Source organism: Cyclobacterium xiamenense, assembly GCF_009467825.1.
GTDB classification, from domain to species: Bacteria; Bacteroidota; Bacteroidia; order Cytophagales; family Cyclobacteriaceae; genus Cyclobacterium; species Cyclobacterium xiamenense.
Genome location: NZ_WIOK01000008.1, coordinates 1 through 115,343, shown reverse-complemented (window position 1 = coordinate 115,343; position 115,343 = coordinate 1). Strand labels below are relative to the sequence as shown.

The window sequence follows — 115,343 nt, the reverse complement described above, 5'->3', positions numbered from 1 at the left end:
ACATTTATTTAGGTAAATTTTTTTACCCACGCAATTTGTCTAGAAGTTCGTTGAGTGTTTCTACTTCTGCTTCTGTCAAGTGAAGGGTGTCTTTATTGAATTTTTTTACTTCTTCTTCCAACTCCTTCAAAACGGCCAGCCCTTTTTCTGTGATGGTGATATCTACCTGTCGCCGATCTTCGGCACATTCTGTCCGGTTCACCATACCTTTTACCTTTAACTTCTCCACCAGTCGGGAAGCATTACTCATTTTGTTAAGCATCCGGTCTTGTATAGACGATACCGTGATCGGGCTGGGGTGCTGTCCCCGTAAGATGCGGAGCACATTGTATTGCTCGGGAGATAAGTCAAAGGGCTTAAAAATTTTGCTCTGTCGGGTGACCAGGTAACTGTGGGTATACAGCAGGTTGACCACCGCTTTGTTGTAAACATCTTTGAATGGCTTTTGCCTAATCTCCTCTTCAATTTTCATTTAATTTCGATTGTATTTAATGTATAGACATTAATAGTAATCAAAAAGTTCAGGATGCAGCGCTTTTTTTCCAATTTTTTCTTTACCCCTCAACGTAGCGGTTGAAAACCACCCTTAGGTTCGCAGGATATCCATGGTTTTTGCTTTTAAAATACTGGTGCTATTGATCCAGCCCAAAATCACCGTAAGGAGGGTGATCAGGAAAAAAACCAGGGCTAAGGGGCCCCATTCCATGCGAAAGGATATCTCAAATACGTACCGGGTTAGCAGAAAAGCCGCCAGTACCGATAGCAGGATACCACCCCCGGCAGCCAACCCTCCGAGGAACAAGTATTCCAGCGCGTTAATTTTTAGTAACGTATTGCGGCTGGCGCCGATGGTACGCAGCAGGATATTTTCCCGAATCCGTTGAAATTTGCTAATCAACAGCGAACTAATCAGCACCAACACACCCGTGAGTATACTAAACAAGGCCATGAATTGGATGACAAAGCTAATTTTTCCTAGAATATCCTCAAGGGTTTCTACGATCATGCTGAGGTTTACGACCGAAACATTGGGGAATTGACGCACGATGAGATTTTGCAGGTCTGCGGATTCCTGATCGTTTTTGGTACGGGTGATCAACACGTGAAACTTGGGGGCATTGTCCAGTACCCTGTCCGGGAAAACCACAAGGAAATTCGTTGATACCCGCCGAAAATTCACTTTCCGAAAGCTCCCCACATAGGTAGTAAGCGGCCTTCCCTGCACGTTGAATACCACCTCATCCCCCAGGGAAACATTGTTTCTCTCGGCGTAGCCTTCTTCCATGGAAACAAAAATGCTGTCGCTTTTTCCGAATGGCACCAACTTTCCAGCGGTCAACTCTTCCGTGGCGATCAGGGTATCGCGGTAAGTGACCCGAAATTCCCGGTTGTACATCGAATTGGACCGTCGTTCTTCTTCCTCCAGTTCCTCATTGTCTTGTTTGGTGAGACCGTTAACCTCTGCTACCCCCATGGTCACGATAGGGACATGTTGCAGCACGGGCAGCCCTTCCGCCTCCAGTACCGCTTTCATGCTGTCTACCTGATGGGTTTGTATGTCAAAGAACAGCATGTTTGGCTGATCTTCCTTATCCGCAAAGCGCACCTCATCGAGTAGCTGATCCTGAATAAAAAAGAGCGTACCGATCATGGCCGTTCCCAGGCCAATGGTCGCCAGCAGAGAAACGGTTTGGTTATTGGGTCGGTACAGGTTGGACAAGGCCTGTCGGACGGGGTAGTTCAGGGAGATGGGTAAAAATTTCCGAATGGCCTTCATAATCCCTACGGCCAATAGCCACAAGGATCCAAAGGCAAACACCACAAATCCCGTAAACCAAAACGTTTGGTCCCACTCTTCCAGCAGGTAATAGCTGAATCCCAGAATAAACAACAAGATAGCCAACAGCACCATCCAGCGAAGCGGATCTTTTCCAAAACCGGCGGCAGGATCGTCTGGTCGCAGCGTCATCATGGGAGAAACCTTCCGGACTTTCAGCAGTGGGATCAAGGCAAACAACACCGATATCAACACCCCGGTAATGGTACCCATCGCCACCGCTCTCCAGGAAACCTGCACCGTTACTTCCACTGGGAGGAAGTCACTAAAGACAAGTGGCAGCAAAAACTGCAAAAAAGCGCCGGCGGTTGCACCCAGGAGGGAACCAAAGAGTCCCATGATAAAAATCTGCACCAGGTATACAAATACGATTTCCTTTGCGCGTACGCCCAGGCAGCGCAATACCGCGACCGAGGGTAATTTTTCCTTTACGAAGACATTGATGGCGCTCCCCACTCCCACGCATCCCAGGAGGACGGCGATAAATGCCACCAATACCAGGAAGTTTGACAGGTTTTGAAACGACCTTCCCGTGGACTCCTTTTGGGACTGCACCGTTTCGAGCCTGACTTTATCCTCTTCCCAGGATTCTTTTTTTTCGGTAATCAGAGCTTCCAGGTCAAATTCTTCCGGAAATTGGAAATAATGCACGTAATTGACGCGGCTGCCGTACTGTACCAGGCCCGAGGCTTCCAATTGGTCCATGGGAATGTAGACAGCAGGTGCCACGGTGGCGGTAATGCCGTTTTGCCCGGGAACCTTTTGCAAGGCGCCAACGATTTCCAGGGTAACATTGCCCACTTTAATGCGGTCCCCCACGCTGGCTCCGAACTGGGCCAGGAGGGTTTTTTCAACCAAGGCGCGTTTCCCTCCCTTTCGGAATTCCCCGTCACCTGCAGCAGGTAGGGTTTCCAGACTTCCATAAAACGGAAAATCTCCCTCCAGGGCACGCACCTGGGTTAGCCTGCTTTCGCCTACTTTGGGAAAATAGACCATGGAGGCAAAATTCACCTCCAGGGCCCGCCTTGCGGCCCGGTCTTCAAGGTCGGGAAACTCAATGGGCTGGTTCTTTTCCAGGGACAAATCTGCTCCAAGCAATTCCTTGGCTTGCTCGTCAATGTCTTTACTAAGGTTATCACCAAAGGAGGTCACGGCTACCAACGCGGCGATCCCGGTCACAATAGCGGATACAAAAAGAATGAGCCTTCCTCCCGTTTTTCGCAGGTCTCTTTTGGCCATCAACAGGGACCATTTCCAATCAACCATTGAGCGCCTCCTGTAATTTACCACCTTTAATATGAATGGACTGATGGGTCCGGGCGGCCAATTCCAAATCGTGAGTAACCAAAATCAAGGTGGTCCCTTCTTCCTCGTTCAGTTTAAAAATCAAATTTTCCACCATTTCTCCCGTTTCGGTATCCAGGTTGCCGGTCGGTTCGTCAGCAAACAGAATCTTCGGTTCGTTGGCAAAGGCCCGGGCGATGGAAACCCGTTGTTGCTCGCCCCCTGAAAGCTGGTTGGGATAATGCGTAACCCGGTCTTCCAGGCCGACTTTTCGCAACAGTTCCAGGGCTTTTTCCCGGGCATCTTTCCGTTTCTTTAATTCCAGTGGAACCATGACGTTTTCCAGGGCTGTAAGGGTCTGTAGGAGTTGAAAATTCTGGAAAATAAATCCCACCAATTGGTTCCGTACGCCCGCGCGTTGGTCTTCAGTCAGGGTTTCCAATGCCTGCCCGTCCAAAACTACGGATCCAGAACTGGCCACATCCAATCCTGCGCAGAGTCCCAGAAGGGTGGTTTTTCCGCTTCCGGAGGGGCCCACGATCGAAAGGGTTTCCCCCAATGCCACTTCAAAATTCACCTCGTCCAATACGGTAAGCTCCCGGTTGCCACTTCGGTAATTTTTCGTCAGATTTTCAACTTTCAATACATTCATACACTTCAAATAAAAATACTTATCCCCTGTTAACAAAAACAATAGTGAATTAAGTTTAGTAATTTTGATAAATGAACGCTAATTTCTTGTCAAATTTACTATTCATGAAACGTATCCATCGATTAATTCTGATTGTACTGCCGGTATTCCTGGTGCTTTCCTGTAGTCAAAAACAACCGGAGAAACAAGAGACCGAAAATACCGAAGCCAGCCAGCAGGCAGAAACCGCTGTAAAAACGATTTTATTTTTTGGAAATAGCCTTACTGCGGGGTACGGGATTGACGAAGAAGATGCCTTTCCTGCCTTGATCCAGGATCGGATCGATAGTCTTGGGATGGATTACCGCGTCATCAATGCCGGATTAAGCGGCGAGACCACGGCGAGCGGATTGAGTCGTCTGGATTGGTTTCTGGAGGAGCAGCCCGACCTGTTTATCCTCGAACTGGGTGGAAACGACGGCCTGCGGGGGATATCGCTGGAAGAAACCCGAAAAAACCTGAGGGGCATTATTTCACAGGTACGCGAAAAATACCCCGAGACCCAAATTGTACTGGCCGGCATGCAAATCCCGCCGAACATGGGTACCGAGTACGCTGCAGATTTCCGGAGTATGTACGCCCAAATCGCGGCAGAGACCGGGGTAGCACTGATTCCATTTCTCCTGGAAGGTGTAGCCGGGGACCCCGAATTAAATTTACCGGATGGCATACATCCCACGGAGGAGGGGCACCTGCTCGTAGCGGAAACCGTTTGGCAATACCTGCAACCCTTGCTGTAGACGGGCGTTGCCGAATAGCCCGATTTCGGATCCTCCGGTATTCCGGGTCAGAACGACAATTCGTTTTTTATTTTAAGAAAATTATCTTACTTTTTGAAAAATTTTAATCAAAGAACAAGTTTATGAGTACACATATCCAAACTGCCGGGGATGCCTACGATGTAGTGATCGTGGGATCGGGAGCAGGAGGTGGCATGGCGTCAAAAATCCTGGCCGAAGCCGGGTTAAAAGTAGCAGTAGTCGAGGCAGGTGCAGATTTTGACCCGGCCAAAGAGGAACACCGGACACAGCTTCGTCCTCCTTGGGAATCCCCACGCAGGGGTGCCGGAACCGTTCGGCCCTTTGGCGATTTTGATGCCGCCATTGGTGGCTGGGACATCGAAGGAGAGCCCTACACCCGGGGCGACGACAGTGAGTTTGATTGGTTTCGGTCCCGAATGCTGGGCGGCAGGACCAACCATTGGGGGCGAATTTCCCTTCGTTTTGGTCCCTTGGATTTCAAACGAAAAGACCTGGACGGGATGGGTGATAATTGGCCGATAGGCTACGAAGACGTCGCACCCTACTACGACAAGGTAGATCAGCTGATAGGCGTATTTGGCTCCAAGGAGGGGATTCGCAACGAGCCGGACGGTTTTTTCCTTCCCCCACCGAAGCCGCGTTTGCACGAATTGCATATCAAAAAAGGAGCCGATAAGGTTGGGATTCCCGTGATTCCATCCAGGTTGTCCATCTTGACCCGACCTGTAACTAACGACCGGGGCACCTGCTTTTTCTGTAGCCAATGCAACCGGGCCTGTCAGGTGTATGCAGATTTCTCTTCCGGTACCTGTCTGGTAAAACCTGCCATGAAAAAAGGGCAAGTGGATCTGTTTACCATGGCCATGGTGCGCAAGGTGGTTACCAATGATCGGGGCGAAGCCACCGGCGTACGGTACATCAGCAAGCTGGACATGCAGGAATATACCCTCAATGCCCGGGTGGTGGTGCTCGGTGCCTCTGCCTGCGAATCCGCCCGAATCATGCTCAATTCCAAATCCCAGACCCATCCCAATGGATTGGGAAACAGCTCGGGACAAGTCGGGCACTACCTGCACGATTCTACCGGGGCCGACCGCATGGGCATTCTGCCAGACATGATGGACCGGGAGCGGTACAACGAGGACGGAGTCGGCGGCATGCACGTTTACACACCCTGGTGGCTCAACGAAAAAAACCTGGATTTTGCCCGAGGCTACCACATTGAGTACTGGGGTGGGATGGGTATGCCTTCCTACGGCTTTGGCGGTGGGATGGATACCATGCGCAAGTACGTGAAAGACGAATTTGGCAACCCGAGTCCGAATGGTGGATACGGTGAGGGCTTGAAAAAAGACATTCGCCGATTTTATGGCAGCACCGTGGGCATGTCGGGAAGAGGCGAAAGCATCCCGCAGTACAGCAACTACTGTGAAATCGACAACCAGGTGGTCGACAAATACGGGATTCCTGTTTTGAAATTTCACTACAAGTGGACCGATCAGGAGCTCAAGCAAGCCAGGCACATGCACGATACCTTTGAGGAAATACTGGGCAGCATGGGGGCCATTATTCTGGGATCCAAGCCGGGAGCCGAGCAACAGTACGGTTTGCACAAGCCCGGGAGGATCATTCACGAAGTGGGAACCACCCGTATGGGTGACAACCCGGAGACTTCCGTACTCAATAAGTTCTCCCAGGCGCACGATTGCAAAAATCTATTTGTGGTCGATGGCGGACCATTTGTCTCACAAGCCGATAAAAACCCCACCTGGACCATACTGGCACTTTCCTGGAGAACCTCCGAATACATCATCGATCAATTAGCAAAGCAAAACATCTAAGCCATGAACAGAAGAGAAAATTTAAAGCTGTTATTCACGGGGTCCCTGGCTTCGGGCTTCCTTTTTACGGGCTGTGGTCCCGAGGCACCCGAATCCACGGAAATTCCACACAATCCTACTATCGGTGAATTTGGGAGTTATGGCCGTACCCCAGAGGAAATTCTTCACAACGAAACCCTCAAGTCTCAAACTTTTTTTACCGAAGAAGAACGAAAAAAACTGGATATACTGGTAGACATCATTATTCCCGCAGACGATACTTCGGGCAGTGCTACGCAGGCCGGTGTCCCGGATTTCATTGAGTTCATGATGAAAGACATCCCTACGTACCAAACCCCCATGCGGGGAGGGCTGTTGTGGCTGGATCACCTTTCCGACGAAATGTTTGGTGCAAAATTTCTCGAAATCAGCGAAGCACAACGCATTCAGGTCATTGACGAGATTGCCTGGCCAGACAAAGCCAAACCTGAAAACGAAGGTGGCGTTCGGTTTTTCAACATGCTCCGCAACCTGACTGCGACCGGTTTTTTTACCAGCGAAGAGGGGTTTAAAGACCTGGGCTACGTAGGAAACCGTCCCAATGCCTGGGATGGAGTACCGGAAGCCGTTTTGGCCAAGCACGGTCTCCAAAACGATCCCAAGTACAAGGACGTTTACCTGGATATCTCCACCCGAGGCACCATTGCCCAATGGGACGATGAGGGCAACCTGATCGGGTAAGACCCGAAGGTCTTTTCTTCTTTTCATCCAAGCGCCGGAAGTAGGGGATTGCCTTGCTTCCGGCCCTATTCTATCCACCAACAGGAACCCATGATGCCGATGAAGCCTTTTTTTTACTTACCCATGCTTGCAGCCTTTTTGCTCGTCTTTGCTGCGAAGGGGCAACACGTACCCTTATTTAACGGAAAAGACCTGAGTGGCTGGCATGCCGATGTCCCCGAAAAAGATAAGAATCCGGACCTGGGACCTTCTTTTTTGGTTCGAGACGGCATGCTCGTGAGCCTGGGAACCCCTCAGGGGCATCTGATCAGTGATGCGATCCATGAAAACTACCGTATTACCGCCGAGTACCGTTTCCCGGGAGAGACGGGCAATTGCGGCATATTGGTCCACGCCTCTGCACCCCGGTCGCTGTACGGGATGTTTCCCAAATCCATCGAAGTCCAAATGATGCACGAAAATGCTGGCGATTTCTGGTGCATCGTGGAAGACATTGAGGTGGACAACATGGTAGCGCGAAGGGGACCGAAAAAAGATTGGGGCATTACCGAGGGAAAAAACCGACGCATTCTGAACCTAACCGACGGCTCGGAAAACCCTCCGGGGGCCTGGAATGAAATGGTCATCGAATGCTTTGAAGATCGGGTGCGCGTATGGGTAAACGGCGACCTCGTCAACGACGGCTACAATGCTACCGCCAGCAGCGGGCAAATTGCGGTACAGGCAGAGGGAGCCGAAGTCGAATTTCGGAAATTAATCCTTGAAAAAATTACCGGCCTTTCCGAATGAACCGGCCGGACTCAGCCGTAGAAGTCCGACAGGCGTGCAAGTCCTTTTCGGTCCAGCAGCAGAATTTTCTTCCCCTGAAGATCGATCAAACCATCTTTTTTAAACTCTGACAGCAGGCGAATCACTGTTTCGGTAGCGGTACCCACAATCCCGGCAATTTCCTCCCGCGTCAGGGTGATATCCAATCGTTGCTTGTTGCCCCCGTCTACGCCGTAACTATCACCCAATTTTAACAGAGCCAGGGCCAGGCGTTCCCGAATGGATTTCTGGGTAGCATCGGTCAACTTGCTTTCCATGACGCCCATGTCGTGGCAGAGGGCTTGGGTTAGGCGGCGGTGGAAGTTGTTATCCTCGCCCAACACCTTCAGAAAAACCTCCTTCGGGACGAAGCAAATCTTGGCGTCCTCCACAATCGTAGCGGTCGTAGAATACGCCTCCTCGCCTATAAGGGAGGTATACCCTACAAAATCACCTTTTTTCGCCAGACGAATGATTTGTTCTTTTCCATTGGAGGCAGTCTTAAAAATCTTTACCACCCCGCTGTTGACACAAAAAACTCCCAACGGTTTGGTATTCTCGTAATACAGTATCTGACCTTTTTTGTGAGAAATGAAGTTCTTGCTATCGGAAACGGTGCATAGGTGGGCTTCTCCCAAATCCGAAAACATGGAAAACTTTCTACTCAAACACAATTCACAGGGGGTGTTTTTTACCGGATTGTTCATGTTGCGTTGTCAAATTCACTGGAAATCTATACCCTAAATTTACTAATTTACATGACTAAAGTCACTGAACTTTCACTATTTCTGTAATTTAGTTTGGAAAGCTAACTTGAAAAATCGGGAAAATGCTGAATCTGCCTGTACTTTCCCGTTCCGGCGTCTCGTTGCATGCAGATGTGTGTGTTTCCATTGCTGATCCCTAAAAAGGCCGCCTGAATTTTTTGATTGTACACACTGACCTGTTCCACCACTTTTTGGGTAAGGGGGATTCCCGGAGCCTTGCATTCAATCAATAAAAAAGCTGCACCGGTCCGGTCCCTGACGAGAATATCAAACCGCTTTTGTAGGACGTGGTATCGAAGCCCTCGTTCCAGAGAAATCAAACTTTTCGGGTAGTCCAAATACGCCGTCAAGTAGTGGACCAGATGAACCCGAACCCATTCTTCCGGGGTAAGCACCAGGTACTTCCTTCTCAGGGGATCAAAAATCGACACATTCCCATTTTCTTCCTCCCGGAACCGAACATCAAAAGCAGGTAGGTTTAACTTTTGTTCACGCCAATGCTGCAGCTTGTCGACCATGATGCAAAGTTGCGGGAAAAAAACCATCCGGCCAATACCTTTTTAAAAATGTGTCCTAAAAACTCAGGTAAGGCGCAATGCGATCCACCCATTCTTCAGTGAATATCTTGATTTGAAGTAGGTCTGCAGCACGCGTATAGGGCCCGTGTTGCTTCCGGTACGCGACAATTACCTTGGCCTCTCCAAAACCGATATAGGGATGGTTTGCCAGCTCCCCGACCTCCAGTTCATTGATCGCAATGGTTCGGACTATTCTGGCCTGAAAAGGGAATACTGCATAAATTTTGTCCGCCAGCTCCCCGTCTATACCGTACACTTCCAGCAATTGTGCCGGAGAATGAAATCCTCCAAGTTTTTCACGAAAGGCCTCAATACGTGCCGAAAGGACCGGCCCCACGCCCGATACCATCTGCAGTTCTACCGAACCAGCCTCCGGAAACAGCACCGTGTTTAAACCTGGCGCTTGGGGTCGACTGAGTCCGCCCGCCTTTCTTTCGGTACCCCGCTTGCCCTTTTCCTCCTGAAACGAGGCGGTGCGGAGTGTGGTATCAGAATTGACCGGTGACTGCAAGGATATCTCGGGGAGTGCATCTGCCGCCTCAAGGTACCTCCGGTATTTCTTTTGTTCTACGGATCGCAAATAACCCGAAATCAGGCTGGGAACCGCGTGCAGAACCAACAGCAGGGGAATAACGAAGACGAATCCCCTGGACTCTTTTCGGGTAAAACCCAGGTAACCCTTTAGAAAATAAAACAACTTATCCGCCATCGGTTTTATCTATTGCCTTCATAAATTAATAATATTGGAATTATATTCCAAAAATTCGCATTATTGCATGTTGAGAAGTGGATGGGAAAATTATTTAGAAGGATTATAAATTAATTTCCAGTGACTGAATTAATTCCTTTCGTCCGTTTTCTGTAATAAATTTGTAGCCGAAAGTATCGTGTCCATGCAATCAAAGTTTAAAGCTTTAAGTCTCTCATACAAAAACGCCCCTGTAGAAATCAGGGAACTGGTTTCGTTGGATGAGGGTGCTGTGCGTTCGCTGCTTGGAAAATTAAAGGAATTTTTTAGCCTTACGGATACCTTGATTCTTTCGACCTGTAACCGCACGGAAATCTATTACAGCCATGAATTGGATCTTTCAACCGAGATCATCAAGCTGGTAGGTTTGGAAAAAGGGCTGGTTGATACGATTTCCTATCTGGAATACTTTGATTTGTTTCCTAACGATAAAGATGCCATAGAGCATCTATTTCGGGTGGCCATGGGCCTGGAAGCACAGGTAATCGGGGACATGCAAATAGCCAATCAGGTGAAAAGAGCCTATCAGGCAGCCGCAGATATGGAGATGGCTGGTCCGTTTCTTCACCGGTTGATGCACACCATCTTTTTCACCAATAAGAAGGTGGTACAAGAAACGGCGTTCCGGGATGGAGCCGCATCGGTCTCCTACGCCGCCGTAGAACTGATAGAAGAATTGACTTCCAATACCCACCAACCCCGGGTATTGTTGATCGGATTGGGTGAAATCGGAGAGGACGTCGCTAAAAATTTGGCCTATCTGAAAGATGCCCGCATCGTGATTTCGAACCGGACGTATACCAAAGCAGAGGTCCTCGCTGCTGAATACGGCTTTGAAGCCATCCCATTTGAAGATTGCTTCGAGGCCATGAAAGATTCGGACGTGATCATTTCCTCTGTCATGAAATCTCAACCTTTTATCACAAAGGGTTTGGTAAGCAATTTTGAAATAAAGAGCTACAAACTATTTGTGGACCTGTCTGTACCCAGGAGCATTGATACTGCTCTGGAAGACATTCCGGGTGTGTTGTTGTACAATGTGGATAACATTCGAAGCAAAGCCAGTGAGACGCTAAGCAAACGCACCGCGGCCATTCCATTGGTAGAGGCAATTATTGAAGAGAGTATCCGTGAATTTTACGATTGGAAAAAAGAAATGATGGTATCCCCTACCATCAACAAACTGAAAAACAGTTTGGAACAAATACGCAAGGAAGAATTGGAACGGTATCTGAAAAACACCTCCGACAACCAGTTCGAAATCATCGATAAAATCACCAAGAGCATGATGCAGAAAATCCTAAAGGTACCGGTGGTACAATTGCGGGCTGCCTGCAAGCGGGATCAGGCAGAGGAAATGATTGATATCATCAACGACCTTTTCGACCTGGAAAAGCAAGAGGAGAAAAAGCAGGAATAACTACTTGCTTCCATTATGGGGACTAGTGCGCGTTTCTTTTTGTCTTCGTTTGTTGCGACCGTTTTTTTTAATTGAAATTACGCCGGTTTATTTTTACTTTCACGTCAAACGAAGTCCGTATGCAAAAAAACTACCCAATTGGTATTCTATTTTTCGCTCTACTGTGGTCGGTAGTACTTCCCAAAACTCAGGCGCAAACCTGGGAAGTCTTTGATAGCAATTTTAACCTGGAAAAAAAGATTGCTTCCGGCAATATTTTCCTCCTTGGAAACTCCTTACGGATTAACGTTTGGGAGGATGATTTGTCTTTTCTGGACCCCGAATACAATTCCTTTGCCCGGATCGACAGCGCACGCCTGTACCAGTACATGGAGCCCTGGATTGTGATCAAAAACGGAAAAAATTACGGGGCCTTCCATGAATATGGAGAACAGGTGCTGGAAAGCACATACGACGAAATCACCACCTTTTACACCCATCTTCTGGCAAGAAAGGGGACGGACTATTTCGTGTATGACCGGGGTCAGCGAACTACTCGGGCGATTGGTTCTTTCGCCGAAGCGCGAATTGCGAGAAACGGGCAGGTAATTGCCCGGCATGCGGACGGATCCTTTGCACTGCCCTTGTCACCAGAGCCCGATCGGCGGTTTGTTTCCCTTACGGACCCAGCACCGGATGTGATCCTGGCCCAGGAAGCATCGGGTTACGGTTTAATCAACCGAGAAGGTACATACATACTGGAACCCATTATTGACGAAATCAGCCACCTGGAAGAAAACCATTTCTTTGCCAAAAATGACCGGGAGTACTTGTTGATCAATGCCCTTTCCACAGACGCCGATATCCGGTACAACAGTTTTCACCAAATAAGTATAGAAAAGGGGGTACTGGTGGAATACATCCATGGAAAACTCCGGCGAATCATGAAAAAGGACGGAATCCTGCTAGACATTGTGGGCATGGATTCGGTGCGAAAAATTGATGACTATTACAACGTTCATTTCCGGGACGCTTCCACCGGTCTGCTTAATCCGGAGGGCAAATGGGAAGTGCGGCCCACGGCCGCAGCCAGCCAGCTGCTACCTGGAAATGAAGGCTTGTATGGTGCCAGGATGGGCGGAAGCTATGGGTACGTAGACGCTACGGGAAACACCGCAATCAAGGCCCAATACGACCGGGTTCTTCCTTTTTCGGAAGGCCTGGCCGCCGTGCAGGTGGGCAGTAAATGGGGCTATATCAATGCTGCAAACGAGCTGTCCGTTCCCTATGATTTCGATGCTGCCGGTCCCTTTTCGCAGGGAGTTGCAGTCGTACGGGAAGGGGAGCAACGGCAGCTCATTGGCCGAAATGGGGAAAAACTAGGAGAGGCCTGTGACCGCATCAGTCGGACGCAAGACGGGTATTACCTGCTGGAAAAAAACGGGCTTTTCGGCCTGGCCAAACCCAATGGCCATCTGATCTGCAGCCCGCAATTTGACGAAATCCGCAGGGAAGGTCCAAACCAAATTCTGGTTCGCAAGGAAGGCAGCTACGGCATCATGCAGGAAAATGGGGATTTTGTGCTACCGCTGTATTACAGCCGGATACTATTTGACGAGGAAAATCAGAAAATCCTGGCGAAAAGTGAGGCAAACGAGACGGCTCTCGAAAAGGAGACTGCTGGAAAAAAGGCAAAGAAAAAGAGGAAAACAACGGGAGCCTAAGGCCCCCGTTTGGTTACATTATTTTTTGTCGCTCCCTTTCGATCCTCCAGATTTGCTTTCATCCGAATTGGCGATGGAGTCCCGCATGCTGGTGTCGGATTTTACGTTCTCCATTTTGTAATAATCCATGATTCCCAAATTTCCGGAACGGAAAGCTTCTGAAATCGCCTTTGGGATTTCTGCTTCCGCTTCGGTGACCTTGGCTTTCATTTCTACATTCTTGGCTTTCATCTCCTGCTCCAAGGCTACAGCCATGGCTCGTCTTTCTTCGGCCCGCGCCTCGGCTACTTTCAAATCCGCAGTGGCCTGATCTATCTGCAATTTGGCACCGATATTGGATCCAACGTCGATATCTGCAATATCTATCGAAAGAATCTCAAAGGCCGTTCCCGCATCCAAACCCCGCTCCAAAACCAGTTTGGAGATTTTATCCGGATTTTCAAGCACGCTTTTGTGATTTTTGGCAGAACCAATGGAGGTAACGATCCCCTCTCCTACCCGGGCAAGGATGGTTTCTTCCCCGGCCCCACCCACGAGTTGGGCGATATTGGCACGAACGGTCACCCTGGCTTTGGCAATAAGTTGAATGCCATCCGCAGCCACTGCGGCCACGCTGGGGGTATTGATCACCTTGGGATTGACCGAAATCTGCACGGCTTCGAATACATCCCTTCCGGCCAGATCAATTGCCGTAGCTTGCTTGAAGGAAAGGGTGATGTTTGCCTTATCGGCGGAAATCAGTGCCCGAATCACATTGGGCACGTTTCCTCCCGCCAGGTAGTGGGTTTCCAGGTCGTTGGTGGTCAGGTTTAGCCCGGCCTTGGTGGCCGTGATAAGGGAATTAACGATCACTCCGGGAGGCACCTTCCGGATCCGCATCCCCACCAACTCCAATAAGCCAACTTTTACATTGGAAAAGATGGCGGTAATCCAAAGATTGACCGGTACAAAATACAAGAAGACAAAGAGGAGGATCAGGCCGGCAAACGCCGCGATCAAAATAAAGGCCGAATTAGAAATGTCCATGATTTACGGTTTTATGATAAGTGTATTGTTAGCAATTTTCAGTACGGTCACCTTGGTTCCGGCGGCAATAAATCCGCCCTCGGATTTGGCTTCGTACATTTTTTCTCCAATTTCTACTTTTCCATAGGGTTTGCAATCCGAAATGGTGCGGCCGATCTGACCGATTTCCAGTCCGGCAAGCCGATCGTCGTAGGTGCGGTTTTGCAGCGTATCTTTCAAGGCAAACTGCTTCCATACCCCGGACTTAAACCCGTAGACGAGAAATCCCAGATTTACCAGAAGGCTTAATGCAAGAACCGTGTACCCAACCCCGGTGGAAAAACTGAGAAACGCATAATAGACCCCGGCTCCGGTGAATAAGAGTCCCAGCCCTCCTACCAGGGTGGTTCCGGGGACAAACACCACTTCCAGCAGTACCAGAAGTGCCCCAAACAGAATAAGGCTTCCTACGATTAACCAGGCCATGTATTGGAATTATTAGTATCAAGCCCCGACAACGCCGGACTTTTGTAAATTTACAAGAAATCGGAACAATAGAAAGCCCAAAGCCGAATTCATCTGTAGTAGCAGCGATACTATTTTCTACCACCTCCTCAATAAGCCCGGGCAAAGAGCACCCGCCCTACGGAAGGTTTACCGGTCAGGATGCAGCTGCCTTCCTCGGCTTGCTGATCCAACGGAATGCAGCGGATGGTGGCTTTTGTTTGCTCCTTGATGCGTTCTTCGGTTTCCGCGGTGCCATCCCAGTGGGCAGCAATAAATCCTCCTTTTTGTTCCAGCACCTCCACAAAATCCTCCCAGGTGTCTACTGTGGTGGTTTTCTCCTGCGTAAAGGCCGATGCCTTGCGGTAGATGGATTCCTGTATATCCGCCAATGTTTCCTGTATTGTTGCCGCAAGGTGTTCGTCCAGGTCCACCACGGACTTGCTAAGCGTATCGCGGCGGGCCATTTCGACGGTGTTGTTGGCCAAATCCCGGGGACCGATACCCAAGCGCAAGGGCACGCCTTTGAGTTCGTACTCCGCAAATTTCCAGCCCGGCTTGTGGGTATCCCGATCGTCAAATTTTACCGAAATCCCGAGGTCTTCCAGGGATTCCATGATTTCGTTGGCTTTGGCACGAATGGCCTCCAACTCGTCTTCCCGCTTGAATATGGGAATAATTACCACCTGAATCGGCGCCAATTTTGGTGGGAGTACCAATCCCTGATCGTCGGAATGGGCCATGATCAACGCACCCATTAGCCGGGTACTTACGCCCCAGGATGTTCCCCAGACGTATTCCAGCCCTCCTTCCCGGGTGGCAAACTTCACGTCGAAGGCCTTGGCGAAATTTTGCCCCAGGAAATGAGAGGTACCGGCCTGCAAGGCCTTCCCGTCCTGCATCATCGCCTCAATACAATAGGTGGATTCTGCACCGGCAAATTTTTCGCTTTCGGACTTTTTACCTTTAATTACCGGCAAGGCCATGAAATTTTCCGCAAAGGTAGCGTAGACATTCATCATGCGGATGGTCTCCTCTTCGGCTTCTTTTTTGGTTTCGTGCGCCGTATGCCCCTCCTGCCAGAGAAATTCCGAAGTCCGCAAAAAAAGGCGGGTCCGCATCTCCCAGCGCACCACATTTGCCCATTGGTTGATTAGCAGCGGAAGGTCCCGGTAGGACTGTATCCAGTTTTTATAGGTGCTCCAAATCACGGTTTCCGAAGTGGGCCGGACGATCAACTCCTCTTCCAGCGCTGCCTCGGGGTCTACGATGACTCCCTTTCCCGAGGGATCCGCCTTTAGGCGGTAATGCGTAACCACCGCGCACTCTTTGGCAAAGCCTTCCACGTGACTGGCTTCCCGGGATAAATAAGACTTGGGGATGAACAATGGAAAGTAGGCATTGGAGTGCCCCGTCTTTTTAAACATCCGGTCCAATTCGGCCTGCATTTTTTCCCATATGCTGAATCCATAGGGTTTGATCACCATACAGCCCCTCACCGCACTATTTTCCGCGAGATCCGCCCTTTTCACCAATTCATTGTACCAGAGGGAATAATCCTCGCTTCGTTTCGGTAATCCTTTGCTCATTAGTATTTCTTTGTTGTAATAAAAAAACTCGCTATATTTCGATTCTTGATTTCAGGCAAATATAATTTAAAAAATGATAACCCTCCTGCTATGTTCCCGTATATAGTAGGGAGTAATAAACTGAAAACCCCATGATTCATTTCAATCCAATTCGGACCGTAGGTGCATTGGCGATTTTGGGCCTCGCTTCTTGTAGCACGAGCTACACGGCAAGCAGAGGTGGCGAAGAAATCGACAACTTGTATTTTATGGCTTCAGATGCGCGCATCGCCACTGAATTCGCCGTGAAAAACAACAACCCTGATAATTTCAAGGAAATAGAAGACATTCGTTCGTTTGACCGGGAAGCAGATAATTTCTCTGCCAAAAACGTCAATCCCGAATACATTGCCAAATACCAACGCTCAACCGCCCCGGCGGAAGAGGAAGGAACCGTCTATTTTGACGACTCTCAAGCCAACGGAGACCTTCCGCAGGGCCAACCGAATATTAACGCATACGATAATTATCGGGGAACGAACGGAAACAACGCCGGCGTCACCAATAATTTCTTCATGAGTCCCATGATGGGAATGGGAATGTTCCCGATGATGGGAATGGGCGGTTTTTACGATCCCTTCTGGGGACCAGGCTTTGGAGGAATGGGCTTCTACGATCCCTTCTGGGGACCAGGGTTTGGTTTCCGACCCGGATTTAATCTCAGCATCGGTATGGGATTTGGTATGGGTGGCTTCGGTTGGGGAAGTCCCTTCATGAGGCCAGGATTTGGGTTCTATGATCCCTTCTGGGGACCTGGTTTTGGATTCAGACCCGGTTTTGGTGGATTGTACGGCGGAGGAATGTGGGGCAACAATTTCTGGGGCAATAACATCATTGTACTTCCCGGAGGTAACGAAGGGAACCGACGACCAGTGGTGCAGGGTGCACGACCAGGTAGGTCTTCTTCTCTGGCAAATTCTGCAAACAGATCTTCCCGAAATATTGCGCAGCCGAGTTCATCCAGAGCATCTGCACGTAGGGAAGCGATGAATAGCAGTGCGCTAAATAGAAACCGTACCGCGGCGACCAACAATTCGTTCTCTCGGTCGCAAAATGATTACTACAATGCGGCTTCAGCAGCCCCGGCTCGACGAACCATCAATTCTCCAGCCATGAATCGCGCTGGTAGCACGTCGACTCGAAGCAGTTACAATGCACCAAGGAGTAGTAATTCATACAATCGTTCCGTATCGCCTTCAAATAGCAATTCGCGAACTTACAATTCTAGAAGTAGTAATCGATCTACCTATTCGACTCCAAGGAGCAATAGCCGTAGTGCTTCACCTTCGTACAATCGAAGTGGGTCCACTCGGACAACCACACCAAGTTATCAACAACGATCTACCTCTCCAAGCAGAAGCACCTATTCTGCTCCATCCAGATCGTCGTCGTCCTACAGCGCTCCTAGCAGGAGCAGCTACGGAGGAGGCGCATCCAGAGGAGGTAGTGTCGGAGGCAGTAGAAGAGGGAATTAATTCCCTCTTTTTTTTCTCCGTTTCCAACAACTCCTTTTTTTATTCTTTCTCAGGGACGCACAGCCTTTCCTGGACTCACCGATACCCTCATAAAATAAGTTAAACTTCTACTCCGACGGTACGTATATTTCAACTTAATTTCACGATTTCCGTTTCGGATAGTAAGTCTTTCTTATTTCGAAAACCCCTGAAGCGTACGGAAACATCCGTTGTAGCACGTAGAACGCTTCATCAAAACTAGTTTAGTTGACATGAAAGGATTAAAATTAATCGTTACCACGGCTGTCCTGCTGATCTTTCATTTTCAGCAGCTGAAGGCACAGAGCGGCTATGTGGAAGACGCGCTGAGGTTTAGCCAGTTTGGACAGACGGGTTCCGCCCGCATTACTGCTTTGGGAGGAACGCAAACGTCACTTGGAGGAGATATCAGCAATGTACACGGAAATCCTGCGGGACTGGGTTTTTTCCAAAACTCGGAATTCAGTGTTTCTGCTGCCTATGGAGACTGGACCTCGGATACCTTTTTGAGAAATCAATTGCGAGGCTACAATACGACCAACTTCTCCCTGCCCAATATAGGTGCAGTGATCAGCCGGGCAAAGGGACCGTTGGAAATTGGTGACTGGCGGGGAGGTTCGTTTGGCATCAGCCTTAACCGGCAATCAACGTACAACCAGGATTTCGGATACTTTTCAAACCAGCGGGAGCAAGGTTCCATCCTCGACTACTACGTGGACTTGTACAACGAGCAGGGCGTACCTACAGGTACGGATGCCTTGTTTTTTGATGCCTTTCTGATCAACCCAGTAGATGGTGGTGGTTATGGCTTTGTACCCAATGCCAGCAACGCCCTCGAAAAATCCGAACTGATCGAAAACGCGGGGAACCTGACGCAAATCAGTTTTTCATACGGAGGGAATTACAAAAATAAACTCTTCCTGGGCGCCTCTCTGGGAATCAATAGCATTCTCTACCGCTCCACCAAAACCTACAACGAAGAGTTTTTTGACGACGGTGGGCAACAAACCACCCTCTTCAGCTCCCTGCAAGAAAATCTTTTCCTGGAAGGATCCGGAATCAATCTGGGCGTAGGGGTTATTTACAAGCCAGTAGATCAGCTGAATTTGGGACTAAATTTCAAGTCGCCGACCTGGAACCGGATAAACGAGGAATACGACGCCGACCTGTTTGCCGACTTCTCCCCCCCTTACGAGGATCCCGAATTTGGAACCATTGCCGAATCGGATGCGGAAACGGATATTTTTATTAGCAGTTACAACTTGCGCACGCCGATGCAACTGGGGGCAGGCCTGACCTACTTCTTTGGAAAAAATGGGTTCATCTCCGGAGATATCAATTACCTGGACTACAGTACCGCGAATTTACGTTCAAACGTATTTAATACGGGACAAGACAACAGCGAAATTCGTCGCATCTATTCCCAAGCCATAAACTACAGCGTTGGAGGCGAATACCGCCTGCAAAAATTTCGCCTCCGGGCAGGCTATGCCTTCTTTGGCGACCCCTTTGGAGAAACCGGGGGACTTGACCGGAGCACCACGCAGATTTCGGGAGGTGTCGGACTGAAACTCCCCTCCTTCAGCGTGGATTTCAGCCTGGTCAATAGTCAATTTAACAGCTTTTACACCTCCTATCCCGGTGCTGATTTGGCCACTACCGAAAACAACCGGATCACCGGCATGCTGACTCTAGGATTTCGCTTTTAATAAGGGCATCCAGGAAGCAATCACAAGCTCAGGGGAGATATCTTCTCCCCTGAGCTTTATTTTTGCCTGTTCGTAAAACGGGCTACGCTCTACGTACATGTTTTTCAGCTTAAGGATGATTTCAGAGGTGTCCATACCAGAAAAAAGGGGCCGGATGTCCAGCGCTGTTTGCGTCAGCCGTTGCAAAATGTGATTCAAGGGCACATCCAAAAATACCGACACACCCTTGCTGTTGATCCGCTGCATGTTTTCGTTGTAACAAGGAGCCCCACCGCCGGTAGCCAAAACAAAGGCTTCCCCACCAGCGAGCCGCTCGCTGAGCACGGACGATTCTAGCTTTCGGAAATACCCCTCCCCTTTTTCCGCAAAGATGCGGGCTATCTTCTTTCCTTCTTTCTCCTCAATCAAGTCATCCAGGTCGTAAAAGGGGAAATTGATCTTTCCCGCCAACACACGGCCCAGCGTAGATTTACCGCTTCCCGGCATGCCCACCAAAACGATCTTTTTTGGATCTATCATGGCGCAAAGTAGGCTTTGGCCGTTTCCGGGTCCGGCGTATTCCGGAAATGGAACTTGCCTAGCACCCTTCCCTCTTCCAGGAATACGATTCCTGGATTGGATCGGATAATGGTCTTTACGACGGTAGCGTCGGCCATGTAATAGCCCAATTTCAGCCCGTGGTCGCTCAGGAACGTTTCCATCTCATCCTCCGAGGAGGCCGCTACCAATACCACCTGCACATCTGTCCCTTGAAAAGTATTGATCAGTGCACTGATCTGTTCCATCTGCCCAATAGAAAGGTCTATTTTAGAAATCTGGTGGGAAAGCAGCAGCACTTTCTTGCCAGTAAGCATTTCTTCCGTATGGTCTCCGGCATCGTTCCAAATGGCGAAGTCCGAGATTTTCGGTAAGGCTTCCGGGTTTTTCAACTGCATTTCCACAAATTCGTAGCGCTCGTCGTCGGGGTATTGGTCAAAGATCACCGTTTCTCCATCCTTACGCATCAGGTACCGGTACTCCAGATTCGCGGAAGGTTGCATGGCTTCGGGGATCGACACTCCTTCTTTAAAGGCTCGGAAATCAATAAAAGGCAGGTTTCGGATGGCCAGAACAGCAAGCAGCAGGGATACCAGCAAGGATCCGATCGTCATCCACTTGCCCAGCAAAAAACGTCCCTCCGGAAGTCGCTTTCTGAACGCAAGCAACAACAAAATAAGGGCGAGCAGGACCAGATCTTTGTAAAAAGACTCCCAAGGCGTCAACTTGATGGCATCGCCAAAACAGCCACAATCCGTCACTTTATTAAAATAGGCCGAATAGAACGTCAAAAAAGTAAAAAAGAGGATCATCCCCAGCAGCAGGTAGATGCCGGTCTTAATTTTCCAGCCGGTGAGCACCATCACTCCCAAGGCTACTTCCAGCACCACCAGTAAAACGGCAATCGGCAGAGAAAGTGCTTTTAGATGCGCAAATAGGGGAGAAATATCGGTGGCAAACACATCGAAATATTCTTGCATCTTAATGGAGGTACCAACGGGGTCATTTACCTTGATGAGTCCCGAAAATACAAAGAGGCCGCCCACCAGAAAACGGGCGGAAGCGAGGAGCAGTTTAACGATCATTCTGATTCAGTTTTATCATACAAAATACCGCATAGTTAAGCATGTCCTGATAATTGGCCGCTACACCTTCGGATACCAGGGTCTTTCCCTGGTGGTCTTCGATTTGCTTGACGCGCAGCAGTTTCATTAGGATGATATCCGTCATGGAAGCTACCCGCATGTTTCGCCAGGCTTCGTCATAATCGTGGTTTTTATTGGCAAGCAATTCCTGTGTAGCACGCACCCATTTGTCGTACAGGGGCTCCAACTCCTTGAAATCGATCTCCATGCGTTTGTCCTCCCTCAATTCCAGCTGAATCAAGGCAATCAGGCAGTAATTGATGATGCCCACAAACTCGTCTTTAATGGAATCGGTGACTTTTTGGGTGCCTTTTTCCTGAATGGAACGAATGCGTTGCGCTTTGATAAAAAGCTGGTCAGTCAGCGAGGGAAGCCGCAAAATCCTCCACGCGGTTCCGTAATCCTGTGTTTTCTTCTTAAAAAGTTCTTTACAAAGGCCAATAACTTCATTATATTCGCTTGCAGTTTGCATTTCCAAAGCAACGGTGTTTTTATGTTAGAAAATCTACATTCGGGTAGTAAGCCCGAAGATACTTTATTTCCCCCAAAAATAACACTTCGGATAAAAGGAAAGCTCCTTGCCCTGAACAGCCCCTGGATCATGGGAATCATCAACAGCACCCCGGATTCGTTTTTTAAAGGGAGTCGAACCAGCTCCAGAAAAAAGGAAGTACTGGACAAAGCCGAGACTATGGTGATACAGGGTGCCCAAATTTTGGATATCGGCGGCTACAGTTCCCGGCCGGGAGCTGATTTTGTAGCCGAAGAAACCGAACTAAAAAGGGTCATTTCCGTTATCACTGATATAAAGGAACGGTTTCCGGAGACGCTGGTTTCCATCGATACGTTTCGGCACCGGGTAGCCAAAGAAGCTGTTGCGGCCGGGGCGGATATGGTAAATGACATCTCAGGAGGAGCTATGGACGCCTGCATGCACGATACGGTTGGAAAATTGGGAACCCCGTATATCTGCATGCACATGAAAGGAACGCCTCAAACCATGCAGCGACAAACGCAGTACGAGCACCTGGAAAAAGAATTGCTGGATTATTTTTCCCGAAAAATACGGGCCTGTTACGAAGCTGGCATAAAAGATGTTATTGTAGATATAGGATTGGGTTTTTCGAAAAATCTGGAGCAGAATTACCAGTTACTCCGCAATATATCCCTTTTTAAAACCTTACAATTGCCACTTTTGGTAGGCTTGTCACGTAAGTCCATGATTTACAAGGTGCTAAAATGCAGTCCCGAGGAGGCGCTAAACGGAAGCACAGCGCTACACATGGCGGCACTGATGCAGGGTGCAAGCATCCTGCGGGTACACGATGTAAAAGAAGCAAATGAAACACTATTACTCTATAAACAACTGATCGCTTGAACTTACTCTTTAAAATAGGCTTTTTGGACGTTTCCCTGGTCAATCTTATTGACATTACCCTGGTAAGTATACTTATCTACCAAGTGTACAAGTTGATGCGGGGAAGTGTGGCCATAAAGATATTTTTGGGGTTTTTGTCGATCTACCTGATTTACCTGGTCGTCAGCGCGGCGCAAATGGAACTGCTAACCATTATTTTGGGACAGTTTATGGGTGTGGGTGTGCTTGCTGCCATTATCTTGTTTCAACAGGAAATCCGAAAATTTTTGTTAATCGTCGGCAAGTCCTCCATTTTTTCTAACGAAAACCTCTGGCAGGAGATTCTTTTCTGGCGAAAAAAGGAAAGCCAGGCGTTTAACGTGACGCCTATCATCGAGGCCTCCAAAACCCTATCCGGAAGCAGTACCGGGGCCCTGATCGTGCTTTCCAGAAATTCAGAGCTAAAATTCTACGCTGAAAGTGGAGACCTTATCGATGCACTGGTATCCAAGCGCCTACTGGTATCGATTTTCAACAAATACTCTCCCCTGCACGACGGTGGGGTGATCATTTTCAATGGCCGGGTAAAGGCCGCCCGCTGCATACTGCCTGTAACCGAACGGGAAGTACCTGCCCAGTTTGGTCTTCGCCACCGGGCCGCCATCGGCATGTCGGAAGCAACCGACGCACTGATCTTGATTGTTTCGGAAGAAACCGGCCAGGTTTCTCTGGCCAAAAATGGGAAAATCTTACACAACCTGTCCTTTCAGGAAGTACGTGAATTGATCAATCGCTACCTGACCGGCGAAGAAATAGAAGAGAAGTTCGAGCCCATCAGCCAAACGGATAAGCCCAGGGATTTTAAAAAACCTACAGAAGTATAGCCGGGTGTCCAAAGGAAAAAACAAATTTCATTCGTTTGCTTAAAACCGTCCATCGGGCGAATTTTGTACCTACGACTTCCTTTTTTCGCTGCTTTCGGTAGTTAATTCGCGTCCCAAGCCCATTTGTAATCGCTTAAACCGGCCAGAAATTAAAGACATAGCCTTCTTTCGTGCTTTCTGTCAGAACAGGCATGGCAAATGCCTGGGTTGTTGTACCCACCTGACTATTTTGCGAACTACAGCGAATGTATTCCCAAGAAAAATAGGTGCAAATAGGTGTCTATCGGCGGTAAACCGCGCATCAATTCATTGCAAACGCACAGGAAACCTGTGCCTAAAAAAGGCGTAGCACCTACGTCCGTACACTATCAAAAAAAGAATGCTAGTGGGGAGGAGGACTTCTTTGTTCATTTTTATATTAGTCCTTTCTGCCGCCTACCCGGTATTCATGTAGAAATGATTCTAACGATCTATGCGACTGTTTTTTGCTAGCATTCTTTTGATTTGCTTATTCGCTCACTGCCAACCAGCACCCCACTACCAGTCAGTGCGTATAGGCATGTGCAGCGACGTGCACCTGCCCACCATGCACGACTCCGAAAAACGAATCACAAGTTTTGTTGACAGCATGGAAATCGCCCAGCCGGATTTCATCATCGAACTGGGTGATTTTCTGATACCTGACGAAAAGTATGCCCCCTTTTACGAGCTGTGGAAACGTTTTCCGGGTCCCAAATACCACGTGATCGGCAATCATGAAATGGACGGAGGAACCTCGCTTGAAGAGGCCCTCGCCTACCGAGGCATGGAGAATTCGTATTATACCTTTAAGCAAAAGGGATTCCTTTTCATTGTACTCGACGGTAACGACAAAAAGTTTCCGGACCAAAAGGGATACCGCTCTTACATGGGACCCGCCCAGATCCAATGGCTACAGAAACAACTGGCCACCTCCACCATGCCGATCGTCGTCTTTTCGCATCAGGGAATCGGATCGGACCCCGGCAACCCCGGTGAGCGGTACTCCATTGAAAACGATGCCGAAGTACGGGCGCTGTTCGACGCACACAACCAAGCGAATCCCAAATCGAAGATCATTGCCTGCTTTAACGGGCACACCCACCACGACCATGTGGAAAACAGGAAAGGTATCTGGTACATTACCATCAATTCCATGTCCTACAAATGGCTGGGTGAGGAATACGCCCACATTCGGTACAGCGAAGCGGTGGACAAAGACTTCCGCTGGATCAAGTATACCGCTCCGTACAAAGACCCGCTTTTTACGGTAGTGGAAATTTCTACCGAGGGGTTCATCAAAATTGCAGGCAGCTATTCCGAATACGTTGGCCCCTCCCCCTGGGAATTGGGCTATCCGGAGCATCTAAAGGAGGTAGTCAAGCCCCAAATCACCGAACGGTACCTGGAATTCGATTTCTAGCAATGGAGGTGCATGGTGGGCCAGGAGCCGGGAAGCGGCACCCAGGGATGGTGTTATTCAGGCAGGTCAGGCCTGCGCTTAATGGCATTGGTAAATCAATAAAAGCAAACTTGGTTGTTTTCCTTAACAACAGCGCTCGGGTTACCAGGAAAAAAAGTGATGCCTCCCGTTTTTTCCCGACATACCTCTATATCAAAGGCATCCGAAGTCTCCAGGTAACCAAACGGCAACTGTTGTTTTCTCCGTTTTCAGATGCGCCTGCTTTTTCTCCCCGAGGGTGAAAACAGAAAAAAGAGCGCTATACCCACTCATTTTTGCCGAAGTGTTCGAAAGGTCTTGTCGTATAGAGCGATGGCCTCGTTGATGATGCGGGTTGCATCCGCTTTGCCCAAAAAGTCTTCAACCTTCACCTCTTTGTTTTCCAATTTTTTGTAATCTTCAAAGAATCGATGGGTTTCCTTCATCAAATGTGGCGGGAGCTCGGAAATATCGTCAATGTAGTTGACCGATTGATCATCAGCAGCGACCGCTATGATCTTGTCATCCGCTTCCCCGCCATCCACCATGCGCATGACACCGATGACCTTCGCCTTGACCAGGGTCATAGACGGAATATCTATTTGAGAAATGATTAAAATATCCAGCGGGTCATGGTCCTCACAAAATGTTTGGGGAATAAAGCCATAGTTGGCAGGATAATGGACCGCCGAAAAAAGAACCCGGTCCAACAACAACATGCCGGACTCTTTGTCTAGCTCGTATTTGCCTTTGCTTCCTTTGGGAATCTCAATTACGCCCATTACGAATTCCGGAGAATCTGCGCCAATACTTACGTCATGCCAAGGATTAATCATAAAAAAAACATTTTAATTACCATTATTTGCGGTGCAAATTACTCCCAATTTACCTCTCAACAAAGCAATTAGGGAAAATTTTATTTGGCGATCCCGAAAGCTCCTGGGAAAGATCCCATTAAAAATAACAGCCTTTTCCCTTCCGGCCTGGCAGTGCGATCGGTCAAGGGATGTCACCGAACCAAATTGGGGAAGCTACTCCTCAAGAGGTTTCAAGGCTGGGCAAATCTACCCGAATCACGGTGCCTTTGCCTACTTCCGAAGAAAGCTGCACGGTACCCTTTAATTGCTCCACGGATTCTTTCACCATGTACAAACCCAATCCTGACCCAACGTTTCGTTGGGTGGCACGATGAAAAAGATTAAATACATCCGTTTGGTGCTTTTCTTCTATGCCTATGCCATTGTCCGAGACCTCTAGAAAAGCGTTACCTACCCTTACCTTTATCCGGATACAGATCCAGCCGGATCCGCTTTCTTTTTGAAACTTGTAGGCATTACTAAATAGATTGTTGATAATCACGCGAATTTTGGATTCGTCCGAGTAAAACACACCCTCCTGTTCGATTTCAAGTTTTGTATCAAGGCGACTCAAATCCCATTTCAGGTTGTATTCGTCCACCAATTGGCCCATGATGTCTTCAAAATTAATGGGGACGACTTTGTTCTCAATTTTGGTAGACCGGTAAAAGTCCAGCATTTTGTAAATAAAATCGTCCAATTTCAACGTAGCGGAGTCGATCATTTCAAAATATTCAATGATCCCCGGTTCGAGAACTTCGGTTTTCGCCAGCTTTGAGATTCCGGAGATACTCATGAGTGGCCCTCTCAATTCGTGGGAGAGGCTGTACACAAACTGATTCATTTCCGTGTGCAGTTTCTCCAATCGTTCGTTTTTCTCCTTTAGCTCCTTTCGTGCATAGTAGATTTCAGAGGCATTGATAATGGCATTTTTTATCTGCTCCAGGTTCCAGGGTTTGTCTATAAACCGGTACACCTCACCACGGTTGATGGCATCAATCACGCTGGCAATGTCGGAATACCCGGTAAGTAATATGCGAATGGGGTTGGGATTGACCTCCACAAGTTTTTCAAAAAATTCCACGCCGGTCAGGCCTGGCATCCGCTGATCGGCAATCACCACCTCAAATTCCTTGGTCCTGGCTAGTTCCAGTCCTTCTTCGGCATCCAATGCCGTATAGACTTTAAACTCCCTCCTCAATGCTGCCTTGAATGAACTCAGATTATTATCTTCGTCATCAATGTACAGCACATTGATTTTTTTTGCCATTAGCTGTTAATTTTGATTGATCGGCAGATCAATAATAAAAATAGTTCCTACTTGTTCTTCTGACTCAACTTTAATAGTACCCTTATGGTTTTCAATAATTGTGTATACGATGGAAAGTCCCAATCCGGTACCTTTTCCAACTGCTTTGGTAGTAAAGAAAGGTTCGAAAATCTTATCCCGTACATGGGGGGGCATTCCCGGACCGTTATCTTGAATTTTGATGATTACCCGGCCATTTTCCAAAGCAGTACCGATGGTAAGCTCGGGTTCCCTCCCCTCCACGGGATGATCCAACAGCGCATGAATTGCGTTGCTGATAATATTCATAAATACCTGATTGATTTTGCCTGCCAGACACTCTACCTGAGGTATGGATCCATAGTTCTTTGTCAGCTTTATTTTCCCTGACATGTTGCTGTTCAATAGGATCAACGTACTATCCAATCCGTCGTGTAAGTCAACCTGTTTAACATCCTGCTCGTCCACCCTGGAAAACAATTTTAGCCCACGGACTATTTCAACGGTCCGTTTGGCGCCGTCTTCCATTCCGTTGAGTAATTGCTCTACTTCTTCGATCAAGTAATCGAGTTCGATGTCCTCTTCCATCTCTTCGATTTCCGACTTACTTTCCTCGTTAAACTCTTCCTTTCCTTTCTCCCGGTAAATCTCCATCAACTCCAAAATATCCTTCAAATCTCGTTTTAGCGGAGAAATGTTCGAACTCACAAAATTGATTGGATTATTGATTTCATGTGCAATCCCCGCAGTTAGCTGACCGAGAGAAGCCATTTTTTCCTGGTTTACCAACTGAGTTTGTGTGTTTTGGAGGTTTTTTAATGTCATTTCCAACTCCTCTGTTCTGGACTTGACCATTTCCTCCAAGTAAAGGTTTTGCTCTTTTATCAGGCGTTCATTTTCCTTGAGTGCCTCCAATTTATCCAATTGCTCGTGTTCCTTTTCCTTTTTTAAGATGTTGATCTTATCTGCCAGGGCAAAGGAAAGCAGCAACGCCTCGATGGCCGTTCCGGCCAAAAGCGGGAAATTGGCATAAGAACCCAGGTCGATGATGCGGAGGTTATGCATAATAAATACTACCAGGCCAAAAAGCAGAAAACTCCAGGCCAGCAAAAAGAAATAGGCGGATCGGTATCCCTTCCTTGCTGCCACTATACCGATGCTAAAAAAACATACGGCTAAAATCAGTCCATTTAAATTTGTCAGGGAATAGCTCAACGCCACGTAACCCAGCATTCTGAAAACCAACGTGATAATATATGCCGCGGGGATTAAATACAGCAGCTTATCGTATTTGGGTACATAGACGTCTGTTTTTAGGAACAGCTGAATAAATGGAATCACAAAAATACTGGATACGGTAGTAAAACCGATGATACTGATTTCGTAAAGAAATGCGTCCTCGAATAGAAAAAAATACGAGTACCCCGAAAGGGATAGTTGTGCCATGGCAATAAACAGGATATAGAAACAATAGTAGAGATAGACCTTGTCTTTGACCGAAAAATAAAGAATAAGATTGTACAGAAACAAGGCAATCATTATTCCAAAATAGGTACTGATGATGATTAACCGCAGACTGTAATTTTGAAAAAACGAGCTCTCCGGTGAAATTGCTACATCAAATTCTACCGGAACATTGGCTCGAATTCGAAAGACAAACTGGGGACTGAGTGCTTCGGTATGCTTGATTTCAAAAAATGGGTTGGGGTTCTTAAGGGGGTTGGAGCCTGAAAATAACGTTCCGGCGCTTTCCGTAAACGCGAGGTTTCCATTGCTATCTAGCCGCACCAACTCTACCTCTCGAAACGAGGGGTTGCTCAGTTCAATAATGTAGAGGCTATCGCGCAAGATACCATCCACATCATTTAAATCCAGCTTTAGATATACGTTTTCAGTCACCACGCCGAGATCAAGTTTTTGGGTTGCATTCTGGGTGAACAACTCCATATCGAGCGGATCGTAGGGAATAGCCTCCTCCGAAGTAAAATAGGAGAAGCTTTCAAAACGCATGCCCTCATCCTGACTAAAGACCCCCAGGTAATAAATGATCGGAACAGTGACAAAAAGAATCAAAAACAAGGAGAGTCCAATGCTCCTCAGGTAATTGTACAGGTTTTTCATTTATCAGGCTTAGGTATTTGAAGTTCAAACTGCAGTTCCATTTCCCCTTTTGGTCCGCTTTCAATCGTATTGAAGTTTATTTTCTTTCTCAAATCAAAAATATACGATCGCTCGGTATCTTGTGCATGAGAAAGCTCATTGATATCGTTGATTTCCAGTGCAGTGGCAATCAAGCCCTCTTTGGGGTAATAAAAAGAGCCGTTGTCCCCCAGCATGGAAATGACCTCGTAACCAACGCTTTTGGAAATACTCAAGGTAACCGGTGAACTCAAACCAAATAATTTTTTGAGATTTAACTGGGGCAAGATGGCTATACCCACCCGTACCAGGTAAATGCTACCGATACCATAACCCGCTACTTCTCGGCTATTCCACAGGCCGCAATATTCTGCCACCTCCAGATCCTTAAAGACCGACAGGTAATCCATGATTTTGGGATCAATTTCTTTGATCGCTAACTCAAATGGCAACGGGAAATTTTCCGTTCGCAACTGGATTCTTCCTCCACCCAAAATCCGTAAATCCTCCATGGACTCAAACAAGATCAAATAGACATGCGGATTCAACGCCCAGGAGCGGTCTGCAGATGTTACCTTGGTAATGCCATAAGATTCTAACACCTTATGGTGACCAAAAATGTATTTCTCGGTGGCTTCAATGTCATCTATAGCCCTGACGATCCTAACTCTAACCTTCATTCAGATTGATTATATGGTCCAAATCAACATAAAACCTTCCCGAGGCCAGCTCTCGCCCAAGAAGCAACATCCTGGCATAATGGCAACAGGCAGCGCCTCCCAAAATAACAGATGAGGCCAGTTGAGGCCAGGAAGTAATGGATTTTCCAAGCTCAGAAAAACTGTACTTTACGCGATCAGATAGGTTTTCAAACTGCAAAAGCGCCATCATTACCTCCTTCCCATTTTCAGGCAATTTTGCCAATAGGCTCTTTTCCTCGCCGAACGCTTCTAACAGCCCGTGAAAAATAGGCCTTTCCGGCTCCCTGTCAAATCGCTCTATGTCCATCATGCCTCGATCGCTGGTATCCATCATCACGGGAATCCGCATGGCCTTGGCTTGAATTCTACTAAGTAATTTAATTGGCAAACTATCACATTCCTCGATTAAAACGTCCAGTTTTTTTCCCTCCCAGGTAAAAAACGTCTCCAGGTTGCTTTCGGTCACTCCCTCATTAAACAAGGTTACCTTCAGGTAGGGATCGATTTCTGCTATTTCACGCGCCACGATCCAGGATTTTTTAATCCCAAGATTAAACAAACCCGTCCGAATGCGGTTCATGTTGCTCAAATCCAGGGTGTCAAAGTCGGCAATCCGAAGTTCGCCAAAACAGCGTTCCATCGCCAGACAAAGTGCAACGCTCTGCCCTACAGAAAGTCCAATCACCCCAATTACTTGATTTTGAAGCTTTTCCTGCTCTTCCTGGGTGATTTTATACCGGTTTCTGACCGTTCGTAACTGCACAAATTCGTTTTCTTCCAGAATCCGAACCAGTGTGTTCCTCCATGGATAATATACCCAGTTACCAGATTCCATCGAACTCTTCCCGGAGGCTGAAAAAAAATCTGCCTTTTTTTCCGACAACTCCTCCAGACTTAAATTTCTTTTCGGATTGCGCGCCTTGATCAACTCTGTCAACTGTAGTTCAAATGTATCAAAAAACATTACTTTACCTGTATCCTTCAATTTTTTTACTACATCTGTATCCTCCTGGTTTCTAGGAGAAAGGATGACAGGTTTCCATGCATGATCTAACTCATTTTTTTTGGCTGAGTTGTCCATAATTTTTATGACTAAAACAGGTGATAATATTGGTAAAGTTATATTTTTGTAATCATAAACAATCAAAAATACAGAATTAATTTATTATATTTTTTTTTGTATTTTTGGTTTAATTCCTTAATTTATAAAATAAACTTTTGAATATAAATAAATTACGATTAAACTAATGAATAATAATTGAAAATAACGGTTATTTTATTAAAATTAAAAATTCAATTTTTTATTCTTTACAAATTAATGGGCAATTACGATATTTAAGGCATGGAAAAAGAAAAGATCAGGATATTGTATGTGGATGATGAGGTGAATAATCTCAAGGCGTTTAAGGCTACCTTTAGAAGGGACTATAAGATCTTTCTGGCAGAATCCGCAGACGAGGGCAGAGATATATTACTACAGCAGGATATTGACATCATCATTACTGACCAACGGATGCCCAAGGAAAACGGGGTAGACTTTTTGGAATCAATCATCCCCATGCATCCCGATCCTATGCGGATTTTGTTGACGGGGTACACCGATATACAAGCCGTGATCGATGCCATTAATAAAGGTAAAGTGTACCATTACCTGACCAAACCCTGGGAGGAAGATTACCTGCGAACCGTGGTGAAAAATGCATTCGAAGTATTCTCGCTGAGGAAAGAAAACAAGCAACTCACGGATAGCCTGCTAAAGGCCAATGACCAGTTGGAATTTCTCCTTCGACAAAATCTGCTTTCCTAAAGGCTGCGATTCAATACCTTGCAGCCAGCAAAAGTTGAAGCTCTTTGTGTGCCATCTGGAATTTCCTCCCCAGGTGGGCGTTTGTCAGGCTACCCCTATAGGTATAGACCCCCTTCATAAACCATTTATAGTTGAAGATCATCTCCTCTGCGCCACCAAGGTCCGCCATTTGTAACAAGATGGGTGTAAAAATATTACTCAACGAATAGGAAGCTGTCCGGGATACCCTCGCTGCAATATTTGGTACGCAGTAATGAATCACCCCGTGCTTTCTGTATACGGGATCGTTGTGACTGGTCATTTCTGACGTAGCAATGCAGCCCCCCTGATCGATACTCACGTCTATCAGGATGCTTCCTTCCATCATCTGCGCCACCATTTCCTCGGAAACCACCACTTTTGGTCTGCCCTTTTCAGCCCGTAGTGCACCGATGACTACATCTGACTCCTTGAGCGCCTGTCCCAATACGTAGTTATCTATCGTAGAGGTAAACACCTGCTGCCCGAGCACCTGCTTGATCCTCCGAAGTTTGTAGATGTGATTGTCGAAAATCTTGATGGTAGCCCCCAGTCCCAGCGCTGCCCGCGCAGCATACTCCGCCACCGTGCCCGCACCGATGATTACTACCTGGGTCGGCGGCACTCCCGTGATTCCCCCCAACACCAGTCCTTTTCCTTCGTTCGCACTGCTTAAGTATTCGGCAGCTATTAACATCACGGTGCTACCCGCAATCTCACTCATGGCCCTGACTACCGGCATGCCCCCCACCTTGTCTTCCAAATGCTCAAACGCGACAGCCGTGATCTTCTTTTGATTCAAACCCTGAATGAAGGCAGCATTTTGCTTGCCTAGTTGAAGGGCAGATATTAAACAGGATCCTTGCCGTAAAAAATCAATCTCTTCCAGGGTTGGAGGCTCTACTTTCAACACCACATCCGCGTCCAGTGCCTCTCGATTGCTAAAGACCACGGAAGCTCCTGCTTCCGAATAATCCGTATCGGAAAACTTCGCCAATTTCCCGGCATTCGTCTCTACCTTTACCCGCTGCCCATTCTGTACCAAAAGAGAAACCGCTTCGGGCGTAAGCACCACCCGCTTTTCCTGATCTGCGGTTTCACGAGGGATTCCGATGACGACCTGGGCGCCCCTTTTTTTAACCCGCGCCATGGATTCTTGGGTGTATACGCGTGTTTCTGTCGCTATTTCAGAAAATCCTGATCCCGTTATCATTGATGGATAAATTTTACCGCTAGATGCCTTGTTTCTCCTTTTCCCTTCTGTATTTCGATTACTGCAAACGAATCCGGCAAAAAAGAAGGAATTTTTTCTGCCCACTCTACAAAACAGTAATTCCCGCTATAGAAATACTCCTCAACGCCTATGTCCAACGCCTCCACAGGATCTTCGATCCTGTAAAAGTCAAAGTGATAGATGATTTTAGCATTTTTTGTTTGGTATTCATTAACCAGGGCAAAGGTGGGACTGCTTACCGGATCTTCCACTTCCAGAAGACTGCAAATGGCCTTGATCAGGGTCGTTTTGCCTGCTCCCATTTCTCCCCTGAACACCCAAACGTCAAAATCTCTGCATAAATCTAGGATTAATTCGGCGGATTTTGAAATTTCATCCAATTGTTTGCACTCCCAGGTTTCCAAACGATCGCTATTTTGGCTGTAAATGAACGATAGGAATAATCATCTCCTCGAGTGAAACCCCTCCGTGTTGAAACGTATCCTTGTAAAAATTCACGTAATAGTTGTAATTGTTGGGATAAGCAAAGAAATAGTCCTCCACCGCGAATACGTAACTGGATGAGATATTCAATTGCGGGAGTCTGGCTTCTTCGGGCTTTTTGATTTCAAAAACCTTCCCGGATTCAAAATTAAGGTTTTTTCCCTGCTTGTACCGCAAATTTGTGGTCACATTTCGGTCACCAATGATTTTATAGGGCTTATTGACACGTTTGGTGCCGTGATCGGTCGTGACAATGACCTCGGCGCCGGATTGACTGATTTTTTTAAACAGCTCAAAAAGGGAGCTATGCAAAAACCAACTGATGGTGAGTGAGCGGTAGGCCGACTCGTCCGGTGCCAACTCACGGATCATTTTCATGTCCGTCCTGGCGTGCGACATCATATCTACAAAGTTGTATACCAATACATTGAGATCGTTTTTGATCAGATTGGGAAACTGATCCAGCACGGCTTTCCCCTGATTGGTTTGCAGGATTTTCTGGTAACTAGACCGGATTGATAGCCTGTTTCTCTTCAGGTTTATTTTAAGAAATTCCTCCTCATTGTTGTTTTTGCCTTCCTCGGTTTCCTCCCCTTCCCAAAGATCGGGATGTGATTTGGCCATATCCAAAGGCATCATTCCACTAAAAAGGGCATTTCTGGAAAATGCCGTAGTCGTTGGAAGAATGCTGTAATAAGTCAGGTCTTCCTTTACAGTAAAATAGTCACGGAGTTGATTTTCAATCATTTCCCACTGGTCCAGCCGTAGATTATCGATGACTATAAAAAACAAAGGTTTCCCTTCCTTCAATTTTGGAAACACGTGTTGCTTCATCACCTGATGGGAAAGCACCGGCTTGCTGCTGTTGGGAATATTCAGCCAGTCCAGGTAATTCTCCTTGATAAACCGGGCAAAATTAACATTCGCCTCCACTTTTTGCGATTCCAAAACCTCCTGCATGCTTTTGTTTTCGGTTTCGTCAATTTCCAATTCCCAATAAGTCAATTTTTTGAAAATATCTGCCCACTCCTCATGGTCGATAGCATCGTTATACGCCATGCTGATATTCCGGAAGTCTTGCTGATACGATAGATTTGTCTTTTCACTGATCAGTTGCTTGTTCTGCAAAATCTTCTTGACAGACAAAAGAATCTGATTGGGGTTGATAGGTTTGATGAGGTAGTCGGCAATTTTGCCCCCAATCGCATCGTCCATGATGTGCTCCTCTTCACTTTTGGTGATCATTACCACAGGAATTTGTGGTTTCAGGCTTTTGATCTGCTGCAAGGTTTCCAAACCGGTCATGCCTGGCATCATTTCGTCTAAAAATACCAAATCGTAATTTTCCTCCTCAACCTTCTCTACCGCATCCAAACCACTGTTTACCGTGACAATATCGTAGCCGCGTTGCTGTAAAAATAAAATATGGGGTTTCAGCAGATCAATCTCATCATCTGCCCATAATATTTTGAAATTTTGCATAGTAATTGGTTTAATTCTTTTTAAGTTTAGTTACTTTTGGCCTGTTGCCGGATGAAAAGGACATTGAAAAGCCATAAAATAATCAACGACCCGGTGTACGGGTTTATCACCATCCCCAGTGAGCTTATTTTTGCCGTTATAGATCATCCCTACTTCCAGAGGTTACGCAGAATCAAACAGCTAGGTTTGACCGATATGGTTTATCCGGGCGCCCTGCATACCCGGTTTCACCATGCACTCGGGGCCATGCACCTGATGAGCATCACCCTCGACCAACTTCGAACGAAAGGAATTGAAATCTCTGAGCAAGAATACGAAGCGGCGCTGATTGCCATATTGCTGCACGACATCGGCCATGGCCCCTTCTCGCATGCCCTGGAATCCGTCCTGCTCAAAGGACAGCACCATGAATCCCTTTCGCTTCTGTTTTTTGATAACTTAAACGAGCAATTTCATGGCCAACTTTCCCTGGCCAGAAAGATTTTTGTGGGAAGTTACGAAAGAAAATTTTTCCATCAACTGGTTTCCAGCCAACTTGACATTGATCGGCTGGATTATTTGCAACGTGACTGTTATTTTACCGGAGTTTCGGAAGGCACCATCGGGGCGGATCGGATCATTAAAATGATGACGATTGTAGACGACCGCCTGGTCATCGAAGAAAAAGGCATATACAGCATCGAAAACTTTTTGAGCGCCCGAAGGCTGATGTACTGGCAGGTATACCTGCACAAAACCACTGTTTGCGCAGAAAAAATGCTGATTAACCTGATTCTTCGGGCAAAAGAACTGGTGATTTCGGGAAGTACGCTCGCCGGGTCCACCGAATTGTTGCAATTTCTCTCCCGGGACCTTTCACAGGAAGACCCGTCCGGAATTCCGGATTGGCTGGATGATTTTTCCCAGCTGGACGACTACGATATCTGGGGAGCAATCAAACTATGGAAAAACGACAAAGACCTCGTATTGCGAGAGATTTCCCACATGTTCCTGACAAGGAATTTATTTAAAATCCAACTGGTAAACCATCCTTTTTCCGCAGAGGCAATTTCGCAGTTGAAAGAAAGCGTCCAATCCAGGCTTTCGATTTCCGAGCAGGAATTAAGGTATTTTTTCTCGGCCGGCGAAATCAGCAATTACGGCTACCTTGCTGAAGACAAAATCTTAATTCTAACAAAAAAAGGAGAAGTGATAGACGTAGCCATGGCCGCGGATCTTCCAAACATCAAAGCGATGAGTAAAATTGTCAAAAAATACTATGCTTGTCATGCTAAAAATTTAACTTTACGGTAAAACAATCAGAACCTCATGGAATTTACCATCGATCAAATTGCACAACTTTTAGATGGAAATGTGGAAGGAGATGGATCAACCAAAATCAATCGCCTGGATAAAATACAGGAAGGAACAGCCGGTAGTATCGGCTTTTTAGCCAATCTTACGTACGAAAAACACCTGTACCAGACCCAATGTTCAGCTATCCTCGTATCGGAAAACTTCCAGCCTCAAAAGGAGACAACAGCCACACTTATTCGGGTGAAAGACCCGTACATCGGCTTTACCAAACTACTGGAAACCTACCAAAAAATAACGAAACCCGAGCTTATCGGCACGGAAAATCCCAGCTTCAAACACGAGAGCAGTACCATTGGTGCCAATTTTTTCCGGGGAGCTTTTTCGTACATTGGCAGGGATTGCAGCATCGGCGATAATGTAAAGATTTACCCTCAAGTATACATTGGGGATCAGGTCACGATTGGCGATAATTGCATTTTTCACCCGGGCGTAAAGCTCTATTCCGGGACCATCGTTGGGAATAACTGTGAAATTCAGGCAGGAAGTGTGATCGGATCGGATGGCTTTGGCTTTGCGCCCCAGGCTGACGGCACCTATAAAAACATTCCCCAACTGGGCAATGTGATTCTGGAAGACAATGTAAGCATCGGGGCCAACACCACCATTGATTGTGCCACCTTGGGGGCCACGCGTATCGGGAAGGGGGTAAAAATAGATAACCTGGTACAAATCGCCCACAACGTGATCCTGGGCGAAAATACCGTCATTGCATCCCAGGCGGGTATTTCGGGTTCCACCACCCTCGGAAAGAATTGTGTGCTCGCCGGAAAAAGCGGTATCGTCGGACACATTCAGCTGGCAGACCGCACCACCGTGGGCGCAAATACCGGCATCATGAAAACCGTGAAAGAGCCGGGTAAAACGTTTTTAGGCTATATTGGCATGGATATTAAATCCTATTTGAAATCGTATTCAATTTTCAAAAAATTACCTTTACTAGAGAACAAATTAAGAGAGCTGGAAAAAAAACTATAAATTTGTCAGTTATTCGGCAGGTCTCAGTTAATTAGTTAACCATCTTAATGAAAGTAAAACAGCATACCATAAAAAAACAAGTGACCATTTCGGGTGTAGGCTTGCATACTGGAATTGAAGCAAACATGACATTTTTGCCCGCTAGCCCAAATCATGGCTATAAGTTTCAACGAATGGACCTCGAAGGTCAGCCGATCATCGATGCAGATGTAGACAACGTGGTGGACGTGTCACGCGGCACGACATTGGAACAAAGCGGAGCGCGGGTATTTACGGTAGAGCATGTCCTGGCGGCACTGGTTGGTATGGAGGTAGACAATGTATTGATCCAATTAAGCGGACCCGAACCGCCCATTTTAGATGGCAGTAGCATACAATTTATCGATATTCTGGAAGACGCGGGCCTGGAAGAACAAAATGCGCTGCGTCGGTTTTTCGAAGTACCGGAAAGCATCCATTACAAAGACAGCGCCCGGGAAGTGGAAATGGCCGCGCTTCCGCTTGACGATTTCCGGGTCACCGTGATGGTGGACTACAACTCGCCGGTTTTGGGCAGTCAGCATGCATCCATCACCGATATCAGCCAATTTCGGCAGGAAATTGCCTCGTGCAGAACCTTCTGCTTCCTCCACGAATTAGAAATGCTCTACAACAACAACCTGATCAAAGGTGGAGACCTTAACAATGCCATTGTGGTAGTGGACCGCGTAGTAGAAGAAGCCGAATTGTCCAGCCTGGCCAAAATGTTTAACAAGCAAAAGGTCGAAGTAAAAAAGGAAGGCATTCTGAATAACGTGGAGCTTCGGTACAAAAACGAGCCGGCCCGACACAAACTACTGGACGTAATTGGCGATCTGGCTCTCGTTGGAAGACCCTTAAAGGCGCAAATTCTCGCCGCACGCCCAGGGCATGCCGCAAACGTCGCCTTCGCAAAAAAAATCAAACGGGCCATGGAAAAAGCAGGCCCCATGAATATCCCCTACTACGATCCGAAATCGCCTCCGGTTCTGGATATTAACCAAATCAGCAATATCTTGCCCCATAGGTACCCGTTTCAACTGGTGGATAAGATCATTTACCTGGACGATAAGGTGGTGGCCGGCGTGAAAAACGTGACGATCAACGAGCCGTTTTTTATGGGACATTTTCCAAACAATCCAGTCATGCCAGGTGTGCTTCAGGTGGAAGCCATGGCGCAAACAGGAGGGATTTTGGTATTAAGTACCGTAGAAGATCCGGAAAATTATTGGACCTATTTCCTTAGTATAGAAAATTGCAAATTCAGGAAAATGGTATTGCCCGGGGATACGCTGATTTTCAAATGCGAATTACTCAACCCTATTCGGCGGGGAATCGCAAAAATGAAGGGAGAAGCGTTCGTAGGAAACACCTTGGTATGTGAAGCCGTTATGACTGCCAGTATCGTAAGAAAAGACGCATGATCAGTAAGCTATCTGAAATAAGTGAAAAGGCCCAAATTGGGGAGAATGTCTCGATAGAAGCATTTACATCCATTCATCCCAATGTTGAAATTGGTGAAGGAACCTGGATTGGCTCCCATGTAACCATTTATCCAGGAGCCAGAATTGGAAAAAATTGCAGAATTTTTCCCGGTGCCGTGATCGCCGCCATTCCACAGGACCTGAAATTTAAAGGAGAAGACTCCCTCGTGGAAATCGGAGATGGAACGACCATTCGGGAGTTTGTTACAATAAACAGAGGGACTGCCGACAAACAAACTACACGAATAGGGAATAATTGCCTGCTCATGGCTTATGTGCACATCGCGCATGACTGCCTCATTCACGATCGGGTGATCATCGCTAATTCCGTACAGGTAGCCGGGCATGTCACCATCGATGACTGGGCGTTTATCGGCGGGAGCAGCGCCATCCACCAATTTGTAAAAATTGGCATGCACAGCATGGTGTCCGGAGGCTCGCTGGTCCGAAAAGACGTGCCCCCCTTTACCAAAGCGGCCCGAGAACCTCTCAGTTACGCCGGGGTGAATTCGCTCGGACTTCGAAGACGTGGCTTTGAGAGCCAGACAATCAGTGAAATTCAGGAAGTCTACCGCTATTTGTTTTTAAATAGCTGGAACAATAGCCGCGCGCTGGAGGAAATCGAAATCAATCTTCCCGCTACCAAAGAGCGGGATGAAATCGTGAATTTTATCCGCTCATCCGAACGAGGCGTGATGAAAGGGTACATCCAATAGACATGTTTTCTGTAAATCTGGAGCTGGGAGGAAAACGATTTCAGCGGGAATGGATATTTAAACAGCTGCCCCTTCGTGCTTCCAGTGGTGAAAAAATTGCCATCACGGGAGGAAACGGGTCCGGCAAATCTACCCTCCTCAAATGCCTGTCCGCGCAAATGCCACTCACCGAGGGCACCCTCCATTTTTCCTGGAACGAAAAACCGATTCCGGCAGAGGACATTTACCAATACCTGGTCATCAGCGCCCCCTACCTGGAGCTGCCCGAAGAATTTACGCTCCGTGAATTTCTTCGGTTTCATTTCTCCTTCAAAAAACTAAACCCGGAAGTTGACGCGAAAGAACTGGTAAAATTACTATACCTGGAAAATGCCGTGGATAAACCGATTTCCCTGTTTTCCTCCGGAATGAAACAGCGACTGAAATTGGGTATTTGCTTTTTTTCCCAGGCTCCTCTGATCCTGCTGGACGAACCTACGTCGAACCTGGATGCCCGGGGCATACAATGGTACAGAAACCTGGTAACCGACTACGGAGCCAACAAATGCCTGCTCATCGCATCCAATGACTCCAGAGAATACGACTTTTGTGAACAAATCCTTAGCCTGGAAGATTATAAAAGGCAAAGATTACTTTGATTCATTTGGGAATTGATTAAATTTACCACTTTAGGTCGGGTTTATGATAGCTTTAACAAAGACGTTTTGGGTAGTACTTCTCGCCGTGGCGCTGACTGCATGTAACGGAGGAGATAACGGAGAGCCGGAAAAATCAGCCGAGCAACTTGCCATTGAAAAGCTCGCCGGTACTTCGGGTAGTGAAACCTGGACCGTAAGCAACGGCGGTTCGGTATCGAAAGATGGATCACTTCAAAGCGCAGATTTTGCCGATTTTGAAATCCGCTTTATTTCCAACAATACCGGAAAAACCTACATTACGCAAAACAGCAACCTGCTTTTCGATAACAACGGCAACTGGGCCTTTGAAGGGGAAAATTTCGATAAAATCACCCTTTCCGGAATCCAGCCGGCAGCAAATAAGGAAATATCTTTCACGCGAAGTCAAAACCGACTCCGGCTTGAGTGGACCGTGCCTGCCCCCCAAAATGCCCGTGTCACGGGACTCGTAGGCTTTTACGTCTTTGACCTTGTTTTACTTGAATAAACTCCAATAAACCCATGCACACGTACCTTTTCCTCTTTTTATTCCTCGCTTCTACCGTCACCTTCGCCCAAAACAAAGAGGTGGCCGCCGTGGAAAAAGCAGTAGCCGAGCTGGTAGACGCCATGATCGTCGGCGACGAAACCCGACTAAGAAACCTTACCGATCCGCAGTTGACCTACGGTCATTCCAACGGATTGATTGAAGATCAGGAAGCCTACATCGAAGCCATCCGCTCCAGGGTATCCAATTTTACAGAAATCAACATCGAAAACCAATCCATCGATATCAAGGATAACATTGCCCTGGTTCGGCATTTTTTGATCGGGCAAACGCACAACCGCGACAGTGACCCGGCGCCGGTCAATCTGGGGGTGCTGACCGTTTGGCAGAAGAAAGGAAAAAATTGGCGCCTGTTGGCTCGCCAGGCTTTCAAGCGCTAAGATTTGAGTTGAACCAGGGTAACCCCCGAACCTCCCCGGTAAGCATGCTGATCCGACGACAGGATGTCAGCAGCCATTTTTCGAACGAGGTATCAGGTGATCGCTCTTGGAATGCTGTCACCTCTTCCCTGAATGGCCTTGCGTTCGTTCCCGCCCGGTAGCTATCCTGCCTATCTCCAGCTGTCGAGAAAAGATGTTCCTGCAAGTACCGCATACATACAATTTTTTGGCTTGGTGCAGTCTTCAAAGCAATGCAGACGAAGCCGTATATCCCCTGCGCTAGCTGATCAAATCCTTAGCAGTACAAATTACTAAGTATTTAGGAGATACTTTTAAGTGGTATCAGCGGTAAAACCGCCCAGTCACTATTCGATCACCTCCATTTTTTTGCATTTAGAATGTATTCTTCTGGCTTTCAACCAATTTACCTTTACGCAACGATCGGGCACATTGACGAATCCATCGGGTAGCTTCACGAATTTGTGCAGGTTAAAATGGTTAGAAAAAGGCATATTGTGTCAAGCTTTCGGATAGGCGTTAGCTGGAGGAACCCGTGGAAACAGGCCCGGAAATGGACGATGCACTGGTATAAAAGTACGATGGGCCAAGCATATAATCAAGCCTATTTGCTGGTATACGTACTTGGTTTTCTTTGACTTGAGTACATATGTCTCAATAGCGAACCGAAATCGTAAGCGGCTTTTTTCCGAAGGCTCTTTTGAGAGTAGCCAAGTCATGTTGAATGAATAGACCATCTGCTTTACCAGTCGAATCTACAATCTAACCAAATATACGCCAAATATAGGGAACTGGTTCCCGTACCTGGTCAAACTCACGTTAAAAAACACGAACTATGAAACCAAAATTACTAACAATCGCCTGGTTATGCTTCGTAGCCTCCTCCCTCTACGGGCAGGAGGTGATCTTCGAAGACGATTTTGAAACGGGAACATTTGGCGCCCAGTGGACCGCCCGGCCCAACATAGACGGAGGCCAAAATGGCATCGCAGAGATTTTTACGAACAGCGATGGCAGTTCCTACGTGCGCTTAGGCAAATCGTCCGACGCGGGCGGATTTACCACCAATGCCTTGGATCTAAGCCTGGATTTAACCGGACAAACGGATGTGGAGCTTCTTTTTGCGATAAATAATTATAGTGACGAAACCCAAGACGCGGATGGCCTCTACATGAGTGACGATGGAGGAAGTACCTTCACCAAAGTTTTTGACTTTAAGCCCGGATTTTGGTGTGCTGATGCCTGGGGTAGCTTTCCTCCCCTAAGCGTCAGCAAGTTGGCTACCGATCACGGCCTCACCTTAAATAGTCAGTTTGTGATCCGCTTTCAACAATACGACAACCATGATTTTAGCTGGTCCGGTAGCGGCCGAGATGGATTTTCCCTGGACAATGTGGTCGTTCGCACCTCCCCCGCCGTACACGCCAAACTACCCGTGGACGATGATTTTGACGATAGAGACATTCCCGACCATTGGCAGGTCGCACTTCCGGATCAGACCACAGACGACCCCAACTCAATTACGCCCATACGGGTACAGGGAATTGATTCAGATGCCAACCGAACAGACTATTACCTGGAAATGGGCGGAACCTGTGACGGTGAGTTTTATACCAATGCCTACGATTTACTGTTAGACTTAGCAGGAGAGATCGAGGTGGAAATGTGGTTCGATATCTACGGTTTTTCTGATGAAAATCATCCCAACGATGGCCTATTCTTTAGTGATGATGGGGGCGATACCTTTGTCAAGGTGTTTTCGTTTAACCCGGAACAATGGTGTGACGAATGGGGAAGTTATGCGCCTTTTGATGTCGATAAACTGGCCAGAGAAAACGGACTTACATTAAGCAGTCAGTTTGTGATCCGCTTTCAACAATACGACAACCATGATTTTAGCTGGTCCGGTAGCGGCCGAGATGGAATGCGATTGGACAACGTACGGGTCCGGGTACCGCCCATCAGCTACTCCAGCCTGCCTTTTGAGGATGATTTCAATACGGGTACGATGAAAACCGCCTGGAGTTGGGCACAGGCTACCGAGTCGACAACGGATACCACCACCATTATTCCCTCCGGCTACTTCGATTTAAAATCCGATGCCAATCAGACGAATTACTGGGTAGAGATGGGAAAAGATTGCGATGGTTCATTCGCGACCAATGCACTGGATTTGCATTTGGACCTATCCGAACAGTCACAGGTAGCCCTTACCTTTGATGTGAACGACGTTAGGGACGAAAGCCAACCCCTTATGGAAGGGCTCTACTTTAGCGATGATGGTGGAGCAAGCTTTGAGCAAGTCTATGCCTTCGAACCAGAAAACTGGTGCAACAATGCCTGGTCAAACTTTGCGCCATTTGACGTAGACGCACTAGCTGCAGCGAACGGCCTGTCCTTGACGGATCAATTTATTATTCGTTTCCAGCAATACGATAATGCTGATTTTAGCGCAAGTGGGCGTGAATCAGATGGAATGCGAATAGACAATATAAAGGTGTACGAACCCCAACCTTCCTATGTCACGGCTCCATTTTCTGAATCGTTCAACAATCAGGACCTGCCCAGCGCATTTCAATGGGCGCAGCCGGTAACGACCATACGGGAAGACCTGCGCGTTCAACCCTCTTTATTTGATGTGCAGCCAGATGCGAATCGAACGAATTACTACCTATTTATGGGAAACAGTTGCGACGGTATATTTACTACTTCAGCTGTGGATCTTCATCTGGATGCGTCGCTGGGCACGCAATTGATACTCTCCTACGATATTACGGACCGAGGAGAGGAATTCACACCCGACATGGATGCCATTTTCTTTAGTAACGATGGTGGGGAAACCTTCACCAAAGCAATGGATTGGGATTTCAGCAAGATTCCGAATGGACGGTGGGTTACTCAGGATCTCAACATTACCGACCTGGCAAACGATGCCGGCCTTGCACTGACCAACACCTTTATCGTCCGCTTTCAGCGGTATGATGATGCCGATGGAGATGGAATATACCTTGATAATTTTAGCTTCGTAGCATCCAATACGGCACCGGTTGTGGCCAATGCCCTTGCAGATAGCACCATCCTGACGAGCGAGGCCTTCACCTTCACGTTCCCAGAAAACACCTTTTCGGATGTGGACGGTAATGATCTCAGCTATGCCGCAACCCTGGATGACGGGACGGCCCTGCCCTCCTGGCTGACCTTTGATGCCGCGACACGTACATTCAGCGGGACACCAGAGGCCAGTGACGTGGGCAGCATCAACATCAAAGTGACCGCAGATGATGGCAACGGCGGCACCGCGGAGGACACCTTCGCACTTACAGTGAATACCGCGCCCGTTTTGGCAAATGCCATTTCCGACCAGGAAGGTATAACGGGCGAACCATTCACCTTCACCTTCCCGGATGACACGTTTTCGGATGCCGACGGCGATGATCTCAGCTATACCGCCATGCTGGACGATGGGTCTACCCTTCCTTCCTGGCTCACCTTTACTGGTACCTCCCGTACCTTCGGCGGCACGCCGGGCGGTGGTGATGCGGGAACGCTTACGGTAAAGGTTATTGCCGACGACGGTAAAGGGGCCACGGCGGAGGACAGTTTTACCATAAGCATAAATGCCAAACCGTCCCTGGCCAATCCGATCGATGACCAGAATGCATTGGTGGACGAGGCCTTTGGCTTTACGTTCCCTGCTAACACCTTTGCGGATGCCGACGGTGACGAACTCACGTATACGGCCACGTTAGCTGATGACTCCGCCTTGCCCGCCTGGTTAGCGTTCGATGGCGCCACACGCAGCTTCAGCGGTACGGCTACAAGCTCGGATGTAGGTAGCATTACCATCAAAGTAACTGCCGTGGACGGCAAAGGCGCAACGGCGGAGGATCGTTTTGTACTGATCATCAATACCGCTCCCGTTTTGGTCAATGCACTTTCGGATCAGAATGCTACCGAGAATGAACCGTTCACCTTTGTGGTACCCGCTACTACCTTTAGCGACGCGGATGACGATGACCTTACGTACACGGCCACACTGGAAGACGGTTCTGCGCTTCCCGCATGGCTCACATTCGATACGGGCAGCCTTACGTTCAGCGGTACGCCTGGATCGAGCGATTTGGGCTCGATCGGTATCACGATTACTGTGGACGACGGTAAGGGGGCTACGGCAGCGGATAGTTTCGAAATTACCGTAACCGTACCGATGCCCTCATTGAGTGATTTCTCTCCCAAACGGGGTTGGGTGGGCGACAAGCTTACCCTGACCGGCGAAAAGCTGGATTTAGTAACGGCTATTTCCCTAAACGGTACGGCAGCAGATTTTACCCTGGTTGATGCAAACACCCTAGAGGTCGTGGTACCCGATGGTACAACGACCGGCAGCATCATCTTGACCTATGCCGGAGGGCAGGTGGAAAGTGCTACCAACTTTACCATGGATATCGTGACTTCGCTGCGCGAGAATCGGGAAAGAAGTTTCTCCGTGTACCCCAATCCAGGTCCTGGCATCTTTATCGTAGAAACGAATTACCACGAGAGTCAGGACATCAGCTACCAGGTGTACGACCTGTCCGGGAAGACCGTAGCCAAAGGGCTTGTTACGAGTGCTATCACTGAAATTGATCTTCGAAACTACCCGAATGGAACCTACATCATCGTTCTTCTAAGCGATCAGGGAAGGTCCGTTACCAGAGTCATCAAACAGTAGTGTCCATGAAGCAGCCTGTGCTCCCGAACCGGAATCGGAAGTACAGGCTTTAGTAAACGCCTATGAACAGGCGCCAAAAAAACCGGGGAAAAGCCACTTCCTGCGATTTTCCGGGATTTTATAAAAAATATATAGTTGATCTTAAAACTTTCTAAAATAAATCAGACGTATGGTTGCTTTAACACGAATACTCCTTGTGCTATTCCTCGCTGTCAATTTGGCTGGATGTGAAGAAGAAGAACCTCAGCCCACCCCCCCTGAACCAAGCCCAGAGGAAGTGGCTATACAAGCGCTAACAGGAACAACCTGGGTGGTACGAAACGGCGGATCGGTAACGAAGGACGGTACGAATGAGACCGATGACTACATCGATTTTGAAATCACATTTACTTCCAGTGGCAGCAGCAAGACCTACAGTACACAAGGCAGCAACCTGCTCTTCGATGCCAGTGGTACTTGGTCCTTCGCCGGGGGGAACTTTGCAAAGATTGAACTGACCGGAGTTCAGCCGGCTGCGAATAAGGAAATCTCCTTTACACAGACTGGAAACAATCTCCAGCTGCAATGGACCGTTCCGGCACCTTCAAACGCACGGGTATCGGCCCTGGCGGGTTCGTATGTATTTGCACTGGTTCGGCTTGAGTAGCATTCCAGTAATCCGTGTCTCAAACACCGATTTTTTTCCATCCGCTGTGGGTTTCCGCTAATCCCGGGGACCTGCAGCGGTGGAAAAAGCGGTTTTGACCGTATGAAATAGCAAAGGCAATTATTGCCGGTGATTGGACGAGCAGACGTACAGGCAGTGAGGCTGCTACGATTTGAGTTGAACCAGGGTAATCCCCGAACCTCCCCGGTCGGCATGTTCGTCTGAAAAGCCGGCCACAGATGGCATTTTGCTGATGAAGTTTCGGGTGAGCCCCCGCAAGATGCCGTCACCTTTTCCGTGAATGATCTTGAGCTCGTTCATGCCCAGCATGTATCCCTCGTCGATGAAGTTCTGTATCAGGGGAAGGACTTCCTCTCCTCTTTTTCCGCGGATATCCAGATTGGGGGAGAAATTCGCCATTTTGGACTGGGTATCGTAGCTAATCCGTCGGGCTATCGCTTTTTTCTCCTTTTTTAGGGAGGTATTGGAAATTTTCTCCAGCCGGCTTAGTTTCACGTTGGACTTGAGATCTCCTATCAGAATGCTCACTTGCTTTCCTTTGATTTCAAGCACTTCTGCCAGGGCCCCGTTGTCTTTCACCCGCACCTGATCACCTGGATTGATTTCACCCTCCACGACCCGAATGGTTTTGGGCGGTGCGCTTTGTTGCTTCTCGGGTTTTATGGTCGTTTTGTGCGCATCCAGTTCTTTTCTCGCGCGCTGCGTGGCAAGTTTGTCCGCCTGCGTTTCCTTGATGGAACGGATGGTGTGCTCGATTTTTTTGTTGGCCTCTTCCAGGAGAACGTTGGCCTGGGCTTTGGCTTCGTTTAGAATGGCCTTGCGCTGTTCGTCCAGGGTGGTCTTTAGCGAATTGTATTCCTGCAGGCGCTGATTCAGCAAGCGGTCTTTTCGCTCAATTTCGGAAAGCAGGCTTTCGTACTTGTTTTTTTCACTTTCTACTTTTAGCAGCAGCTTGTCGTATTTGACGCGGGTCTCCCCCACCTGTGCTTTTGCATGAAGGATAATTTCCTGGTCGATCCCGATTTTTCCGGCGATCTCAAAGGCGAAGGAACTTCCGGGCTTACCGATTTCCAGTTCGTACAAGGGCTCCAACTCGTCCACATCGTAGCGCATGGCTCCATTGACCATCCCCTGGCTTTTGGAGGCCAGTTGCTTCAGGTTTCCGTAATGGGTGGTGACAATTCCGTAGGCTCCAGACTTATTCAAGGCCGTCAAAATGGCTTCCGCAATCGCACCGCCAAATTGGGGTTCGGTACCGGTACCAAATTCGTCGATGAAAAAAAGTGTTTTCTTGTTGGCATGCAGCGTGAAATGCTTCATGTTCATCAAGTGGGAACTATAGGTACTCAGGTCGTTTTCGATATTTTGTTCGTCGCCTATATCGATAAAAAATTGATCAAACACCGCGCAGGAGGAATTCGGTTCCATGGGAACCAACAGGCCACATTGGTACATATACTGGACAAGGGCTACGGTTTTCAAGGTAACGGATTTTCCCCCGGCATTGGGTCCCGAAATCACCAGCAGCCGGTGGTTGGGGTCCAGGGAAAGGCTGACCGGGACGATTGCTTTCCGTTGCTGACGAAGCGCCATTTCCAGTAGCGGGTGTCGGGCTTTCAGCCAGGACATCTCCCGCACCCGAGCCATTTCGGGATTTACCGCATTGATTTTAAGCGCAAATTTTGCTTTGGCGCGGATAAAATCCACCATCCCCAAAAAATAAAAGGCCCGCCTTAGGGCTGGAATATATCCGCGAAGTTCGTCTGTAAGCTTGGTCAGGATCTTCTGCACTTCCCGGCGTTCCATGTACTCCAGGTCTTTTATCTCATTGTTGATGTCCAGGACTTCCGCAGGTTCCAGGTAAACGGTTTGTCCGGTGGCCGATTCATCGTGGATAAAACCTTTGATTCGCTTTTTGTATTCGGCCAAAACCGGAATCACCATTCTACCCGCACGAATGGTGACCGACGCATCTTCGGGGGTAAACCCCTGTGCTTTGACCGAGCGGTAGATTTGTTCCAGTACTTTGCGGATGCGGCTCTCTTCGTAAGCCAGTTGCGTACGGATTAAATTTAACTCCTGGGATGCGTTGTTTTTTACCTTGCCCTTGTCATCGAGCACCCGCCCAATACTTTTTTCCAAAGGTATGTCTTCCTCCACCATGCCTAGCAGCTGATGCAGTTGCGGGTATTCTTCCTGAAACCGGTGGAAGAAGGCCACGCAGCCCTCCAGGGTCTTTAATCCCAGCCGGATTTCATGAAATTCGTCCTCAAACAGAAACGTACCCGCTATTTTTGCCTTGTCCAAATAGGGGTAAATATTGATAAAATTCGAGGAGGGGAAGAGTTCGCCGGAAACAAGAATTTTGCGGAATTCATCCGTCTGCGCCAGCAATTTGGTAAGCAGGACCCGATCCCTGGAAAACGAGACTTTTTTAACGAAATCCGCGCCCAGCGTACTGGTACACTCCTCTTTGATCAATTCTTTGATTTTGTCAAAATCGATTTTCTCTTCCAGATTCGTTGGATACAATTTCATTGATTATCGGGTGATTTTTTCTTTCAACGTCAACGAATCTATCGTCCGTTCGTAGAGGTATTCCATTTTGGCAGCATCCAGAAGGTAATATTCCAGACTCTGGATGTAAACGCTGTCGGCAACACCATGTTTTTCAAAAATTTGTCTTTCTAGTATGGGGTAGAGTACTTTGGAGGAATCATAAGGTATGGAAAGGGACTGAACAAATCCCTCGGCGAGGTGAATATCCACGAGGATTTCTACCATGGTGTCCTCTGACAAAAGCTCTTCTGGCTTCTCATCGGGACCGCAGGAAACCATCACCAAAAAGAGTGCAACTACTCGACGTATACTATTCACACCACAAAATTACCCAATTCCTTTTACAATTGGCAATAAGTAACCGCGAAGTCGTTTTATTATTCACGGGAGACTGCTAAATTAGGCTTTTCATTGTAACTGAAAAATGAACCAACTGATAAAAAAACTAAGAAGGTATGAAATCATCCTGAGAAAGGTGGCCAATAGTCACCTGCAGGGTGACCACCATTCCATCTTTAAGGGTGCCGGGCTGGAGTTTGACGACCTGCGTCCCTACCAGTATGGGGACGATATCCGAACTATTGAGTGGAAAGTATCCGCCAAAGGGCACGGAACCTTTGTAAAAACCTTTAAGGAAGACAAGGATCAATCGGTCTATTTTTTACTTGACGTAAGTGGCTCGCAGGAAATCGGGAGTAAGGATCGGAAGAAAATTGACCTGGGACGAGAAATTGCAGGCGTGCTCACATTGGCAGCCATTCACGAGGGCTCGCAAACGGGTCTGATCAGTTATTCGGATACAAAAGAAAAGATTATTCTGCCTGGAAAAGGGAGCCGGCAAGCAGTGAAAATCATAAAAGGCATTTTTGCTGAGGAAAAGAAGTCCCAGCAAACCGACCTGAACGGCATGTTCACCTTTTGCCTCAACTTGATTAAGAAAAGAAGCATTCTCATCGTCATCTCCGATTTCATTGACACCGGTTACGAACGACCGCTGAAAGCACTGGCGACCAAGCACGATCTGGTGGTCTTACAGCTTACGGACCCAATCGAGTCTGCGCTTCCTTCCCTGGGCATCATTCCCGTTTACGACAAGGAAGCGGGGAAAACTACCTGGGTGAATACGGCTTTTGGCGGTTTTTCCAGAAAGATTTCTTCTTCGTTCGGCAGTGAACGGCAGCATCTCAAAGAGTTTTGCAAAAAAAATCAGATCAATTACCTACAAATAGACACCCGGCAGGATATTGTACTCCCGCTAATGGAATTATTTAAGTTGAGAAATAAAACCATGAAACGTGGATAAAATCGGGAAGCTAGTGGTAGGTGTATGGATGGTACTGGTACTGCAACCAAGCCTTTCTCAAGGGCAGGACGTGGCGGTAGAAGGGTACTTTTTGCAGGACTCGGCCCGATTGGGCGAGCGAGTAGGCTACGTACTAAAGGCACGCTATCCGAGCGAGATGCCTGTTTTGTTTCCAGACTCTACCTATCGCTTTGGCGATTTCGAATACCTGGGCAAGCAAACCTTTACCTCCGCCACGGCGGATGGCGTCACCCTGGACAGCGCCGTTTACTGGCTATCAAACTTTTCGCTGGATTCGGTGCAAAATTACCGCATTCCTGTTTTTGAAATCGTTCGGTACGATAGCATACACCACGTACCTGAGCCCGCACCGCTGCACCTGGTGCTGACCATCGATGAAATACCGGAGGAGCTTTCCTTTCGCCAAAACGACAGCTACCAATACATTCCTCCTTCCTTCAACTACCCCTACCTGATCGTGGGCATCCTGGTGGTTGTGGTTCTTTTGATCGCAGGTTTTTACTTTTTTGGAGAGGGCTTGAAAAAACGCTGGCAGGTGTACCGGGAAAAAAGGAAATTCAAACGCTTCGTGGAGGACTGGGAGCTATCGATGAAACAATTGGTAAACAATCCTCAAATCCAGGAGGCCGACGAGCTGCTGGGTCTTTGGAAAAGTTACCTGGAAAACTTAACCGGGCTTCCGTTTAGAGAGTGGACCGCCACCGAAACGGCTGCGTTCCTTCAGCAGCCGGAAGTAGTAACTGATTTCAGGAAAATCGAATTAATAATTTACGCCAACCGGGTGGACAACAATATCCGCGAGGCTTGCGAAAACCTGCTGCAAATCTCAAGAAATCAATTGGAAGAAAAAATTGAAAAAATTCACCATCATGAATGATACCTCTTCCTATATCTCCTGGAGCTGGTTTGCACCCGAAACCTTCCGATCGTTTGAATGGGAGAATTTTTTCCTACTTCATTTAATTTGGGTTATCCCCCTTTTCTTGCTCGTCAGAAAGTTTATCAAATTTCTGAAAAAACCGGTCTTGGAGCTTTCGCTGCCCAAGATAGCTGCCAGAAAAAATCCCTGGACCTATTTGCGCCTGATCCCATCGCTTTTCTTTCTACTGGCCATGTGGATGGTGGTTATTGCCCTGGCAAGGCCACAGCGAACCAATGAGAAAGTCGAACAATACACCGAAGGCATAGACATCATGCTGGTAATGGATATTTCAGAATCCATGGACCTGCAGGACTTTACTCCCAACCGGCTGGAAGCCGCCAAGGAAACAGCCATTGATTTTATCAATGGCCGAATAGCCGACCGGATTGGCATGGTGATTTTTTCGGGCGAAGCGTTTTCGCTTGCTCCGCTTACCACGGATTACGAACTCCTGACTGACCTGGTAGGTAGCATTACCTTCAACATGATGGATGCCAAGGGAACGGCCATTGGCAGTGCTGTTTCTACCGCTACCAATCGGATGCGCGAATCGGAAGCCAAATCGAAGGTAATGGTGTTGCTCAGCGATGGAGACAATAACGCCGGCAATGTGGACCCGGTATTTGCCGCACAGCTGGCCGAAGCCATGGACATAAAAATCTATACCATTGCTGTGGGAAAAGATGGAATGGTACCCTACGGGACCGACTTCTTCGGCAGGCCGCAAATGATCGAAAGTTACCTCAACGAGGAAACTCTCCGCAACATTGCCAGCATTACCGAGGGGGAATTTTTCCGGGCATCCGATGACGGAGCCCTCGAAAACATCTTTACGCGAATTGACGAATTGGAAAAAGCCGAAATTATCGAATCCAGGTACAAGGAGACGATGGACTACTACCGGCCGTACCTGTTTTGGGGAATTTTGTTCTTCTTCGCCTGGATGGTTTTAAAGAGCACCTTTTTCAATAATTTCTTGCTGGATTAATCCCGATTCTGAATAGTAAAAAACCCCGATCTTTTTGGGACCGGGGCCATCTTTTTCCATTAATTTGAGCCTTTTTAGCTCATTTCCCATCCCGGCCTGACCGGTTCCTTGATGTAGGCATCTGCTGCATCCAGGCCTTTTGCCTTAAGGTTTTGTGAATCCCAATGAATTTTCTGTCCCCGCATCCGCAGGGAAAGGACACCAAGAAGGGTGATTTCAGTAAGGTGTGCCCCGTATTCGAAATTTGCACTGGCAGCAGCCCCGCCTTTTATCGCATCGACCCAATCCCTGAAATGGCCCTTTGAACGTGGAATGACTTCTTTCGGCTGCTTCATGCTTGTAGCCAGGCTTTCCGGAAACACGTGCGGCACGCGATCGCCCCCATTAACGATGATGCCTTTGTCACCGACAAACAAGGTGCCCCTGGAGGGCCACTGATAGCCTTGTGGCAGGGAAGGGTGAAGCGGCGGTTTAACCCCTCCGGAATACCAGGTCAGGTCGATCGGCTTGCCGGTATTATTCTCGGGAAAACGGTAGTACCCGATTTCGCCGTAAGGAGCGATGTGTTCGTTGCTAAATCCTGCAGGGAATACTTCAATGGTTTCGGGATAGCCCAATTCGAAGGCCCAGGTAGCCGCATCCATATCGTGACAGCCAAAGTCCCCGAGTGCTCCACAACCAAAATCCCAAAAATCCCGCCAGGTAACCGGCGAATACCATTCGTGATACGGTCTGTTTGCGGAGGGGCCCAGCCAAAGGTCCCAATCAAGGCCGTGCGGTTTGGTCGTGCCCGTTGTCGGCAAGCCCCGGAGTTCGGGAATCCAACGGGAAGCGGGTACCCAGGAATGGGTTTCCCTTACCTCACCGATTACACCCGCACGCAAATACTCCACGGTCTGCCGGATACCGTCGGTACTGTGGCCCACATTGCCCATTTGCGTGGCCAGCCCGGTTTCCTTCGTCAATTGTTTGATCATTCGGGCCTCCCAAATATTGTGCGTCAGCGGCTTTTCGCAGTAGACATGTTTGCCGGATTTCATAGACGCGTAAGTAACAAAGGCATGGGTATTGTCCGGGGTAGAACAACAAATGGCATCCAGGCCTTTTTCTTTCTCCAGCATTTCCCGGAAATCCAGGTATTCATTCAGTGTAAAATTCTCTGTTTTGTCCTCGTAGTGTCCTTCTATCAGGCGCTTTACCGGCCCTCTACCGGCTATGGATCGGTAATAAAAATTGGCCAAATCCCAGTACTCTCCCGGATCGGCGATGGCTGTAATTTGTACATCATCCAGCTTCATCAGGTCCAGGGCATTTTGACGTCCTTTTCCTCCTACTCCCACCATTCCCACATTCACCTTATCACTTGGAGCCACATAGCCTTGCCCTCCGAGCACAAATCGGGGCACGATAAAAAACCCCGCCGCAGTCAGGGAAGCTGCTTTCACGAATTGCCTTCTGGAATCATTCGTTTCTTTTTTATTCGGTTGTTCACGCATGGGTACCTTTTTTTTTCTCGATTAAAGTTAAAAAAACAATTCTTATTCTCCCTACCTACGCGAAGATTCCACACAGAAATTTAAAATCCACCGGGCTATGTGCATTAAATGCGGTAAAGCCTTTCGGCATTCGTGTGGTACAATTTCTTTTTCTCCGTTGTCGATAATGCCTTCGAGAGCGAAAAAAAAGCCGTCATCCATTCGTTTAGAGTCCCCGTCCGCAGCACCACGGGCCAGTCCCCTCCGTAAATCACCCGATCCGGACCGAAAATATCCAGTACGGTACTGAAATACGGCTCCAAATTGGCCACTTCCCAATCCTGAGACGCACGGGTGATCATGCCGGACAGCTTGCAATAAACCTGTTCCATGGACGCAAAAGGCGCAAGTGCCCCGGCCCAGGTCTTCCAATCCTGGTTGCCGATATCCGGATTGGCCAGGTGATCCAGCACAAAAACCTGCTCCGGAAACGTACTCACCAAATCAATGACCGCTGCAAGTTGTCCGGGACCTACGTTCAGTTCGCATACCCATTGAAACCGACGCATCAAGCCAATTCCTTGCGCGTATCCTGCATGCCCGGGCATGAAGTTTTTGCGAATTCCCCGAACAATTTCCCGCTCTGCCATTTCTTCCATGGCTTCTTGCCCGTCGACACCCATTTCCAGGGGAAAATAGGCAACCATACCGGCTATACCGGATTCCGAATCGGCTTGCTCCTGCACCCAGTCCACCTCTTGCAAGTACTGCTCTGGCCTTCGGGCACATTCCACAAAGACCATTTTTGAGACGGGATGCCTTTCCGTGGCTTTTTGGTAGTCGTGCAGGGTATAACTCGTTTCCAACGGCAGCCCTTTTCCCTTCAGCCAGGGGTAATCCATCACATTCAGGTCCCAAAGGTGTAGGTGGGTATCGACCAGGGGAATGTCCGAAAAAGACAACTCCTTTCCATCAAGCGAAAAAAGGGGCTGCGTCCCGAACGCCCAAGCGCCGGAAGCCACCCCTTTTTTTAAAAACGATCGCCTATTCATCGACAAAAAACACCATTAAACAGGAATGGTGGGCGTACCTAACCTTGCGATAGAGGTATCGATTTCTTCCTGGCTCAATTCGTGTTGCTTGATTTTTCCGGAGAAATAATCGTCATAGGCCTTCATGTCAAAATTCCCATGTCCGCATAAGTTGAATAAGATGGTCTTTGATTCGCCCGTTTCCTTACACAGGTTGGCCTCTCGGATCGCAGTAGCAATCCCGTGGTTGGCTTCAGGCGCCGGAATGATACCTTCGGAGCGCGCAAACAGTACTCCTGCTTCGAAGATTTCCAGGTTGTCATGAGCCTGTGCCTCAATGAGTTGATCCTTTAGCAATTGACTGACGATGACCCCCGCACCGTGGTACCGAAGCCCGCCGGCATGAATTGGGGCGGGTATAAAATCATGACCCAGGGTATACATGGGCAATAGCGGAGTCATTCCGGCCGTATCCCCAAAATCGTATCGGAATACTCCCCGGGTCAATTTGGGGCAGGATGAAGGCTCACTGGCAATGCACCGAATGTGCTTTCCTTCTTCCATATTCAATCGTAGGAAAGGAAAGGACAATCCGGCAAAGTTTGACCCGCCGCCAAAAGGGGCGATCACGATATCGGGCAGGTCGCTACCGGCTTTTTCCAGCTGCTTAATGGCCTCCAAACCGATGATGGTTTGGTGCAGCTTCACGTGATTGAGTACACTTCCCAACGCATATTTGGTGTCATCCCGGGTAGCGGCCATTTCTACGGCCTCGGAGATGGCAATACCTAGGCTTCCCGGCGAATCCGGATGTTCTGCAAGGATTTTTCGACCCGCCTCGGTTCGTTCGGAAGGGGAGGGATAAACATTTGCTCCCCAGGTATTCATCATCATTTTTCGGTAAGGCTTGTCGTTATACGATAGCTTTACCATGTACACATCGCATTCAATCCCGAAATGCTGACAAGCAAAACTCAAGGCACTTCCCCACTGCCCTGCGCCGGTTTCGGTGGTTATTCGTTTGATTCCCTCTTGTTTGTTGTAATAGGCCTGCGGGATCGCAGTATTGGGTTTGTGGGAACCGGAGGGACTTACTCCCTCGTATTTGTAATAGATCTTCGCTGGCGTATCCAGCGCCTTTTCAAGGCCATACGCCCGGTACAAGGGAGTAGGTCGCCAAATGGAATACATGTTTCGTACTTCATCTGGAATGGGGACCCATTTATCCGTAGTCACTTCCTGCTTGATGAGTGCCTCGGGAAATAAAGGGGCCAGGGAGTCGGGGCCGATGGGCTCCAGGGTGCCGGGGTGAAGCGGCGGCAACGGCTTATTGGGCATGTCGGCAATGATATTGTACCAATTTTCCGGAATCTCCCGCTCTTCTAGGTTAATTTTTCTGATTTTCATTAATTGTCTGTATGTGTTAGTTATTTATTTTGGTTCGATAGACTTTTTACCGGCTTGTTGTCCAATGATCGATTGAGGAGGTAGCCCTCTACCCCCTGATTGTTAATTCCCACCAGCAATACCTTCAGGTAACTGAGGTTGACTAGCTGCATGGACTTTACGTCTCCGGTAAACCTGAGGCCCGAATCCGGTGTTGCCTGGAAGGCAAAACCACCCGTACCATCGCCCTCGTAGAGTTGGCCGAAATTGGCATCCATCACACCCAGCCGCAACCGGGCTGTGTTTTGATTGCCTCCCAAAATGAAATCCAGCTTGCCGTCTTCGTTGTAATCAAGTACCTGAATGGCATAAACAGGCGCGTATTGCGCCTGCAGCGGAAGTGGGTGCACCGCAAATGAGTCGTTTTTGTTTTCCAGGTAAACGGACCTCATCTCGTTGATTTCCAGCGTACCCGCAGTGCGTAGTTGCTCTTCGGTAAAGATGTCCTCCAGTTTGGCGTCCGCAAACGAGGCATAGTCGGTAAACTTACTGCGCATGCCGTACAGCTGGTCCAACAGCTCGTCCCTACTCATAAACGGATAGGCCTCCCCTTTCACATGGGAAATCAAAATAGGGTCTACCGATCCATTGCCATCAAAATCGGAATAAACCAGCCGCAAGGGCTCCGCTTCGCTCGCTTTCAACTGGCTGTTGAGACCAAAGTTCCCTACCACCAAATCCAAATCACCATCACCATCAAAATCCCCCGCCTCTACGGTCGACCACATGCCGGTAAGTGGCTGATCAAAAAAATCGGCGGTTTTGTTTGCAAATCCGGTTCCCTGCTGATTGATGTAAACCTGTATGGGCATCCAATCCCCGACCAGCACCAGGTCGTCCCAACCATCCCCATCGACATCCAGAACAGAAGCGTCCGTTACCATTCCAAAATTTTTAAATTCCGGAACCAGGGTTGCCGTCTGGTCCTCAAAATTCCCCTGACCGTCGTTAACGAGAAGGAAGGAGTCGGCTGCCTTGGGATATTGACCGGGAACCACCCTCCCACCAACGAAAAGGTCTAAGTCACCGTCTTTGTCAACGTCAATTGCTTTTACTACCGATCCACTGGGCGAGAATTTCGGGAGTGCAGTCTCAGCCTTTTTGAAATTCCCCCCTCCCTGATTCATGTACAACCTGTCTTGTAATTCGGGGGAGTCCCGCTCAAAATCGTGGTATCCACCGCTCACCAGATACAGGTCCAGCCAGCCGTCTCCGTTGGCATCAAAAAACAGGGCATCCGCATCTGCATTCCCGGTATCCTCCGATACGTCGAGCCCCTGGGATTCCAGAAATTTACCTGTAGAAACCTGGAAATACAGTTTGCCCGGATTCCCTTCTGATCCGCCTACAAAAACATCCGTAAACCCGTTGTTATTTACATCACCTAGTGCCAGCACAGGACCGGTAGGTGAAATCATGTGGCTCAGCAAGGGCTGTCGTTTAAAATCATTATACCCTGGCTCCTCGTGCTCGTAGGGAATGGGGGATACAATGGCGCTAAACACCGGATCCTCCGCCTGGGGAGCTGTTTCCGGTACGTTTGACGCATTTTTTTCTTCCAAAACAAGGCGTTGGTTTGCGGCGATATTCCGAAGCGACTGCACGGCACCTCCGGGCCAAACAATCCGAAGCGAATCAATGGTCTCCGCTGAACCCAGCCCAAAATGAAGGCGGTGGCTGACGGAGGATTGAAACCCACGCGTGAGCTGTTGCTCCAGAAACTGGCGCCCCCGATCCGTATAAAGGGTTACTTTTGCCCCGATACCCGAAGTATTGAGTCGCTCGCCTCGCAGCTCTACCTGCAGAAAGTTTACCCCTTCCGCGGAATCTCCCAATTTGTTTCTAAAAACTCCAGCCGTCTCGTTGAGGTGATTAACCACCAAATCCAGCTTGCCGTCATTGTCCAGGTCGGCATAGGCGGCCCCGTTTGAAAACACCGGTTTTTCAAATCCCCATTCGGTTGAGACATTCAGAAATTCCGAACCATTCTGGTTTTTATAGATGTAATCGTGAACCGGAGTAGAACTCATGCTGGTAACGAGGTGAAGCGTATCCGCTTCTTCTTTTGCACGAGCTTTACTAAAGTAATAATCGCCTTTGTATTTGAGAAAATCCCTGTTGGTATAGTCTCTGAAATAGCCGTTACTAACAAAAAGATCCTTCCAGCCGTCGTTGTCAAAATCGGCGAAAAACGCCGCCCAACTCCAGTCGGTATTGGAAATTCCGGCAAGCTGCCCGATTTCACTGAAAAGTCCCGCGCCCTGGTTCAGGTGCAACATGTTCCGCATGTTTTGGTGATAAAAGCCTTCCATGACCATCAAAGCATATTGCTCGTAATTCTCTGGCCCATACAGCAGCTTTTGCCGTTTGTTGTCCTCCGGTAGCATGTCCAGCGTAAACAGGTCGGGTAATCCGTCGTTATTCACATCGCTGATATCCGAACCCATGGAGAAATAAGAGATGTGCTGCAAAAAGTCGGTAAGTCTTTCCGAAAAAGTACCGTCCCCGTTGTTGATATACAAATAGTCCGGTTCGATGTAATCGTTGGAAATATAGAGATCCGGGTACCCATTTCCGGTAATGTCAGAAACAGCTACTCCCAGGCCAAACCCCATGGAATTGCCCATAATCCCTGCTTGCTCGCTGACATCGGTAAAGATTCCGCCATCGTTTCGGAACAGTTTATCCCCGGAATTGGGGTTCCGATCCTTTCGCTTGGCAGCGAAATCAATTTCATTGATCACCTGGGTATTGTGATTCAGCAGGTACATGTCCAGGTCTCCATCCAGATCGAAATCAAAAAACAAGGCCTGAATACTATTTGCCGGGTCTGCAAGCCCATATTTCTCGGCCTGTTCCAAAAAGGTGCCGTCTCCCTGGTTAATGAAGAGCTGATTTTTTCGGGATTCGGTGGACCCTTTTCCTGAATAGCAAACGTAAATATCCAGGTACCCGTCGCCATTGATATCTACCATACTCGTACCGGTGGTCCAGGCATCCCGGCCGGCAACTCCCGCAGATTTGGTAATGTCTTTAAATTTGAATTCCCCCTCGTTGAGGTAAAGGCGATTGGAGGTCATATTACCCGTAAAAAACAGGTCTTCCAAACCGTCGTTGTTGATATCACCGACAGCCACCCCTCCTCCATTGTAAAAATATTCATAGGTAAGAATATTGGAGGTTGGGTCTTCATTGAGCCTGTTTTCAAACTTTACCCCGGTTTTTCGTGCCGGCAATTTCTCGAAACCCTGTGCGAGAAGCCCGAATCCGGGAAACAAGGTAAGAAGCAGCATCCATACTATATGGTGAAAATAGTTTTCCATTTTTTGTCCATCCATCCCTTCGGCTACGCTATGGTTTTTAATCCATGGTTATGGCAGTTAAATTACATTTTTTCGGTCGATATCCCAACGAAATACAAACATTCCCTGTCATTGAAACGGGGATACCTACTCCCATTTGATTTGCCTTTCGGATTACTAAATTTTTCCCAATAATAAGTATATTGGACGAAATTGAAAGCACAACTGAGAATTTGATGCAAAGAATCCGTCTATTTTACAGGAAGCGCCGCTGGCTTACCTGGGGCCTGGCGCTACTCTTGCTTGCCTGCCAGAAAAAAGAAAAAAGCGAACTGGTTTGGGATGCTAACTTTCCCGTGATCGGATCCCAATCTTCACCGCGGGCGGTGGATTTGAACAAAGACGGTACCCTGGATTTGGTCATGGGGGCAGGTAAAAACGAGTTTGAAGACAGTGCTTACGGTGTATTGGCGATTGATGGAGTAAGTGGGGAGCTTATCTGGAACCATCCTGCCATGGATCAGGTGTATGGGTCCGCATCGTTTCAAGACATAAATGGGGACGGTTTCCCGGACGTATTCATCGGAGGCCGTGGCCCCTACTTCAAAGGAATCGATGGCCAATCGGGAGAGCTGTTGTGGGAATACGACACGCTCGGATACACCAATCATCCCGTTTTGCGGCATGCACGTTTCAATTTCAACAATAGCGTCTGGATACCCGATCAAAACAATGACGGACTAAAGGAGCTGCTGGTCAGTAATGGTGGAAATGCCAAAGCCGCCCCTTACGAAACGACGGATCGTTTTCCGGGTGTTTTGATGGTACTGGATCCGGTAAATGGAGAGGTATTGGCAGCTGATACGATGCCTGACGGAAACGAGACCTACCTTTCTCCGATTTTGCTCCCGGCCGAGGGCAAGATGGGAGACCGGGTGGTTTTTGGGAGCGGAGGAGAAACCATCTCGGGAAGCCTCTTCCTGGCTGAACTAACAGACCTAATGAATAACGACCTGTCCTCCGCCATACGGCTGGTTACGGAAAACGGCCATGGATTTATCGCTTCTCCGGTAGCTGCCGACCTGGATCAGGACGGTACTCTTGACCTGGTCGCCATTTCCCATGGCAGTTCGGTGTTTGCCATTTCCGGACAAACGCTGGAAATACTTTGGCAACAGACCATTCCAGGTACAGAATGTAGCAATAGTTTTGCGGTAGGAAACTTTACAGACGACGACATACCCGATTTTTTTACCTTTGTTAGTAAAGGCGTTTGGCCGGAAAATACCGGATCCGTCCAGATTTTGCTGGATGGGAAAAGTGGAGAGATCGCTCACCAACAGGAATTGGGCTGTACGGGCTTTTCTTCTCCCATTGCCTATGACCTAAACAAAGATGGCTTCGACGAGGTAATCTTTAGTATCAACAGTTACGACTGCCAGCGGGCTATTGACGACGAATCCGCATTTTTGATCGAAAACAAGTTGCTGCTGATGGACTTTTCTTCCGGAGAAATACACAACCTGGACCAATCGAAAGGATTTAAAAACATTTTTTCTACCCCCTGGCTGGGAGACTTGGATGGGGATGGTTTTCTGGACCTGGTACATTGCCAGTATTTTAGCCATTCGGATATCTTATCCTTTTTGGGAATGCGTGTCAAGCGCATAGATCTACCCATTAAAATGCGGAACGAACCACTTTGGGGAAGCATCATGGGCTCGCAAGGGAACGGTATCTACCAAAAATAAGAGACTGCCAGGGCAGCCTCTTATTACTTTTTCCAAAAACCAAACTAGCAATCAATCCGCAGTATCCCACCATACGCGGGTAGTGAAGATATCCGGTAGGGTAGCCCCTGCCTGGAAATTTTCATTGGTGGCTACTTCCGCAGCAGGATACCGTAATTTTCTCATGATTTGTCCCTGCGTAACATTTCCGGGGTAATTGGTGGGAGTCAATACGGGGTAACCCGTTCTTCTCCAGTCAGACCATGCTTCCCACCAGTTGAAAAACTTGCTCACCCACATTTGTTCCCCGATCATTTCCAGGGCAGGCTTCTCTACGCCGTACGGATGTCTGTCCAGGTAAGCGGTTACTTCCGCATCGGATACCTCCAGCGACGCATCAAAGAAGGTATACATCTGCATGGCTTCTTTTACTCCCTGGCTGTAATGCTCCTCGGCTGTACCGGGTATGCCGGATCCAATGCCTCGCTCCAGGGCTTCCGCCTGCAAAAACGCCGACTCTGCGTAATTCATCAACATGTACGGGCTATCCCGCTGAAGCAAAAGGTAATTGATTCGGGAGTAGGTAGATACCTGGTCAATTGGACCACCTTCCAGTTCCTCCAAACCGGCTGCATCAAATCCGTTGGGCATTCCTTTCTGTTCTAAAGGATTGGTGTTAAATGGCGTCCAACCTACTGCGGACCAATCGGCTATACCACCACTCAAAATCATCAATCGAGGATCTACCTCATCGGCCGCTGTAGCACCAGCTTTCAGCCAATTGATCAGGGTCTCACTCATGTACGAAGGCTGTCCTCCGTCTCCAGGGAAAAAGGCCCTGGAAATACCATTCTGATTGATCCACAGACTGGGGCCTTCCGACATGGGAACAAAAGCGTTGTCGTCATTGCTTTGCATCACCCCACCCGCAATGGCTTTGGTCACGTACTCGTTTGCCAACTGAGGTGCCACTTCGGACACCCGCATCGCCAACCGCAGCATCAGCGAATACCCAAAACGCTTCCATTTGGTGATATCGCCGTCATAAATGATATCTGCCCGGGCAAATCCATCGTCGGGATTTGACGCACTTATCGCAGCCGTGGCCTCTTCCAACTCCTGCAACAAATGTGGATAAATCTCCGATTGGGGATCGTATTCAGGAAAGAATACCCCGTCCATGCCCTGAAGCGCATCGAAATAAGGGATATTTCCATAAAAATCCGTTAATCGATGAAAATTCAATACGCGCATGATTCTCGCTGCATTCCGCGTATTGATCTTGTTTCCTTCATCGTATCCTCCCGGACCTGTCTGCCGGATTACCTCGGAAATATTCTTTAGCGCATCTCCATAGAAGAACTCAAAAGGAGCATTGTTTGACTCGAAATTCTCCGTGTATTTATCCCCGGGCGCAATGCCTCCGCCCGCATTTGCCAGGTGCTGAATCAGGTATGCGGACATGCCAATATTAGTCCGCCAATCGATGTATCGATTATCTCCGGAAGACCCTCCGGAAGCCGAACCGAGCTGGGCGGCCGTAAACATAAAGTTTAGGTCAATTTCATCCACTGCCTGTGGATTGATGTTCAAATCGTGCAAGTCCTCCGTATCACAGGAAAAGAAGGAAAGACTCCCCGCAAGTACCGCCATTAGAAACTTATTCCGTATGTTCATAGTATTCATTTCTTTAGTCATTAAAACGTTGCCCTTACATTGAATCCAAACGTCCGGGTCTGTGGCATACCAAAGTAATCCAGGCCTTGCCCATTTCCGGAAGAATAACCGGATTCAGGATCGATGTTTTCCACATTTTTCCATAAAATGGACAGGTTTCTACCCACAAAAGACAGGTTCAAATTGGTAAATGGAGTTTTGTCCAGGATACTTCTAGGAAAATTGTAACCCAGGGTAACCTGTCGCAACTTGGCGAAAGACCCGTCATATATGAAAAAGTCCTGGACCCTGTTTCCCATCTGATTCCAGTAGTTATTGGCCTCTCCGGGAGAAAGGGTCTTCGAAAAGGATTCGTAAATCGGACTTCCATCGGTAGCCGTTCCGGATTGGATTACGCCGGATACGGTAAGCGGCTCCTCTCCTGCCCTACCCTGCAAGGTCTGTTGGTGTAATCCCCACTGCGTAAGACGTACGTTGGTACCAGAGTATAAATCGCCTCCAATTCGGAAATCAACCAGTGCTGAGAGATTAAACCCTTTAAAGGTAATGCTGTTATTGATACCTCCGGTCCAGTCGGGTATTCCGTTTCCAATGACTTCCATCTGATCTGACTGTACGGGTGCGCCATTTTCTTCAAATACGGGCTGTCCGTCAGGCGATCGCTTCTGCACCCAACCTGCCAATACACCAAACGGAAAGCCGGTTCGGTGCTGCACGAATACGGTTCGGGTACGTGGCTCTTCCACATTCAAAATATCGCTGCCTTCAATCAGGGAGATAACTTCATTTCTGTTTCGCGCGATGTTAAACGATACATCCCAATTGAAATCAGAGGTGCGTATTGGTGTACCGGTAAGCAAGATCTCAATGCCTCTGTTTTCCATCTCACCCAGATTCACCAGGGTAGACCCGAAACCAGAAGATTGGGAAATCTGGGCATTTAGCTGGTCATCCGTACTTCGCTGCCGGTAATAGGTGAAATCTAATCCCAGTCTGTTTTGGAAAAACCGAATGTCAAATCCGGCTTCAATCTCTGTAGACAACAGCGGTTTCAGAAACCGGTTGGGGATGGTTCCACTTCTACCGCCCGCGGTCGCAAAGGAGGCCATGGCCACCTGATTCCCTCCGTGATCAACCGCGGGAGCGGGTCTCAGTGAATAAACGTTTTGAATTTGATAGGGGCCCACAGTAGAGTTGCCCACACGGGCCCAGGAGCCCCTTACTTTACCGAAACTCAACCAGCTGGGAAGCTCATTCATGGCATCAGAGAACACGAAACTACCTCCCACAGAGGGATAGGTAATGTCATTAAATTGAGGGTCCAGAACCGAAAACCAGTCCGTCCGACCGGTAGCTGTCAGGAATAGAAAATTCTTGTAGCTCACCTCAGCCGATCCAAAGACGGAATTGATACCCCATCCCGAATACCCGTAGCCAAAGTTCCGGATCACGGAATTATTAATGGCGTGGAAAAAGGGAACATTGAATCCCTGACCATTCGCCGAAATGTTTTCATCTTCCCTGCGCATGCGGTTGGCACCAACAAAGGCGTTGACGCCGAAGTCGCCAAATTCCCGGTTGTAACCAAGCATGGCTTCCAGGTTGATCTCGTTTACTCGTCGCTCGCTTTCATTCATGCTCCCGTTTCGCTGGTACCCCGTGCCCTGTGGTGTCAAAGTAGTTCCCCTTCGGGTAAACCAGTCCATACCGGCTCGCCCGGAGAGATACAAATGATCCGTAATGTCGTATCTCAGCGACCCGGAGGTGATGATTCGGTCTCGCGTATCGTTGATGGACAATTGATGCGTGGAAAAATACGGATTTTGCCCCCAGGGGTTATTGGTCATCAGGTATTCTTCCTGCTCGGCAAAACCCCAGGTGCTGAGCAATGCCGGATCCGTTCCTATCGGAATGGTTCCCAGTCGATTGGGATCGCCTTTACCCCATTCCACGTTTACATTGGGAGGAAGGGCAAAAATGGATTGGAATGCGTTGCCCGGCGAGTCGGACAGCCGTGGTCGGTTTTGGGTACGCTCGTTGGAATAAAGTACCTTCGCATCAAAGGTCAGTTTCTTTCCAAATTTTCCGCTGGTAGCAATGGACATATTTAATCGGTCAAACCCTGCATTTGGAACCACGGATGAACTTCTCATGTCCGTAACATTGAACCGGAAGGTTTGGGTATCGCTACCGCCAGCCAGGGAAATACTGTTCGTGAAAGCCGTACCGGTCTCGTAAAACCGGTTCCAGTTATCCCCCGCATAGACATAGGGCCGCTCTACCCCGTCAAAGTGCATGGCGGTACCCGAACCCAGTCTTTCTCCCCAGGCTTGTGTACCCCAGTCGTAGCCTTGACGAACCGTAGTGGGTCGTACTGCGCTTCCCGTAATCAAATCTCCCTGGTACCGCCCGGAACCAAATTCGGTTTGCAGGTCGGTTTGGTTGTTGATGCGCTCAAATACCACGTTGGAGTTGATCTCTACGCCGATCCCTCTCCTGGAGGTACCCCTTTTCGTGGTGATCAGGATCACGCCGTTGGCGGCACGGGAACCGTAAAGAGCGGCAGCACTTGCCCCCTTCAATACGGACATGGTCTCGATGTCATCCGGGTTCACACTGGTCATCCCGTCACCCTGGTCGGCACCTCCCCATACACCCGCCTGTCCAAAATTGGTGTTGTCCATCGGGATACCATCGATCACATACAATGGCTGGTTGCCACCCTGCAAGGAAGTATTACCCCGAATAATCACCCGGGAAGAACCTGCAGGTCCGGAAGCCACATTGCTGACATTCACACCGGCAACACGCCCGGCCAATTGATTGGCGATGTTGTTTTCCCGTGCCTGGGTGAATTCCTCTCCCCCCACTTCTGTGATGGAGTACTGAAGCGCACGAACATCTCGTTCGATACCCAGCGCCGTTACGACTACTTCGGACAATTCCGCTGCGTCCTCAGCCAGTGCAATGTTGATTGTACTGCGGTTTCCAACGGTTTCCTCTACCGTCTCAAACCCCAAAAACGAAAAGACGAGAACCGTCTGTTCACCCGGCACATTTAAATTAAAATTGCCATCCACATCCGTTGCTGTTCCGGTGGATGTTCCTTTGATCAGTACCGAAACTCCAGGCAAGGGCATGCCATCTGACTGGTCAGTCACCTTCCCCGAAACGGTTTGTGCCTGAACACTGCTTCCCATTGCAGTTAGCATTGCCAGACATAAAATAAGTAATAGGTTTTTCATAAAAGGATTGTTTTGGATTTACATTCGTTTTATTCGTTTCAAACTTCAGTCGCCGGCCTGTCAATTTTACGCCAGTGGAAATGTACCTATATAAAGCGTTCGTTCTTTCTATAACTACATAACTCCTTCGAATCCACTACCAATCGAATTTTACGAGGTAAATAGACGGATAGGTGAACAGAAAGTGTGAAAACACCGGGAAATGTAGAATTTTCTAAAGAGAAAAACAACGTAATTGAAGCGTTTTTTTTACCAGCTTCCCATCGATTTTTTTATATGAACGGTAAATCACTAAAGCAGAAAGGGATTTTCGGGATTCATCTGAGCCGAATCAGGCATCATCCGTGCGAACTGGAACCAACCGCTTCTTAGCGAATGATCCCACACGGGTTCGCTAAAAAGCCATGGCTGAAATCGAAAAAAAAATACGATCAGCCTTTTCCTAAAACTCTGAAAAAATGGCCAAAAAAAAGGCGGTTTATCTCGCCTTGCCGATCTTAAAAAGGTATCTTCACACCCAACCCGGTTGCTCCTACATCCATATTTTCCACCCAGGGCCGGAATTTTTTTCCGTTGTTATTTTGTAGGGAGTACAGGATTCCGTCAAACACCAACAAAAAGGCTCCCTGCAAAACCAGGGAATTTCCGAAACCTGACAAACGGGGATCCTGCAGGCGCTTCCCTCTTTCCTTGAGGTAAAATCCGCCGGTCATGTATCCCAGATCCAATGCGGCGTTCACCAACAAAATCTTTTCTGATCGCTGTTGTGCCCTCATGCTTTGCCATAGCCCGGATTCGGTTCGTTTTCTGGTTGCAGAAAGGTAGCCCAAACCGGCAATGGCCAGGTTTACGGAATTCCAATACAGATTCATCTGATGAAAGCTTTTTTCCTTCCCTTCACTTCGGGCAGCGCCGATGCCTCCCCAAAGCATGTTTCCTACCGCCCAACTCCCCAGCACGAGCATACCCCGGCTCTCCAGTTTCTTTCGGTTTTCGTTTATTTCGTATACCGGAACCCGTTCCTGGCCTTTGCAGACCAAGGCGGATACCATGCCTCCCAGAAGAAGGACGATTTTCCACTTTATGTATCCCAAGTTGTTCGTAAGTATAGCCATCTGTCCGAAGTCAATCAGTACTAATTTTCTGTATCCGTGCAGCCGGATCGGTAAAATGTGTGTTTTTACCAATATACCCATATCTTTGTTGCGAAACAAAAACTGTTTGCTTCGCCAATGGAAAATGCCAACATCGCCACTAATTTAACTACCATCACCCGGTCCTTTGCTAACCCCGACTGCTTATTGGTCGCGGTCAGCAAAACCAAGCCAATTTCTGCCATACAGGAGGCCTACGCCGCCGGAATTCGCGATTTTGGTGAGAACAAAGTACAAGAGATGACCGAAAAGGAGGCCCTATTGCCAAAAGATATCCGCTGGCACATGATTGGCCACCTGCAGCGGAATAAAGTAAAATACATCGCCTCCTTTGTCCACCTGATACACAGCGTCGATTCCCTTCGCCTGCTCAAACAAATCAATAAAGAAGGGCAGAAAGTAAACCGGGCGATCCCCTGTCTGCTCCAGGTGCACATCGCTAGCGAAGAGAGTAAATTTGGCTGGGACGAGGCCGAATTGACGACATTTCTATTTGGTACCGAAATCGGGGAATTGCAGCACATTCAAATCCTTGGATTGATGGGCATGGCTACCAACACGCCGGATACGGAAAAAGTACGTGCCGAATTTCGGGGGCTGAAAGCACTCTTTGAACAAATCAAACGGGCGGAGCTACCGACACAGGTTCAGATGAAGGAGCTATCCATGGGCATGAGCGGCGATTACCGAATCGCCCAGGAGGAAGGCAGTACCATGGTACGCATCGGAAGTGCCGTATTTGGAGCCCGTACCTATACCTAAATTACTCCACCATGACGACAAAATCAATGCTGCAAGTTGGCGCCATTTCCGGAGCCCTGGCAGTTATTTTCGGAGCCTTCGGCGCACATGCCCTGGAACCCCTGCTGACTGAAACGGGCCGGCTGGACACCTACCAAACGGCAGTCAGCTATCATTTTTACCATAGCCTTGCGCTCTTGCTCGTGGGAATCTTGTATCAGAACAATCCCCAGATGGCGCGACTTAAGTTGAGTGCCTGGTCCTTTTTGGTAGGTATCCTTGTTTTTTCTGGCAGCCTCTACCTGCTCTGCTTAAGCCAACTTACCTGGCTGGGCGCCATCACGCCACTGGGAGGAGTGGGGTTTATCGCTGGTTGGGCATTCCTATTCCTCAGTTTTTCAAAAGGGAATCAATAGCTGATCATGCAGAAAACCGCACTTCTTGGATTTCTTTTCGGCTGTTTTTTTTGGTTTAGCAGTTCTGCTCAGGACGCAAAATCCGCCTATTTAGGATTGGACGAGCTACTTGGGGAGGGTTCGTTTTTTGATAATCACCTCACCGGCTTTATGCTCTATGACCTGGATAGCCAACTGGTCCGGTACGACAAAAACAGCCACCTGTACTTCATTCCTGCCTCCACCACCAAATTGTTTACCTTTTTCGGTTCACTCATGGTGCTGGGCGACAGCACCACCTTCCTACGTTTTATTCTGAAAGACGATAAACCCATCGTTTGGGGTACCGGAGATCCCTCCTGGAAATACCCGCCGCTTCCTTCTCCAAAACTTAAGGCCTTTCTGGCAAGCTACGACACCCTGTATTTCTCGGACAGTAACTGGAAGGACGAGCCATTCGGATACGGCTGGCAATGGGATGATTACAACCAATCCTACTCAGCGGAGCGCTCGCCCTTCCCTTTGTTTGGCAATTTGGCCAAAGGCAGCAACGTGAATAACCGGCCCGTCATCAGTCCGCCGGGATTTAGCATTGCTACTTCGCAAAAGCCGCTAAGAAATTTACAACGGGATTGGCACAGCAACCTTTTTTACTACAATCCACGAACCTATAATGGCCGGGATGTTCGGGTCCCGTTTATCACCTCGCCAGAAACCTTCGCTGATCTGGCTACCAACGACTGGGGCGTGCAGGTACTTCTATCCGATGAAAAACTTCCCCCGGACCATTTCGTTTTAAAAGGCATTCCCACGCAGGCGTTGTACAAAGAGATGCTGCTGGAAAGTGACAACTTCATTGCCGAACAGCTGCTGCTTCAGATTTCAGACGAGGTGTTTCGGGAGTTATCCAGTGAAAAAGCCATCGAGTATATCAAAGAAACCTACCTGTACGACTTGCCCGACGATCCGCAGTGGGTGGACGGTTCGGGATTGTCCCGGCACAATCTCTTTACCCCCCGGACCATGGTCTCCCTGGTGGAAAAAATCTATCGGTTGTTTCCCGACGAAGAACTGTTTCGCTTATTGCCTACGGGGGGCAGAACCGGCACACTGAAATACAACTACAGTGCATCGGTACCCTATGTCATGGCCAAAACCGGAACGATCAGCAACAACCAAAGCCTCGTGGGCTTTCTTAAAACCCGCGGCGGAAAAGTCTACGCATTTGCCTTTATGAACAACAATTACCCGCACAAATCGTCGGCTGTTCGCAATGAAATAGAAAAAGTTTTGCTTTATATACGGGATAATTTCTAAATTCTGCCATGAAAAAAAGAACCTTTATCAAGACCCTGAGTCTGGGATTGGGAATGGGGACCGTAGCGGGATTTCCCGCAAGCGCCGCCCGCCTTGCGACCCCAAAGAAACTACTTCCCAAACGGCTGCAGCCCGGTGATCGGGTGGGTTTGATCAGTCCTTCCGCAGCTACTGCGGATCGGATGGAATTCACCTATGCCAGGGAGGCCATGGAAGCGCTTGGGCTTTCTGTAAAAGAGGGAAAATACCTGTCCAGTCGACGGGGGCATCTGGCGGGCAGCGATGCGGAAAGGGCCGAAGATCTCAATGAAATGTTTGGTGATAAACGCATCAAAGCCGTGGTCTGTATTCGGGGGGGGTCTGGAGCCGCCCGAATCTTGCCCCTGATCGACTACGAACTGATCCGGAAAAACCCCAAACCCATCCTTGGCTACAGCGATATCACGGCACTGCACAATGCAATTCACGCACAGACGGGTCTGGTCACATTTCATGGCCCGAATGGATCCGGCAGTTGGAATCCATTCAACGCAAATCAATTTCGGTCGGTTTTTTTCGGAAAAGAAAAGCGCCTCACCTATAGAAACGAGGTCGAAGAGACGGAGGATCTGGTGGTGAAAAAAAATCGCATCCGAACCATTTACCCGGGAAAAGCGAGCGGAGATCTGGTAGGCGGAAACCTGACGGTCCTTACAGCCCTTGCCGGCTCGCCCTACTTGCCCGATTTTAAAAATAAACTACTGTTTTTGGAAGATATCGGGGAGGAACCCTACCGAATCGACCGAATGATGAGTACACTGATGCTAATGGGTGTATTGAAGGAAATAAAAGGATTTGTTTTTGGGCAATGCACCGATTGTGACCCTAGCGGTGGCTATGGCAATCTCACGATAGACCAGATACTCGACGATTACTTGCTGCCCCTCAGAATCCCCGCCTACCGGGGAGCCATGATCGGCCATGTACCCAAACAATTTCTCTTGCCGTTTGGGGCAAAGGTGACGCTGGATGCGGATGCCGGCACGTTGGAAACAGATGAAGCGATTTTCCAATAAAAATAGCCGATTTGGGATAGTTCCGGCCTTTTTCCTGCGACGTTTTCTCGTAGTTGCCGGCGGGTGCGGTTTGTTTGCCTCCTGCCTGAATCAAGATCCAATGCCAATGAATACACATCAACCTGGTCCTTCCAATGCTCCCAGTAATCAAAAAATCCGCTACCTGGCTCTGGGAGACAGTTATACGATCGGTGAGGGAGAAAAACGGGCACATACCTACCCGGAACAAGTTGTCCAGATATTAACCGGAGAAGGATGGCTTTTTGCACCACCCAGAATACTGGCCAAAACAGGCTGGACCACAGGGGAATTGCTTCTGGCTACGAACGAACAACGCCTGATAGAGGAGCGTTTTGATGCAATCAGTTTGCTGATTGGTGTAAACAATCAATACCGGGGCCAACCTTTTCATCAATTTGAGGAAGAGTTCAACGGCTTGATCGACCTGTGTCTGGTAATGGTCAACGGTGCCGGTCAGCGGCTGGTCCTCCTGTCGATTCCTGACTGGGGCGTCACCCCTTTTGGGAAAAACGGGCCCCAGAGCGTCGACCAAATCGCTTTGGAGATCGATTCCTACAATGCGTTCATACAGGAAACTGCTTCCAGGCGGGGACTTCCATTTGTAGAAATTACGACTAATTATCGGAGCATCGGCGGCCTTCCAGAAAACCTGGTGGCGGACGGCTTGCACCCCAGTCGCTACATTTACTCGGACTGGGCCAGGGCGCTGAGCCGCATCATGAAAACCGGACTACAGCAGCATCTGCCAAAAACGACAAAACCTGACGAAAACTAATCGCCAGGTTTCGTTCCAATGCAAAACGCTGCGTCTACCTGGTTCCCTTAGGCAGCACGTTTGAGATCATCGACACTTTTTCTATGGGCGCACTCGCATTGGAATAAATCCGTACCACGCTGTTTTGCTTTCCCATTTTTCCGGCCGAATTGAAGGAAACCTTGATTTCCCCCTTTTTCCCCGGGGCAATTGGTTCTTTTGGCCAGCTTGGAACGGTGCAGCCACAGGTCGCGGCTACATTGGATATGATCAACGGGGCATTACCCGTGTTTTCAAACGTGAATACGTTTTCTACCTTATCTCCCTGCGTGATGTCTCCAAAATCTTTGGAAGATTCTTCGAAGGTAATCACCGGACCATCTGCTGTTTTTTCCTGCGCCCATGCAAGGCCTGCACTAAATACGATCGTCAATACAAGTGTTGCCAGTCTTTTCATAGCTGTTTATGTTTGTTTACTTAGTTAATTCAATTTCACTGCGTGTAGTTAACGGAAAAATTGGACGTGAAAGTTCACCAGATACAATTCTTTCCGCGCCCGGGTAATAGCCGTGTATAGCCACCTTAGGTAATTCTTATCAACCTGCTCTTCTTTCAAAAAGCCCTGGTCGACAAAGACCGCGTCCCATTGTCCCCCTTGCGATTTGTGACAGGTCAGCGTATAGGCAAACTTCACCTGTAGCGCATTTAGGTAGGGATCCTTTTTTATTGCTTCCCTTACCTGGGACTTGCTGGGTAAATCCATGTAATCCTCCGTTACCAACTGGTACAGCTTCTTCCAAGCTTCGTACCCCAGGGCCGGTACTTCCGTATGCAGGGTGTCCAACATCACCTTTGCCTCAAAGGGCACCTCGTCCGGATAATCGATCAGCCGCAATTCGAGTGTAGCAAACCTCAGGCCATACATTTCTTCAAAAGAACGAATTTTCAGGATTTCCACAAAATCACCGTTTGCCAGAAAACTCACCTTATCCGAAGCTTCCATATAGGTATAATTATTTTTCACGATCATCAGCCGGTCCCCTGCACTTAATTCGTCTTCGAAATAGAAAATGGAGTTTCGAATGTAACGGTTGTATTGAACGGCCGCCTTGTTGGATCGAGTGATGATCATGGTATGATCCAGTCCAAACTTGTCGTAGGCATACCGTAGCCCGTCTTCCAGCCGCTCTCCAGTCATCCGGAATATATCCTTAAAACCCCGGGTGTGAAAAGAAATCGTTGGAACCTTGGCTGCCACTTGTTCGCGCAAGGCCGTGGCATTTTGTAAGATGCCGGAATGCAACTCCTGTCGGGTCACCTCTGCCAAACCGGCTTCCTGCACGTGCAGGTTATGCCGCCGTATAAGGTACTCTTTGTCCAGCGCGGGACTGTCTTCGCTCCCCACCGGGGGAAGCTGTGCCAGGTCTCCAATCAGCATTAGTCGGTTTTCTGAATTTTGAAAAACGAAGTGGATCAAATCGGCAAGCAGCGAATTGCCGGTGGACCGGTCGTCCGAAAGCATGGAAGCCTCATCCACGATAAAAACAGACCGTTGGAAATAGTTTTTCTGAATATCAAACCCATACAAGCCATCTCCGGATTTTTCCTTGGGCCGGTAAATGATCTTATGGATGGTATACCCTGTTTTTTCGGCATAGGCACTCATCACTTTGGCTGCTCTGCCGGTGGGAGCCAACATCACGGGCCTGAGCCCCAGGCCTGGTAATGCCCGAACCAGCGCTGCCAGTACCGAGGTTTTTCCCGTTCCTGCAAAACCTTTGAGAACAAAAGTCGTCCCAGCTGAGTCCTTGGAAAGAAACCCATTCATCGCTTCAAAAAAAATCTGCTGATCAGCCGTAGGCTCATGCGGGAAAAATTTTCGTATGGCTTCGGAGGGCTTTGGTACCACTTGGCTATCTTTACGGATGGAAGACGAAACTAAAGGATAAATGCCTAACATAAAAAAAGATATCGCGGATAATTTTGGGAATCGGCTTCGAACCCGGGTAAACGGGCTATTGATCCAAGAAGACAAACTTCTGATGATCAAACACCGGATGGGTGAAAACAGCCACTTTTGGAATGTGCCCGGCGGAGGCATGAATTACGGACAAAATGCCCGGGACAATCTTCGGCGGGAATTTCTGGAAGAAACCGGGCTGCACATCGAAGTAGGACCTTATTTGTTCGTTCACGAATTGCTGGCACCACCCCTTCATGCGGTCGAGCTTTTTTTCGAAGTTCAGCAGGTAGGCGGGCAACTGCTCCTGGGAAAAGATCCGGAGCTTGGGGACGAACAGCAGTTGATCGAGGAAATCCGTTTTTTGAACCTGGATGAAATCAAAACGATACCCGCTTCCGAGAAACATGCGGTATTTCGAGGAATTAATTCCCTCAATGATGTAAGAATATGGAAAGGATATTTTAATTTTGAAAATAATTCCATAAAATAGCATTCTAAAACAAACCATCAATCCTTTATAAATTTAATTACGCTTTAAAAATATTGACATGACATTGAGCAAGATTTTATCGATTGTATTTCTACTTGGGGCCCTTGGCCTCGGATACAGACTGTACCTGGGTGTGGACGAAGTAGTAGAAGAAGAGAAAATGCTCCAGCGGACAGAGGCCCGGATCATTGAAAAACTTGAAATGTTACGAGATGCTCAAATTGCCTATATCGGTACTAACGGAGAGTATGCATCCAGTTGGGATGAGCTGAAAGAGTTTATTGAAGATGGACAAATATACATTGTCCAGCGAACGGAGACAACCGAACTATTGGAGTACGGAAAGGAAGAAACCACCGTCACCATCGATACACTTGGCTCGGTAGGCGTACAGGATTCCCTTTTTAACGAAACCAAGTATCCGGATTTTAACCTGGATTTACTGAACGTCGTTCCAGGCTCTGGCGGAAAGACCTTTGAGTTTTTTGCGGATAAAATTGAGCGGAGCAACCGCGAACTCGCCGTCTTTGAAATTCGAGACCCGGCACCAATCAATCCGGAACGAAGAAGAAATAACAACGAGAAAGCGTTGAGGGTAGGTTCCAGAACGGATTCCTCTACCTCGGGTAACTGGGAATAATCTTGGGTACGGAAGCGCATCATATCCAACGAAAGTTTAGAAGCGATAAATTTGATAGCGACGACATATCAAGTTTATCGCTTTTCTTATACGAAAGCCTTCTGGTCGTTATTTCCCACAACAAAGCAGATGAGGCTATATCTGCTGTAAACCTGTACACCTTGCAGGAGGAGGCTGATCTCGAGGAACTAATTGGCACAGACGATTTGATCAATGCGCCAAACACCAGCGGTAAGTTATACAACCACCACCAGGGGTTTACCTTAGTTCCGGGATTGGTGTTTAACCCAGCCCACAGTCAGACGTACCTGAGTTTCGCAACGGAAGTGGATCCTCTACAACAGGAAATTACCTATACCGGAGTAGGAAACAATACCATCCAGGTGCTGGGAACCGTAGCGCGTACGCTGCTTGATTCGCTGGACAGCAAGCTTCCTGAATTGGAAATAGCCCATGGGGCAGCGCATGTGTTGGATTTTTTTCTAAGCCATGCCAAAGACCTGCTGCATCAGGAAATCTTTATCCATACTGCCCCGAACAGCATGTATATCGCTGGGTTTAAAGGAGGGGAATTGATGGTATTTAACCGCTTCCTTATCCAGGACGAAACGGCCTTGTTGCGCTATATATTCACCGTTTTGCAGGAATTGGCTTTTGACCAGGCACATTGCCGGATAAGTTTTTACGGAAACCTGGACTGGGTGCACTCTTCCCTGGAAAACCTCCAGAAATTTTTCAAAAATATCCATACCCCCGCGCCTACACAAAAAATCACCTATCAAAAAGGGGCGGAAGCCTTTAAAAACACCTTGCTTCTAGAAGCTTACTGGCGACAACACTAAATCTAATGAAAAAAACAGCCCTCTTTCCAGGCTCTTTTGACCCCTATACCAAGGGGCACCATGACATCGTCATGCGAGGATTAAACCTATTTGATGAAATCATCATTGCTATTGGACACAACACGACAAAAAAAAGCCGTTACTTTGATATCGATCTGATGGTGAAAAAGATTGAAGGCGTCTACCTGGATATCCCGGCGGTCCGGGTGGTGGTATACAACGAACTTACCTCCTCGCTTGCGAAAGCCCAATGTGCCCAATACCTATTACGGGGACTTCGAAATACCACGGATTTTGAATACGAAAATACCATCAGCCAGATGAACCGATACCTAAACGAGGAATTGGAAACAGTCTTTTTGATCACTTCACCTGAATATGCATCCATAAGCTCTACCATCATCCGGGAAGTACATCGGTACGGTGGAAATGTGGATAAATTTCTTCCCTACAAAGTTTGATAGATACCCGGGTGCAGGCGTAAAAACTGCTTGTACAAATACCGCATGGAGGGATAAGAATTCACCAGCGCAACCTTGGCTTCCTGGTGGTTCATCCACTTGATATCCACGATCCCCTCTTCTACTTGAGGCTTCATCCTGGAATCATCCAAACAGGCCATGCTGTACCAGTAGGTCTTTTTTAGTATACTCTTCCGATTTTGAGTGTAGGTATGCCAGGTTTTACATATGGGCCCGCTCAGTTTAACGCGAATGTTGCATTCCTCTGCTACTTCCCGGAGGGCACAGGCCTCCGGGGATTCCTTCTTTTCGAATTTTCCTTTCGGTAGATCCCATTTCCCCAAGCGGTGAATAAAAAGCACTTTGTCTTCTGAGGTCACCACACCACCAGCAGCCTTGATGATCAAAAAACGGCTTTTAATAAACTTCTTCAATGCTTTTTTTTCGTTGGTTACCAAGGTGACGCTATCCAGGTGCTTTAATTTCCGGGTGCGCATGAGAAACAATAGCTGTACAATGATGTCTGTGGAAGGATCCTTTATTAACACATCGTCGTGAAAGTCCGCGGTAGCTGGCAATTCCGAGGGATTAACGTACACGCATTCGAACGTCTTCTTCGGTAAAAATTCCGAAGCGGCGACCAAATCCAAGGGTTTATCATTAATAAAAATCTTCATAATCCAGGCTAGTTTTTCCAAAAATGCATTTTTTTTCCAGCCCTCACAACCCTGTGTACGCATTATTTGGTTAATTTTAACGCATGGAAATTTATGACACGAGTACCGCTTCCCTTATTGCCAAAAAGCTTCTGGAAATAAAAGCCATCAAACTTTCTCCCAAACAACCGTTTACCTGGGCATCCGGATGGAAATCCCCCATCTATTGTGATAACCGACTATCCCTTTCCTACCCATCCGTCCGACAACTTATTCTTGAAAAGCTCATCAAAGCTATTCAAACACATTTCCTGAACATCGAGGCTGTAGCCGGGGTGGCTACCGCAGGTATTCCTCAAGGTGTATTGATTGCCGACAAACTGGATATCCCCTTCCTTTACGTTCGGTCAAAAGCCAAAGGACACGGCATGGAAAATCGGATCGAAGGAAAAATAAGCCCGGGACAGAAAGTGGTCGTGGTGGAAGATTTGATTTCCACCGGAGGCAGTTCACTCAAAGCGGTAAGTGACCTACGCGACGCCGGATTTGATGTGCTGGGAATGGTGGCAATTTTCACCTACGGATTTCCCCTGGCTGACCAAAATTTTGCAAACGAACACGTAAAGCTGGTGTGTTTGTCGGATTACGCATCCCTGCTGCCTCAGGCACTGGAACAAGGCTATATCTCCAGCGAGGACGTGGCTGCATTGAACAGTTGGAGAAAAGAACCTGCTTCCTGGCAACCCTGACCTGAGCCCGGCACCCCCCCATGATTCTTTAGTCCACGCGAAGCGCCCGTTCCAAAATTCCGGTCAATCCCTTTCCCTACCCACTAGCGGACGGGGCCCGAACCTAGTTTCTCCACCACGCCCAAACCGAACAGGGCAAAGTCGTATTTGACCGGGTCCATTGGGTCATACATTCTCAATTGCCGGGTTAATTCCATGGCGGTCAGCCAATCGGTTTGCTTCCGCTGTATCAGGCCCAGCATGCGCCCTACCCGATCCACGTGTAAATCACAGGGACAGACGAGCTGTGAAGGAGAAAGCACCTTCCAAAGGCCAAAATCAACCCCACAATCATCCGTTCTCACCATCCAACGCAAAAACATATTGATGCGTTTGCAAGCAGCTTTTCGGGCTGGCGTGGCAATGTGCTTGCGGGTTCGTGAAGGCGCATGGGGCGCGTCAAAAAAATAGGAGTGAAAATTTATCAATAAGCGTTCCATGATGTCCTGTTCCGCCGTCCAGCCACGGGTAAAGGCCGCTTCCAGGCTATCATGTTCCCGGTAAAAGCGGGACAAAAAGTCGATGAAATACAAGGTGTCCACGTCGTTGAAGGTGCGGTGCTTGAAGGTTAAAAAAGGCTTGAGATCGGCAGAAGAATGGCCCAGGAGAAACTCGTGCGGACTATTGTCCATCCGTTCCATCAGTTCCAGACTCTTTTTGATGATGGTTTTCCGCTGTCCCCAGGCCAATATGGCCGCAAAAAAACCCGAAATCTCGATATCCTGCTTTTTACGAAACCGATGAGGAACGGAAATCGGATCCTCAGAAATAAATTCCGGGCGGTTGTAACGTTCGACCATTTCCTCCAGGTACTCCTTCAATCCTTGCTCCATCAGGCGATGGCTACTTTGACTTCCCCACCCTGGGTGCCATCAAACCACTTGAGACATAAAAAATCGTCCTGCTTTTCGGAAAGATGCCAATCAAAGCACCGGATATGCGCCAATTTGGTCAATTTGTCATCATCCGGCTGGTACAGGCAGATATCAAAATCCGGTATTTGAGCAATGTCGGTCGTGTTCCATTTTTCCAACAACAAACCCTCCTGAATCACCTTCACCTTTTTTCCGAAAATCAGGTCGTCGATTACCGAGGGTATCCCGTCTTTTCGTCTAAGTCGGTAGCATTCCGGCCCAAAAATAATCTGTTTGTAAAGTTTCCCTTCCAGAACATCCGACTCTTCGGACAGCATCGTCCAGTCGGATTCTTTTTTTACTGCCGGAGAAGACCGACTAAATCTCGCTAGAAATGAAGAAATAAACGAAAAGAAGTAAGTGACACCGATGAATAGTAAGCCAAAAGTTGCCAGAACCGGATAGGTCAACACAAAGATTGCATTCCAGATAAACTTAAAAAACCGGTGGAAGAATTGTTCAAATGTGTTCATGAGCTACCCAATACGCCGTCAAAACTACGAGAAATCGGCCAAACAAACAAAAAAGCCGAAATCCTGAACAAAAGTGAAGACCATATGCGTTCTCATCGAACATTGTCAGGCGATTTCCGTACCTTTGCAGGCTGAAAACACCTATGCTCCATGAATCTAATTCAAGAGATTTCGAAAAGAAAGACCTTTGGCATTATCGCTCACCCGGATGCCGGCAAAACCACCCTGACGGAAAAAATGCTTTTGTTTGGTGGAGCGATAAAAACCGCTGGCGCTGTAAAATCAAATAAGATTGATACCGCCACCAAATCCGATTGGATGGAAATCGAAAAGCAGCGGGGCATATCCGTAGCGACCTCCGTGATGGGTTTTGAATACAAAGGACAGAAAATCAACCTACTGGATACGCCGGGTCACCAGGATTTTGCGGAAGATACCTACCGGACACTCACAGCTGTTGACTCCGTCATCATGGTCATCGATTGTGTGAAAGGCGTCGAAATACAGACCGAAAAACTAATGGAAGTATGCCGCATGCGCAACACGCCGGTTATATGTTTCATTAACAAGCTGGATAGAGAAGGCCGAGATCCGTACGATTTATTGGATGAGGTTGAGCAAAAACTAGGGATACAAGTTCGTCCGCTTTCCTGGCCCATTTCCATGGGCAAATCGTTTAAGGGCGTCTACAACCTCTATGATCGGCAATTGAACCTTTTCACTCCCAGCCAGCGAAAAGTAAGCGATGACCGAGTTACCATAGACGATCTGGAAGCCACCCAATTGGACGACATCATTGGCCCGGGCCTGGCCCGGCAACTGCGGGAAGATGTGGAACTAATAGAGGGAGTCTATCCAGATTTTGACCCGAAAGAGTACCTGGAAGGTAAGGTTGCCCCGGTCTTTTTCGGATCAGCTGTTAATAACTTTGGCGTTCAGGAGATGTTGGACACGTTTATCAAAATTGCTCCCGGGCCCAAAAGTCGAATCACCGAGGAACGGGAAGTAAAACCCGAAGAAGATGCGTTCAGTGGGTTTATTTTTAAAATTCATGCCAACATGGACCCCAAGCACCGCAACCGAATTGCTTTTTTGAGAATTTGCTCCGGCAAATTTGAGCGCAACAAGCCTTACAATCACGTGCGGGGCACCAAGGCCCTGCGGTTTTCGAACGTAACCTCCTTTATGGCCCAGGACAAAGAGATCATTGAAGAAGCGTTTCCCGGGGACATTGTGGGACTCTACGATACCGGCAACCTCAAAATTGGGGATAGCCTTACGGATGGGGAACAGTTGCAGTTCAGAGGTATCCCCAGTTTTTCTCCGGAGATATTTCGGGAGGTAGTCAATAAAGATGCCATGAAAACCAAACAGTTGGACAAAGGACTTCAGCAATTAATGGAAGAAGGTGTCGCCCAATTGTTTACCTTTGAAATCGGATCCAGAAAAGTGGTAGGCACCGTGGGGCAATTGCAGTTTGAAGTCATCCAGTTCCGGCTTAAAAACGAATACAACGCCACGGCCGATTTTGTTCCCATGAACTTGTACAAAGCCTGTTGGATTCGCAGTAAGGACAAGAAGAAACTCGAAGAATTCGTCCGTTCCAAACAGCGGCATATTGCCCGGGACAAGGATGGAAAACTGGTATTCATGGCCGAAAGCAAGGCCTGGCTGCAAATGGTTCAGGACAACTTCCCGGACATTGAGTTCCACACCACCTCAGAATAGTTAGCGTAACGACCGACCGCATGAAGAAAGCATTTAACGTAATTTACGAAGACAACCACCTTTTGGTGGTCAATAAGTCTTCGGGTATATTGGTACAGGGAGACAAAACCGGAGATAAAACCCTCACGGATTATTGCAAGGACTACATCGCCAAAAAATACGAAAAACCCGGAGCGGTCTTTCTGCATCCCGTCCACCGGCTGGACCGGCCCGTAAGCGGGATCGTGGTATTTGCCCGAACGTCCAAATCGCTGGAGCGCATGACCGCACTTTTCCGCAAACGGGAGGTGCACAAGGTGTATTGGGCAATCGTCAAACGCAAACCACCCGAGGAATTGGGAAAATTAACCCATTGGCTGGTAAAGGACAGCGAAAAAAACGTATCCAAAGCCTACGATAGGGAGGTGCCGGATTCAAAAAAATCCGAGCTTCATTACAAACGAATGGGCAAACTAAACGATCACTGGCTGCTGGAACTTCGCCCCCAAACCGGCCGGCCGCATCAGTTACGTGTCCAACTGGCGGCGATGGGCTGCCCCATTCGGGGCGATGTAAAATACGGATTTTCCAAGGCCAATCCAGATGGCAGCATCAACCTGCATGCCTTTCATTTGGTGTTTATCCATCCGGTGAAGAAGGAAAAAATTTTTCTTAGAGCTGCGCTTCCCGAAGAGCCGTTTTGGGAACAATTTTTGGAGTTCGAGCAGGCAAAATCCAGCGACCGGCATTTGGATCAGACATTCAGCGGCTAATGCCGTTTCAAACATATACATCTTATGGTAAGGAAATTGGCTGCAGGCATGTGTTTTTTATTGGCATCCTTTTCTGGTTTTAGTCAGACAGAAGGCGTTTTTTGGAAAATCTCAGGCAAGGGACTTCCTGCTGTCTCCTATTTATTTGGGACCATTCACCTCATGTGCGAAGACGAATTTCACATGAGTCAGCAAATACGCCAACGACTGGGCCAGGCAGAGGCACTGGTCATGGAAATTGACCTGGATGATCCGGATCTCTACGGAGAGGTCATGACAAACATGTACAATGAAAATGGGGAGAAAATCACGGATTTTCTTTCTGTGAACGAATACCAAAAAATCCGAACCTTTTTATTGGAACGAACCGGGATGGATCTGGATAGGATGCTAGAGATGCGACCCATGGTTCTTATGTCATTGATTTACCCCAACCTGCTGGAATGCGAAACCATGGCCTTTGAAAATGAGCTTATGCGGCTCGCAGGGGAAAAAGAGACGCCGGTTTTGGGCTTGGAATCCGTAGAAACGCAATTATCGTTTTTTGACCGCATTCCATTAGAGGAGCAGTACCGGAGTTTTTTTACCTATACCGAGGACATGGAGAAAGGGAAACAAGAATTTGGCAAATTACAAAAAAGCTACCTGGCCGAGGACATTGCCGAGTTGCTAACATTGGTTGCAGAAAGCCCGGAATACCAGAATTACCAGGAAGTATTGGTGGATCAGCGAAACGAAAGCTGGATCAGACCGATGGGCGACCTGATGCAAAAGGGATCCATGTTTTTTGCGGTCGGTGCCGGCCATTTGGCGGGAGATCGAGGCCTGATTCGCTTACTCAAAAAAGAAGGCTACCTGGTGGAACGCATTTACCTGTAGGTGGTGTAGGGGCCGCTATCGCTTGAAAAACCGGTAAATTCCCCACAGGCTGATAAGGAGTAAAAGGCCAATGGCCGGGTAGTGCCAGCCGGTTGTCTCTGCATTTATGGCCTGCTGAATGGTGCCGGCGAGTGTCCCGGTAAGAAATGCGAGAAAAGTTCGAGGCAACATCCCCAACAAGCCAAACCACAGTACACGCTGCAACCCGCTATTCAATAAAGCAAACACCAAATTGGAAATGGCAAACGGGATCACCGGGCTAATTCTGACAAAAAATACCAACCAACCCATTTGTTCTTTTTTTTGTTCAATGATCCGTTTGGCTTTGGGATAGGGCTGTAGCAACCAGGGCAGGCTGTCCTTTTCCAGTGCTTTACCGGAAAGGTAGCCCATACCACTTGCCAATGTATAGCCCAGAACCATAAAAGGAAATGCTTCCCATCCGAAAACGAATCCACTTAGCACAGCGAATAGCGTGGTAGGTATCAAGGCAAAGCCCATTAAAACTGCTCCAGAAAGCACGTACACAAGAGCCGATTCTACATCTAACAAGGAGGGAACTGTCAAGGTCCCCCAGTGCAGGTAGAGCACCCGAATGAACAGTAGTCCTCCCAGAGAGGGTAGTAAGCCCGCCCATAAAAAGGCCACTACTACCCAAGGATTTCTGCGATAGATAACTGCCAAATGCTTGAAAATAGTCGCTTTTTTATTCATCTTTGGACAAAGCTAAAAATAATCCCAATTTTAATTCATCGAATCTGAACCTTATCAGCTGCTTGCGTGAAAATAAAGGCGGTTCGCATGAATAATTAGTTGCTACTTATGAAATTTGGAACCAAAGTCATCCATGCGGGCGTACAGCCTGATCCCAGTACCGGGGCCATCATGACCCCAATCTTTCAAACATCGACCTACGTGCAGCAATCGCCTGGAAAAAACCAGGGGTTCGAATATTCCAGAACCCATAATCCCACCCGCGCAGTGCTCGAAAAGAATCTTGCCGCCCTGGAAAATGGATCTGTCGGATTAAGCTTTGCCTCGGGTATGGCTGCTATCGACGCCATCCTTAAGCTTTTGAAACCGGGAGATGAGGTGATCAGTACCAATGATCTGTATGGAGGAACCTACCGGATCTTTACAAAGATATTCGCCAATTATGGCATCCGCTTCCATTTTGTCAACATGCAGGATATGGCAGAAGTACGTTCCCATCTCACTAAAAACACCAAATTGATCTGGGCTGAAACCCCGACCAACCCTATGATGAATATCGTTGATATCGAAGCCTTGGCTGCTATTTCGAAGGAACACGGCGTGTTGCTGGGTGTGGACAATACCTTCGCCACCCCCTTTCTGCAAAACCCCCTGGACAAAGGTGCCGACCTGGTCATGCATTCGGTTACCAAATACCTGGCCGGACATTCGGACGTCATTATGGGCGCCATTGTGGTAAAAGACGCTGATCTGGCAGAGAAATTGGCTTTTATCCAAAACTCATGTGGTGCTGTACCCGGACCCCAGGATTGTTTTTTGGTATTGCGTGGTATCAAAACGCTGCACCTACGAATGGAACGGCACAGTCAAAACGGGAAAACCATTGCGGCCTATTTGAAAAACCACCCCAAAGTCGAAAAGGTGTATTGGCCGGGATTCGAAGATCATCCCAATCATGCGATCGCAAAAAAGCAAATGCGGGACTTTGGAGGGATGATTTCCTTTACGCTAAAAGACAATCGTTTATCCGACGCCATACAGGTACTCGAAAATTTCAAGGTCTTTGTGTTGGCGGAATCCCTGGGAGGAGTAGAATCCCTCTGCGGCCATCCGGCCACCATGACCCATGCCAGCATTCCACGGGAGGAACGTGAAAAGGTGGGCTTGTCCGATTCGCTTATTCGTTTAAGTGTGGGGATAGAAGACGCCGAAGACTTGAAAAATGACCTTGCCCGGGCATTGGAGTCCATTCAGTGAAGCATTTTTGTAAACAATAGCTTGCACCTCTCTGTAATGCTTTGGGTCATTCCCTGGTGGTCTTTCTGGATTTGCGTAAGTACGAGTTGGTATTTTTTACTTACCCGCTCTTTTTGTCCAAGGTAGCAGCCCAGGTGCTGAAGCAAGAGTTGATTTCGGTGCCAGGGCTCCAGTTGTTGTGTAAGTTCGGCAATTTGCTCGTGCACTTTATCGGTAAAAATGCTATTTAGCCCAATGCTCAATCGGATTTTTTCGAGAACGGTGACTTTCTCCAGGCCTCCGGCGATCTCGTGGATGGTCTGAGGATCCAATCTGGACTTGGTATCAAAATAAAAAAAATCGATCTCTTCGTTAATAATTTGCGTAATGGCCGTATTGATGGTCAAAACAGTCATTCCCTCTGAAAAATCCCTCACCGCTGCATAAAGCGCTTCCCAGTCCTTTAGGGGAATGGACAGAATGATTTCGTAAACCTGCGAGTATACCTCTTTCTTATTTTGAGCAAGCTCCTTCTCGTAATCCGCAAAATCTTGTGGCTTGTTGCCAAGATAGGTATCAAAGCCATCTGCAATCATCCGGATATGTTGCACCTTGCGCAAGTTTTTATTCAATTCTTTAAAAGGAGCAAATACCCGGCTTACCTCCTGCTTGTTGGAAAAATGGACTTTTTCCAGCACCTGCAGAAATACCCGGAAAAAAAATAGCTCTCCATACAGGTTCAGCGCTTTTCGCGACTTGATCTTCTTCGAAAGTTCACCAAAAACTGCCTTGCCGGCATCAAAGTGCCGGTCAAAAACTTGCATGATCAGCGGTAAGGTCGATTCCATCGCTAGTCGTGAATTTTTACAGTGGTAGCTCCATAGCCAAAGTTCGTCTTCTGGCTGTCTTTAAAATACTTAATCCCGTTCATTTGACTCAGGTACCGGTGTATTTCCTTCCGCAATACCCCATTCCCAATGCCGTGTATAAAGGTAATCTCATCCATTCCCGTAGCAATGGCGTCGCTCAGCTTCCGCTCAAACACTTCCAGTTGTAGCTGCAAGATCTCACCATTGCTCATCAAATCGTGGTTTTCGGTGAGCTTTTCAATGTGCAAATCAATGGATGCCGGCGGACGACTGATCTTTTTGATGGAAAAAGCAGCCGTATCCTTGGGATTCAGCGCTTCGTTGAGCTTCCGCACATCCAGTGGCGTCTCCTGTTCGTTCAGCTTGAAGAAATAAGCCTCCTTTTCAATCAATGGCGCCTTGCCTTTGTGCTTGAAAAAAGAGGTAGCTTTAAATTTCAGCCGCTTCTCAATGGGCATTTGGATCCCTTCCAGCTTTTTGTTTAGCGGTACCATCAATATTTTCAATGCGGGCCATTGTTCAAAATCCCGAATCATTTTCTCTGCTACCTTTTTGTGGGAATCCGAATGAATGATGCCGGCATCCACATTTTTTGACGCCTCTCCCTGAAGCTCGTCCAGGGCATAAAGCACCTCTTTTCGGGTAGTATTGATCAGAACTACATCGTGTATCTGATCATTGTACGGAACGTATGCCAGAAACACGCCTTCCCTTTTCTCACGCACCTGTGCCTGCTGCCGGGTGTCGCCAATGTAGGACTTCGCTCCAGAAGGAGGATCAAAATAGGCTTTTTCTGCTGCATCAATGACGACCACCTCCGATTTTAGTGCCGGAATGCGAAAACCATCCTCTATTTCAATCTCTACCTGCCCTCCGGAAGAAAGCCGGGTAATGACTCCCTCTTCTTTGCCATGTAGCAACCGTACTCTATCCCCAATATTCATGCCGTAAATCTACCAAATAGTACGAGGAAAACCACGATTCCCGGGCATTCCCTGTCCAAAGTCACCGAAATGAAAAAAGAGACCCCGGATAATCTTCCCGGGGCTAATTTCCTTTTGCTAAATGACAATGTTTACAATCTTACCCGGAACAACAATGATCTTCTTAGGTATCTTTCCCTCGATCCATTTTTGCAGGTCCTCGTGAGCCAGCGCAGCTTCCTCGATTTCTTCCCGCGAAAGGTCGCTCGGTAAGCTCAATTTTACACGCATCTTACCATTTATCGAGACCGGGTACTCGTGACTGGATTCCGCCAGGTACTTGTCCTCGGCTGTTGGATAACGCTGTTGGAGAATGGATTGATCGTGGCCCAGCCTTTCCCAAAGTTCCTCTGCAATGTGTGGCGCGTAAGGAGAAAGGATTACCAGTAGGGGCTCCAGAACGGACCGTTGGTGGCACTTCAAGGCCGATAATTCATTGACACAAATCATGAACGAAGATACCGAGGTATTGAAGGAATGCCGTTCGATATCTTCCTCCACCTTACGAATGGTCTTATGCAGGACCTTTAACGCCGCCATCTCGGGCTTTTGATCCGATACCTGCCAGTTTCCCTTCGCATCGTAAAAGAGCCTCCAAAGCTTTTTCAGGAATTTGAACACCCCGTCTATGCCGTTGGTGTTCCAGGGCTTAAACTGTTCCAATGGCCCAAGAAACATTTCGTACAAACGTAGCGTATCCGCCCCATACTGTTCGATCACGTCGTCCGGATTGACCACATTGTATTTGGACTTGGACATTTTTTCTACTTCTGCGCCACAGACGTACTTTCCTTCCTCCAGAACAAACCCGGCATCTGCCAGATCGGGTCTCCAGTTTCTAAACGCCTCCGTATCCAGCTGATCGTTGTGTACCATCCCCACCTCCACGTGCATGGGGATCACCTCGTGTTTGTCAAGCAAACCATGACTTACAAACGTATTGGTACCTTTCTTTCGGTAGACAAAGTTGGACCGGCCCTGTATCATTCCCTGATTGATCATTTTACCAAAAGGCTCCTCGATCGGCACCCAGCCCCTGTCAAAGAGGAATTTGGTCCAGAATCGGGAATAAAGCAGGTGACCCGTCGCATGTTCGGCACCTCCAATATACAAGTCCACCGCACCCCAATAGGCTGCCGCTTCCTTGCTGACAAATTCTTTTTCGTTGGTTGGATCCATGTACCGAAAGAAATACCAGCTGGACCCTGCCCAACCCGGCATGGTACTCATCTCTAGCGGAAACGTTCCCTCCGGAGTCGTATAGGACCAATCCCGGGCTCTTCCGAGCGGAGGCGCACCGTCTTCGGTAGGCAGGTATTTATCCACCTCAGGCAGGCGCAGTGGGAGGTCCTTCTCGTCAATCAGGTAGGGCAGACCCTCTTTAAAATAAACGGGCAGGGGCTCGCCCCAGTAGCGCTGTCGCGTAAAAATGGCATCCCGCATTTTGTATTGGATTTTTCCCTTTCCGATTCCCTTCTCTTCAAGAAAAGCGATGGCCTTGTCCATGGCATCCTGCATAACCATGCCGGAGATAAACCCGGAATTAATGAGGGTACCTCCCTTGCCCGGAAACGATCCGTTTTCCATACTCCCTTCGATTACCTGTCGTATCTCCAGATCGAAATGTCTCGCAAAATTGTAGTCGCGTTCGTCATGAGCAGGGACTGCCATCACTGCTCCAGTACCGTAGCCTGCCAGTACGTAATCCGCAATCCAAATGGGAATCCGTTCTCCGTTAAACGGGTTGGTGGCGTAGCTACCGGTAAAGGCTCCCGAAATGGTTTTGACATCGGCCATTCGATCTCGCTCGGACCGGTTTTTGGCTTGCGCTACATATTGCTCCGCTTTCTCCCGCTGATCTTCGGTGATCAGCTGTTCCACCAATTCGTGTTCGGGGGCCAATGCGAGGTAGGTAACCCCGTAGATGGTATCGATTCGGGTCGTAAATACCTTAATGGTTTCCTCGATTCCTTCGATCGCAAATACCATCTCCGCACCTACCGACCTGCCGATCCAGTTTCGTTGCATTTCCTTTACCGGCTCCGGCCAATCCAATGAATTCAGGCCTTTCAGCAATCGCTCCGCGTAAGCAGTGATACGCATGCTCCACTGCATCATTCGTTTTCGTTCTACCGGATGACCGCCTCTTTCGGAAAACCCGTCTTTCACTTCGTCATTGGACAGTACCGTACCTAGCGCGGAACACCAGTTGACAGTAGTCTCCGCCAGGAAAGTAAGCCGGTACTGCAGCAAAAGCCGCTGTTTCTCCGATTCGGAAAATTTCAGCCAGTCATCCGCGGTAAACGGCGTCGGGTTTTCGTCGCAAACCGCCCGTACTCCCCGGCTTCCTTCTTTTTCGAAGAGCGAAACCAGGTGCGCGATGGGCAGGGCCTTGTCGGCATCCAAATCGTAATAGCTGTCAAACAGCTGCATAAAAATCCACTGGGTCCAGCGGTAGTATTCCGGATCCGAAGTACGCACCTCCTTTTCCCAATCAAAAGCAAACCCGATATTCTTGAGTTGTTCCGTGTAACGTCTGATGTTTTCCTCCGTGGTTATCGCAGGGTGCTGCCCGGTCTGTATGGCGTATTGCTCCGCCGGAAGTCCAAAGGAATCGTACCCCATGGGATGCAGCACATTGAATCCTTTGAGTCGTTTGTAGCGTGTCACGATATCGGAGGCGATGTATCCCAGCGGATGCCCCACATGCAATCCCGCTCCGGAGGGGTAAGGGAACATGTCCAGGGAATAAAATTTGGGTTTGCCGGGATCCAGACGTGCATGGAAAATCCCGCTCTGCTCCCATCGGTCCTGCCATTTTTTTTCTATGGTGCGAAAATTATACTCAGACATTTGCTGTTTTGGTCAGTTTTTTTTGAATGATTCAATTTCAAAATTAAAAAAAATTATCCGTATTCGTTTCGAAAGCACCCCGGGATGTGCAAAATGAACACCTTTGATGGCAAGCCAATTGAGAGAACGTTACCAGAACCTAAATCCCCGCCCCCTGTTTCTGAAAATCCAGTTATCCCAGATGTCTTGTGAAAAATAAATTTCGGCACCAACGTTTAACGTAAAATAGCCGTCGTATCTGGCCCCTGGCTCATCAAGTCGGGGATCTCCACTACCTCTCCGCGGGGCCCCTCGCCGATTGCGAATCAATTCCACATTGGGTTCACCATTGGGAAGCAGGTACCGGGGCTGCCTGACCGACAAGCGAAGCCGATCCGGGTTTTCGCCCGAAACGTAATCGGCAATTAGCTCTTCGTAATAACCGGATATATTGAACGTACTGATATCGTCCAGGTAGTCCGAGAGGGTAAACCGGTAATTGCCCTCGATAAAAAAATCCATGTATACATTTACCTTGTATTTTAAACCCAGGCCCATGGGGAACACCATAACCACATCCGAATACAGCTCATTTTCAGTCCGCAAGGGCCGTAAGTCCACCCATTGATCCCGATACAGGGTTTTCGGATTGTTGGTTGTGGCCCCGACGCCGAAAAATACGTAGGGGTTAATAAACTCGCGGGTAATGTTATAGACCTTTACCGGCTTGTAATAGTATTCGACCAAAAAGGCTGCTTCCCAGTTTCTGCTCCTGAAGTTCAAATCTCTGGGAATCCGGCCGCTCCGGGGGTCTGCTTTTACATCCTGCCCGGAAATTTGATAATACGAGACATCTGCCCTTGCTTTGAGATTGGTACCAAAGGTGTACCGGGCACTAAAGGCCGCATTGTAGTCGGGTTGAATCCCTTCACTGTATTGCCACAACGCATACAGGTCACCGAAATACTGAGAAGGACCCACTTGAAGTGAGAACGACCAGGGTTCTTCAAATCGAAAGCGATACATGCTTTGGGAAAAACTATCGTTGGAAAAGGCAAGTAAAAAAACTACCAAAAAAAATAAGATTCTCTTCATAAATAAAGCAGGCCTGATTCCCCTCGTTTAACCAACTGACCATTAACGCTCTAAAGATAAAGGAAATGCCTAAAATAAAAAAAATTAGGATGAGGTAAATTTTTCCAGGCCGGAACGGATATGAAGGTCCCGCTGCGGAAAGGGAATCTCCACCATTTCCTCTCGGAATTTAGCGAAAATCGCATAGTATAGCTGGCTTTTTAGCACTTTCGGTTTATTGATGTATTCCGAAGTCCAGACCCTAAGGTTGAAATCAATGCTGCTGTCATTGTATTGCTCAAAAAGCACGTCTGGTTCGGGATAGCTGAGTACACCGGGATTGGCCTTTACTACCTCCAGCAGGATTCGCTTGATTTTATTGGGATCCTCCTTGTAGGACACCCCCACGGGTATATTGAACCGAATATTCCGGTCGTTGTGCGACCAGTTGATGACGGGGTTATCAATAAACTGACTATTGGGCAGGATAATGGAAATGTTGTCGTTGGTAAGCACCATGGTGGACCTGGCGGATATTTTGATCACATCTCCGTACACATCGTCCACCTCAATTCGATCGCCCACCTTGATGGGTCGTTCGACGAGAATGATCAATCCACTGATAAAATTATTGGTAATGTTTTGGAGACCAAAACCGATACCAACACCAATGGCTCCTGCAAGTATGCCCAGAGCGCTCAAATCGACGTTGCTGTTTTGCAGGATGGTCACCAGGCCGAAAATGATCAATACGTATTTAAAAATGGTAGCAATGGACTGCCGGATTCCCACATCCAGATTGTACCGCACCAATACCTTATTTGCCAAAAATTTCCGGGTGATTTCGGCAACGATAAATAGGAAAACGATGGAAAGGGTAAGCCCGATAAATAAACCCACCGTCAGCCTGGTTTCACCAAGCATGAGCAGCTTAAAATTCCAAAATTCATCAAAATGCTCTAAAAAAGCCCAAAAATCCCCGTTCTTGATATCTTCTATAATTTCTTTCATTCGTCTCCCGTTTACATCTCTTGCTACATCCTGCCCTGCCCACCGGAAAAGGTTACGCAGGTGTCTGATTCGCTCACTTTTTTCCGCTATGTGGTAAATTTGCACCTGTAGGGATGCAGACCTACCGAACAGTCCGGTACCTTTTTTGCTGAAAAAAAGCAGGATAAAATCCCCCGTGTCCTACACCAATAGCCACCAATTTAGGTAAATTTGTGATTAAATTAATGGTATGAGCAAGCAAAAAGAAGAACTTGAACATCGTCTAAAACTTAGGAACATCAAGCATTCCGATTTTAATGATATCCGGGAAATCATGGTTTCGGCTTATAAGACCCAGGGCATGACCTGGACCAAGGAAGAATTCAAGAACCAACTGAATGCCTTCCCCGAAGGACAGATTTGCCTGGAGGACAATGGGAAAGTAGTGGCCGTAGCGCTCAGCCTCATCGTAGACTATGCCAAATATGGAGATAATCACAGCTACGATCAAATCACGGGCTTCGGGAAATTCGATACCCACGATGAGGAAGGTGACACCTTGTACGGAACGGACGTTTTTGTGGATAAGGAGTACCGTGGACTGCGGCTGGGAAGAAGACTCTACGATGCCAGAAAGGAACTCTGTGAAAACCTGAATTTGCGGTCCATCATTGCAGGGGGCAGAATTCCCGGGTACAGCAAATACGCAGATCAAATGTCTCCGCGAAAGTACATCGAACTGGTAAAAAACAAGGAAATTTTTGACCCGGTCTTATCGTTTCAGCTGGCCAATGAATTTCACGTTCGGAAAGTGATCACCAAATACCTTCCGGAAGATACGGATTCCAGGGCCTATGCCACCCTTTTGGAATGGATCAACATCTATTACGAGAAGGACGAAAAGCTGATTGGCAACAAAAAAACGATCGTACGCCTGGGCCTGGTTCAATGGAAGATGAGGCGGTTTACCGACGTAGATGACCTCATGCAGCAGGTAGAGTTTTTTGTGGATACGGTCTCCGATTACAAATCGGATTTCTGCTTGTTTCCAGAATTTTTCAATGCACCCTTGCTGGCGGAGTTCAACAAAATGGACGCGTCCGAAGCCATCCGAAACCTGGCAGATTACACCGAAGAAATTGTCAACCGCATGCGCGACCTGGCACTCTCCTACAACGTGAATATCATCGCCGGTAGCATGCCGGAATACGACGGGAAAAAACTCCGAAACGTGAGCTACCTCTGCAGAAGGGACGGTACCATGGACAAGCAATACAAACTGCACATCACCCCGGATGAGCAGTCGTACTGGGGCTTACAAGGAGGGAATGGAATCAAGGTATTCGATACCGATGCCGGAAAGGTAGGCATATTGATCTGCTACGATGTGGAATTCCCAGAGCTTAGCCGGATTTTGGCGGAAAAGGAGATGGACATCCTGTTTGTCCCTTTTTGGACGGATACAAAAAATGCCTACCTTCGGGTAAGCACCTGCGCCAAATCCCGGGCCATCGAAAACGAGTGCTACGTGGCCATCACCGGCTCCGTTGGTAATCTTCCACGGGTTGAAAACATGGACATACAGCATTCCCAGGCTGCCATTTATTCGCCCTCCGACTTTTCGTTTCCGCACGATGCGATCATTGCGGAAGCCTCGCTCAATACCGAAACGACCATCGTGGCAGACGTGGATCTGGATTTGCTGACGAAACTACGAAAAGCGGGAAGCGTACGAAATTTGGCACAGCGAAGATTGGATCTTTACTCCATACAATGGAAAAACAAACGATAATGCGTTATTTCAGCCATATTCCAAACGAACTCCTTGACCGTGCAAAACCCATCCGGATGCTGGTCACAGACCTGGACGGCGTATTGACCGACGGGGGCATTATTCTGGATGACAACGGCATGGAATACAAGTCCTTTCAGGTAAAAGACGGCCAAATCCTTCGGTACCTGCGGGATGCAACCATACAGGTAGGCGTACTTTCGGGCCGCGATGTAGCTGTATCCAAAATAAGGTGTGAGCAAATGAACGTGGACTTTCACCGACACGGACTAACAGACAAATGGGGGGCGCTATCCGAAATTCTATCGGACAAAGGCATCCTGCCAGCCGAAGTCGCCTACATTGGAGACGATTTGATAGACCTGGACCTGCTTCAACGGGTGGGTTTCTCTGCTGCCCCGGCAGATGCCATGCCGTATATCCTGGACAAGGTAGACTACGTGTGCAGAAAAGGGGGAGGGAAAGGCGTCTTTCGAGAAGTGGCAGACCTGATTTTGTATGCGCAGGGCAAACTGCCCGGCCTCCTTTCCGAAAACTCCCGGCTAGACCCTACCGGCACCAACCCAACAAAAAATGAGTAGCCCCACACACACCATGCGTATTGGCGCGTCCATAATACTAGGAACCGACCGGCCAGTTTTGTTTTCCGGCCCCTGCGCCGTGGAAAGCAAAGAGATCTGCCTCGAAATTGGCAGCAAGGTCAAATCCTACGCACAGAAGCATGGTTTTGACTACGTTTTTAAAGCTTCTTTTGACAAGGCCAATCGCACCTCCGGAAGCTCATTCCGGGGGATTGGTTTCGATCAGTCGCTAAAGGTACTGCAGGAGGTGGGAGAAGCCCTACACCTACCCCTGGTAACGGATGTTCATGAAAGTTATCAGGTAGAAGCCATCGCAGCAGTGGTGGACGTGATACAGATACCCGCATTTTTGTGCCGGCAAACAGACCTTTTACTGGCCGCTGGAAAATCCGGAAAGGCGATCAAGATAAAAAGAGGCCAATTTATGGCTCCGGAAGACATGCAGTTTGCTGTGGATAAAATCCGCTCCACAGGTAATCCCAATGTCTGCCTGACGGAAAGAGGATTTTCTCTGGGCTACCACAACCTGGTGGTAGACATGCGGGCGCTGCCCATCATGCGTCAATTTGCCCCGGTAGTTTTTGATGTCACGCACAGCGTACAGCAACCCGGTGCCAACCAGGGTAGCAGCGGGGGACAGCGGCAAATGGCGCCCTACCTTGCGCGGGCAGCGGCTGCAGCCGGCGTAGACGGGTTTTTTATCGAAACCCATCCGGAACCTTCCAAGGCGCTGAGTGATGGGCCAAACATGATTCCCCTCGCAAAAATGGATGCCTTCCTGGGCATGATAAAAGATGCCTGGGACACCGGCAACCGGTACCGGAATTTTCCCGCCGTATGAATGCCTCTTTTCGCCTCCGATTCCGCCTACCTTTGCTGGTGGCCTGCCTGACGGTGGCGCACGCATCCGTTTTAGCCCTACCGAATAATGCCGGCACTGCCTCGGAGATCCGGTCGATTCTGGAACGAGACGAAACGCAAACAAACACAATTTTTGGGCATTCTCCGATACACGCCAAATCCCACCTACTCACATTTTACTCGGAGAGGGCCTTCGCACCGGCCTGGTCTGCCCAGCAGGAGCCTACCTGCGAAGCACTCGAGTTATGGCAACTTATCGGGCAGGCAGGTTTTGACGGGTTACTTCCGGAAGATTATCACCTTTTGCCGATCAGTGAACTAATTGCCCGTTTTTTCGACACCGGACTACTCAGAGAGCGGGAGCTTGCCCTACTCGATGTTCTGTTAAGCGATGCCTTCATCGGGTATGCCCACCACTTGTACCAGGGAAAAATTCATCCCGAACACGTAAAGGGCGTTTGGAACATTCAAACCAAGAGACACGAACCACGGGTGCTGGAAAAATTAAACCGTGCCCTGGCTACCAAAAAGGTACGCGAGGAACTCTTTAGTCTGCGTCCAAAATTCCCTATTTACGACAGAATGCGTACTTCCATGAAAAAATATGCAGCGTTGGCCAGGGAATATACGGACCAAAACGGACCCATACCTGCCACCGAAAAACCCCTGGAAATCGGCCAACGATATTCTCAGATTCCGACCGTTCGGGAAAAATTGATTTTTTGGAAAGACCTGGAAACGTACCCGGTAGCAACCGGTCGGGATGACTTGTACGACAGTATCCTGGCCATGGGTGTAAAAAACTTTCAGCGAAGAAATGGCCTCCAGGCAGATGGGGTCATCGGGAGGGGCACCCTGGAGGCACTCAATCAGAGCCCCGAAACCCTAATGAACAAGCTAGCAGTAAACATGGAACGCCTTCGCTGGCTGCCGGATACCACGCTGCAGGAGTTTATCCTGGTCAATATTGCCGGGTATTCCATGGATTTTATCAGTGAGCAGGACACCCTGCTCCACTCAAATGCCATTGTTGGAAAAACCTACCGGAAGACACCGGTATTCAACGCTGCTATGAGCTACCTGGTTTTTAGCCCCACCTGGACCATCCCTCCTACCATCTTGAAAAACGACGTGTTGCCTTCGGTACGAAAAAACAACGCGTATCTTTCGCAAAAAAATATGCGGATTCTGGACCATTCCGGAAGGGAAATTAACCCCGACGAAATAAACTGGGATGACATGACGGGAAGCAATTTTCCCTACCTTATCCGACAGGACCCGGGACCTGCCAACTCACTCGGTTCCGTCAAGTTTATGTTTCCCAACCAATACGACGTATACATCCACGATACACCGTCACGGGAATTGTTTTACCGGGAAGACCGGGCCCTGAGTTCCGGCTGTATTCGCATCCAAAAACCGTTTGAATTAGCCCAATTGTTGTTAAAAGACCGGCCGCTATGGACAGATGAACGCATTCGAAGCGCCATGCAACAAAAAAACGAACAGGTTGTGATGTTGAACAGGAAAATACCTGTCATTATACTTTATCTGACCATTTGGACGGATTCCAATGGCCGTGACAACGTGCGCAAGGATATTTACAACCGAGATACGGAACTATTGCACTTGCTGCGCCAACCCCTGCTGGAAGGCCGCCTCCGCAGCGAAAATTGATCTTTCCTGGTAAAAAGGCTGGTCGGCATGAATGTACAGGCAGCTTTTGTCTTGAATCAACGCAATCACCCCTTCGAAGTTTTCGTGAGGAAGTGCCGGACAACCCAGACTCCTTCCCAATCGACCGTAGCTCTCAACAAACTCTTCGGTGGCATAATCTGCCGAATGGATGACAATGGCCCTGGCTCTGGCTTTGTCGTTGATACCTTTTTCCAGCCCGTCCAGCCGCAAGGAGACCCCATGTTTACCGATGTATTTTTCTCCGGTCAAGTAAAAACCCAGGCTGCTCATGTAACTATCGGGCGTATTCGAAAAATTGGTCGCAAGCAAATCTCCGGAATTTCGTCCATGGGCTACCAATGACGCATGCTGCAGCGTTTTGGACTCCATGTCTATAATCCATAAGCGTTTTTCTGTTGAGGGAAGATCGAAATCGACCAGCGTGAGGGGTTTCCCCTCCGCCAACATACCCTTCTCTGCCAACAGGTGGTAACCACTGAGGGCACGTTGTAAAACTTCCTTTCGGAGGGAGCCCGCATCCTGCCGTACATTCTCCCAGATGCGTTCAAGCAATTCCAGGTTCTTTTCCGTGACCGATCGTTCCATCGGCTCAACAGACGTCGGACCCGGCTGAACCAGGTGCGCGTCGCCGAAAGAAAGTACCGGACTGGCGATCAAAAACAAACAAACGACTAGTTTTTTCCTCATATTCACTAAAACTGGTTCAGGCATGGTGCCATAAGATCCCTCGCCCACTGGTTGGAATAACAGTCCGGATTGAAAAATAATTTAATTTGCGTTCACTTTTTTAGTTTTTTTCCCATTGGCTGATAAATTATAGTATTTTGAACCCAACCACCTTATTCAGGTGTTCTTTGGCTTGGCAATGAACTAACTGGAACGAAGGGTATGCCTTTCTCCGAGGAATTGTTCCGCTGGCGAAGGGGTGCGTTCCGGGAAATTTTGTTGAGTTTTTGCGAAAATACAGTGAACAAATAAACGGATAATCCGGTTAGAGAAACTATGAAATTATCAATCTACCGAAAAGAACACTTCAATGCCGCCCACCGACTGCACAATCCAGCCTGGTCGGATGATAAAAATCAGGAGGTTTTCGGAAAATGCAACAATCCCAATTACCACGGGCATAATTACGATTTGATTGTAAAGGTCTCGGGTCCGGTTGATCCGGATACCGGGTATGTATACGACATGAAATTGCTGAAAGATCTGATCCGAGCGCATGTCACCGATAAGTTTGATCACAAAAACCTAAATTTAGACACGGATGAATTTAAAAATCTTAACCCAACTGCGGAAAACATTGCTGTGGTTATTTGGCATATTTTGAGAAATAAAGTAGAAAAAAAATACGACTTAACAGTTCGATTATATGAAACAGAAAGAAACTTTGTTGAATTCAGCGGGAATTGATCTCAATCAGACCATAGAGGAATTGGGCGACGAGCACATGGCGTCCTCTCACGACACCCCCCTTCGGGAGGATGCATTTGAGATGGATGATGACCTGAAAATGGAGCTGATTGAAAAACATTTTAAGGAGATCATGTACATTTTGGGTTTGGACCTGACAGACGACAGCCTGAAAGGAACACCGAAACGGGTCGCAAAGATGTTTGTGAAGGAGGTTTTTAGTGGTTTGGATCCTAGAAACAAACCGGACGCCAAGCTTTTTGAGAATAAGTTTCGTTACAACGAAATGTTGGTCGAAAAAGACATCACGTTCTACTCTCATTGCGAGCACCATTTTGTCCCAATCTACGGAAAAGCGCACGTGGCGTATATTTCCAATGGGCAGGTCATTGGTTTATCCAAAATTAATCGCATCGTTCAGTACTATGCCAAACGACCGCAAGTACAGGAACGGTTGACCGTGCAAATTGGAAACGAGTTGAAAGCTGCGTTGGGCACCGAAGATGTGGCCGTTATTTTGGATGCCGACCACATGTGTGTGTCAAGCAGGGGTGTCCGGGACACCAGCAGCAGTACCGTCACGTCGTTTTACAGTGGACAGTTTGAACATTCGGCACAAAAGCGAAACGAATTTCTCAAATACCTGGAACTTCCCCGGTAATCAAAAGAATAAGGTATCTTTTGGTTCGTTTCCCTACCGGAACACCCCTATCTCCCATCAATCGGTTTTGATGGGAGATTTTTTTAAAGGGCTTGCACTGGCAAACAATTTGATGATTTATTCATTATACTAAGGTAAAGGAGGAAAAACTTATGAAGGACAAAAACATAGTAATCATTGGTGGAAACAGTGGAATCGGAGCGCAGGTAAAAGAGATACTGCAGGCGGCCGGGGCAGAGGTATTTACCTACTCCCGTTCTCAGGAAGGTAGTCAAAAATTGGACGTGCGTTCAGACTTTACAGAAATTGAAGGCATACCCGAAGTTGTCCACGGAGTACTTTATTGTCCCGGTACCATACAACTAAAACCCTTTCACCGATTCGGTCTGGACGATTTCAGAAATGACCTCGAAATCAATTACCTGGGAGCAATCAAGGTGTTGCAGGTGCTTCAGCGTCCGCTCAAAAAATCGTCTGGAGCTTCTGTGGTGCTGGTAAGTACGGTTGCGGTACAAACTGGATTGGGATTTCATTCTTCCATTGCCGGGGCCAAAGGGGCAGTCGAGGGTCTAACCCGATCTTTGGCAGCGGAATGGGCTTCGAACGGCATCCGGGTAAATGCCGTGGCTCCCTCACTCACAGATACACCACTTGCAGAAGCATTGCTTTCGACACCAGAAAAGAAAGAGGCGGCCGGGAAACGGCATCCGCTGGGACGCTTCGGGACAGTCGATGATATGGCAGCGGCCATCCACTTTTTATTATCCGATAGCTCTTCCTGGATCACCGGACAGGTGCTAAAAATAGACGGAGGAATGTCGAGTATCCGGTGAAAGGGTTGTATTTTTGCAACATTTAGGTTGAACAAAGTGTAGATAGATAAGGGTATTGTCCCTTAATAAAATTAGTAAACGTATGAGGACCCCACCTGAATCATTCTTGATCTTTAAAGCGGAGCTGAAAAAAGCTCAGCTTGAGAAAGAGCGATTGCGAAAAGCCTACGAGGAGAAACTCGCTGACATGAACCGCGAGCTTTCCCGATTAAAAGAACAAATAGAGGCCCAACAGGAATTAATGAGAACAACGATTGACTACGCCATTAAGCTGGAAGAAGACCTGGGGAATTTCAAAGAAGAAGTAGAAAACGAGAAAAAACAAAGAAAAAGCTCTTTTCACTAAATCTATTAGGTAAGTATTCCGTAAATTAACAGGTATTTGATGTAAACAAAGGTTACCATGAACGACACCCTAAACAAATCAGCGATGGAAAACTTTGACCTGTCTTTCGAAGGGAGATATGCCAAGGTATTTGTCGATGAATCCCGTGGAATAATCATTTGCGAATTGTTGGTGGATTACGTACCAATAGAAGACTTTAAGGACACGTTTCACAAAATATCCGCACTGGTGAAAAACGGTTCTTTTTACAAATTTATTTTTGACAAACGCGCGCTTCGTGCCTTTCATCAGCCGAGCATGGAATGGTATTTCCTGGACTGGAAAAAAGAGATGTACTTTCAAGGCATCACGGTTCATCGCAAAATACTTCCCGCAGAGAAATGGTTTGAAAAGATGGTGATGATCGCGAAAAAACAAATAATTGAAAACAATCCGGGCAATATTATCGAAAACCTGGATATCAGCTATTGCGACACGATCGAAGAAGCTATCTTAACCTAATGAAGCATTTTTCCAAAAAAGCCATTCTTGACGCCGACAAGAACTTCAGGCGAGATTTTGTCAATTGCCTGAGCGGGTACAAAAGTTTAAACCTTATCGGAACTTTCAACGAGGAAACAGGGGAAACAAATCTGGCCCCCTTTTCCCAGGTTTTCCACATAGGTGCCAGCCCACCACTAGTAGGCGTACTTTTCCGTCCCCCTACAGGCGAGCGGCACTCACTTGGAAACATTGTCCACAATGGAGACTTTACCCTAAACCACGTCACGGAGAGTTTTTACAAAGAGGCGCACCATTGCGGTGCTCGCTGGCCTAATTCCGAGTTTAAAGCGACCGGACTCAAGGAAGAATACAAAGACGGGTTTCCGGCTCCATACGTCGCTGGAAGTCCCCTGCAGGTGGGCTGCACGATGGAAGAACAAGTACGCCTGTCAGTGAATAATACGGTTTTAATAATCGCCAACATCGAACACGTCTACGTACAGGAAAACGCCCTGGGAGAAGACGGTTTTATTGATCTTCAGGCGTTGGGGACCGTAACCGTATCTGGACTGGATTCATATCACCTCGGCCAAAAACTGGCACGGTTGGCCTACCCCAAGCCCGATCAACCGATACGAGTAATTTCTTCCGACGGAGACGAGTAGAAAATTCAGTATTCTGCTACTGAACGCTGTAGGATTGAATGAACGGTTGGCCACCGGGCGTTCTGCCTTCGAGTACCAATCTACCGCTGTAATCTTCAAGAAATCGCCCAACCTCCTCCGGGTTCGTTGCGGGGGTTTCGTTGATGTGTGTCAAAATAAATCCCTCGCCCAAACCCAGGTCTCTGAGGTACCCCCTCGTCATGGCGGAAATCTTTACCCCATAATCCAAATCAAATCGATCCATCTCGATGGCATTGATGGCTTCAAGCTTTGCCCCTAACAGCGGAGAGGAGTAAAACGAACGTTTGATTACGCCTGTCCCTCCGAGCAGGTTTTGCAGGGTCAGTTCGGATGTCCGCCGTACATTGTCCCTCAGGTAATCCACTGTTATTTTATCCCCCGGGTAGTAATAGGAAAGAGCTTCTTCGAAACTCCCCTTCCCGGAAATACGGTTACCGTCAATGGTAACAATGACATCTTCTACCCGCATGCCTGATTTTTCCGCCGCACCACTTCGGATGACGTGCGAGACTACCACGCCATCCAGGGATTTTAATCCCATTTCCTCCGCCAATTCGGGAGTTATCTCGTTTACTTCCAGTCCTGGAATGGCTTTCTGCACTTCTCCGTACTGGATCAAATCGTTGGCAATCTTGGTCGCGATATCTACCGGGACGGCAAACCCATACCCGGTGTAGGAACCCGTTCGGCTTAAGATGGCGGTATTGATTCCGACCAATTCCCCCCGATCGTTGACCAGCGCACCGCCAGAATTTCCAGGGTTGATGGGGGCGTCCGTTTGAATAAATGACTCCAGGGGAAATTCCCCTCCCATAATGTTGATCTGCCTTTCTTTCGCCGAAACAATGCCAGCGGTAACGGTGGAGGTGAGATTAAATGGATTCCCTACTGCCAGTACCCACTCACCGATTTGAAGGGATCGGCTGCTACCGATCTTTATTGCGGGAAGCCCACGTGCTTCAATTTTCAAAACGGCGATATCGGTGTTGGCATCCGAGCCAATTAGACTGGCCTTATACGTTCGCTTTTTGTGAACAACTTCGATGGTTTCGGCCCGCTCCACGACGTGATTGTTGGTGATGATGTAGCCGTCTTCGGAAAAAATCACGCCTGATCCGGTACTTACCGTTTGCTGGGGCACCCCCTGCCTGAAGAAATAATCAAAAATACTATACCGCCGGGAGTCCTGTCCCGAAAAATTTTTGATAAATACCACCGATCCGGTACTCTTCTCCGAGGCCTCCACGAAGGAGTCCGGAACGCTCGGCGGGTTTTGGACCGTTGTTTCCGAAAGTTTTTCCCGATTTTCCTCCATGCGGGAGGTACGGTATCCGAGGTTTTCGTTCCACTCCTGGCTCGGAACGATTGCGCTGCGGTCTTGCATCAGGCTGGAATAAGACCAGGCACCTAGGATTCCTCCCACAAAGGAAATGATGGCAACAACAAAATAGCTTCTATGCATGACTCCACAATTGGTGTTAAATGGATTAAACGGAAAGGTTCCCCGTTTACGTTGGGATTTTAACATAAATTAGCACGAACTATCGTAAGAACGCTACCCCTGTTCGTATCCTAATTTTATGCCAAAAAAAGAGATTCTGTAAAAAGCACAAAAAAAACAGGGAAAACTGTTTTTACCTTGTAAATTTGTCAGTAGTTTCGACTGAAGCTGCCGGATACAGCAGCACACTTTTTGACTAAAGTAAGAAAACCCCATGTCTACAATTAAACGAGTCGCTATCCTGGGTTCCACAGGAAGCATTGGTACCCAGGCCTTGGAAGTCATCCAACAACACCCCGAAAAATTTCAGGCCGAGGTATTAACCGCACAAAACAATAAAGAGCTACTCATTGAGCAGGCCATTCAGTTCCAGCCCAATGCGGTGGTGATTGGAAACGAAGGCTTGTATCAGGAGGTAACACAACGCCTCTCGGCCTACCCCATCAAAGTATACACCGGACAAGATGCCATTGCATCCATTGTGGAAATGGACTCCATTGATATCGTATTGACGGCCCTGGTAGGCTATGCCGGCCTCATTCCTACGTTACGGGCGATTGCCGCCGGAAAGCCCATCGCGCTGGCCAACAAAGAGACCATGGTGGTGGCTGGAGATCTGGTCACCCGTCTGGCCAGGGAAAAGGCCGTCAACATTTACCCGGTAGACTCGGAACACTCTGCCATCTTCCAATGCCTGGTGGGGGAATTTCATAACCCGATCGAAAAAATAATCCTTACCGCTTCTGGCGGCCCGTTCCGGGGTAAAGACCGGTCTTTTCTGGCAGGAGTGACCAAAGAACAAGCCCTAAAACATCCCAATTGGGACATGGGTGCCAAAATCACCATTGATTCTGCTTCTCTAATGAACAAAGGTTTGGAGGTAATTGAAGCCAAATGGTTGTTTGGGCTTGAAACCAACCAAATTGAGGTGATTGTTCATCCCCAATCCATCATTCACTCCCTGGTACAATTTGAAGACGGATCGATGAAAGCGCAACTTGGACTGCCCGATATGCGTATCCCTATACAATTTGCATTGTCCTACCCCGACCGTATCAAATCATCTTTTCCAAGGTTTGACTTCGCAAACTATCCCAATCTGGAGTTTGAGCAGGCCGATGAGGAGACATTCCGAAACCTCAGACTGGCTTACAATGCATTGGAAAAAGGAGGAAATACCGCTTGTTCACTCAATGCTGCCAACGAAGTGGCAGTGGCAGCATTTTTGCAGGACCGAATTAAGTTTCTGGAAATGTCTGACCTGATTGAACAGACTATGGAGAAAATTGGTTTTATTAAGACGCCAAGTTTGGATGACCTCATCCAAACCGATAAGGAAACTAGAAAATTATCAGAGGAAATCATCAGTAGATTTTAAGGAATGGATACATTAATAATGGTAGCACAACTGCTACTGGGCTTGTCAATTTTGGTAGGGCTGCACGAAATGGGACATTTACTGGCAGCAAAGCTGTTTGGGATGCGGGTGGAAAAGTTTTCCATCGGCTTTCCACCAAAAATTGCCGGCTTTCAATGGAAAGGGACCGAATATTCGATAGGAGCCATTCCTCTGGGAGGCTTTGTAAAAATATCTGGAATGGTGGACGAATCCCTGGATGCCGAACAAATGGCGTCTGAACCCCAACCCTGGGAATTTCGATCCAAACCTGCCTGGCAACGATTGATCGTCATGTTGGCGGGCATTATTGTAAACGTCGTGACTGGCGTCATTGTCTTCGTCTTTCTGGTCTACAATAATGGCGAAACCTATTATTCCCGCGATCAGGTGATCGAACACGGGATTGTAGCTTATGATATCGGCGAGCAAATCGGCCTGCAAAAAGGGGACAAAATTTTGGATATCAACGGTATCCCCTACGAGTCGTTAAACGACATCAGCAGTGGAGACGCCCTGCTCAGCTCCGATGGCTATTACACCATCGAACGCAATGGGGAGCGCATGAAAATATCCATACCCCGCGGGTTTATCAATTCCTTTTCCAACGAAGAAAGCATGTCTAACTTCATCCAAATCCGGTTTCCATTTGCCGTATTGGATGTCATGCCGGATGGTACCGCTAAAAATGCCGGTGTAAAGGCCGGGGACAAAATTCTGGCAGTAAATGACACCGATATTTATTACTTTGATGAGTTGCAGGCCGCCCTGGAGGAGCACAAAGGTGGGGAAGTGGCACTCACGCTGGAACGCGACCAACAAGAGCTCATCGCTCAAGTAGCAGTCAGCGAGGAAGGCACGATTGGCATCGCGGCAGAAAACCTTCTCGAACCGGTAAAAAAGAAATACTCCTTTGCGCAGGCAATCCCAATAGGGACAGAAAGGGCCTTCAGTGTGGTCATCATCAACGCCCGGGCAATGGGGAAAATGTTTACCGGAGAGGTTTCGGCAAAAAACGTAAGCGGACCGATAGGCATGGCGAAAATTTATGGCTCCACCTGGGACTGGACGAAGTTTTGGTCCATCACCGGGCTCATTTCCATGATTTTGGCGTTCATGAATTTGCTTCCGATACCGGCACTGGATGGGGGTCACGTCATGTTTTTATTGTACGAGATGGTATCCGGTAGAAGTCCTTCCGATCGCTTTTTAGAAAATGCGCAAAAAGTGGGCATGGTCTTACTGCTGGCGATCATGGTGTTTGCCATTGGCAACGATATCCTAAAGCTGTTTACCGGAACCTGACGAATGTGACTCGGAAAAGCGTTTTGTTTTAGTCCGGCTGTATTTTGGCTGGAGCCAGGGGTTGCCTGACAATTTGATCCGCAAAGCAACTTGGCATACGCCTTGGACATTTTATTCGTATCTCCGGAAGAAGGGAGTTTTTTTGTATATTAAAAAAATAACGTGACAGACTGTCTGTCATTATGTCTGTATGAACAATAACGACAATCAACTATATCATTCATTAATGTTGGGCGATTATTCTGGCGAAGGGGATCTGATACAACTGATTACTGACGACGAGGACGAAGGCACATTAACGGAGGAAGATCTTTCCAAAGAAATTTCGATTCTATCCGTACGAAACACCGTACTGTTCCCAGGCGTGGTCATCCCAATCACGGTAGGCCGACAACGCTCCATCAAACTCGTAAAAAAAGCCCAAAAAGGCGACAAGCTGATCGGGGTTTGCGCCCAGAAAAACCCCAACATGGAGGACCCTTCCTGGGAGGACATTTACCATGTCGGTACATTGGCGAAGATTATAAAAATGATTGTATTGCCCGATGGTAATACGACCATTATCATTCAAGGAAAAAAACGGTTTGAAATCGAGAGTGAACTCTCGGAAGACCCCTATTTTCAGGCAAATGTGCGGTATCTGGAAGAAACCTTCCCGCAAAACAGCGAAAAAATCGAAGCCCTGGAACAATCCCTGAAAGAAGCGGCCTTTAAGATTCTGCAGCTGAACCCGGAAATTCCCCGTGAGGCGCAGGTAGCTCTGGACAACATCGACAGCACGCCTTTTCTAACGCATTTTCTTTCATCCAACATCAACGCCCCGGTAGAATCCAAACAACGCCTACTGGAAATCAACGATGGCATCGATCGGGCCACGCTCTTGCTGGAATTCATGATGAAGGACATCCAAATGTTGGAGCTCAAAAGTGAGATTCAGAAAAAAGTCCATACCGATATCGATCAGCAGCAGCGGGACTATTTTCTCCGGCAGCAAATGAAAGTCCTGCAAACCGAGCTGGGCGAAGAAGGACCGGAAAAAGAGGTAGAAGAGCTGCGCGCGAAGGGTAAAAAGAAAAAATGGCCCAAAGAAGTGGCCGTACAATTTGAAAAAGAGCTGGATAAAATCCTGCGGATGAATCCGGCCGCGGCAGAATACCCCATTTCGCTCAACTATGCCGAGGTATTGGTAGAGCTCCCCTGGAACGAGTTTACGTCGGATAACTTTGATCTGAAACGGGCCAAAAGAATCCTGGACCGGGATCATTCGGGCCTGGACAAGGTGAAAGAACGAATCATCGAATACCTGGCCGTATTAAAACTAAAAAACGACCTCAAAGGCCCCATTCTTTGCCTTTACGGCCCTCCTGGTGTGGGGAAGACTTCCCTGGGCAAGTCGATTGCCAAAGCATTGGGGAGAAAGTACGTGCGGATGTCCCTGGGGGGATTGCATGATGAGGCGGAAATCCGCGGGCACCGCAAGACCTATGTAGGAGCCATGCCTGGAAAAATCATCCAAAACATGAAAAAGGGCAAATCCTCCAACCCGGTTTTCGTTTTGGATGAAATCGACAAATTGAGTTCCGATTTCCGAGGCGACCCATCCTCGGCCTTTCTGGAAGTGTTGGATCCGGAGCAAAACAATGCCTTTGTGGATAATTTTCTGGATGTGGAATACGATCTGTCCAAAGTGCTATTTATAGCAACGGCCAACACGCTGGAAACCTTGCAGCCTGCGCTCCGAGACCGGATGGAGATCATCGAAGTGACCGGTTACACCCTGGAAGAAAAAGTAGAAATTGCCAAAAAACACCTGGTCCCCAAACAACGAAAGGAGCATGGGCTAAAAGCCAGTGACATTTCCTTTTCGAACGCGGCCCTCGTCAAAATTATCGAAGACTATACCCGTGAATCCGGCGTTCGAACACTGGAACGACAAATAGGAAAGTTGGTGCGCAACATTGCCAAATCCATTGCAATGGAAGAACCGTACCAGAAAAAGATCACCCCACAGATGGTTCGGAAAATCCTGGGAGGAGAGATTTTTGATAAAGAAATTTATCAGGACAATTCACTTGCCGGTGTGGTTACAGGTCTGGCCTGGACCTCCGTAGGCGGAGAAATTCTGTTTATAGAAGCGAGTATAAGCCGGGGAAAAGGCAAATTGACGCTTTCCGGCCAATTGGGAGATATAATGAAAGAGTCGGCCATGACGGCCATCTCCTACCTGAAATCCCAGGCCGACACGCTGAACATCGATCACCGGGTATTTGATCAGTACGATTTGCACATCCACGTACCTGCCGGTGCCGTGCCAAAAGATGGTCCCTCGGCGGGTATCACCATGCTGACCGCCATTGCGTCGGTCTACACCCAGCGCAAGGTGAAATCCAAGTTAGCGATGACGGGCGAAATAACGCTACGGGGAAAAGTAATGCCTGTAGGCGGGATTAAGGAAAAGATCCTGGCGGCAAAACGCGCCGGCATCAAAGACGTTTTGCTTTGCAAACGAAACCAGCGGGACATCGAAGAAATCGATGAAAGTTACCTGAAAGGGGTCACCTTCCATTTTGTCGATCACGTAGGCGAGGTGTTGGATATCGCACTTCTTCCCGAAACAGTGGATCATCCGGTCAAGTTTACCTTTGACACCGATGCCAACAAAGCCGGATCCAACTAAAAAACAAACGACATGAACCATTTGACACCGAAGCAGATTGTTGCGGAACTGGATAAATACATCATTGGACAGACAGATGCAAAAAGAAACGTTGCCATTGCGCTGAGAAACAGGATCCGACGACTCATGGTCAAGTCTGACCTGCAAAAAGACATCGTTCCGAACAACATCCTTATGATTGGTTCCACCGGGGTAGGCAAAACCGAGATTGCGCGCAGACTGGCAAAAATTGCCAATGCCCCTTTTACAAAAGTGGAAGCCTCGAAATTTACGGAAGTGGGGTATGTGGGCCGTGATGTTGAATCCATGGTTCGGGATCTGGTCGAGCATGCCATCAATTTGGTAAAAGAATCAAAAAACGAAGAAGTAAAGGAAAAAGCAGCCCTGATTGTCGAAGACATGCTGCTGGACATACTGATTCCACCCGTCAAGGGGACGGGATTTACGGGTACGGTAACCAAGGAAAATTTCAACCCTGATCAGGCTTCAGAGCAGGAATTAAACGAACGGACCCGCGAACGATTTCGTGAGAAATTGAAAAACGGCGAATTGGAAACCCGAAAAATCGAAATCAATGTCAAGCAGTCTGCCCCTTCGGGAATCGGAATGATCGGCAACGGCATGATGGATGAAGCCAGCATGGCGGGCCTGCAGGACATGCTCAGCAACATGATGCCCAAACGGACCAAAAAACGAAAAGTGAGCATCGGAGAAGCGCGAAAAATCCTGATGGAAGAAGAGGCTTCCAAATTGATCGATTTCGATGAGGTGAAGGAGCAGGCCATCCGGCTGGCGGAAAATAATGGTATCATCTTCATCGACGAGATTGACAAAATAGCCTCCGGATCCCGAAAGTCCGGTGGTGGACCCGACGTGAGCCGGGAGGGTGTCCAACGAGATTTGTTGCCCATCGTGGAGGGCAGTGCTGTGAATACCAAATACGGACTGGTGCACACCGATCACGTACTGTTTATCGCTGCCGGTGCCTTTCACGTGAGTAAGCCTTCAGATCTCATTCCTGAATTGCAAGGAAGGTTTCCGATTCGGGTGGAGCTATCCAGCCTGACACAGGATGATTTCTACCGCATCTTAAAAGAGCCCAAAAATGCGCTGACCAAACAATACCAGGCCTTGTTTGAAGCAGAACAGGTCTACTTGGAATACACCGACGAGGCCATTCAAGAAATTGCAGCTCTCGCGTTTAGCATCAACGAAGAAGTGGAGAACATTGGGGCGCGCAGGCTTCATACCGTCATGAGCCACCTGTTAAACGATTTTCTTTTCGACGTACCCGATAGTATCGGACCGAATAGCAAGATCATGATTACCAAAGAGATGGTGCAGGAAAGACTCAGTTCACTGGTAAAAAACCGGGATTTGTCCCAATACATTCTTTAAACAAAGAGACGATACCGTTCCAAGATCGATTAATACCCCTGGGACATTCAGGCGTTCGGCACCCGTCCGGAAGGTACCATGGGAAGTCGGTAAAGTTTTACACCCACGGCATCGTCAATGGCATTCCGAATGGCTGGAGCGATGCAGACAATAGACGCCTCTCCGGCACCAGATGATGGAAGGTCTTTTCGGTTAACCAGCAGTACTTTTGTTTGGGGAATATCCTTGAAACGGGGCACCCGGTACGAAGACAGAAACGCATTGGATACATTTCCTTCGTCAAATTCTATGGCTTCGAAAAGCGCTCCACCCAGGCCTTGCAAAACGCATCCGGTGACCTGGCTTTCCAGGTGTCGCGGATTGAGAATTGCCCCACACTCGAAGGCCGTTACTGCTGAAATAACCCGCAGCTCCCGTGTATTTGGATCTACCGCCACCTCGGCAAAGGTAGCAACAAACCCGCCTTTTACCGCACCGCATGCCATACCAAACCCGTGGTTAGATGCCGGTTTTTCCCGGTTCCAGTCAAAGGCCTGTCCGGCTGTTTTGATGACGGATTTTAGGCGTTCGTCTTGCAGGTTTTTCAGTCGAAATTCCATGGGGTCGGCCCGAACCATTTGGGCAAGGTCATTGATGGTGGATTCCATGGCGAAAATATTGGCCGTAGAAGCCAGGGCCCGGTAAGATCCTTGCCGCAGAGGCGAATCGGAGCGGTGGTATTGCTCGTATTTCGTGGCACCAAGGTACGGGGAGTTGATGCCTGCTCCTCCCGAATTGTAATTGTGAAACTCCCAAGAGGAAAGGCGACTGCCGTCCACCGCTGCCCTCACCTGTATCAATCCCGCCGGCCGGAAATACGCCCACTTAAATTCTTCTTCCCTGGTCCAGGTAACCTTTACTGGTTTGCCTACCGCCTTGGCGAGGATAGCGGCTTCTATTCCCGCTTCTCCGGTATGCTTTCCTCCGTACCCAGAGCCCGTATCGGGCATGTAAACCCGGATTTTTTCCTTGGGAATGGAAAAAGCCCGTTCCAACTCTTCCTGTACGCCAAAGGGTCGCTGCGTACCGGTCCACACTTCCAGGGAACCGTCCTTCCACCGAGCCAGGCCCGCCCTGGGCTCCAGGGGTACATGTGCGATATAGTCTATTTTAAATTCTTGTTCCAGCTTCAGGGAGGCGGATTCGTAGGCAGCTGTGATTTCGGAGGGTACCGCATTTCCTGGTTCTCCCGTGCGCTTCAAATGGTCAAATAACGCGGCGCCTGCTACCTGCGGGGAACGTTCCCATTCTGCTTCTACCGTGGCCAGGGCCATGGCCGCCGTTCGGGAATTTTTGGCAACGACGCCGATAAAATCTCCTTGCTGCACTACCCGAACCCCAGGTATAGTGGCAGCGGCATCGACATTGGCACGAATCAGCTTTGCTCCATAAGCCGGGGGGCGGAGCACTTTTCCGTAAAGCATATCCGGTACCACCATGTCCGAAACATAGCGGTGCTTGCCGCGAACAAAATCCACTCCATTTATTTTTTCTACAGAGGTGCCCGCCACGGTCCATTTTGTGGGATCGATGGTCCGTACGTTTTCATTCATTGGAAGTAGCAGCTGTTTGGCGTTTGCCAGGCTACCGTAGCCCAATTGTTTTCCATTTGTGGGGTGCTTTACGGAACCTTTTTCCAGCTTTAGTTCGACTTCACCCAGTTTCCACTCCTTCCGCGCCTCCTGAAGCAGGATCTCCCGCAAACTTGCGGCGGCCTTTCGGAGAATTGGCGCCATCTGTGGGGTGGTCAGGCTGCCGTAGGTTCCCCGGTCGTAAGGGGTTCGGGCGGTATCTCCCATAATCAGGCTGATTGCGGAGATCGGTACGAAAAGCTCTTCTGCCACCACTTGTGTCAGGGAGGTACGAATATTTTGCCCAACTTCCACCTTACCGGTAAAAACCGTGATGGCACCGGTTGCCGATACGTGAATCCAGGAAGACAGCGTATCGGGGGCTGCCGGCATACCGGTTTCCGAAAGCCGGGAGAGGCTTTCTGACGCCAGGTAGTCGGTCCACACAAAGTAAGTGGCGATGCCGGCCCCCATGTATTTGAAAAAATTTCTTCGGCTAAGCCCGCGGCCAGGCAATGACTTTCTACGGTAGTGGTTGATTGATGTATTGCAGGTATCTTTCATGCCTTGGTGGTGTTTTGGGTTAGTTTCTTTAATGCATTCAGGATGGCCGGATAGGTGCAGCACCGGCAGATATTTCCGTTCATGCCGTCCAATAGCTCCTGCTCGTCCAGGGATTTTTTGCTTTCCACGAGTGCCACGGCCGTCATGATCATCCCCGGAGCACAATAGCCACATTGAAATACGTCTTCCTCCAAAAAAGCCTCCTGCACCGGATGCAACCGTCCATCCGCATCCAGTCCCTCAATGGTCCGTATGCGTTTGCCCTGAACACTGGTTACGGGGGTGATGCATGCCGGAGTAGGGGTTCCATTCACCAGCACCTTACAAGCTCCACACGCAGCTTCTCCGCAACCGTATTTGGTCCCCGTGAGATCCAATTGTTCCCGGAGTACTTCCAGCAGGCTGGGGTTGCCTTGCACGTCCACGGTGTATTCAGTAGCATTGACGTTGATTTTCATGATATTCTTTGGGTTTCAGGGTAAGTGACTTAATTTAGTCAAATAAAGGGAAAAATACAACGAAATGACTTTTGGCGGGTAAATCCGGTGCGCCCGTTTTCATTTATTTTCCACATATCCATAAAATCTTTGGTGGACAAGCACATTTTAAATAATTTTGGGATTCTTAATTTAAAACTGTGAAGGCCAACCCTTAAAAAACAGTAAAAAAAACCGGAATTTGCCGAAATAAACTGTTGGAACAAAACAAACGAACGACAGTCCTGCCCGATTCCTTTTTGATACAAGAACACATTAAATGAAAAAAAGAGCTGTAATTACGGGCGTCCATGGCTGGGTGCCGGAGTACGTACTGGATAACAAAGAATTGGAAACCATGGTCGATACCAACGATGAGTGGATCACCAGCAGGACCGGAATCAAAGAACGAAGGATACTTAAAGGTGAAAATCAGGGCACTTCCGTGATTGGTACGGAGGCGGTAAAAGGGCTGCTCGCGAAAACCAATACCAATCCGGAGGACATTGATTTGATTATTTGTGCGACAGTGACGCCAGACATGCTATTCCCCGCCACTGCCAATATCGTGGCCCATAATGTGGGGGCAACGAAGAGTTATAGTTTTGACATCTCGGCAGCATGCTCGGGATTTTTGTATGCATTGACTATCGCCAGCCAGTTTATCGAAACCGGTGCTCATAAAAAAGTAATCGTGATTGGCGCGGATAAGATGTCGTCCATCGTCAATTACGAGGACCGTACCACCTGCATCATCTTCGGCGACGGGGGGGGTGCGGTGCTTTTGGAACCTACCGAAGAGCCGCTGGGGGTGATGGATTCCTTGTTGCATACCGACGGATCCGGTGCGGATTTTCTTCACATGCGGGCTGGCGGAAGCCGAAAACCCGCCACCCTGGAAACGGTAAAAAACAGGGAGCATTACGTATTTCAGGAAGGGTCCACTGTCTTTAAGTTTGCTGTCACGAAAATGGCGGATGTGAGTGCCCAAATCATGGCAAGAAACCACCTGGAAGGTGCAGATATTGCCTGGTTGGTTCCGCACCAGGCCAACAAGCGAATCATCGATGCCACGGCAAACCGCATGGGTATCGGTCCGGAAAAAGTAATGTTGAATATCGAAAAATACGGCAATACTACGGCTGGCACCCTTCCATTGTGCCTTTGGGATTACGAATCACGCCTGAAAAAAGGTGATAACCTGATTCTTGCGGCATTCGGCGGGGGATTTACCTGGGGAGCGGTTTATTTGAAATGGGGATACGATCCAAACTAATACGTAAACAAATTAACATTCAGATATGGCAAGTACCGCTGACTTTAAAAATGGGCTTTGCTTGGTGTTTAACCACGACATCATGTCAATTGTAGAATTCCAACACGTAAAGCCCGGCAAAGGCCCTGCCTTTGTACGAACCAAACTAAAAAGCCTTACTTCGGGAAAAGTACTGGATAAAACCTTTAATGCGGGAGAAAAGGTGACTACCGCCCGGGTTGAAAAACGGTCGCACCAGTACATCTACAACGACGATTTTGGCTATCACTTCATGGATACCGAAACGTTTGAGCAAATTCCTATCGAGAAAAAGTTGATCGAAAGGCCCGAATTGCTAAAAGAAGGGCAGGTGGTGGAAATTCTGATACATGCCGAAACGGACAAGCCATTGGGGGTAGAACTGCCTCCATTTGTTGAATTAATGGTGACCTACACCGAACCAGGCATCAAAGGGGATACGGCTACAAACACCTTGAAACCAGCCACCTTGGAAACGGGTGCAGTGGTAATGGTCCCGCTTTTCGTGGAACAAGACATCCTGATCAAGGTTGATACCCGTGACGGTTCGTACTCGGAAAGGGTCAAATAAAGCAGGTAGTTCCGCAGAAATTCATTAACTTACATAGTTTTAGTACCTTAAAAAAACAGACAATCGCCTCCCGGGAAATCCGGTAACAGGACGATATTAAAATAAACGATTATGAAGGCAAAAGAAATACAAGAATTAATTGACTTTATTTCAAATTCCGGATTGGCCGAGGTAAAAATAGAGACGGATGAATTCAAGCTTTCTATTAAGAAAAACTCGGAAGTGGCTGTGGCGAGACCAGCCGACGTTCCCAATCCCCAAGCAGTAGCCGTGCCACAGCCGGCAGCCAGCCATTCGCCGGAAAACAACGTTAACCACGCGCCGGCTGCCGCTTCTTTCCTGGAAGTCAAATCGCCCATGATTGGTACCTTTTACCGCTCGCCCAACCCCGACTCCGATTATTTTGTCAATGTGGGCGATGTCATTCAAAAAGGACAAACCGTCTGCATCATCGAGGCCATGAAGCTTTTTAACGAAGTGGAATCCGAGGTGTCCGGTAAAATCGTTAAAATCCTCGTTGACGACGCGTCTCCGGTGGAATACGATCAACCGCTTTTTCTGGTTGAGCCTCAGAATTGATTTTTTTTCCAACCAAATTCACAGAAAAACGTGTTCAATAAAATATTAATAGCCAATAGGGGAGAAATAGCGCTGCGAATCATCCGCACCTGTAAGGAAATGGGGGTGAAAACGGTGGCCGTGTATTCTACTGCAGACAAGGATAGTCTACACGTACGGTTTGCGGATGAGGCCGTTTGCATCGGTTCTCCTCCCAGTAAAGATTCCTACCTCAATATCCCCCGAATAATCGCCGCCGCAGAAATCACTAACGCGGATGCCATCCACCCAGGTTATGGGTTCCTCTCGGAAAACGCGGAATTTTCCCGCATCTGCGAGGAATACAACATCAAATTTATTGGAGCCAGCCCCGAAATGATCAACCAAATGGGCGATAAGGCAACAGCCAAGGCCACCATGGCGGCGGCCGGTGTGCCTACAATTCCTGGCTCGGAAGGCTTGTTGGATTCCGTGGAACAGGGGCTGTCCCTGGCTGAGAAAATTGGCTATCCGGTTATACTAAAAGCCACCGCCGGTGGGGGTGGCCGTGGCATGCGTATAGTCAACGAACCCGCCGGTTTCAAAAAGGCATGGGACGATGCCCGACAGGAATCGGCCGCTGCATTTGGCAATGCTGGCCTTTACCTGGAAAAATTTGTGGAAGAGCCCCGGCATATCGAAATCCAAATCATTGGAGATGCAACCGGAAAAGCCTGCCACCTATCGGAAAGGGACTGCTCCATCCAACGGCGCCACCAAAAACTGGTGGAAGAAACCCCTTCCCCATTTATTACCGATGACCTTCGGGAACAAATGGGAAAAGCAGCCATCAAAGGAGCGGAAGCCATTTCCTACGAGGGAGCCGGCACCATTGAATTTCTGGTGGATAAAAACCGCAATTTCTACTTTATGGAGATGAATACCCGAATCCAGGTAGAACACCCCATCACAGAAGAGGTAACGGACTTTGACCTGATCAAGGAACAAATCAAAGTAGCGGCAGGCGAGCATATCAGTGGGAAAAATTATTTCCCGAAACTCTACGCCATGGAATGCCGGATAAACGCCGAAGACCCTTCCAACGGCTTCCGGCCCAGTCCCGGTAAAATTGTCAATCTACACCTGCCCGGCGGCAAAGGGGTGCGCATCGACAGCCACGTATATGCAGGATACGTCATTCCCCCAAATTACGATTCCATGATCGCAAAATTGATCGTTAGCGCCCAATCCAGGGAAGAAGTAATCGTGCGCATGAAGCGGGCATTGGAAGAGTTTGTGATCGATGGGATAAAAACCACCATTCCTTTCCACCTGGCCTTACTCGAGGATCCACAGTTCGTTGCAGGGAATTTCACAACGAAGTTTTTGGATACCTTCGATTTTTCGACCATCAAAAGTACCAAAGAGCAGTAGTCAGGTGTGAATACCTAACTTCCGTATATACAACGTTTCAAAGGAAGGCTTCCGCCTTCCTTTTTTTTGTCTTCCCCTCAGGGATGACCCCTTTCCACCCATCCCGTACTTTCGCGGCAATTTTAACTATTGCTTGTAATTTCACGTATTAATTGTGAAATTGTTGGTTGTTAATTAATTATAACCAATGCTTAAGTACCCAACGTATTTCCTTTTTGCCCTTGCCCTGCTGGGCGCTTGCTCCGAGAAGCCTGCTGACGGAGAATTCATGGCCTCAGGAGATCAGATCAGCTACAATTTCCATGTTCGTCCAATACTTTCGGACAATTGTTTTGCCTGCCACGGACCGGATGAGAACAAGCGCGAATCG

102 protein-coding genes are annotated in these 115,343 nt (G+C 48.2%); 58 read left to right on the top strand and 44 right to left on the bottom strand.

The window, feature by feature from the left end:
* Window positions 1-22 precede the first annotated feature (22 nt).
* The 3 genes from GCU44_RS08070 to GCU44_RS08060 form a co-directional block, all read right to left on the bottom strand.
* Complete coding sequence (locus GCU44_RS08070; RefSeq protein ID WP_092174171.1) at window positions 23-472, bottom strand: MarR family winged helix-turn-helix transcriptional regulator; 450 nt, start codon at window positions 470-472, stop codon at window positions 23-25.
* 114 nt (window positions 473-586) lie between these two features.
* The gene (locus GCU44_RS08065; protein WP_154855814.1) at window positions 587-3,103 is read right to left on the bottom strand and encodes an ABC transporter permease; all 2,517 of its coding nucleotides are present in this window, start codon (window positions 3,101-3,103) and stop codon (window positions 587-589) included.
* Window positions 3,096-3,773, bottom strand: a complete 678-nt coding sequence (locus tag GCU44_RS08060; protein WP_092174166.1) for an ABC transporter ATP-binding protein — start codon at window positions 3,771-3,773, stop codon at window positions 3,096-3,098. Before GCU44_RS08060 ends, GCU44_RS08065 begins: the two co-directional genes overlap by 8 nt.
* Window positions 3,774-3,877: 104 nt before the next feature.
* Between GCU44_RS08060 and GCU44_RS08055 the strand changes: the two genes are divergently transcribed.
* The 4 genes from GCU44_RS08055 to GCU44_RS08040 all read left to right on the top strand — a co-directional run bounded on the left by GCU44_RS08055 (window position 3,878) and on the right by GCU44_RS08040 (window position 7,923).
* Window positions 3,878-4,552 carry an arylesterase gene (locus GCU44_RS08055; RefSeq protein ID WP_154855812.1) on the top strand — a complete coding sequence of 225 codons (675 nt, stop codon included), beginning with the start codon at window positions 3,878-3,880 and terminating at the stop codon, window positions 4,550-4,552.
* A 122-nt stretch (window positions 4,553-4,674) separates the two neighbouring features.
* Window positions 4,675-6,414, top strand: coding sequence for a GMC oxidoreductase (locus GCU44_RS08050; RefSeq protein ID WP_092174159.1), 1,740 nt, complete (start codon window positions 4,675-4,677; stop codon window positions 6,412-6,414).
* 3 nt (window positions 6,415-6,417) lie between these two features.
* Window positions 6,418-7,134 carry a gluconate 2-dehydrogenase subunit 3 family protein gene (locus tag GCU44_RS08045; protein ID WP_092174156.1) on the top strand — a complete coding sequence of 239 codons (717 nt, stop codon included), beginning with the start codon at window positions 6,418-6,420 and terminating at the stop codon, window positions 7,132-7,134.
* Between the two features lie 99 nt (window positions 7,135-7,233).
* Entirely contained in the window at window positions 7,234-7,923 is a 690-nt protein-coding gene (locus GCU44_RS08040) for a 3-keto-disaccharide hydrolase (protein ID WP_154855810.1), read from the top strand.
* Window positions 7,924-7,934: 11 nt separating this feature from the next.
* On the opposite strand, the gene GCU44_RS08035 is transcribed toward GCU44_RS08040, so the two are convergent.
* The 3 genes from GCU44_RS08035 to GCU44_RS08025 all read right to left on the bottom strand — a co-directional run bounded on the left by GCU44_RS08035 (window position 7,935) and on the right by GCU44_RS08025 (window position 9,995).
* Entirely contained in the window at window positions 7,935-8,648 is a 714-nt protein-coding gene (locus tag GCU44_RS08035; RefSeq protein WP_092174153.1) for a Crp/Fnr family transcriptional regulator, read from the bottom strand.
* A gap of 101 nt (window positions 8,649-8,749) precedes the next feature.
* Window positions 8,750-9,226, bottom strand: a complete 477-nt coding sequence (locus GCU44_RS08030; protein ID WP_154855809.1) for a type I restriction enzyme HsdR N-terminal domain-containing protein — start codon at window positions 9,224-9,226, stop codon at window positions 8,750-8,752.
* A gap of 55 nt (window positions 9,227-9,281) precedes the next feature.
* The gene (locus GCU44_RS08025; RefSeq protein WP_154855807.1) at window positions 9,282-9,995 is read right to left on the bottom strand and encodes a ComEA family DNA-binding protein; all 714 of its coding nucleotides are present in this window, start codon (window positions 9,993-9,995) and stop codon (window positions 9,282-9,284) included.
* A gap of 184 nt (window positions 9,996-10,179) precedes the next feature.
* Between GCU44_RS08025 and hemA the strand changes: the two genes are divergently transcribed.
* The gene (gene hemA, locus GCU44_RS08020) at window positions 10,180-11,454 is read left to right on the top strand and encodes a glutamyl-tRNA reductase (RefSeq protein WP_154855805.1); all 1,275 of its coding nucleotides are present in this window, start codon (window positions 10,180-10,182) and stop codon (window positions 11,452-11,454) included.
* 119 nt (window positions 11,455-11,573) lie between these two features.
* A complete protein-coding gene (locus tag GCU44_RS08015; protein WP_154855803.1) occupies window positions 11,574-13,157 on the top strand; it encodes a WG repeat-containing protein in 1,584 nt (527 codons plus the stop codon).
* 18 nt (window positions 13,158-13,175) lie between these two features.
* Here GCU44_RS08015 and floA read toward each other — a convergent pair whose 3' ends face one another.
* The 3 genes from floA to proS form a co-directional block, all read right to left on the bottom strand.
* Entirely contained in the window at window positions 13,176-14,183 is a 1,008-nt protein-coding gene (gene floA / locus GCU44_RS08010; protein WP_092174140.1) for a flotillin-like protein FloA, read from the bottom strand.
* Window positions 14,184-14,186: 3 nt separating this feature from the next.
* Window positions 14,187-14,648 carry an NfeD family protein gene (locus tag GCU44_RS08005; RefSeq protein WP_092174138.1) on the bottom strand — a complete coding sequence of 154 codons (462 nt, stop codon included), beginning with the start codon at window positions 14,646-14,648 and terminating at the stop codon, window positions 14,187-14,189.
* 128 nt (window positions 14,649-14,776) lie between these two features.
* Complete coding sequence (gene proS, locus GCU44_RS08000) at window positions 14,777-16,255, bottom strand: proline--tRNA ligase (protein ID WP_154855801.1); 1,479 nt, start codon at window positions 16,253-16,255, stop codon at window positions 14,777-14,779.
* A 131-nt stretch (window positions 16,256-16,386) separates the two neighbouring features.
* Here proS and GCU44_RS07995 point away from each other — a divergent pair, with 131 nt between their 5' ends.
* Both GCU44_RS07995 and GCU44_RS07990 read left to right on the top strand, forming a co-directional pair.
* Window positions 16,387-17,769, top strand: a complete 1,383-nt coding sequence (locus GCU44_RS07995) for a hypothetical protein (protein WP_154855799.1) — start codon at window positions 16,387-16,389, stop codon at window positions 17,767-17,769.
* A gap of 251 nt (window positions 17,770-18,020) precedes the next feature.
* On the top strand, window positions 18,021-19,496 hold the full coding sequence (locus GCU44_RS07990; protein WP_154855796.1) for an OmpP1/FadL family transporter: 1,476 nt from the start codon (window positions 18,021-18,023) through the stop codon (window positions 19,494-19,496).
* On the opposite strand, the gene GCU44_RS07985 is transcribed toward GCU44_RS07990, so the two are convergent.
* The 3 genes from GCU44_RS07985 to GCU44_RS07975 are packed head-to-tail and all read right to left on the bottom strand — an operon-like array spanning window position 19,479 to window position 21,656.
* The gene (locus tag GCU44_RS07985) at window positions 19,479-20,015 is read right to left on the bottom strand and encodes a shikimate kinase (RefSeq protein WP_154855794.1); all 537 of its coding nucleotides are present in this window, start codon (window positions 20,013-20,015) and stop codon (window positions 19,479-19,481) included. The two genes, GCU44_RS07990 and GCU44_RS07985, sit on opposite strands and share 18 nt — an antisense overlap.
* Window positions 20,012-21,118, bottom strand: a complete 1,107-nt coding sequence (locus GCU44_RS07980; protein WP_154855792.1) for a BT_3928 family protein — start codon at window positions 21,116-21,118, stop codon at window positions 20,012-20,014. Before GCU44_RS07980 ends, GCU44_RS07985 begins: the two co-directional genes overlap by 4 nt.
* The gene (locus GCU44_RS07975) at window positions 21,108-21,656 is read right to left on the bottom strand and encodes a DUF1599 domain-containing protein (RefSeq protein ID WP_154855790.1); all 549 of its coding nucleotides are present in this window, start codon (window positions 21,654-21,656) and stop codon (window positions 21,108-21,110) included. The genes GCU44_RS07980 and GCU44_RS07975 overlap by 11 nt, the downstream gene beginning before the upstream one ends.
* Window positions 21,657-21,671: 15 nt before the next feature.
* On the opposite strand from GCU44_RS07975, the gene folP reads away from it, so the two are divergent.
* The 3 genes from folP (at window position 21,672) to GCU44_RS07960 (ending at window position 24,860) form a co-directional block, all read left to right on the top strand.
* Window positions 21,672-22,556 carry a dihydropteroate synthase gene (gene folP, locus GCU44_RS07970; RefSeq protein WP_154855788.1) on the top strand — a complete coding sequence of 295 codons (885 nt, stop codon included), beginning with the start codon at window positions 21,672-21,674 and terminating at the stop codon, window positions 22,554-22,556.
* Window positions 22,553-23,419, top strand: coding sequence for a diadenylate cyclase CdaA (gene cdaA / locus GCU44_RS07965; protein ID WP_092174115.1), 867 nt, complete (start codon window positions 22,553-22,555; stop codon window positions 23,417-23,419). Before folP ends, cdaA begins: the two co-directional genes overlap by 4 nt.
* A 472-nt stretch (window positions 23,420-23,891) precedes the next feature.
* On the top strand, window positions 23,892-24,860 hold the full coding sequence (locus GCU44_RS07960; protein WP_154855786.1) for a metallophosphoesterase family protein: 969 nt from the start codon (window positions 23,892-23,894) through the stop codon (window positions 24,858-24,860).
* A 308-nt stretch (window positions 24,861-25,168) separates the two neighbouring features.
* Here GCU44_RS07960 and GCU44_RS07955 read toward each other — a convergent pair whose 3' ends face one another.
* From GCU44_RS07955 to GCU44_RS07935, 5 genes are all read right to left on the bottom strand, one after another.
* A complete protein-coding gene (locus GCU44_RS07955; protein WP_092174106.1) occupies window positions 25,169-25,714 on the bottom strand; it encodes an inorganic diphosphatase in 546 nt (181 codons plus the stop codon).
* Window positions 25,715-25,916: 202 nt separating this feature from the next.
* Entirely contained in the window at window positions 25,917-27,005 is a 1,089-nt protein-coding gene (locus GCU44_RS07950) for a hybrid sensor histidine kinase/response regulator (RefSeq protein WP_154855784.1), read from the bottom strand.
* 6 nt (window positions 27,006-27,011) lie between these two features.
* Window positions 27,012-29,144, bottom strand: a complete 2,133-nt coding sequence (locus tag GCU44_RS07945; protein WP_154855782.1) for a 7TM diverse intracellular signaling domain-containing protein — start codon at window positions 29,142-29,144, stop codon at window positions 27,012-27,014.
* Window positions 29,141-29,842, bottom strand: coding sequence for a hypothetical protein (locus GCU44_RS07940; protein ID WP_092174098.1), 702 nt, complete (start codon window positions 29,840-29,842; stop codon window positions 29,141-29,143). The genes GCU44_RS07945 and GCU44_RS07940 overlap by 4 nt, the downstream gene beginning before the upstream one ends.
* Complete coding sequence (locus GCU44_RS07935) at window positions 29,832-30,944, bottom strand: ThiF family adenylyltransferase (RefSeq protein ID WP_154855780.1); 1,113 nt, start codon at window positions 30,942-30,944, stop codon at window positions 29,832-29,834. Before GCU44_RS07935 ends, GCU44_RS07940 begins: the two co-directional genes overlap by 11 nt.
* Before the next feature lie 261 nt (window positions 30,945-31,205).
* On the opposite strand from GCU44_RS07935, the gene GCU44_RS07930 reads away from it, so the two are divergent.
* Window positions 31,206-31,670: a response regulator gene (locus GCU44_RS07930; protein ID WP_092174092.1), complete on the top strand. Its 465-nt coding sequence runs from the start codon at window positions 31,206-31,208 to the stop codon at window positions 31,668-31,670.
* Between the two features lie 10 nt (window positions 31,671-31,680).
* Here the strand turns inward: GCU44_RS07930 and GCU44_RS07925 are convergent, their stop codons facing one another.
* The 3 genes from GCU44_RS07925 to porX are packed head-to-tail and all read right to left on the bottom strand — an operon-like array spanning window position 31,681 to window position 34,887.
* Window positions 31,681-32,901 carry an alanine dehydrogenase gene (locus GCU44_RS07925; protein WP_154855778.1) on the bottom strand — a complete coding sequence of 407 codons (1,221 nt, stop codon included), beginning with the start codon at window positions 32,899-32,901 and terminating at the stop codon, window positions 31,681-31,683.
* On the bottom strand, window positions 32,898-33,326 hold the full coding sequence (gene tsaE / locus GCU44_RS07920; protein WP_154855776.1) for a tRNA (adenosine(37)-N6)-threonylcarbamoyltransferase complex ATPase subunit type 1 TsaE: 429 nt from the start codon (window positions 33,324-33,326) through the stop codon (window positions 32,898-32,900). Before tsaE ends, GCU44_RS07925 begins: the two co-directional genes overlap by 4 nt.
* 7 nt (window positions 33,327-33,333) lie before the next feature.
* Entirely contained in the window at window positions 33,334-34,887 is a 1,554-nt protein-coding gene (gene porX / locus GCU44_RS07915) for a T9SS response regulator signal transducer PorX (protein ID WP_154855767.1), read from the bottom strand.
* Between the two features lie 63 nt (window positions 34,888-34,950).
* Between porX and GCU44_RS07910 the strand changes: the two genes are divergently transcribed.
* The 9 genes from GCU44_RS07910 (at window position 34,951) to GCU44_RS07870 (ending at window position 46,415) form a co-directional block, all read left to right on the top strand.
* Complete coding sequence (locus GCU44_RS07910; protein ID WP_154855765.1) at window positions 34,951-36,180, top strand: HD domain-containing protein; 1,230 nt, start codon at window positions 34,951-34,953, stop codon at window positions 36,178-36,180.
* Between the two features lie 15 nt (window positions 36,181-36,195).
* A complete protein-coding gene (gene lpxD, locus GCU44_RS07905) occupies window positions 36,196-37,218 on the top strand; it encodes a UDP-3-O-(3-hydroxymyristoyl)glucosamine N-acyltransferase (protein ID WP_154855763.1) in 1,023 nt (340 codons plus the stop codon).
* Between the two features lie 47 nt (window positions 37,219-37,265).
* On the top strand, window positions 37,266-38,660 hold the full coding sequence (locus GCU44_RS07900; protein ID WP_092174078.1) for a bifunctional UDP-3-O-[3-hydroxymyristoyl] N-acetylglucosamine deacetylase/3-hydroxyacyl-ACP dehydratase: 1,395 nt from the start codon (window positions 37,266-37,268) through the stop codon (window positions 38,658-38,660).
* On the top strand, window positions 38,657-39,436 hold the full coding sequence (gene lpxA / locus GCU44_RS07895; RefSeq protein WP_092174075.1) for an acyl-ACP--UDP-N-acetylglucosamine O-acyltransferase: 780 nt from the start codon (window positions 38,657-38,659) through the stop codon (window positions 39,434-39,436). Before GCU44_RS07900 ends, lpxA begins: the two co-directional genes overlap by 4 nt.
* A gap of 2 nt (window positions 39,437-39,438) precedes the next feature.
* The gene (locus GCU44_RS07890; RefSeq protein ID WP_092174072.1) at window positions 39,439-40,074 is read left to right on the top strand and encodes an ABC transporter ATP-binding protein; all 636 of its coding nucleotides are present in this window, start codon (window positions 39,439-39,441) and stop codon (window positions 40,072-40,074) included.
* A gap of 43 nt (window positions 40,075-40,117) precedes the next feature.
* Entirely contained in the window at window positions 40,118-40,600 is a 483-nt protein-coding gene (locus tag GCU44_RS07885) for a hypothetical protein (protein WP_092174070.1), read from the top strand.
* A gap of 14 nt (window positions 40,601-40,614) precedes the next feature.
* Window positions 40,615-41,040: a nuclear transport factor 2 family protein gene (locus GCU44_RS07880; RefSeq protein WP_154855761.1), complete on the top strand. Its 426-nt coding sequence runs from the start codon at window positions 40,615-40,617 to the stop codon at window positions 41,038-41,040.
* 853 nt (window positions 41,041-41,893) lie between these two features.
* Window positions 41,894-45,769, top strand: a complete 3,876-nt coding sequence (locus GCU44_RS07875) for a putative Ig domain-containing protein (RefSeq protein WP_154855759.1) — start codon at window positions 41,894-41,896, stop codon at window positions 45,767-45,769.
* 169 nt (window positions 45,770-45,938) lie between these two features.
* A complete protein-coding gene (locus tag GCU44_RS07870) occupies window positions 45,939-46,415 on the top strand; it encodes a hypothetical protein (protein WP_241684878.1) in 477 nt (158 codons plus the stop codon).
* Window positions 46,416-46,580: 165 nt separating this feature from the next.
* On the opposite strand, the gene GCU44_RS07865 is transcribed toward GCU44_RS07870, so the two are convergent.
* Both GCU44_RS07865 and GCU44_RS07860 read right to left on the bottom strand, forming a co-directional pair.
* On the bottom strand, window positions 46,581-48,974 hold the full coding sequence (locus GCU44_RS07865; RefSeq protein WP_154855757.1) for an endonuclease MutS2: 2,394 nt from the start codon (window positions 48,972-48,974) through the stop codon (window positions 46,581-46,583).
* A 3-nt stretch (window positions 48,975-48,977) separates the two neighbouring features.
* Complete coding sequence (locus GCU44_RS07860) at window positions 48,978-49,313, bottom strand: DUF4296 domain-containing protein (RefSeq protein ID WP_317041143.1); 336 nt, start codon at window positions 49,311-49,313, stop codon at window positions 48,978-48,980.
* A 106-nt stretch (window positions 49,314-49,419) separates the two neighbouring features.
* Here GCU44_RS07860 and GCU44_RS07855 point away from each other — a divergent pair, with 106 nt between their 5' ends.
* From GCU44_RS07855 to GCU44_RS07845, 3 genes are read left to right on the top strand one after another with little or no spacing between them, the layout of a single operon-like run.
* A complete protein-coding gene (locus tag GCU44_RS07855) occupies window positions 49,420-50,298 on the top strand; it encodes a DUF58 domain-containing protein (protein ID WP_154855754.1) in 879 nt (292 codons plus the stop codon).
* Entirely contained in the window at window positions 50,291-51,196 is a 906-nt protein-coding gene (locus GCU44_RS07850) for a hypothetical protein (protein WP_154855752.1), read from the top strand. The genes GCU44_RS07855 and GCU44_RS07850 overlap by 8 nt, the downstream gene beginning before the upstream one ends.
* Window positions 51,189-52,229 carry a vWA domain-containing protein gene (locus tag GCU44_RS07845; RefSeq protein ID WP_154855750.1) on the top strand — a complete coding sequence of 347 codons (1,041 nt, stop codon included), beginning with the start codon at window positions 51,189-51,191 and terminating at the stop codon, window positions 52,227-52,229. The genes GCU44_RS07850 and GCU44_RS07845 overlap by 8 nt, the downstream gene beginning before the upstream one ends.
* Before the next feature lie 74 nt (window positions 52,230-52,303).
* Here the strand turns inward: GCU44_RS07845 and GCU44_RS07840 are convergent, their stop codons facing one another.
* The 4 genes from GCU44_RS07840 to GCU44_RS07825 all read right to left on the bottom strand — a co-directional run bounded on the left by GCU44_RS07840 (window position 52,304) and on the right by GCU44_RS07825 (window position 59,504).
* On the bottom strand, window positions 52,304-53,725 hold the full coding sequence (locus GCU44_RS07840; protein ID WP_154855748.1) for a Gfo/Idh/MocA family protein: 1,422 nt from the start codon (window positions 53,723-53,725) through the stop codon (window positions 52,304-52,306).
* A 104-nt stretch (window positions 53,726-53,829) separates the two neighbouring features.
* Window positions 53,830-54,756: an amidohydrolase family protein gene (locus tag GCU44_RS07835; protein WP_154855746.1), complete on the bottom strand. Its 927-nt coding sequence runs from the start codon at window positions 54,754-54,756 to the stop codon at window positions 53,830-53,832.
* A gap of 15 nt (window positions 54,757-54,771) precedes the next feature.
* Window positions 54,772-56,142 carry a TrpB-like pyridoxal phosphate-dependent enzyme gene (locus GCU44_RS07830; protein WP_092174024.1) on the bottom strand — a complete coding sequence of 457 codons (1,371 nt, stop codon included), beginning with the start codon at window positions 56,140-56,142 and terminating at the stop codon, window positions 54,772-54,774.
* Window positions 56,143-56,162: 20 nt separating this feature from the next.
* The gene (locus GCU44_RS07825; RefSeq protein ID WP_241684877.1) at window positions 56,163-59,504 is read right to left on the bottom strand and encodes a VCBS repeat-containing protein; all 3,342 of its coding nucleotides are present in this window, start codon (window positions 59,502-59,504) and stop codon (window positions 56,163-56,165) included.
* A gap of 215 nt (window positions 59,505-59,719) precedes the next feature.
* Here GCU44_RS07825 and GCU44_RS07820 point away from each other — a divergent pair, with 215 nt between their 5' ends.
* A complete protein-coding gene (locus GCU44_RS07820) occupies window positions 59,720-61,234 on the top strand; it encodes a hypothetical protein (RefSeq protein ID WP_154855744.1) in 1,515 nt (504 codons plus the stop codon).
* A 51-nt stretch (window positions 61,235-61,285) separates the two neighbouring features.
* On the opposite strand, the gene GCU44_RS07815 is transcribed toward GCU44_RS07820, so the two are convergent.
* The 3 genes from GCU44_RS07815 to GCU44_RS07805 all read right to left on the bottom strand — a co-directional run bounded on the left by GCU44_RS07815 (window position 61,286) and on the right by GCU44_RS07805 (window position 67,250).
* Window positions 61,286-62,899 (bottom strand): SusD/RagB family nutrient-binding outer membrane lipoprotein, encoded by a 1,614-nt coding sequence (locus GCU44_RS07815; RefSeq protein ID WP_241684876.1) that lies wholly within the window; start codon window positions 62,897-62,899, stop codon window positions 61,286-61,288.
* Between the two features lie 11 nt (window positions 62,900-62,910).
* Entirely contained in the window at window positions 62,911-66,135 is a 3,225-nt protein-coding gene (locus GCU44_RS07810; RefSeq protein WP_154855742.1) for a SusC/RagA family TonB-linked outer membrane protein, read from the bottom strand.
* A 497-nt stretch (window positions 66,136-66,632) separates the two neighbouring features.
* On the bottom strand, window positions 66,633-67,250 hold the full coding sequence (locus tag GCU44_RS07805) for a DUF6992 family protein (RefSeq protein WP_154855739.1): 618 nt from the start codon (window positions 67,248-67,250) through the stop codon (window positions 66,633-66,635).
* Window positions 67,251-67,367: 117 nt separating this feature from the next.
* Here GCU44_RS07805 and GCU44_RS07800 point away from each other — a divergent pair, with 117 nt between their 5' ends.
* The 5 genes from GCU44_RS07800 to GCU44_RS07780 all read left to right on the top strand — a co-directional run bounded on the left by GCU44_RS07800 (window position 67,368) and on the right by GCU44_RS07780 (window position 71,593).
* Entirely contained in the window at window positions 67,368-68,051 is a 684-nt protein-coding gene (locus GCU44_RS07800; RefSeq protein ID WP_154855737.1) for a YggS family pyridoxal phosphate-dependent enzyme, read from the top strand.
* An 11-nt stretch (window positions 68,052-68,062) separates the two neighbouring features.
* Window positions 68,063-68,446: a DUF423 domain-containing protein gene (locus tag GCU44_RS07795; RefSeq protein WP_154855735.1), complete on the top strand. Its 384-nt coding sequence runs from the start codon at window positions 68,063-68,065 to the stop codon at window positions 68,444-68,446.
* Between the two features lie 6 nt (window positions 68,447-68,452).
* On the top strand, window positions 68,453-69,742 hold the full coding sequence (locus GCU44_RS07790; RefSeq protein ID WP_154855733.1) for a D-alanyl-D-alanine carboxypeptidase: 1,290 nt from the start codon (window positions 68,453-68,455) through the stop codon (window positions 69,740-69,742).
* Window positions 69,743-69,750: 8 nt separating this feature from the next.
* On the top strand, window positions 69,751-70,797 hold the full coding sequence (locus GCU44_RS07785) for a S66 peptidase family protein (RefSeq protein ID WP_154855730.1): 1,047 nt from the start codon (window positions 69,751-69,753) through the stop codon (window positions 70,795-70,797).
* 106 nt (window positions 70,798-70,903) lie between these two features.
* Window positions 70,904-71,593, top strand: coding sequence for an SGNH/GDSL hydrolase family protein (locus GCU44_RS07780; protein ID WP_161993912.1), 690 nt, complete (start codon window positions 70,904-70,906; stop codon window positions 71,591-71,593).
* A gap of 34 nt (window positions 71,594-71,627) precedes the next feature.
* Here GCU44_RS07780 and GCU44_RS07775 read toward each other — a convergent pair whose 3' ends face one another.
* Together GCU44_RS07775 and GCU44_RS07770 are read right to left on the bottom strand one after the other, a co-directional pair.
* Window positions 71,628-72,029 carry a DUF1573 domain-containing protein gene (locus tag GCU44_RS07775; RefSeq protein ID WP_092174001.1) on the bottom strand — a complete coding sequence of 134 codons (402 nt, stop codon included), beginning with the start codon at window positions 72,027-72,029 and terminating at the stop codon, window positions 71,628-71,630.
* A 48-nt stretch (window positions 72,030-72,077) separates the two neighbouring features.
* On the bottom strand, window positions 72,078-73,532 hold the full coding sequence (locus tag GCU44_RS07770; protein WP_092174866.1) for an ATP-dependent DNA helicase: 1,455 nt from the start codon (window positions 73,530-73,532) through the stop codon (window positions 72,078-72,080).
* Between GCU44_RS07770 and GCU44_RS07765 the strand changes: the two genes are divergently transcribed.
* From GCU44_RS07765 to coaD, 4 genes are read left to right on the top strand one after another with little or no spacing between them, the layout of a single operon-like run.
* Window positions 73,522-74,025: an NUDIX domain-containing protein gene (locus GCU44_RS07765; RefSeq protein ID WP_092173998.1), complete on the top strand. Its 504-nt coding sequence runs from the start codon at window positions 73,522-73,524 to the stop codon at window positions 74,023-74,025. The two genes, GCU44_RS07770 and GCU44_RS07765, sit on opposite strands and share 11 nt — an antisense overlap.
* A 58-nt stretch (window positions 74,026-74,083) precedes the next feature.
* Window positions 74,084-74,665: a hypothetical protein gene (locus GCU44_RS07760; RefSeq protein ID WP_092173995.1), complete on the top strand. Its 582-nt coding sequence runs from the start codon at window positions 74,084-74,086 to the stop codon at window positions 74,663-74,665.
* A 2-nt stretch (window positions 74,666-74,667) separates the two neighbouring features.
* Window positions 74,668-75,507 (top strand): DUF3822 family protein, encoded by an 840-nt coding sequence (locus GCU44_RS07755; protein WP_161993911.1) that lies wholly within the window; start codon window positions 74,668-74,670, stop codon window positions 75,505-75,507.
* 5 nt (window positions 75,508-75,512) lie between these two features.
* Window positions 75,513-75,968 (top strand): pantetheine-phosphate adenylyltransferase, encoded by a 456-nt coding sequence (coaD, locus tag GCU44_RS07750; protein ID WP_154855725.1) that lies wholly within the window; start codon window positions 75,513-75,515, stop codon window positions 75,966-75,968.
* Here the strand turns inward: coaD and GCU44_RS07745 are convergent.
* Window positions 75,956-76,645 carry an NUDIX hydrolase gene (locus GCU44_RS07745; protein ID WP_154855723.1) on the bottom strand — a complete coding sequence of 230 codons (690 nt, stop codon included), beginning with the start codon at window positions 76,643-76,645 and terminating at the stop codon, window positions 75,956-75,958. The two genes, coaD and GCU44_RS07745, sit on opposite strands and share 13 nt — an antisense overlap.
* An 83-nt stretch (window positions 76,646-76,728) precedes the next feature.
* Here GCU44_RS07745 and pyrE point away from each other — a divergent pair, with 83 nt between their 5' ends.
* Window positions 76,729-77,373 (top strand): orotate phosphoribosyltransferase, encoded by a 645-nt coding sequence (gene pyrE / locus GCU44_RS07740; protein ID WP_154855720.1) that lies wholly within the window; start codon window positions 76,729-76,731, stop codon window positions 77,371-77,373.
* 83 nt (window positions 77,374-77,456) lie between these two features.
* Here pyrE and GCU44_RS07735 read toward each other — a convergent pair whose 3' ends face one another.
* On the bottom strand, window positions 77,457-78,245 hold the full coding sequence (locus GCU44_RS07735; protein ID WP_092173985.1) for a TIGR02757 family protein: 789 nt from the start codon (window positions 78,243-78,245) through the stop codon (window positions 77,457-77,459).
* Window positions 78,245-78,799, bottom strand: a complete 555-nt coding sequence (locus tag GCU44_RS07730; protein WP_154855718.1) for a hypothetical protein — start codon at window positions 78,797-78,799, stop codon at window positions 78,245-78,247. Before GCU44_RS07730 ends, GCU44_RS07735 begins: the two co-directional genes overlap by 1 nt.
* 150 nt (window positions 78,800-78,949) lie before the next feature.
* On the opposite strand from GCU44_RS07730, the gene GCU44_RS07725 reads away from it, so the two are divergent.
* From GCU44_RS07725 to GCU44_RS07715, 3 genes are read left to right on the top strand one after another with little or no spacing between them, the layout of a single operon-like run.
* Window positions 78,950-80,527, top strand: coding sequence for a peptide chain release factor 3 (locus GCU44_RS07725; protein WP_092173980.1), 1,578 nt, complete (start codon window positions 78,950-78,952; stop codon window positions 80,525-80,527).
* Between the two features lie 20 nt (window positions 80,528-80,547).
* On the top strand, window positions 80,548-81,279 hold the full coding sequence (locus tag GCU44_RS07720; RefSeq protein ID WP_154855717.1) for an RluA family pseudouridine synthase: 732 nt from the start codon (window positions 80,548-80,550) through the stop codon (window positions 81,277-81,279).
* A 24-nt stretch (window positions 81,280-81,303) separates the two neighbouring features.
* On the top strand, window positions 81,304-82,158 hold the full coding sequence (locus GCU44_RS07715) for a TraB/GumN family protein (protein WP_154855715.1): 855 nt from the start codon (window positions 81,304-81,306) through the stop codon (window positions 82,156-82,158).
* A gap of 15 nt (window positions 82,159-82,173) precedes the next feature.
* On the opposite strand, the gene GCU44_RS07710 is transcribed toward GCU44_RS07715, so the two are convergent.
* The gene (locus GCU44_RS07710; protein ID WP_092173972.1) at window positions 82,174-82,872 is read right to left on the bottom strand and encodes a TVP38/TMEM64 family protein; all 699 of its coding nucleotides are present in this window, start codon (window positions 82,870-82,872) and stop codon (window positions 82,174-82,176) included.
* A 108-nt stretch (window positions 82,873-82,980) separates the two neighbouring features.
* Between GCU44_RS07710 and GCU44_RS07705 the strand changes: the two genes are divergently transcribed.
* The gene (locus tag GCU44_RS07705) at window positions 82,981-84,129 is read left to right on the top strand and encodes a cystathionine gamma-synthase (RefSeq protein WP_154855713.1); all 1,149 of its coding nucleotides are present in this window, start codon (window positions 82,981-82,983) and stop codon (window positions 84,127-84,129) included.
* On the opposite strand, the gene GCU44_RS07700 is transcribed toward GCU44_RS07705, so the two are convergent.
* The 5 genes from GCU44_RS07700 to GCU44_RS07680 all read right to left on the bottom strand — a co-directional run bounded on the left by GCU44_RS07700 (window position 84,123) and on the right by GCU44_RS07680 (window position 90,877).
* Entirely contained in the window at window positions 84,123-84,956 is an 834-nt protein-coding gene (locus GCU44_RS07700) for a hypothetical protein (RefSeq protein WP_154855711.1), read from the bottom strand. The genes GCU44_RS07705 and GCU44_RS07700 overlap by 7 nt on opposite strands.
* Window positions 84,957-84,958: 2 nt before the next feature.
* Entirely contained in the window at window positions 84,959-85,921 is a 963-nt protein-coding gene (locus tag GCU44_RS07695; RefSeq protein ID WP_154855709.1) for a Smr/MutS family protein, read from the bottom strand.
* 117 nt (window positions 85,922-86,038) lie between these two features.
* Window positions 86,039-88,813, bottom strand: a complete 2,775-nt coding sequence (gene leuS, locus GCU44_RS07690) for a leucine--tRNA ligase (protein WP_154855707.1) — start codon at window positions 88,811-88,813, stop codon at window positions 86,039-86,041.
* 129 nt (window positions 88,814-88,942) lie between these two features.
* The gene (locus tag GCU44_RS07685; protein ID WP_154855705.1) at window positions 88,943-89,887 is read right to left on the bottom strand and encodes a DUF6089 family protein; all 945 of its coding nucleotides are present in this window, start codon (window positions 89,885-89,887) and stop codon (window positions 88,943-88,945) included.
* A gap of 84 nt (window positions 89,888-89,971) precedes the next feature.
* Window positions 89,972-90,877, bottom strand: a complete 906-nt coding sequence (locus GCU44_RS07680) for a mechanosensitive ion channel family protein (protein WP_154855704.1) — start codon at window positions 90,875-90,877, stop codon at window positions 89,972-89,974.
* Window positions 90,878-91,106: 229 nt separating this feature from the next.
* On the opposite strand from GCU44_RS07680, the gene GCU44_RS07675 reads away from it, so the two are divergent.
* From GCU44_RS07675 to GCU44_RS07660, 4 genes are read left to right on the top strand one after another with little or no spacing between them, the layout of a single operon-like run.
* Complete coding sequence (locus GCU44_RS07675; RefSeq protein WP_092173956.1) at window positions 91,107-92,648, top strand: GNAT family N-acetyltransferase; 1,542 nt, start codon at window positions 91,107-91,109, stop codon at window positions 92,646-92,648.
* Complete coding sequence (locus GCU44_RS07670) at window positions 92,648-93,229, top strand: KdsC family phosphatase (protein WP_154855702.1); 582 nt, start codon at window positions 92,648-92,650, stop codon at window positions 93,227-93,229. Before GCU44_RS07675 ends, GCU44_RS07670 begins: the two co-directional genes overlap by 1 nt.
* A complete protein-coding gene (gene kdsA, locus GCU44_RS07665; RefSeq protein WP_154855700.1) occupies window positions 93,222-94,070 on the top strand; it encodes a 3-deoxy-8-phosphooctulonate synthase in 849 nt (282 codons plus the stop codon). Before GCU44_RS07670 ends, kdsA begins: the two co-directional genes overlap by 8 nt.
* Window positions 94,067-95,767, top strand: coding sequence for a L,D-transpeptidase family protein (locus tag GCU44_RS07660; RefSeq protein ID WP_154855698.1), 1,701 nt, complete (start codon window positions 94,067-94,069; stop codon window positions 95,765-95,767). Before kdsA ends, GCU44_RS07660 begins: the two co-directional genes overlap by 4 nt.
* Here GCU44_RS07660 and GCU44_RS07655 read toward each other — a convergent pair.
* Window positions 95,711-96,475: a murein L,D-transpeptidase catalytic domain family protein gene (locus GCU44_RS07655; RefSeq protein ID WP_154855696.1), complete on the bottom strand. Its 765-nt coding sequence runs from the start codon at window positions 96,473-96,475 to the stop codon at window positions 95,711-95,713. The two genes, GCU44_RS07660 and GCU44_RS07655, sit on opposite strands and share 57 nt — an antisense overlap.
* Before the next feature lie 315 nt (window positions 96,476-96,790).
* On the opposite strand from GCU44_RS07655, the gene GCU44_RS07650 reads away from it, so the two are divergent.
* The 6 genes from GCU44_RS07650 (at window position 96,791) to GCU44_RS07625 (ending at window position 100,189) form a co-directional block, all read left to right on the top strand.
* Complete coding sequence (locus GCU44_RS07650) at window positions 96,791-97,201, top strand: 6-pyruvoyl trahydropterin synthase family protein (protein ID WP_154855694.1); 411 nt, start codon at window positions 96,791-96,793, stop codon at window positions 97,199-97,201.
* Window positions 97,161-97,862, top strand: coding sequence for a GTP cyclohydrolase I FolE (gene folE, locus GCU44_RS07645; protein WP_154855692.1), 702 nt, complete (start codon window positions 97,161-97,163; stop codon window positions 97,860-97,862). The genes GCU44_RS07650 and folE overlap by 41 nt, the downstream gene beginning before the upstream one ends.
* Before the next feature lie 152 nt (window positions 97,863-98,014).
* A complete protein-coding gene (locus GCU44_RS07640) occupies window positions 98,015-98,695 on the top strand; it encodes an SDR family NAD(P)-dependent oxidoreductase (RefSeq protein WP_154855690.1) in 681 nt (226 codons plus the stop codon).
* 82 nt (window positions 98,696-98,777) lie between these two features.
* Window positions 98,778-99,041, top strand: coding sequence for a hypothetical protein (locus GCU44_RS07635; RefSeq protein ID WP_092173938.1), 264 nt, complete (start codon window positions 98,778-98,780; stop codon window positions 99,039-99,041).
* A 57-nt stretch (window positions 99,042-99,098) separates the two neighbouring features.
* Window positions 99,099-99,542 (top strand): hypothetical protein, encoded by a 444-nt coding sequence (locus tag GCU44_RS07630; protein WP_241684875.1) that lies wholly within the window; start codon window positions 99,099-99,101, stop codon window positions 99,540-99,542.
* Entirely contained in the window at window positions 99,542-100,189 is a 648-nt protein-coding gene (locus tag GCU44_RS07625) for a flavin reductase family protein (protein WP_092173935.1), read from the top strand. Before GCU44_RS07630 ends, GCU44_RS07625 begins: the two co-directional genes overlap by 1 nt.
* A 16-nt stretch (window positions 100,190-100,205) precedes the next feature.
* On the opposite strand, the gene GCU44_RS07620 is transcribed toward GCU44_RS07625, so the two are convergent.
* Entirely contained in the window at window positions 100,206-101,672 is a 1,467-nt protein-coding gene (locus GCU44_RS07620) for a S1C family serine protease (RefSeq protein ID WP_154855688.1), read from the bottom strand.
* A 253-nt stretch (window positions 101,673-101,925) separates the two neighbouring features.
* Here GCU44_RS07620 and GCU44_RS07615 point away from each other — a divergent pair, with 253 nt between their 5' ends.
* The 4 genes from GCU44_RS07615 (at window position 101,926) to hslU (ending at window position 108,487) form a co-directional block, all read left to right on the top strand.
* Window positions 101,926-103,089, top strand: coding sequence for a 1-deoxy-D-xylulose-5-phosphate reductoisomerase (locus GCU44_RS07615; RefSeq protein WP_154855686.1), 1,164 nt, complete (start codon window positions 101,926-101,928; stop codon window positions 103,087-103,089).
* A 3-nt stretch (window positions 103,090-103,092) separates the two neighbouring features.
* Window positions 103,093-104,412, top strand: a complete 1,320-nt coding sequence (gene rseP, locus GCU44_RS07610; RefSeq protein ID WP_154855684.1) for an RIP metalloprotease RseP — start codon at window positions 103,093-103,095, stop codon at window positions 104,410-104,412.
* A gap of 190 nt (window positions 104,413-104,602) precedes the next feature.
* Entirely contained in the window at window positions 104,603-107,089 is a 2,487-nt protein-coding gene (gene lon / locus GCU44_RS07605) for an endopeptidase La (protein WP_154855682.1), read from the top strand.
* Window positions 107,090-107,101: 12 nt separating this feature from the next.
* Complete coding sequence (gene hslU, locus GCU44_RS07600; protein ID WP_092173921.1) at window positions 107,102-108,487, top strand: ATP-dependent protease ATPase subunit HslU; 1,386 nt, start codon at window positions 107,102-107,104, stop codon at window positions 108,485-108,487.
* 47 nt (window positions 108,488-108,534) lie between these two features.
* Here hslU and GCU44_RS07595 read toward each other — a convergent pair whose 3' ends face one another.
* On the bottom strand, window positions 108,535-110,661 hold the full coding sequence (locus GCU44_RS07595) for a xanthine dehydrogenase family protein molybdopterin-binding subunit (RefSeq protein ID WP_154855680.1): 2,127 nt from the start codon (window positions 110,659-110,661) through the stop codon (window positions 108,535-108,537).
* On the bottom strand, window positions 110,658-111,119 hold the full coding sequence (locus GCU44_RS07590; RefSeq protein ID WP_092173916.1) for a (2Fe-2S)-binding protein: 462 nt from the start codon (window positions 111,117-111,119) through the stop codon (window positions 110,658-110,660). Before GCU44_RS07590 ends, GCU44_RS07595 begins: the two co-directional genes overlap by 4 nt.
* A 298-nt stretch (window positions 111,120-111,417) precedes the next feature.
* Here GCU44_RS07590 and GCU44_RS07585 point away from each other — a divergent pair, with 298 nt between their 5' ends.
* The 5 genes from GCU44_RS07585 to GCU44_RS23075 all read left to right on the top strand — a co-directional run.
* Window positions 111,418-112,413, top strand: coding sequence for a beta-ketoacyl-ACP synthase III (locus GCU44_RS07585; RefSeq protein WP_092173911.1), 996 nt, complete (start codon window positions 111,418-111,420; stop codon window positions 112,411-112,413).
* A 25-nt stretch (window positions 112,414-112,438) separates the two neighbouring features.
* Entirely contained in the window at window positions 112,439-113,002 is a 564-nt protein-coding gene (efp, locus tag GCU44_RS07580; RefSeq protein ID WP_154855678.1) for an elongation factor P, read from the top strand.
* A 111-nt stretch (window positions 113,003-113,113) separates the two neighbouring features.
* Entirely contained in the window at window positions 113,114-113,581 is a 468-nt protein-coding gene (gene accB / locus GCU44_RS07575; RefSeq protein ID WP_154855676.1) for an acetyl-CoA carboxylase biotin carboxyl carrier protein, read from the top strand.
* A 30-nt stretch (window positions 113,582-113,611) separates the two neighbouring features.
* Complete coding sequence (gene accC / locus GCU44_RS07570) at window positions 113,612-114,973, top strand: acetyl-CoA carboxylase biotin carboxylase subunit (RefSeq protein ID WP_154855674.1); 1,362 nt, start codon at window positions 113,612-113,614, stop codon at window positions 114,971-114,973.
* A 187-nt stretch (window positions 114,974-115,160) separates the two neighbouring features.
* Window positions 115,161-115,343 (top strand): hypothetical protein (locus GCU44_RS23075; RefSeq protein WP_154855671.1); only part of this gene is annotated, 183 nt, incomplete at its 3' end.

What these genes read in the sequence shown, in the direction of transcription:
- GCU44_RS07765 (WP_092173998.1), top strand. Translation starts at nt 73,522, where the DNA reads ATGCCTAACATAAAAAAAGATATCGCGGATAATTTTGGGAATCGGCTT.
- hslU (WP_092173921.1), top strand. Translation starts at nt 107,102, where the DNA reads ATGAACCATTTGACACCGAAGCAGATTGTTGCGGAACTGGATAAATAC.
- GCU44_RS07685 (WP_154855705.1), bottom strand. Translation starts at nt 89,887, where the DNA reads ATGAAGAGAATCTTATTTTTTTTGGTAGTTTTTTTACTTGCCTTTTCC.
- GCU44_RS07710 (WP_092173972.1), bottom strand. Translation starts at nt 82,872, where the DNA reads ATGAATAAAAAAGCGACTATTTTCAAGCATTTGGCAGTTATCTATCGC.
- GCU44_RS08025 (WP_154855807.1), bottom strand. Translation starts at nt 9,995, where the DNA reads ATGGCGGATAAGTTGTTTTATTTTCTAAAGGGTTACCTGGGTTTTACC.
- GCU44_RS07820 (WP_154855744.1), top strand. Translation starts at nt 59,720, where the DNA reads ATGCAAAGAATCCGTCTATTTTACAGGAAGCGCCGCTGGCTTACCTGG.
- folP (WP_154855788.1), top strand. Translation starts at nt 21,672, where the DNA reads ATGTTAGAAAATCTACATTCGGGTAGTAAGCCCGAAGATACTTTATTT.
- GCU44_RS07815 (WP_241684876.1), bottom strand. Translation starts at nt 62,899, where the DNA reads ATGAATACTATGAACATACGGAATAAGTTTCTAATGGCGGTACTTGCG.
- efp (WP_154855678.1), top strand. Translation starts at nt 112,439, where the DNA reads ATGGCAAGTACCGCTGACTTTAAAAATGGGCTTTGCTTGGTGTTTAAC.
- GCU44_RS07995 (WP_154855799.1), top strand. Translation starts at nt 16,387, where the DNA reads ATGATTCATTTCAATCCAATTCGGACCGTAGGTGCATTGGCGATTTTG.
- pyrE (WP_154855720.1), top strand. Translation starts at nt 76,729, where the DNA reads ATGGAAATTTATGACACGAGTACCGCTTCCCTTATTGCCAAAAAGCTT.
- GCU44_RS07940 (WP_092174098.1), bottom strand. Translation starts at nt 29,842, where the DNA reads ATGAAGGTTAGAGTTAGGATCGTCAGGGCTATAGATGACATTGAAGCC.
- GCU44_RS07930 (WP_092174092.1), top strand. Translation starts at nt 31,206, where the DNA reads ATGGAAAAAGAAAAGATCAGGATATTGTATGTGGATGATGAGGTGAAT.
- GCU44_RS07670 (WP_154855702.1), top strand. Translation starts at nt 92,648, where the DNA reads ATGCGTTATTTCAGCCATATTCCAAACGAACTCCTTGACCGTGCAAAA.
- GCU44_RS07825 (WP_241684877.1), bottom strand. Translation starts at nt 59,504, where the DNA reads ATGGAAAACTATTTTCACCATATAGTATGGATGCTGCTTCTTACCTTG.
- GCU44_RS07630 (WP_241684875.1), top strand. Translation starts at nt 99,099, where the DNA reads ATGAACGACACCCTAAACAAATCAGCGATGGAAAACTTTGACCTGTCT.
- GCU44_RS07795 (WP_154855735.1), top strand. Translation starts at nt 68,063, where the DNA reads ATGACGACAAAATCAATGCTGCAAGTTGGCGCCATTTCCGGAGCCCTG.
- GCU44_RS08060 (WP_092174166.1), bottom strand. Translation starts at nt 3,773, where the DNA reads ATGAATGTATTGAAAGTTGAAAATCTGACGAAAAATTACCGAAGTGGC.
- proS (WP_154855801.1), bottom strand. Translation starts at nt 16,255, where the DNA reads ATGAGCAAAGGATTACCGAAACGAAGCGAGGATTATTCCCTCTGGTAC.
- leuS (WP_154855707.1), bottom strand. Translation starts at nt 88,813, where the DNA reads ATGTCTGAGTATAATTTTCGCACCATAGAAAAAAAATGGCAGGACCGA.
- GCU44_RS07615 (WP_154855686.1), top strand. Translation starts at nt 101,926, where the DNA reads ATGTCTACAATTAAACGAGTCGCTATCCTGGGTTCCACAGGAAGCATT.
- GCU44_RS07960 (WP_154855786.1), top strand. Translation starts at nt 23,892, where the DNA reads ATGCGACTGTTTTTTGCTAGCATTCTTTTGATTTGCTTATTCGCTCAC.
- GCU44_RS08030 (WP_154855809.1), bottom strand. Translation starts at nt 9,226, where the DNA reads ATGGTCGACAAGCTGCAGCATTGGCGTGAACAAAAGTTAAACCTACCT.
- GCU44_RS07885 (WP_092174070.1), top strand. Translation starts at nt 40,118, where the DNA reads ATGATAGCTTTAACAAAGACGTTTTGGGTAGTACTTCTCGCCGTGGCG.
- coaD (WP_154855725.1), top strand. Translation starts at nt 75,513, where the DNA reads ATGAAAAAAACAGCCCTCTTTCCAGGCTCTTTTGACCCCTATACCAAG.
- GCU44_RS07775 (WP_092174001.1), bottom strand. Translation starts at nt 72,029, where the DNA reads ATGAAAAGACTGGCAACACTTGTATTGACGATCGTATTTAGTGCAGGC.
- GCU44_RS07720 (WP_154855717.1), top strand. Translation starts at nt 80,548, where the DNA reads ATGAAGAAAGCATTTAACGTAATTTACGAAGACAACCACCTTTTGGTG.
- GCU44_RS07730 (WP_154855718.1), bottom strand. Translation starts at nt 78,799, where the DNA reads ATGAACACATTTGAACAATTCTTCCACCGGTTTTTTAAGTTTATCTGG.
- folE (WP_154855692.1), top strand. Translation starts at nt 97,161, where the DNA reads ATGAAACAGAAAGAAACTTTGTTGAATTCAGCGGGAATTGATCTCAAT.
- hemA (WP_154855805.1), top strand. Translation starts at nt 10,180, where the DNA reads ATGCAATCAAAGTTTAAAGCTTTAAGTCTCTCATACAAAAACGCCCCT.
- GCU44_RS07855 (WP_154855754.1), top strand. Translation starts at nt 49,420, where the DNA reads ATGAACCAACTGATAAAAAAACTAAGAAGGTATGAAATCATCCTGAGA.
- GCU44_RS08005 (WP_092174138.1), bottom strand. Translation starts at nt 14,648, where the DNA reads ATGGCCTGGTTAATCGTAGGAAGCCTTATTCTGTTTGGGGCACTTCTG.
- accB (WP_154855676.1), top strand. Translation starts at nt 113,114, where the DNA reads ATGAAGGCAAAAGAAATACAAGAATTAATTGACTTTATTTCAAATTCC.
- lpxD (WP_154855763.1), top strand. Translation starts at nt 36,196, where the DNA reads ATGGAATTTACCATCGATCAAATTGCACAACTTTTAGATGGAAATGTG.
- GCU44_RS07680 (WP_154855704.1), bottom strand. Translation starts at nt 90,877, where the DNA reads ATGAAAGAAATTATAGAAGATATCAAGAACGGGGATTTTTGGGCTTTT.
- GCU44_RS07735 (WP_092173985.1), bottom strand. Translation starts at nt 78,245, where the DNA reads ATGGAGCAAGGATTGAAGGAGTACCTGGAGGAAATGGTCGAACGTTAC.
- GCU44_RS07835 (WP_154855746.1), bottom strand. Translation starts at nt 54,756, where the DNA reads ATGAATAGGCGATCGTTTTTAAAAAAAGGGGTGGCTTCCGGCGCTTGG.
- GCU44_RS07955 (WP_092174106.1), bottom strand. Translation starts at nt 25,714, where the DNA reads ATGATTAATCCTTGGCATGACGTAAGTATTGGCGCAGATTCTCCGGAA.
- GCU44_RS07990 (WP_154855796.1), top strand. Translation starts at nt 18,021, where the DNA reads ATGAAAGGATTAAAATTAATCGTTACCACGGCTGTCCTGCTGATCTTT.
- GCU44_RS07585 (WP_092173911.1), top strand. Translation starts at nt 111,418, where the DNA reads ATGAAAAAAAGAGCTGTAATTACGGGCGTCCATGGCTGGGTGCCGGAG.
- GCU44_RS08015 (WP_154855803.1), top strand. Translation starts at nt 11,574, where the DNA reads ATGCAAAAAAACTACCCAATTGGTATTCTATTTTTCGCTCTACTGTGG.
- GCU44_RS07900 (WP_092174078.1), top strand. Translation starts at nt 37,266, where the DNA reads ATGAAAGTAAAACAGCATACCATAAAAAAACAAGTGACCATTTCGGGT.
- GCU44_RS07840 (WP_154855748.1), bottom strand. Translation starts at nt 53,725, where the DNA reads ATGCGTGAACAACCGAATAAAAAAGAAACGAATGATTCCAGAAGGCAA.
- GCU44_RS07650 (WP_154855694.1), top strand. Translation starts at nt 96,791, where the DNA reads ATGAAATTATCAATCTACCGAAAAGAACACTTCAATGCCGCCCACCGA.
- GCU44_RS07925 (WP_154855778.1), bottom strand. Translation starts at nt 32,901, where the DNA reads ATGATAACGGGATCAGGATTTTCTGAAATAGCGACAGAAACACGCGTA.
- GCU44_RS07770 (WP_092174866.1), bottom strand. Translation starts at nt 73,532, where the DNA reads ATGTTAGGCATTTATCCTTTAGTTTCGTCTTCCATCCGTAAAGATAGC.
- GCU44_RS07890 (WP_092174072.1), top strand. Translation starts at nt 39,439, where the DNA reads ATGTTTTCTGTAAATCTGGAGCTGGGAGGAAAACGATTTCAGCGGGAA.
- rseP (WP_154855684.1), top strand. Translation starts at nt 103,093, where the DNA reads ATGGATACATTAATAATGGTAGCACAACTGCTACTGGGCTTGTCAATT.
- kdsA (WP_154855700.1), top strand. Translation starts at nt 93,222, where the DNA reads ATGAGTAGCCCCACACACACCATGCGTATTGGCGCGTCCATAATACTA.
- GCU44_RS07675 (WP_092173956.1), top strand. Translation starts at nt 91,107, where the DNA reads ATGAGCAAGCAAAAAGAAGAACTTGAACATCGTCTAAAACTTAGGAAC.
- GCU44_RS07800 (WP_154855737.1), top strand. Translation starts at nt 67,368, where the DNA reads ATGGAAAATGCCAACATCGCCACTAATTTAACTACCATCACCCGGTCC.
- porX (WP_154855767.1), bottom strand. Translation starts at nt 34,887, where the DNA reads ATGCAAAATTTCAAAATATTATGGGCAGATGATGAGATTGATCTGCTG.
- GCU44_RS07705 (WP_154855713.1), top strand. Translation starts at nt 82,981, where the DNA reads ATGAAATTTGGAACCAAAGTCATCCATGCGGGCGTACAGCCTGATCCC.
- lpxA (WP_092174075.1), top strand. Translation starts at nt 38,657, where the DNA reads ATGATCAGTAAGCTATCTGAAATAAGTGAAAAGGCCCAAATTGGGGAG.
- GCU44_RS07745 (WP_154855723.1), bottom strand. Translation starts at nt 76,645, where the DNA reads ATGAAGATTTTTATTAATGATAAACCCTTGGATTTGGTCGCCGCTTCG.
- GCU44_RS08070 (WP_092174171.1), bottom strand. Translation starts at nt 472, where the DNA reads ATGAAAATTGAAGAGGAGATTAGGCAAAAGCCATTCAAAGATGTTTAC.
- GCU44_RS07790 (WP_154855733.1), top strand. Translation starts at nt 68,453, where the DNA reads ATGCAGAAAACCGCACTTCTTGGATTTCTTTTCGGCTGTTTTTTTTGG.
- GCU44_RS07715 (WP_154855715.1), top strand. Translation starts at nt 81,304, where the DNA reads ATGGTAAGGAAATTGGCTGCAGGCATGTGTTTTTTATTGGCATCCTTT.
- GCU44_RS07620 (WP_154855688.1), bottom strand. Translation starts at nt 101,672, where the DNA reads ATGCATAGAAGCTATTTTGTTGTTGCCATCATTTCCTTTGTGGGAGGA.
- GCU44_RS07725 (WP_092173980.1), top strand. Translation starts at nt 78,950, where the DNA reads ATGAATCTAATTCAAGAGATTTCGAAAAGAAAGACCTTTGGCATTATC.
- GCU44_RS07950 (WP_154855784.1), bottom strand. Translation starts at nt 27,005, where the DNA reads ATGGCAAAAAAAATCAATGTGCTGTACATTGATGACGAAGATAATAAT.
- GCU44_RS07880 (WP_154855761.1), top strand. Translation starts at nt 40,615, where the DNA reads ATGCACACGTACCTTTTCCTCTTTTTATTCCTCGCTTCTACCGTCACC.
- GCU44_RS07805 (WP_154855739.1), bottom strand. Translation starts at nt 67,250, where the DNA reads ATGGCTATACTTACGAACAACTTGGGATACATAAAGTGGAAAATCGTC.
- GCU44_RS07760 (WP_092173995.1), top strand. Translation starts at nt 74,084, where the DNA reads ATGACATTGAGCAAGATTTTATCGATTGTATTTCTACTTGGGGCCCTT.
- GCU44_RS07980 (WP_154855792.1), bottom strand. Translation starts at nt 21,118, where the DNA reads ATGATCGTTAAACTGCTCCTCGCTTCCGCCCGTTTTCTGGTGGGCGGC.
- GCU44_RS07865 (WP_154855757.1), bottom strand. Translation starts at nt 48,974, where the DNA reads ATGAAATTGTATCCAACGAATCTGGAAGAGAAAATCGATTTTGACAAA.
- GCU44_RS07870 (WP_241684878.1), top strand. Translation starts at nt 45,939, where the DNA reads ATGGTTGCTTTAACACGAATACTCCTTGTGCTATTCCTCGCTGTCAAT.
- GCU44_RS07945 (WP_154855782.1), bottom strand. Translation starts at nt 29,144, where the DNA reads ATGAAAAACCTGTACAATTACCTGAGGAGCATTGGACTCTCCTTGTTT.
- GCU44_RS07875 (WP_154855759.1), top strand. Translation starts at nt 41,894, where the DNA reads ATGAAACCAAAATTACTAACAATCGCCTGGTTATGCTTCGTAGCCTCC.
- GCU44_RS07635 (WP_092173938.1), top strand. Translation starts at nt 98,778, where the DNA reads ATGAGGACCCCACCTGAATCATTCTTGATCTTTAAAGCGGAGCTGAAA.
- GCU44_RS07595 (WP_154855680.1), bottom strand. Translation starts at nt 110,661, where the DNA reads ATGAAAGATACCTGCAATACATCAATCAACCACTACCGTAGAAAGTCA.
- GCU44_RS07985 (WP_154855794.1), bottom strand. Translation starts at nt 20,015, where the DNA reads ATGATAGATCCAAAAAAGATCGTTTTGGTGGGCATGCCGGGAAGCGGT.
- GCU44_RS07640 (WP_154855690.1), top strand. Translation starts at nt 98,015, where the DNA reads ATGAAGGACAAAAACATAGTAATCATTGGTGGAAACAGTGGAATCGGA.
- GCU44_RS07695 (WP_154855709.1), bottom strand. Translation starts at nt 85,921, where the DNA reads ATGAATATTGGGGATAGAGTACGGTTGCTACATGGCAAAGAAGAGGGA.
- GCU44_RS07700 (WP_154855711.1), bottom strand. Translation starts at nt 84,956, where the DNA reads ATGGAATCGACCTTACCGCTGATCATGCAAGTTTTTGACCGGCACTTT.
- GCU44_RS08065 (WP_154855814.1), bottom strand. Translation starts at nt 3,103, where the DNA reads ATGGTTGATTGGAAATGGTCCCTGTTGATGGCCAAAAGAGACCTGCGA.
- GCU44_RS07780 (WP_161993912.1), top strand. Translation starts at nt 70,904, where the DNA reads ATGAATACACATCAACCTGGTCCTTCCAATGCTCCCAGTAATCAAAAA.
- GCU44_RS07655 (WP_154855696.1), bottom strand. Translation starts at nt 96,475, where the DNA reads ATGAGGAAAAAACTAGTCGTTTGTTTGTTTTTGATCGCCAGTCCGGTA.
- GCU44_RS07830 (WP_092174024.1), bottom strand. Translation starts at nt 56,142, where the DNA reads ATGAAAATCAGAAAAATTAACCTAGAAGAGCGGGAGATTCCGGAAAAT.
- GCU44_RS07660 (WP_154855698.1), top strand. Translation starts at nt 94,067, where the DNA reads ATGAATGCCTCTTTTCGCCTCCGATTCCGCCTACCTTTGCTGGTGGCC.
- GCU44_RS07785 (WP_154855730.1), top strand. Translation starts at nt 69,751, where the DNA reads ATGAAAAAAAGAACCTTTATCAAGACCCTGAGTCTGGGATTGGGAATG.
- GCU44_RS08040 (WP_154855810.1), top strand. Translation starts at nt 7,234, where the DNA reads ATGAAGCCTTTTTTTTACTTACCCATGCTTGCAGCCTTTTTGCTCGTC.
- GCU44_RS07625 (WP_092173935.1), top strand. Translation starts at nt 99,542, where the DNA reads ATGAAGCATTTTTCCAAAAAAGCCATTCTTGACGCCGACAAGAACTTC.
- GCU44_RS07935 (WP_154855780.1), bottom strand. Translation starts at nt 30,944, where the DNA reads ATGGACAACTCAGCCAAAAAAAATGAGTTAGATCATGCATGGAAACCT.
- floA (WP_092174140.1), bottom strand. Translation starts at nt 14,183, where the DNA reads ATGGACATTTCTAATTCGGCCTTTATTTTGATCGCGGCGTTTGCCGGC.
- GCU44_RS07845 (WP_154855750.1), top strand. Translation starts at nt 51,189, where the DNA reads ATGAATGATACCTCTTCCTATATCTCCTGGAGCTGGTTTGCACCCGAA.
- GCU44_RS07810 (WP_154855742.1), bottom strand. Translation starts at nt 66,135, where the DNA reads ATGAAAAACCTATTACTTATTTTATGTCTGGCAATGCTAACTGCAATG.
- lon (WP_154855682.1), top strand. Translation starts at nt 104,603, where the DNA reads ATGAACAATAACGACAATCAACTATATCATTCATTAATGTTGGGCGAT.
- GCU44_RS08055 (WP_154855812.1), top strand. Translation starts at nt 3,878, where the DNA reads ATGAAACGTATCCATCGATTAATTCTGATTGTACTGCCGGTATTCCTG.
- GCU44_RS08035 (WP_092174153.1), bottom strand. Translation starts at nt 8,648, where the DNA reads ATGAACAATCCGGTAAAAAACACCCCCTGTGAATTGTGTTTGAGTAGA.
- GCU44_RS08050 (WP_092174159.1), top strand. Translation starts at nt 4,675, where the DNA reads ATGAGTACACATATCCAAACTGCCGGGGATGCCTACGATGTAGTGATC.
- GCU44_RS07590 (WP_092173916.1), bottom strand. Translation starts at nt 111,119, where the DNA reads ATGAAAATCAACGTCAATGCTACTGAATACACCGTGGACGTGCAAGGC.
- GCU44_RS08045 (WP_092174156.1), top strand. Translation starts at nt 6,418, where the DNA reads ATGAACAGAAGAGAAAATTTAAAGCTGTTATTCACGGGGTCCCTGGCT.